Here is a 115,343-nt window from a genome sequence, read left to right on the forward strand (position 1 = left end):
GGTCAGGAACAGGTTGTCGTACTCGTTGAGTTTTTCCGCACCGCCGCCGGGTTGCCTGACCTTGCCCTCGAGGATATACAGACGGCTGCCGTAGTAGATAACCGCGACGCGATCCGGATCCGCCTCGCCGGCGGCGGGCAGTTTGCCGGTGTGGCCGGTCAGCCGGTACTGGTTCAGCGCCTCGTCCTGTTCCAGTTCGCGCACGTCGTAGACTTCGCGCAGGGTCATATCGGCCGGCTGGTTGTTCTCGCGCTGTTCCACTTTGAGGGTAATGCTGGCGGAACCATCCGGCGCGGTGCCGACAATGGCGCTGCGCTCGTTGCTCACTTCCCAGCCGTCGGGGAACAGCAGTGAAAAGCCCAGGCGCTTGTGGTTGTAGCGGTTCTTGTCCGACTGCTGTGCATTCTGGCCGTAGACCAGGCCGTCGGTTTTTTCCCGGTAGTATTCCACCTTGGTGCTCTTGTCGCCCTCGGACAGTTCGCCCGCAGCCTGCACCACTTCCTGCAGGCGGATGTCGTTGCGCGGGTGAGAGGAGAAAACACCGTGGTAGGTCTGCTGCTTCTTGCCCTCGATCCGGGCGCGGCGGCGGGAAAAGGTTTCCTGGTCTTTCAGCAGCGCAATCACATTGATCATCGCCTGGGGATCGTAGCCGGCGTTATACATGTACTGGGCGCCGAAACGGTCGGCTTCCAGTTCCATATCGCGGCCGTAGCCCTTGACGGCGGCGGTGCTCCAGAGATTCGCCACATCGCCGACAACGCCGCTGCCGGTAACCAGCACCGACAGTACCGAGGCGACCCCGGCGCCGGTGGCGGCGGTTTTCTGCCGCACCGCATGGCGCGCCGTGACGTGGCCTATCTCGTGGGCCAGCACCGCGGCCATTTCCGCCTCCGAGTGCAGGTAGGTCAACAGGCCGCGATTGATATAGATATAGCCGCCGGGCAGGGCGAAGGCGTTGATATCCTGGCTGTCGATGATGGTGAAATGGTATTTGAGTTCCGGCCGGTCGCTGGCGTTGGCAATCTTCTGGCCCACGTGATCGACGTAGGCGGTCAGCACCGGGTCCTCGTAGACCGGCGTGCTGTCCACCAGCTTCTGGTGCATTTCCCGGCCGATTTCGATTTCCTTCTCTTCCGACATCAAGACCAGGTCCGGCCGGTTGGTGGCCGGATTGAAGGCGCAGCCGGCGGTGGCCGCAATCAGGGTACCGATGACCATGCTTCTGAAATAATGTTTATTGAAATAGTGCATCGCTCTGTTCCCCCTAGGATTTGCTGTTCACCGGTTGCCCCGGCAGTAAGAACTGCTGCAGTTGGGCGGCCATGCCCTTGCAGGCGTTGTTCTGCACCCGCGCGATCAGCGGTATCGGCACCACGATCGCGGGCATATAGGATGTGCCCTTGGCGTCTGCACTCATCTTGCCGGACAGTTCCTGGTCGCGGAAATCCCACACCGAGGCCTCGTAGTCCGACTCCTTGTCCCAGGTGCCGAAACCGAAGCAGCCGGCGCCACCGGTACCGATGGAGCAGCCGATGGAGCCGGCGCTCGATGTGGTTTCGGTAGAGCCGTCGATCCAGACGATATATTTGACCCCGTAGGCCTCGAGGCGGTCGCGCACTTCCGGGATCTCCATCAGCCGGTCGAGCGACTTGAGGTGCATGGGGGCGGTGCGCGGTTCGAACCAGGGGTACATGGCGTCGACAAACTGCTGTTCCGGTATCACCTTGACGCCGCGCTCCGGATCGTTCAGGCGGTTGCCGACACAGTCGATCAGGTCCGGTTCCGTCTCGTATTCGCTGGAGTGGCGGCGGCCGAGAATCACCACCGAGTCGCCGTGGGCCAGCTCGCCGTCGCTGCGCCGATACTCGTCGATCACCACGGTAGTGCAGCCGCTGAGGACGGCGAGGGCAAATGCAAACACTATTCTGAACACGACAACCTCCTGTTCCCTAATCCTGTCCGGCCGCGGTTTCGGTCGGCGCGTCGGCTTCCTTCATCGACAGCGAACGCTGTTTCTGTGCCAGTATCGCCCGCAACCCGGGGACCTGGGCAAAGCCGGTATAGAGGGTGGCGCCGGCATCGCGCAGGGCCACGTTGATTGCCTGGGCCAGCGCGTCCTCCCGGGACTTCAGGAAGGCGGTGGGGGTCTTGCCGTAGGCGGTGATCACCCAGTCGGCCACCGAGTTGCCCTGCTGGTCGTAGGCGTGCATATCGTATTTGATCCAGACTTCAAAAATATTGACGCGGGTTTCCCGCGGCATGGTGAACTGCAGTTCGCGCACTTCCGGCACTATGACCAGCTCCACGTCGCCGGGCAGGTTCTGTGGATACTGCGACAGGGGCACCGTCTCGGTGAACATGGAACCCAGCACCGTCTCGAACAGCGCTTTCTGTGCGCGACCGGTATCGATGTTCCACTCGTCGCGGTCCTCGGCATCTTCCGTGTAGGTGAAATTGCTGAAGCCTTCACTCAGGTAGATACCGACGGTCAGCGGGTGCTGGGGCCCCACTGGCGCCGGGTATTCGCCGCCCACCTGCACCGTATGGCTGCAGGCGCCGGCGAGCAGTGTCGCTGCGATCAGGATGATTTTCGTTACCGCTGAAAATCCATTTTTCGGGAAAGCCATGGTTTACTCCTGGTACGGATGTCGCGCTCGGCTATCGAAAATCGTTCAACCCCACAAAAGTGCCGCCGTTGCGGTAGGTAAGTTCGCGCATCAGCGCGGCAAACCTGAGCCCGGTGGTCTGCAGGTGCGGTGGGCGCGAGAACTGGATCGGGAAGCCCACCGCGTGTATGCGTACATTGCGCTTGCCCTCGCCGTGCTGGGCATTGACCCGGTCCACCGCCAGCATGACATTGCGGATGGACTTGCCGGTAAACTCGTCGCCGAGCACGTAGATACTGATTTTCTTGTTGGGATCGTAAAAACTGCGCACGGCTTTCTGGATGCCCTCCACGGGGCTGGAATTACTGAACGGGTTCCAGGAGCGCAGCCGCTCCAGGATCGCCTGGCGGCGCCCGGGGGTATCGGGAATCCACTTGCGCCGATAGTTGGAGAACATATAGTCCCCCATATCGTTCATGACCTGGATGCCCTTGACGTTGGGATAGAGGTCCAGGGTGTTGACCATCTCGTTCATCATCCGGTCCCAGCCGTAGTTGAACATACTGCCGGAGGTGTCGATGATGAACAGGATGTATTCGCTGTCCACGGGGATGCCGCCGATGACGTTGTTCTTGCGCTGGTAGTTCTCGCCCAGCAGGCGTCGCATTTCCTCGGTCATGCTCTGCAGGGCGACTGTCAGTTCGCCGCGCAGTTTGCCCTCTTCGGTCTCGCCCTCGGTCTTGCGGGCGTATTGGGCCTGCAATGTACTCAGCTCGCCGCGCAGCTTGGCGATGCGCTTGCGCTCTATATCCAGCTGCTCGCGCTTTGCGTTCAGGTCGCGGTTGAGGACGCTGGTCTCGCCGCGTATTTCCGCCAGCTGCCGCTGCAGTTCCTGCACCTGGCCGTCCAGGTCGACCTCCGCCTCCTCCAGGACGATGGGCTCCACGGTCTTGGCGATCATCAACAGCAGGACGATGGCGCCAAAGCCGCAGCAGATGACGTCGAGAAAGGAAATGCTGAACTCTTCCTGATTTCGTTTCTGGCGGTTTCGCCTCATGGCCAGTCCCTCGATGGTGCGAGGAAGGATCCCCGGGTATCCATGGCGAGTTTCCAGAACTCACTGGCGGCAAAGGGATCGCCCTCCATCGGTGCCAGGATCACATTGATCGGCACATCTTTCGGCAGTACCTTGACTGCGCGCTTGAACAGGTCGCGGCGGTCCGAACCGGAAATGGTATTGCCGCGCGGCTTCTTCATGCCCTGGGTGGGCAGGCCGTCGGTGATCAGGATGATATTGTCCGGCAGCGGGGACATGGCGCCGACGGCATTGAATACCCGCTCCAGGCTGGTGCCATTCTCCGGTACCACTTTTCCCAGCTCCTCGATTGCCCTGTCCAGCTGGCCGCGATCGTCGACATTCAGCCAGCGGTCCTCGGTGCCGGCGATGGCAGCCCGAAAACCGGTATTGAAAGTGTAGATCTGATACTGGCTGTCCTGCGGGAACTGCGCGGTGAGCCAGGACACGGTGCGCAGCGCGCGCTGCCATTTATCCGTCTCCCGTTTGACACGGGACGACATATTGCGCGTGCGGATCACCTTGATCAGCTCGTCGCCGAGCATGCTCGCGGAGGAATCCAGCAGTACCAGGATGCGGTCGCCGCCGAGGCGCAGGCCGGTGAGGTACTGTCGGTCGCCATCGCCGACAAACTTGCGCACGTTGTTGCCGAGTTTTTCGTTCTCGGCCTCCAGTTCCCTTTTTGCCTGTTCGAGCTTCTTGAGCTTTTCCTGCAGGCGCTTGATATCCTCTTCTTCGTCGGTGCTGTCTATTTCGGCGATGTTGCCCCTGACCGCTTCTATCTCCTCGATGATGCGGCGGGCGAGACCCTGGGTCTCGGCCAGTTCGTCGCTGGTGGTATCCAGCGTGTTGCGCGCCAGCACCAGGTGTTCCCGGCCGAATTCCACCTCTTCCTGCAGCAGGTTGACCTCGGCTGCCAGATCCTCGTTCTCCGCCTCGATATCGTGATCCGAGCCGTGCTTGATGATCAGGAAGATCAGTGCCACGGCGCCAAAGCCGCAGGACATGATGTCGAGAAAGGACAGGCTGGAGGTGGAAAAGCGCCTTTTTCTACGCACTATAACGCTCCACGCTGATCGCGGTGATGACTTCCTCGCCGTCTGCAACCCCGATCCGGTCGCCGGCGCTGAGATTGACCGGCGCGGCAATCTCCTTGCCGTTCAGCATCAGTTGCGTGCCCGCATCCACCCGCAGCGCCAGTTTGCCGGCGTGGTTGGTGATGGTGGCGGCCGGGTGATCCGGCGGTGTCGGCGTCACGGTAAATTTGCCCTCCTTCCAGCTGACGAACAGCGGTTGCTGCGCTGCCAGCGCGCGGTGGCCGTATAGCAGGTGGGTGGCGGCTGCCTCGGCGACGCTGTTGACCTGCACCGCGACTTCGTTGGCCGGCGCGGCGCTCAGGGCGTTGACCAGCCGCAGGGCGGCGGAGTCGCTGTGCACTTCCTGCCAGCGCTGGGAGATGGACTGCGCCACACAGTTGTGGGGCAGCAGGTGAATGCGCTCGGCCAGTTGCGCGCCGCCGGGAATTTCCGCCCAGCGGTGTGAGACGAAGACGACGCTGTTGGACTCGGCCAGGTTGTCGATCAGGGCGCGCACGCGGGAGAGGATCGGCGTGCTGGCATCCTGCAACTGGCGCAGGCTGACCTTGGCCGTGCGGTCGTCCAGTTCCGCAAGCACTTCTCCCTGGCGCATGGCGCGATTGACCCATTGCGGCATCATGTCGTAGAGCTGTTGTTCCGCCTCCGCCGAGTGCAGCGGATCGAAGCGGCACTGCATGATGAAGGCGTCGGTGAATACCCGCGCCCAGGCGTCCTGGAAATTCTGCAGGCCGGCGTCGTTAACCGTCTCGGCGATATCCAGCACTGCGTGTTCGTGCACGGCGACGCGGCTGACCAGCGTCTGGTGGCGCTGCAGTTCGATGTGCAGGTGCACGCCCCGCGGCGCCGAGTGGGCGATGCAGGCGCTGGCCGCGTCCACCAGGCCCACGGCGTTGACCGGGCTCTCGTTGACGATACCCAGCAGCAGCGCCAGCTGTTCGCGGGTGAAATTACCGGGCACTGCCAGCACCACTTCCGCCGGCAGGTCGCAGTGTTCGGCGGCTTCCTGCAGGTGGCAGTAGGCCAGGTCCGCGTGGTGGCGACAGCGGGCGTTTTCCGATTTCAGGGACTCCAGGCTCAGGCGGCGCCAGAACTGGTTGTTGACCTGAGTGGGGTGGCTGCGCGCGCGCATCAGCGCGGCGTTGCCGACAAGAATTTTTTGCGGTTCGATAATTGCGACGCCGGGGCTGTCGAGCACCTCGTCGGTGCCGTCGAAGACGCGCAGGCCGCAGTCATTGATTTCCAGAACGCCTTGGGTCATGGGTTTCTTTCCTTCTTCAGCGGGTGAGGGCGACCGCGGCCGGCCCTCTGCCCCGGCCCTTCTCCCGGTGGGAGAGGAGTGGGGCTTTGTGGGGGAATAGGCCCCACCATGTTTTCCGAGTCCCGTAGTTTCAACTCACTTTCAAAAACCGCAGCAACCTGTTGTCACAGTAATTCTGCGTATCCAGCACCAGCCGCTCCTGCATCAGTTGCAGCTGGTGGGTAAAGAACATGATCACGATACTGATCACCAGCGCCACGAAGGTGGAGTTGAAGGCCACGCCCAGGCTGACGGTGACCCCAGCGATATCGCCCTCCACTGCCTTGTGGGCCTGGGACAGGGCCTCGCCGATGCCGCGTACGGTGCCGATAAAACCGATCGACGGAATTGCCCAGGTGATATAGCGCACCATCGCCAACTCGCTGTCGAGGCGGTCGCCCTCGGTCTCGCAGACTTCTTTCACCGAATTGGAAGTGGCGGCGACATTGCGGGTGGAGCCGAAGCGTTGCAGTGCCGTCAGCAGCGCGCGCGGCAGCAGGTAACTTCGCTCCTCTTCCGGCAGTGCCTGGATCGGCCGCGACAGGTCGCGGGCGTCTTCCGGCAGCACCGGCGTGCCCTCGCTCACGTTCAGCAGGGCGCGGTCGAGCAGCTGGCGCTCGCGCACGCTGCGGCGCGCCTTCATGCCCATGATGGCCATGGCCCAAAGCATCAGGACGAAACAGGCCTCCTGTTCGTAGTCGCGCATGACGATATACAGCGAGCGCTGCTGTACGTAGGTTTCACCGGCGGCTTCGCGCGCCAGTTGCTCTTCGATCAGCGCGTCCGCATTGGGCCGGATGATCGCCACATAGACGGCGTGGACCAGGATGACGGCGCCGAGTAGCGCAAACAGCTGGAACAGGAAATCGGAGGATTTGAATTTCATAGTCGTGCTCGCTCTAATCCGGAAAGCACACCGCCGCTGGCGGTGCCCGGAAACAGTCGTTGTTGTCTGCCGTTTTCATCTTTCAGATATCGACCGGGTAGGAAACCGACAGGTCTTCGGAGATTTCTTCCGAGGCCTCGTAGTCGTCCGCATCGGTCGCGTCTTTTTCACGCTCTGCGTCGGCTTTCGCCTGGGCCACTTTTACCGCTTCCGCCGGTTTGTCGCTCTCTTTCTCTTCACCGTCCTTTTCCTGCGCTGCGGCGGCAAGCGATAGCAGCGCGGTACCAAGCAGCGCCAGTAGCCATAGTCTGGTCGAGTGTTGCATCAGTGCTCTCCTGTATTCACCGGCACGGCCCGCAGTCCCGGATCAATTCACCCACCGTGCCACGCGGAAGCCCACGTCGTTGCGCGGCTCGGCACCGTAGTCGCGGAAGGACAGGCGCAGTTCCGTCAGTCCGGCGTGCCGCCAGCTGGAACCGCGAATCACGTGATAATCGCCGTCCTGCGGGCCCACCGGGTTTTCCTCGCGGCGCATCGACAGGCCGGTGCCGATGGTGTAGAGGTCGTGGATCCATTCCGAGACATTGCCGCCCAGGTCGTACAGCCCCAGGTTGTTGGCACTGTAGTTGGCGACCGGAGCGGTGGCGGCGTAGCGGTCGCTGTAGGTGCGCAGTACCGCCGGCACCAGTTGCGCGGCATTGTTGTCGGCGTAGTTGCCGGAGTCCTTGCGCACCGGCAGTTCGTCGCCCCAGGGGAATTTGCGCATGTCGCCGTCCCGGAAACGCGCGGCCCAGGCCCACTCGGCCTCCGTCGGCAGGCGGTAGCCGTCGGCGGCGCCATCAAAGCCGGTGACGCGACCGCGCTCGGTGCGATAGACCGGGTTGAGCCCGTCGCGCTCGCTGAGCCAGTTGCAGAAGAGCGCGGCATCGGTCCAGCTGATGTTGACCACCGGCAGGTTGTCGTTGTCCAGGCTGACGCCGTTGACGTGGCTGGAACTGTGCATGCGCTTGAAGCGGCGGAATTCGCGGTTGGTCACTTCGGTGACGCCGATATAGAAGGGCCGGTTGAGGTAGATCTGCCGCATCACCTCGTTGGCGCGGCGCCCCTGTTCGCGGCGCGACGAGCCCATGGTGAATTTGGCATCGGGGCGCATCAGTTTCATGCGGCCGCCGGCGGGGTGGGTGATGTCCGCCGGCACATTGCTCCAGCGGGCCTCCTCCGCGGTCAGCAGTACCGCGCGGATGTTCTGCTCCAGCTTGGCGCTGGGGACCACGGTGGTGCGGTAGTCCTCGTAGCCCTGCAGGCGCACCAGGATTTCGTGGCTGCGGGTGGGCAGGTTGAAGGTCTCGCCGGCAGTGCCGGCCAGCTCGCCGTCGATATAGACGCGGGCATTCTGGGGGCTGCTGGTAATGCGCACGCGACCGAAGACGGCGTTCAGGTCGATATCCAGGTTGCGCTCGGTTCCGGCCGCCAGCTCCACCGTGCGTTCCACCGAGGCGAAGCCGTCCTTGAAAAAGCGCAGTTGGTGCTGCGCGCCGGAGGCGAGTTCCAGTTCCAGCGGCGTGCGGCCGCGGAATTCGCCATCGACGGTCACGCTGGCGCCGGTCGGGGTGCTCACCACCTGCAGCAGGCCGTCGGCGGGGCCCAGGTCCACCGGTGCCAGCCGCTGGTCGACGCCGGCGGTGACGGCCACGGGAATCTCCGCGGTTTTGTGGGCGGGCAGGGATATTTCCACAGTGCGGTCCCCCTGGATCAGCTCGGCTTCCAGCGGGGTTTTGCCCAACACGTCGCCCGCCACGGTCACGGTGGCGCCGGGCGGGTTGCTGCTGATATGGATATTGGCCCAGGCCGGGCGCAGCTGGGCCTCGATGCGCTGGGTATTGTCCAGGCCCTCGACTTCCACCTCCTGGGTGAACGGCAGGTAGCGGTCGGTGAGCACGGTGATGCGTTTGTGCCCGGCCGGTACATCCTTCACCAGCCCCCGTTCACTGGCAACGGCCTCGCCGTCGATCTCGATGCGCACCGGTACCGCGGGGTCGGTGACCACCTGCAGGTGGCCCGGCAGTTTTTCCAGTTTGACCGAGTGGCGGCTGTGTCCATCGCTGGAAACCTCCACCTCGCCGTTTTTGGGCAGGTAGCCGTCGGCGCTGATGGTATAGCTGTAGGATCCGGGCAGCACCAGGTGGCCGTCGCCCAGTGGCAGGGCGAGGCCGCTGACGCTGACATCGGCATCGGCCGGTTGGGTTTCGAAGATCAGGGAGCGGGCGACCAGAAGGTAGACCAGTGCCAGGGTGCCGAGCAGCAGGCAGCCGGCGACGGCGAGCGCCCGCGGGGACAGCAGCAGCTTTCTGCCGCCGGTCTGCAATTCTACCGGCGTAAAGCCAACGGGCTCGATGACTGAGAAATCGTCGTCGGCGGAGCTGCCGCCGCGAACGGGTACCGCTTCCTTCGCTGTCATTTATGATTTCCTGTTACTGCCGCACTTATCGATTTATCGCGTTGGCAGGAGGGCCGGGGTTCCCTGTGCCCTACTGCAGGGAATCGCCGAAGCGCTCTTCCCTGGTGCAGTACAGCTTAGTCCGCAACCGCTCGCTGCATGGACCCGGCGACACCGTTTGGCATGAAAATAATCTTTTCACGCTTACTGTAATGGTGTTTTCGTCCGGATTCACCTTTTGCGAAAAACCGTATTTTTTGGATCGACCAGCGGGCCGGCAGTTCGGGGATTCAACTATTATTGGCACCGTTTATTTTTTCGGCACACCGGATCACGACAGTCGGCGGTTCCTCCCCCGGGGCGACGGTAAATTCGCGCCGCACGTCGCGGTAGCCGGCGCGTGTGCCCACCGCGGTGTAGCGTCCGGGTTTCAGGGTGATCTCGCGCTCGGCAAAGTTGCCCAGCCGGCCCACGTGGTAGATGGTGACATGGGTGCTGCTGTCCGACTGCAGTACCACCGGCAGCGGGATCAGCGCCTGGGTGAGGGCGGTTTCCAGGGCCTCGATCTGTTGCTGCAGCCGCTCTGTTTCGGCGCTGCTTTCACTGATTTTGCGCGCATCGGTGAGCACGCCGCGGGCATACTGGTTGCGCTTGCTGGCGCCCAGGCTGAGGGGGTCGTCCAGCAGTTCCTTCAACTGGTCGTCCAGTTGGGCACGGGCCCCGGCGCGCGCCTTGCCGGTAATGGCGGAGACCAGGCTGCCGTCCTTTTCCAGCAGTGTGGAATAGCTTTTTACCGCACCGTGCCAGTCCTCGGATTGCTCCTGTTGCCGCGCGCGGGCGAACAGCCGGTCGATTCTGGACTGTTTGGCGCCGTTGCGGGCCTGCTGCAGGCCCACGTCCGGGTCCGCGGCTTCGGGTTTCAGTTTGCCGGCGCGCAGGAAGGCTTTTTCAGCGGCGGTAAAGTCCCGCTCGGCGATGGCGGCGTAGCCCGCGGACATGGCCTCGCTGTAGTCCCGTTCGTTGATCGCTGCCAGCACCTGCGGCAGTAATTCCTTGGCCGGGCGCGTCTCCGGGTCCACCTCGAGAGACTGGCGCAGGCCGCTGCGGGCCGCATCCAGGTCGCCGTCGGCGAAGGCCTGCCTGGCGGTGGTGAAGTGTTGCCACGCCTCCGGCAGTTTCTCTGCACGCGCCTTCCCTTTGACGCCGCGCGGGTGGTCCTCGGAAATGGTCAGTACCAGGTCGAAGGCGGTGTGGGCCGCCTCGGCATCGCCGCGGTCGAGCGCCTCATTGCCGGCGGCAATATGTTTTTCCAGGCGCGCCGGAATGCTGTCGCGGAGTTGCTGGAATGCGGCGAGGGATTCGCGGTATTTGTCCAGCGCGCGCTTGAACTGGCGCTGGCGGTAGATATCGTCCGCGGTCTCGGCCATGGATTTGGCCGCGGCGAAATCCTCCGCCGCCCAGGCTTCGATATCCCTTTCCTCCAGTTCCTCCTGCAGTATCAGGATATCCTGCAGCACATTCTGCACTGCGCGGCGCTGCTGGGCGATTTCCGCATCGCTGTAGGGGGACGCCTCGATTTTTTTTGCGGCCGGTTGCTGTCCGGTGCCGGCGTCGTTGTCCGCGGTCGCGGGCTGCACCCTGGGCCCGGGTTTTTCCACCATCTGCGGCAGCAACCAGAAGACGCCCAGGATGCCGGTGAAAAGCAGCGCGCCGATAGCGATGGTGGGCCAGCGGGAGCGGTCGCCGCTATCCTGCGCCGCCGCGCGCGGCGCCGGCTGGTGCTGTGTGGATTCGGCCGCACTGTCGCGGCCGAAGCTGAAGTCGGCCGGCTGGATGGCGTCGTCGTCGGAGGACGGATCGCGGTGTTGCATGGTGAGTCCGCTATTGCTGTTTTATTCGTCGGGTTCCGCGGCGTGGGCGCGGCGGTGGCCGCGCCCACTTCTTCGCGGTTGTCGGTTCAGATCTGTTCTTCCAGACCGCCGGTTTCGGCTTCGTAGATTTCCTTCAGCAGTTCCCGCCACTGGCGATACTGGTTTTCCACCGAGCCGGTCAGGGTCACGGTGCGATCCTCCAGCTCGACGATGCGTGGCTCAACCTCGGCCTGCATGGAGTCGCCCAGCTCCTGCAGCGCCTCGATATGCATCTTGGCTTCGCTGCGGCGGTCGAAGCCGCTCTTGATCAGGTAGCCGCCCCCGGCGATGCCCACCTGGCCCGCGGCGCGGGCGCTGCCGGCACCGGCGCCAGCGGCGGCGATACCGCCGATGATGGCCGCGGCACCCATGATGGTGTGGTTGCGGGCCTTGCGCTTCAGCTCGCGCATCTGTTTCACCTCTTCGTAACTCATGGCGCGCCACTCCTGGTAGGGCGTTTCCATGGATTTGACGAAGGTGCCGTAGTAGCCCTGCAGGGTATCGACGAACAGGTAGTCGCGTTCGCGGATTCTGCGTACCCGCTGCAGCATGGGATCGTTTTCCGCCGGCAGCGCATTCAGCTTGTAGAGGCCGTCTTCGGTTTTGCTGAGGTAGCGGCCGAAGGCGTCGGGGGAGAAGTTCTGTGCAAACCTCAGTTCCGAAATGGTTCGCAGCTCGGCGATGTATTCATCCGACAGCTGCTGGCGGTAGACCAGCATGTCGTTGGCGACGCGGTTGTAGATACCCTGGAAGGCGTCGCCTTTGGTGGGGTGCTTGCGGTCGTAGGCGTAGTGCGAGGCCTGCTCGGTGTACTGCTTGGTAAACCAGCGCTGGCCGCGCGAGTCGGTGACGGTGACATCCACGGTCAGGGTTTCGCCGTCCGACTGCACGATACGGCCGGTAACGGTGACATCGATATTGGTGCGCTCGCTGGGAATCACCCGCACTGCGCCCCAGCCCTGGCTGGATTGCAGGGATTCCGCCAGGGTGACGGCGATGTAGCGGGATTCCGCCTGTCGCAGTTCGGGAAATACCAGTTGCTCCTCGTCGACCTCGGCGGTATCCAGGCCGGGGTTGAACTGCACCACGCCCACGTCCAGCAGGCGGCTTTCCGGAATGGTCGCGTCCTCGACGGTGAGGGGGGTAAAGGCGGTGGTGCGCACATCGGTCGTGGTACAGGCACCGAGTGCGAACACTGCCAGCAGCGGCAGCGCACGCAGCAGCCTGCCGCCGGGACCGGAGATGGAAAAAAACATGCCGATAGCCTCCGCTGTCAATTCTGCGCTTTCTTGTATTTCCGATACTCTTCCCAGAGCTTTTCACGCAACTCGGGGTCCGATTCGCGCATTGCGGCCTCGCGGATCTGCCGCGCCACCACATCGTCGTCGTCGCCCTGGGGAATGTCCGCGGGGACCACCGGTGTGGTACCCGTGTGGTTGTACTCGCCCTTGCGCCCCTTGGTGGGCATGCCCGGGCCGGTGGCCTGGCCGCTGGAGTTGTTCTGTTCCGGACCGCCGCCCTCGCCGCCACCGCCGGGCGGTGCGGGGATTTCCGCTTCCGCGGATTCGATCAGGTCTTCGAGGGACTCCCCGGGCGGCGGTGCCTCCTCGCCGTCGGCGCCCTGGTCCTCGGCGGAGGCGGGGCGATTGCGCACATAATCGCGCTCGCGCAGGATCATGCCGTCGTAGCTGGCCATGGTGGAGTCGAATTCGCCCTCCAGTTCCGCCACGCGCTCCGCCGACGATGCCGGGGCCTCGTTGGGCGCGCCGCCACTCTGCGAGGCCGGGCCGCCGGCACTGGAGCGCGCACCGCCCGCCGCCGAGGGCTGCCCGCCGGCGGAGGCGCTGCTGGCCGAGGCGGCGCTGTCGGAGGCGGAGGCACTGCTGGATGCGGCGCTGCTGCTCGAGGAAGCGCTGCTGGAACTGCTGGGGCTCGAGGAACTGGAGGAGGCGCTGCTGGATGACGCTGTCTGTTCCTCTTCCGAGAAGTCGACCTCGTCCGGCGGTTCGCCCTCGCTGTCAGTGGACGGATCCGGCGGCATGCGGCTCTCCTGCGGGCGCTGGTCGGACTCGTTGTACACCGGCGAGGAGCGCTCGCCGCGCGCGGTCGGGTCGGGCATGCTGTCGCCGGCGGAACGGCTCCGCCGGGAGGAGGACTGCTCGCCGCTGCGGGAGGCGGTGGTGTCGCTGCTGCTGGATTCGCTGCCGGAGTTGATGGTGGGCATGCTGGAACTCGGCTGGCTGCTGCTGGTGCTGCCGGGCATGCCCTGGCTCGGCTGGCTCGACGAACTGCTGGACGGCATACTGCTGCTGGCCGTCTGCGACTGGCTCTGGCTGCTGCTCGGGGAGCTGCTGGAAGAGCTCGATTGCGATTGCGACTGGGATTGAGATTGGGAGGACGAGCTGGACGAGGATTGCGACTGCGACGGCTGCGCCGGCGGCTGTTGCTGGGTCTGCTGGCTCTTGCAACCGGCGACAACGGCGCCGAGCACCATCACCGACGCCAGGGTCCGCCATCTGGCATTCCTGCGAAAATCCTCGGGTACCGCTTTCCATAGTGACATTTTATCTCTCCTGAAGCGCCCGGGGCGCTGTCGGACATGAGCGATTTCTGCGACACAGGCCGGGGGGTGCCCGGCCTGTGGGGCAGCGGCTGAAAAGCGGCCGCTGCTACTGGGTTGTCTGGAGTTGGACAGCGCTCGTTATACGGGGTTTGGCCGCTGTCGCCAGTCGGGCGCGAGAATCCCGCTCATTGCGGTCCCCGGAGGCGCCCTGTCGTCGATATCATCAGTCGAAAACGAACCTCTGTACAATACCCGTGGTTTCCACCGGCTCGCCATTGACGAAGCGCGGGCGAAATTTCGCGCGCTTCAACACATTGCGCACCCGCGAGCGGATGCCGACGTTGTCGTCCGGCCTGGCGTGCAGTATCTCGATATTGCGCGCCTTGCCGAAGGCTGTCACATCGTAGGACACAGTCACGTAGGATTCCTCCAGCGCGGTTTTGTCCTCGTCCAGCATCGGCAGCGCGGGCAGTGCCGCCGGGCGGCCGAAAATATCCTCGATCTCCCGGTTGGTGGCGCCGTTGTCCCACAGTGCCTGGTAGGCCTCACCGTAGGTTTCCCGGGCCGAGTGCCACTTGTTGAACATCATGTACCAGTCGCCCAGTTCCACTTTGGCCTTGGCCGAGGCCGCCGGCGGCGACTGCGGGTTCTGCTGGTAGACATCGACAATACGCGCGATGGCTTTCTTGCCGGTGCTGAAGCTGTTCATGCGGTAGTGATCCAGTTTGGAGCGCCGCTGGGCGTCCATATTACCGCCGCCGAAGCTGGTGTTGACCACCACCGCCGGCTGCGGCTCGCCGTCGTAGGTGGCCAAATAGTAGTTGGTGGCCTTGAGGCCGCGCAGGGCCTCCACCAGGCGCAGGTCATTGGCGCCGAAGTTCTGGGTGATGATATCCACCGCCAGCTCGTAGAGATTGGTGGCACTGATCAGGTGCTCGAACAGGGTGGCGCCTTTCTCCTCGACGTAGGCCTGCAGATGCCAGCGGCTCAGATCGTTGATGACCGGCAGCATGCGCGGGTCCTTCTCGCCGAAATTGCGCGCGTGCAGCCAGTAGAGATACTCCTGGTTGTCGTTGGCATCTTCCCACTGGCTGAGCGCAATCTGGCTTTCGATCATACGCTCGATCATGGGCGTCTGGTTCAGGGAGTAGAGGCCCTCGTTGACCCGGGTGATCAACATGGCGCGGCGGAACTCGCTGATGGCCTGTTCGTGGGCGCCCACTTCCTGCAGGGCCGTTGCCAGGCCCAGCAGCTCTTCGTCGATACCGGCGCCATAGGCGCCTCTTTCCGCTTCCAGTTCCTCAATGCGTTCCCGGTATTGGTCGACCACTTCGCTGGGTCGCAATTGACGCCGCCGGGGCTCGGCTGTTTTCAGTGGTTTTGAGGCGGCCTCTATGAAGGCGGGCGGAGGGGCGCTGGGATCGGTAATGATTGCGGCGCCATCTTCCGCGTAGGTGTTGCCACACAGCAGAGCTGTGGCTGTAAACATCAAGCCGATAGCAAGGGTGCTGCTGAAATCTGTCTGTGTCACGGTTGAACCACTTCTGTTCCATGTTGTGCTTCACCCGGTTCTGCGCACGGCGCAGAACTGCGGGCACGGATTCCGCTCGGGCCCGCGGGCCGTGCGGATTCTCTCTCCCTGAAGTGTGGTTCTCTCTTGTTCCCTGACTGTGCCCGGAGTGTTTTTTCCGGTGCCCGGTGGTGGGTCCTGGCGCCGCCACCTGCAATAACGCGCCCGGGCCCGCTTCGGGGCTTTCGCGGCTGCGTATCTCTGAGTATAGCTAACCGGTTTATACACCCGTCCAAGGTGGCGGTTAATCCACCCGCCTTGCGCTGGCATTGTGTCCGGTCGCAAATCGGTTGCTCTGTCCTGAAGAGCTTGGACCCCTGACGCGCTGGCCGTTAGTGGAATATTAGGAAACAGGCGTCAGAATTTTTGTGTACTGGTTATTGAATCGAGACTCCTGTACAGATTTTGTGCGCATCGATCCCCGGCGCCTACGCTGGTGGCGGCCCAATCGCGGCAAGCGGGCGCCAGACTGACCGCTGGCGAGATTATTGTCCTAATTTAAGAGGCCATACCTGTGGCACTGTGCGTAAAATCGGACCCTGATGGGCCGTATATTTGGATTGCTGGCGGGCAAGCGCCATAATCAGCGCATCGGAATGACAGGAGAGAGTCGGTGAGCATTTACATTGACCCCGCCGTGGCCACCAGCCTGCGCGGATTCGAGATGCCCGAGAAGCTGGGCTTTGGCAAGGTGATGGCGCCGGTGATGTTCCGGGCCGTGTGCCAGGACGGCTGCTGGAGCCCCGGCCAGTTGGTGCCGTATGCGCCGCTGGCGTTGGACCCGGCGGCGAAGGTACTGCACTACGCGCAGTCCTGTTTTGAGGGTATGAAGGCCTACCGCATGCAGGGCGGCGGCGTGGGGCTGTTCCGGCCCGAGCGCAATGCGGCGCGCATGGCGCATTCGGCCGAACGGCTGTGCATGCCGGCGGTGCCCGAGTCCCTGTTCATGGACGGTGTGCGCGCAGTGACCGCTTACTGCGCCAACCTGGTGCCGGCCAACAGCGGCGAGTCCCTCTACCTGCGCCCCTTCCTGATGGGCACCCAGCCGGATCTCTCGGTGTCCGCCAGCAGTTCCTACGAGTTCTACGTGATTGCCAGCCCGTCCGAGGCCTATCACCCCGGCAACATGCGCCTGTGGGTGGAGCGGGAGGACTCCCGCGCGGCCCTCGGTGGTACCGGCGACAGCAAGGTCGGTGGCAACTACGCCGCCTCGCTGCAGAGTATTGCGCGGCTGAAGGCGCGGGGCTACGACCAGTCCCTGTGGCTGAACCCGGGCAACCGGCGCACGGTGGATGAACTCTCCGGGATGAATTTCTTCGCCGTGATCAATGGCGAGTTGCACACACCGGCCCTGAACGGCTCCATTCTCGAGGGGGTTACCCGGGATTCGCTGATCGACCTGGCGCGGGAGCTGGACTACCCGGTGCGGGAGCGGGAGATCGATATCGACGAGCTGCTGGAACTGGTGCAGTCCGGCCGCTGCGAAGAGGCCTTTGCCTGCGGCACCGCGGCGATTGTCAGCCCGATCAGCGTCTTCGGCGACGGCGAGCGCGAGTACACACCGGCACAGGCCCCGGGACCGGTGGCGCAGCGGTTGCGCGCGGCGCTGCTGGATATCCAGGAAGGGCGCGCCGGGGACCCGTTCGGCTGGATGCAGGCCGTTGAGGTGGCCGACCCCAGCGAGCGGTAATCCATGCATAGCGATGGGGGCGCCCCCATCGCCAGTTCGCACCACGTCGAGTTGATCGGTATCAGTACTGCCCGCCGACTGTTTCCAGCAGAAACGCATATGTAATCTTTTCCGCCAAAGCGCCGGGAGCCGTTGACTTGGGCGACCGCAGTGCTACAAATGGGCTGGAAACAAGAATAAATGCTGGAACTCTGGGAATGGCCTCTGGGCAGTATTCCTCACTTTGACGAGCAGTATCCAGATCAATTTGAGCAGCTAGGTCCTCTCTCGGGGTTCCTCACAATCGTGAGTGAGGAGAATCGGGATGTTGAGCCATATGTACGGACTGCTGGTACAGCCGCGCAGGCAGTGGCAGCATATTGGCGGGTTGCCTGAAAAGGCGCTGCGCCGCCAGGTCCCCTATGTGATCGTACTGGCGCTGTTGCCGGCGCTGGCCTGGTATTTCGGCACCACGCAAGTGGGCTGGAGTATCGGTGGCGAACAGCGGCGCATCACCAGCGACAGCGCCCTGTCCCTGGTGGCGGTGTTCTACTGCACCATGGTGCTGGCGGTCATTGCCGTCGGCTATTTCATTCACTGGATGGCAAAAACCTACGGCGCCCGCAGCTACCCGATGAAGGGTATGGTGATCGCCGGTTTTACCGCCACGCCCATCTTTATCGCCGGGGTCGCCGGCCTCTACCCCCTGTTGTGGCTGGATATTCTGCTGGCGATGCTGGCGGTGGCCTACGCCGTCTACCTGCTCTACACCGGCATCCCGATCGTGATGGGGGTGTCGGAAGAGCGGGGTTTCCTGTTTGCCAGCGCGATCGTCACCGTATCGCTGGTGGTGGCAGTGCTGGTGATGGTGGGAACGGTGCTCTTCTGGAGTTACGTCGCCGCGCCGGTATTCCACTGAATATGGCGCCCGCAACGTAGCCGCCTTGATGCGTACGCTGCTCCGCTTTACCCATCCTGCGTAAACTGCACCGTAGCCCGGATGAAGCGCAGCGGAATCCGGGGCTGGTAGCCGCAACGCAACAGGGCCCGGGCTCCAGCTTTGCAGCGTGCCGGCCCTGCCATCACGGCGTATAGCGGTACACCAGCCGGTAACCATTCGCCAGCACCACTTGCCGGCTTTCGCGGCTGCCGCGATCCAGCTCGACCTTCAGCAGTGACCGTACCACCTGTTTCGGTTCGGTATCGATGCAGTGCATTTTCATCGCCTCGATATTCCTGTCCGCACTGATCACCGCGTGTTCAACAATCTGCAGCGACAGCCGCTCGCCGTCGGCGCGAACCTGGTAGCCGGGGCCGCTGGCCAGCGGCAGGCTGTACCTGATTGCGCCCCAGGGGCCGTCGCAGCGGATGGCCTTGTATTCCCGCGGAGGCGCTTCCCCGCGGATGACGCCGGAGTCGAATGACTCGAATGTTTCGCCGAGTTCCCGGCTGGCCGAGTAGCGGGCGCCGTTTGCCGTGACGATTTCAAGCTCCAGGGTTTCCGTTGCCATCGCGTTGCCGCACAGGAAAACGGAGACAAGCGGGATCAGGTGGCGGGCTTTCATGGTGCTGGCGGTTGGTGAATATCCGGACACAGCAGAGACAGTACAGGGCCCCGATTCCCCCGGCAAGCCGCTCAAATGTGTCCCGGAATGACCAGTGGCGCCGCCTTGCTGGCCCCGGGGCGATTGGATACTATCGAATGCGCCGAAGGCAGCCATTTTCTGCGCGCCCAAGTTGGTACAAGCGTACACATTTGTGGTTGAGCAGTTCCGGGCGCGGGTGGCTGCCGTGCGAAATAACTCGAATAAAAGGAATAACTCATGAAGACCGCAGCCTATATCGGCGTGGCGCTCGCCGCAGTGCTGGCCGCCGCCTGCTCCCGGGACTCGGGCAGTGATGGCGCCCCTCAAGACACCACCGAGGCCTCCGCCTCAGCCGATTTCCAGAAGAACCTGCTCAAGCAACTGATCTCCGCTGAGCCCGGGGATGTCATCGAACTGCCGGCGGGCGAATTCAGCCTCAACCGCAGCCTGTCGCTGAACGTCGATGGGGTGACCATTCGCGGCGCCGGCATGGACAAGACCATCCTGTCGTTCAAGGACCAGATCCAGGGGGCCGAGGGCCTGCTGGTCAACGCCAGTGACTTCACCATCGAAGACCTGGCAATCGAGGACACCATCGGCGACGCCCTGAAAGTGAACGAGGGCGAGAACATCATCATCCGCAATATCCGCGTCGAGTGGACCAACGGCCCGGAGACCGAGAACGGTGCCTACGGTATCTACCCGGTGCAGACCAAAAACACCCTGGTGGAGGGGACGGTGGCCATCGGTGCCTCCGACGCCGGTATCTACGTCGGCCAGTCGCGGAATGTGATCGTTCGCAACAACCGCGCCGAGTACAACGTGGCCGGTATCGAGATCGAAAACACCATCGGAGCCGACGTCTACGACAATGTGGCCACCAACAACACCGGCGGCATCCTGGTTTTCAATATGCCAAACCTGCCGCAGCCGGGGCACAGCACGCGCGTTTACAACAACCGGGTATTCGAGAACAACACCGACAACTTCGGCCACGAGGGCACACCGGTGGCCGCGGTGCCGGCGGGTTCCGGTGTGGTCATCAACTCCAACGACAACGTGGAGATCTTCGGCAACGAAATCGCCGACAACGATACCGCCAATGTGATCGTCAGCAGTTATTACATGGCCGGCTACTCCACCGACAAATCGACCCAGGAGAGCTTCGATCCCTACCCGGAGGGGATCTATATCTACGGCAACCAGTTCTCCGGCGGGGGCAGCTCCCCGGACCATATTGAACTGAAGGCACTGAAACTGGCCAAGTTCGGCCTCGGTGGCAGTCTCCCGGACGTGCTCTGGGACGGCGTGGTCAACCGCGACAAAATGGTGGATGGCAAACTGCCCGACTCATTGAAGTTGTGTATCGACAACGGCGATGCCGGCATCCTCAATGTGGATTTTCCCAACGACTTCAAGAATATCTCCACCGATATCGCGCCGCATCAATGCAGCCTGGAAAAGCTGCCGCAGATCGTGCTGGACTTCGACCAGCCGCAGCCCGAAGGTAAGGAAGAAAGTAACGTAGCAGCACTCGAGGCGGCCGATGCGTAAAATCTCCTGGGGCGCGGTGCTGGCCCCGGCAATCCTGGCACTGGGGCTCGCGGGATGCGATGCCCCCCGCGAGCAGGTGACGGTATTCGAGCGGGACGCCGTGCCGGCAAAACTCAGTGCCTGGCACCTGTTGGAAGTGATCGACGGCGAGCTGTCGCCGAATGCGGGCGTGACCCCCTACGACCTGAACACGGCGCTGTTTACCGATTACGCCCACAAACTGCGTACGGTGTGGATGCCGGCGGGCAGTTCGGCCCGCTACGGTAAGGAGGATTTCGACTACCCGGTGGGCACCGTCCTGAGCAAGACCTTCTACTACCCGAGAGGGGAAAACGGCGCGGTACTGCGCACGGACGATTACAGCAACGATTACGCAGCCGGCGGGGCCGGCCGCGCCCTGAACCTGAAGACGGTGCGGCTGGTGGAAACCCGCCTGCTGGTCCGGCGCGAAGAGGGATGGCAGGCGTTGCCCTACGTCTGGAACGATGCGCAGACCGAGGCCACGCTGGAAATTGCCGGCGACGCCAGCCGCATGCAACTGGTGGCGGAAAGCGGTGAAAGCCAACCGTTTACCTACGTGGTGCCGGATGCAAACCAGTGTGCCGGATGCCATGCCGACAATCACACCGCCAAAGCGGTACACCCACTGGGTCCGCGCGCGCGGCACCTGAATAAAGAGTACCGCTACGCAGAGGGCGTGCAGAACCAACTGGTGCACTGGCAACAGATCGGCTACCTGTCCGGCCTGCCGGAGTTCTCACAGATTCCGCGCAATGTGGATTATGCCGATACCAGCCAGCCACTGGCGGTGCGCGCGCGCTCCTATCTGGATATCAACTGCGGCCACTGCCACAACCCGTCCGGGGCTGCGGATACTTCGGGCCTGATGCTGTATCACAGCGAGCGGGACATGCGTCGGTTGGGCGTGTGCAAACCGCCGGTGGCGGCGGGTACCGGCAGCGGCAATCGCCGCTTTGCGATAGTGCCGGGTGCGCCGGGTCAATCGATCCTGAATTTCCGTGTGGAATCCACGGACCCCGGCGCCATGATGCCGGAACTCGGGCGCAGCCTGGTACACGAGGAGGGCACGGCGCTGTTGAGCGAGTGGGTCGCCTCTCTGTCGGGAAGCTGTTCCTGATATTTCAAGTTTCGGAGTTGAGAAGCCTTGAAAACAGGCGCAGAGCCGGGTGGCGTGGCCCTTTGCGGGACCTTATGAGACAGGGATGTCGATTAGAGCCTACAGGGAGGTACTTGCAGCGTGTCCCGCAAAGGGCCACGCCACCCGGCGCCCCGATCTGACCCCCAAAACTTGAGCTGATACGAGTGTTGGAATCATGCGAGAAGGGCCCGCGCGATGCCGGGCCCGGACAGGCGCCGCTCAGTCGAGGAGTTCGGGCTCGGTGGCGGTGGCCCCCATCGGGATCAGGCCCTTCACCATCATGGTCACGGTACGCTCCAGCAGCGGCGAATCGATACTGGCTGCGCCGCTGAGGATCTGGTATTCCAGATTGAGGATAGTGCCGTGGACTATCTGTACCGCCGCCTGCGGATCGGCGAGCCCCAGCAGTTCGAAAAATTCCTGGATCAGCGCTTCGGTCGCGTTGTTGGCCGCGCGAATGGCGGCAGTCAGCTGCGCGCTGCGCAGGGCCTCGTTGCGGAAGGCGAGCTCGATCAGGCGGAAATCCCGGTTGCCCGCCTGGTTGCGCACATGGGTGAGGATAAAACGCGTGAGCTGCTGGATCAGCAGCTTGCGCCCGGCGCCGGAAGCGCGATCCTCCGGCGACAGGTTGCGGGCAGCGGCGAAGCTGTCTTCCTGCAACTGGCGCGTGTGTTCGAGGCCCTGTTCGACGAAATAAGTGAAGGCGTCGCTGATCAGGTCGTTCAGGTCTTTGAAATAATAGGTGGTGGCGGCGAGCGGCACCGAGGCCTCGCGGGCAACGGCGCGGTGGCGGATGCCGCGAATACCCTCTTTGACAATCAGCCGCAGCGTGGCCTCGAGTATGGCCTTGCGGCGCTGCCGACTGTCCGCGCGCTGGGCGCGGCGGCCGTGATAGACCAGTTCAGACTTTCCGCTGTCCATAGTCATAGCGCAGTTCCCTGTTTTTTTTATAAAGAGATCGATCCAACCCCTGATCGAGCGTCCCATTCTAGCGAAAAAGTGTGAAATGACTAGCGTAAAACAGATGAATATGGCGCCAATAGATTACAGACGCTTACATGGATATTGCGCTGTTTCCATGCAGTTTGTGTGAGTTTGCGCCAATTGGCGCCCATTTTTGAATGGCACGATCGGATCAGGTGATTTTGCCGGTCACCCGGACTCTTTTGGAGCCCGGCATTACCCGGACCCGCTGGCTGCGGCGCCGCTCGATACCGGCATCGATCGCATTCTTGGCGGCGATCAGCAGGCCCGCCACCAGGAAGGCGCCGGGCGGCAGCACCGCCACCAGGAAGCCCGGGTAGTCGGTGCCCAGCACCGGAATGCCCCAGTCTTCCGCCATCGGCCCCAGCAGCAGGTCCATATCCGCGAACAGGGTGCCGCGGCCCAGTATCTCGCGGATGGCGCCGATGACGATCAGCACGGCGGTGAAGCCGAGCCCCATCATGAAACCGTCCACCAGCGACGGCAGCACCGGGTTCTTGCTGGCGAAGGCGTCGGCGCGGCCGAGGATCGCGCAGTTGGTCACGATCAGTGGAATGAAAATACCCAGCACCAGGAACAGTTCGTAGGTAAACGCCTTCATCAACAGCTCGGCGCAGGTGACGAAGGTGGCGATGATCATCACCGAGGCCGGCAGGCGCACCGTCTCCGGCATCTGCCGGCGCACGATCGACACCGCCAGGTTGGAACAGGCGAGTACGCCGATAGTGGCCAGCCCCAGGCCGATGGCGTTGACCACCGAACCGGTCACCGCCAGCAGCGGGCACAGGCCCAGCAGCTGCACCAGGGCCGGGTTGTTGTTCCAGAGGCCGTTGCGGCTGATCTCGCTGTAGCCGGGTGTCGCCATCAGTTGTTCTCCGGGGATTCGTCGCTGGACTGTTGCTCTCTGTCGCTATTGGGCTGTGGCACTTCGCCTTGAGGCTGGGGCACCTCCACCGCCCGCCTGGAAACCGGGGCACTGAACAGCTGTTCCCGGTGGGCGGCAACGAACTCGAGCACGTCGCGCACCTGATTGACCACCGCGCGCGGGGTGATGGTGGCGCCGGTGAACTGGTCGAAGGCGCCGCCGTCTTTCTGCACTTTCCACATTTCGGCGGGCGGATTCTGCAGGGACTTGCCGTCGAAGCCCAGGATCCAGTCGCTCTTGCCGATGTCGACCTTGTCGCCCAGGCCGGGTGTTTCGCTGTGGGCGGTGACGCGCACGCCGGCCACGGTGCCGTCGCGGTTCACGCCCACCAGCATCTTGATGGGGCCGGAATAACCGTCCGGCGCCACCGCCGGCACGATCACCGCGGTGATGCGGCCGTCGTCCTCCCGCGCCAGGTTGATATCGCCCCCCTGGTCCAGTCCCAGCCGCTCCCAGTAGGTCTTGGGAATCGGATAGGTGTCCACCAGGATATCGTTGCTGTGGCGCTCCACCGGGATAATCTCCAGCAGCGCCTTGGCGGATGCCGCGCGGATCGCGCGCTCGATGGGTTCGCGGGTGGTGATCTGGGTGATGGCCAGCGTGCCGGCGGTGACCAGCGCGAACAGCGTCAGTATCACCGCATTGGAGGCCATGGAGCGTTTCAGCATTGACTGCTCCCTTTGCTGATGGGCACGCTACGCTTTGCCCATCCTACGGTAGGCCACCGTGTAGGATGGGCAAAGGAGCGCAGCGACGTGCCCATCAGGGTCGGATTCCGCATCACTGTTCCTCCACATCCGTGGCCTTGCGCGGGGCCTTGTGGCCATAGGTGCGCGGCAGCGTGTAATTGTCGATGGTGGGGGCGGCGAAGTTCATCAGCAGCACGGCGAAGGCCACGGCATCCGGATAACTGCCCCAGGCGCGGATCACATAGGTCAGCAGCCCCACGCCGGCGCCAAAGATCAGCCGCCCCTTATTGCTGGTGGCGCCGCTGATCGGGTCGGTGATGATGAAGAAAGCCCCCAGCATGGTGGCGCCGGAAAACAGGTGCAGCAACGGCGAGCCCTCACTCAGGGAACTGCCACTGTCGTAGAACAGCACCGACAGCAGGGTCAGGGTGCCGAGCATTGCCACTGGCGCGTGCCAGGTGATGATGCGCCGCAACAGCAGGAAGAGGCCGCCGACCAGGAAGCCGAAACTGGCCACCTCCCAACCGTAGCCGGCGATGCTGCCCTTGTTGAACATCGGCTCCCTCTGGTAGAGCTGTTCCAGCAGCACCGACTGGTTCAGGCGCACGATTTCCAGCGGCGTGGCGCGGGTGAAACCGTCGACATTGATATTGCCGAACCCGAAAACCAGCCCCAGGGTTTCGCTGAGACCGGGGGCACCGTAGATCATCTCGGCCGGGCCCACCCAGCGGGTCATGGCCACCGGGAAACTGATCAGCAGCACCACGTAACCCACCATGGCCGGGTTGAACGGGTTGTAGCCCATGCCGCCGTACAGGTGCTTGGCCAGTATGATCGCCGAGGCGGTGCCGACCACCGGAATCCACCAGGCACAGTAGGGCGGGATCGCGATGCCCAGCAGCAGCGCGGTGACAAACGCGCTGTAGTCCTTCAGGTAAAAAACCACCGGGCGGTTGCGCAGTTTCATCACCGCCGCCTCGCAGGCGATGGCGGTAATGGTGCAGAGCGCGATATTGATCAGCACGCCGATACCGAAATACAGCACCAGTGCCAGTACGCCGGGAACGGTGGCGGCGGCCACTTGCAGCATTACCCTGGCGGCGCTGTCGCCGGAGCGGGCGTGGGGGGAAGAGGCGCGCATCAGGCTCATCGCGCAACTCCGTAACCTGTAGGTATTGGAGCCAACTTGGGTGGCGCCGAGTGAAGCCAATACTCCCCGTAGGATGGGCAAAGGAGCGTAGCGACGTGCCCATCTTCCGCCGCTTTGATGGGCACGCTCCGCTTTGCCCATCCTACGGAAACTGGCGATCGGGTGGTGATTTCCCCGGTCCGGGATAATCGCCCGCGGGGCAGGCTCCTACATTGCCGTTCCATTATTCCGGTTCCCCCGACTGTTCCCGCTGCTTCTGTTCCAGCTTCTTCTGCATTTTTTCCAGCGCCGTGGCAAAGGCATCCACATTGCTGTCGCCCTCCGCGCGCGCTTTTTCCAGTCGCGCCCCGGCCTTGGCCACGCGGGCCTTCAGTGCCTCGATATCCGCGGCCAGCTTGTCCGCATCGCTCATCTGCGCGCGGGCCGCAGCGGCCGCCTTGGCTTTTTCGATCGCACCCTGTGCCCTGCTTTTTTCGCCGGGGGGATCTTCCTGTGCCTCGGGACCGGCCGGCGCGGATGGCGACGGCGCCGCACTGGCCTGCTGTTCGGCCTGGGCCAGCTTCTGCCGCGCTTCCTCCAGCTTGAGTTCGGCGCTCTTCAACTGGGCCGCCAACTGGTCGCGCTGCTCCTCCGCGGCTTCGGCGAGTTTCTTCTGCATCCGTTCGACACGGTTTTCGGCACTGGTCAGGGAGCGTTTGGCGCGGGCCAGTTGCTGTTCCGGCGAGGCCTGCTTGGCCTTGACCCGCGCCAGGGCCGCCGCCACCACATCGGATTCCTGGCTGGCCGACCTGGCCTCGGGCGAATCGGCGTCCTGTTCGCGCTGCCTGCGCGCCTGTTCCGCGGCCTCGCGGCGCGCCTTGCGCTTGGCTTCCTTCTCTTTCTCCGCCTTTTCCAGCCGCAGCTTGCGAAACTCGAAGCGCTCGCGGGCGCGATCGGATTTTTCCTTTTCCTGTTCGGCGATACGGATATCGCCCTTGGCCGCGCGGTAATACTGCACCAGCGGAATGGTGCTGGGGCAGACATAGGAACAGGCACCGCACTCGATGCAGTCGAACAGGTTGTAGGCCTGCAGCTTCTCGCGGTCCTCGGCGCGCGCATACCAGTAGAGCTGTTGCGGCAGCAGCGAGGCCGGGCAGACCTCGGCGCAGAAACCGCAGCGGATACAGGCCTTGGCCGGCGGTGCCGGCGGCAGTTCTTTTTTCGTCGGTACCAGGATGCAGTTGGTGGTCTTGACCACCGGCGCGCGCTCGTCGTCGATGGTGTAACCCATCATCGGGCCGCCGATAATCACCTTCTGCATCAGGCCTGTGTGTTTGCCGTGCTGCTTGAGAATGTGTTTTACCGGCGTGCCGATGGGCACTTCGATATTGCGCTGGCGCTCCAGCGCCTCACCGACCACAGTGGTCACGCGGCTGATCAGCGGCTCGCCGAAGCGCACCGCGCGGTAGACGGCGCGGGCGGTGCCCACGTTCTGGCAGATAATGCCGATATTGCCCGGCAGGCCCTTGTTGGGCACCTCGCGCCCGGTGAGAATCTGGATCAGCTGCTTCTCGCCGCCGGAAGGGTATTTGGTCGGGAAGACCACGATATCGAAACGGGTTTCTTCTGCCGCTTCGCGCATCGCCTCGATGGCTTCGGGCTTGTTGTCCTCGATACCGATCAGTACCCGCTCCGGCTCGTCGAGGATATAGGCGAGTATCTCCACCCCGGCGATGATCTCCGCCGCGCGCTCGCGCATCAGCATATCGTCGGCGGTGATATAGGGTTCGCACTCGGTGCCGTTGATGATCAGTGTATCGATCTCGCTGCCGCCGTGCGGATCCAGCTTGACCGCAGTCGGGAAGCCGGCGCCGCCCAGGCCGGCCACGCCGCAATCGCGGATCTTCTCCAGCAGTTCCACCGGTTCCCGCTCGCGGAAATTCTCGCAGGGCTCCAGCGCGCACCAGTGCTCCTCGCCGTCGGTACGGATGGTGATGCAATCCGCCGGCATGCCGGACGGATGCAATACCGGGGCCGGCTCTATCGCCATCACCTTGCCGGAGCTGGGCGCGTGCACCGGGCTGCTGATCAGGCCATCCGCCTCGGCGATCTTCTGGCCCTTCATCACATATTCCCCCAGCGCCACCAGCGGCAGGGCCGTGGTGCCGGTGTGCTGCAGCAGCGGCACGACGAGATCTTCCGCCAGCGGGATACTGCCGATGGGTTCACCGGTGGACTGGAGTTTGTTCTCCGGCGGGTGGATGCCGCCGGGAAAATCGTTGGGGCGCAGTTCGCGCGCCTTGTCCCGCGCCCGCTCGCTGGCAATCAGTTGTGCCTCGCGCGCGGCGCGCTGCTCTTCAACGGTCTGGCGTTCGGAGATGGGTTCCTGCTCGGGGCTCAAGCTGCGTCCCTCTTTTCACTGGTGCGGGTGCCTTGCTGGGGGCGGTCGCTGGCGATCAGGTCGATGCCTTCCTCCGGTTTCTGCGGGTGCCATTCCTGCAGGGAAGTCTCCAGCGGCACCATGTCGATACAGTCCACCGGGCAGGGCTCCACGCACAGGTCGCAACCGGTGCACTCGTCGACGATCACCGTGTGCATATACTTGGCCGCGCCGGCGATGGCGTCCACCGGGCAGGCCTGGATGCACTTGGTGCAACCGATGCACTCCGCCTCGCGGATAAAGGCCACCTTCTTGACGTCCTCGACGCCGTGCTCGGCGTCCAGCGGCATCGGCTCCATATCCAGCAGGTTGGCCAGCTCGTTGATGGTCGCCTGGCCGCCGGGCGGGCACTTGTTGATCGCATCGCCGTGCACGATCGCCTCGGCGTAGGGCCGGCAGCCGGGATAGCCGCACTGGCCGCACTGGGTCTGCGGCAGCAGTTCGTCCACCTGCTCGACCAGCGGGTCGCCCTCCACCCGGAAGCGCACCGCGGCAAAACCCAGCAGCGCGCCAAAGGCCAGCGCCATGCCGCCGAGTACCAGCAGGGGCGTGGAGATTTCAGAAATCCAGTCCAGCATCGGGCCCCCTTACACCAGTCCACCAAAGCCCATAAACGCCAGCGACATCAGTCCGGCGGTGATCATGCCGATGGCGGCGCCGCGAAACGGCGTGGGCACATCCGCAGCGAACAACCGCTCGCGCATGGAGGAAAACAGGATCAGTACCAGCGAGAAGCCCAGCGCCGCGCCGAAACCGTAGAGAGTGGACTGCACGAAGGTGTGTGCCTTCATGGTGTTCTGCAATGCCACACCCAGCACCGCGCAGTTGGTGGTGATCAGCGGCAGGAAGACCCCCAGCACCTTGTACATCAGCGGGCTGGTCTTCTCGATGAACATGCGCGCAAACTGCACCACCACCGCGATCACCATGATAAAGGAGATGGTGCGCAGGTATTCGATCCCGAAGGGCTCCAGCAGGTAGGTGTTCACCAGGTAGGAACAGATGGACGCCAGCGTCAACACGAAGGTGGTGGCCCCGGCCATGCCCACGGCTGTCTCCAGCTTGTTGGAGACCCCCATAAACGGACACAGGCCGAGAAACTGCACCAACACGAAGTTGTTGACCAGGATGGTACTGAGCAGGATGACGGCGAAATCGGTCATGGTTCTCCGCAGGTGTCGATTGGCGGGCGGTACGGCATTGAACCCGGCCGTCTCGCCCGGCCCCGGGCTATGCGGCTGGCGCTGGGAGCGTGGGGTCGGGCGCCGCGCAGGGCGGCTATTATCCGCGAGTCCCAGAGGCCGTTCAACATGGCCGGCGCCGACGACGCCATGCCCCGGAGGCCCAGGGGAGACACATACAACCCGGGGTTCGGCGTTCAGGACCCCGGATCGACAGGCGTAGCCCGGATGGAGCGCAGCGGAATCCGGGACAGAGCACGGCGCGCCCCCATCCGGACTAAGCCCCACCAATCACCTGCCCCCCAAAAACCGGGACACAACACCAGCAGGCGTAGCCCGGATGGAGCGCAGCGGAATCCGGGACAGAGCACGGCGCGCCCCCATCCAGACTACGCCCCACCAATCACCCGAACCCCAAAAACCGGGACACAACAACAGCAGGCGTAGCCCGGATGAAGCGCAGCGGAATCCGGGACAGAGCACGGCGCGCCCCCATCCGGACTAAGCCCCACCAATCACCTGCCCCCCGAAAACCGGGATACAACACCAGCAGGCGTAGCCCGGATGAAGCGTAGCGGAATCCGGGACAGAGCACGGCGCGCCCCCATCCGGACTAAGCCCCGCCAATCACCTGAATCCCCAAAAACCGGGACACAACAACAGGAATTGTAGCGACAATCCTCCCCGACACCCGTGGCACCACCACGGCGCGACGAGTGAGGATGTTGAAATACCGGCCACGCGAACCTCCACGGTTGACCCTCCCGGGCCACTGGCGTAAAACGTTGCAGACATCACAAATAATAAAGAAGCAGTTCACGTTGCTGTGCGCTGCGCCAGCAACGCTTATGGATGAGAACCAGCAACGCCGCTTCTGGCTGATCGAGCTTGTCGCCTACTGGGAAGGGCGGCTCACCACAACCCACCTGCGGGAGTTCTTCGGCATCAGCCGGCCGTACGCCAGCAACGAGATCAACCGCTACCGCGAGGCGTACCCGCGAAACCTCCTGGATTACCGGCCCAGCGACCGCGCCCACCTGCCATCCCCGGATTTTGAGTGCCACCATATCGGCACAGACGTGGCCGAATACCTGAACTGGATGGCCGGCCTCAGCGCGAACTCGCAACCGACCCACCCCTCCTGCAGCCTCCCCAGCCTGGTATTGCGACACCCCGCCCGCAACGTGGGCCCGCAGCTGATGCGCCCACTGATCAAAGCGATCCGCGAACAGCGGCGGGTGGAAGTGGACTACGGATCGATCGCCAACCCCGACCGCGAGGGCCGCATCATTGCGCCCCACACCTTCGTCAACACCGGCCTGCGCTGGCACCTGCGCGCCTGGTGTGAAAAGAACCAGCAATACCGCGATTTCGTGCTGAGCCGTTTCCACGGCCAGCCGGAAACGCTGGACAAATCCCCCCGCGATGCCTCCGGCGATACCGCCTGGAATACGCAGATCACCCTGATACTGCAGCCGGACATGCGCCTCTCCCCGGAACAGAAAACCGTGCTGGAGCACGACTACCGGATGGAAGGCGGCCAGCTCTGCCTGCAGACCCGCGCCGCCCTGGCCAGCTACCTGCTCAAGGAGATGCAGGTGAATACCAAAATGTTGGATGGGCGGCCCGAGGCGCAGCAGCTGGTGCTTGTCAACTTTGATGACGTTAAGGAGTGGTTGTTTTAGGCCGGGCCGGGGCATTTGGGGCGGGGAGTGTCAACTGGGATGACCTGTGGATTTGTGCAGTGTTGGTCAATTTGAGGGCTCCGGATAGGGTTGCGTGAACAGAAAGCGAAAGAAGGAACATCGTGTGTCCAGATTGCAGCGAACAGATTTTTACGCCCACTCTACAGAGAGGTCTGACAAGGCGGACTGGCAATCTCTGGCTGACCACCTTTCTGCTGTGGGAGAACTGGCTGCGCAGAAAGCTGCAGTTTTCGGGGGGCAGGATCTGGCCCGAGTCGAAGGGTTGTTGCACGATCTCGGCAAGTACACGGACGAATTTCAACAGCGCTTGGAGGGAAGCTCCCAGCGGGTGGATCACGCTACCCACGGCGCGGTGATGGCAGTAGAGCGGTACGGTCCGCTAGGGCATTTGCTCGCCTACGCGATTGCCGGCCACCACGCGGGCCTCGCCAATGGCCGTGACAGCGGGGAGCGCACCAGCCTCAAAGACCGTTTGAGAAAGGAACTGCCGCAGCTCCTACCGCATTGGGAGCGCGAAATCGAGCTGCTGCAGGCGCTGACACCGCCCGCAGGTTTTCGCCCCGCAACGGAGCGCGGCGCTTTCCAGCTTGCCTTCCTGGGCCGCATGCTCTTTTCCTGCCTGGTTGACGCGGATTATCTCGATACGGAAGCCTTTTATCTGCGCAAGGACAAGGGGCTTGAGGGGCGCGACCAGAGGTTTCCTTCTTTACCTGCGTTGCGCGAGCGGTTGGACCACTATCTCGGTCGTTTCACGGCGGATTCGAAGGTCAACCGCATTCGCGCTGGGATTCTGCAGCATGTGCGCGAAAGAGCTGGGCTAGAGCCCGGGCTCTTTTCTCTCAATGTGCCCACTGGCGGTGGGAAAACACTCGCAACCTTGGCCTTTGCCCTGGATCATGCCATTGCCCATGGCTTGCGTCGGGTGATCGTTGTTATTCCGTTTACCAGCATTGTCGAGCAGAACGCAGCGGTGTTCCGCGAAGCCTTGGGAGAGCTGGGTGAGGCAGCGGTGCTCGAGCACCATAGTGCGTTTGTCGACGACGACAAGAGTTCTGGAACCCGGGAATCCAGAGACAAGTTGCGCCTGGCAATGGAGAACTGGGAAGCGCCGATTGTCGTGACAACATCCGTGCAGCTCTTCGAGAGCCTGTACGCCAACCGCGGCTCGCGCTGCCGCAAGCTGCACAATATCGCCGGCAGCGTCGTGGTTCTCGACGAGGCACAGACTTTGCCGCTCAAGCTACTGATGCCCTGTGTTGCCGCCATGGACGAACTGGCATTGAACTATCGGACCAGCCTGGTGCTTTGCACAGCCACCCAGCCGGCACTGAAGAAGGACGAGGGATTCGCCAATGGCTTGGAGAATGTGTGCGAGTTGGCCCCGGAACCGGAAGACCTGCAGCGTCAACTGGAACGTGTCCGAGTAGAGTACAGGGGCCCGCTTACTGATGAGGAGCTGGTGGCCGAGCTGGCCGGGAGTGAGCAGGTACTTTGCATCGTCAATAGCCGTCGTCACGCCCGCAGCCTTTACCAGTCGATCTCCCACCTGCCGGGTGCGCGTCATCTTACCACTCTGATGTGTGCCAGGCACCGCAGTGCCGCGCTCAAGGCCATTCGCCAGCGACTTCAAAACGGCGAGCCTTGCCGGCTGATTGCCACTTCCCTGATTGAGGCTGGTGTCGATGTGGACTTCCCAACGGTTTATCGCGCGGAGGCCGGCCTGGATTCCGTTACCCAGGCGGCCGGGCGCTGCAATCGTGAAGGCAAGCGGCCCCTGGCGCAGAGCAACGTCTATGTGTTTGCCGTAGCCAGTGACTGGCCCACACCGCCGGATGTGGAACAGTTCGCCGGCGCCGCCAGGTCCGTTTTTCGCCGCTATGAAAACCCGTTGTCCCTCGCTGCCATCCGTGACTACTTCCGTGAACTTTACTGGATCAAGGGTAAGGAACAATTGGGGGCGGATATGCTGAAAATGGTCGAGGAAGGACGTCTGGAGGGAATTCCCTACGAAAAGCTGGCCAAGGAATTCCGCATGATCGACAGCGCTATGTTGCCGGTGATCATACCCTACGACGAAGAGGCGCAGAAGGCACTGCGTCAACTTCAGTGGGCAGAATCCTGTGGAGGTTTAGCACGCAGATTGCAGCCCTATCTGGTACAGCTGCCAGAGCGTGCGCTTCGTGCGTTGCGAGAAACAGGCGCTGTACAGCCGGTACGACCGGAGCTATTTGGCGAGCAGTTTATGGAGCTGGTGAATGGAGATCTTTACCACGACGAGTATGGGCTCGACTGGGATGAGCCCACATTTATCAGCGCAGAAAAGTCGGTTATGTAAGAAGGTCACCACCCATCGGTGCGGATAGGATTTAGGAGAGCAAGAGTAATGGCATACGGAATAAAATTGATGATCTGGGGCGAACGCGCCTGCTTTACCAGACCGGAAATGAAGGTGGAGCGGGTGAGTTACGACGTAATCACTCCCTCGGCAGCGCGCGGCATATTGGAAGCGATTCACTGGAAACCCGCGATTCGCTGGGTAATCGACGGGATTCAGGTGCTCAAACCGATCCGTTTCGAGTCTATCCGCCGCAATGAAGTGGGGAGCAAGATCAGTGCACGCAATGTGAGTTCTGCGATGAAGGCCGGCAGCACTGAGGGATTGGTCAACTATGTGGATCAGGACAGGCAGCAGCGCGCCGCCACGATATTGCGTGATGTTGCCTATGTGATCGAGGCCCACTTTGAGCTGACTGGCAAAGCTGGCGAAGGTGAAACAGAGGGAAAACACCTGGATATCTTTAACCGCCGGGCGCGCAAGGGGCAGTATTTCCATGCGCCCTGTCTGGGGGTGCGGGAGTTTCCGGCCGATTTCCGGCTGGTTGAACCCGATGAACCAGAGCCGGATTCTGATATATCTTTGTCCGGCGAGCGTGATCTCGGTTGGATGCTGCACGATTTTAATTTCAGCAGTGACTGCGAGCCGCACTATTTTCGAGCGTGTATGCGCGATGGACTGATAGAGGTTCCGCGGTCGTTCAGCGAGGAGGTTAAGGCATGATTCTCTCGGCGCTGGATGGCTACTATCATCGGCTGGTGGAAAGTGGAGAGGAAGGCATTGCTCCGGTTGGTTTCAGTCAGGAAAAAATTAGCTATGCATTAATTTTGGCTGAGAATGGCAGTTTGGTAGATGTGCAGGATATTCGCGATACCAGAGGAAAGAAGCCTGTTCCCGCAATACTGACCCTCCCTCAGCCACCCAAGAGATCGGTGAATATTGCGCCTTGTTTTCTGTGGGACAAATCTGCATACGTACTGGGAGTCGCCTCCGCAGAGGATGCAAAGTCACGGAAACGAGCGATTGAAACGCATCAGGCATTTAAAAATATCCATCAGGAGTTGCTGGAAGGCTGCGAAAGCCCGGCTCTCAAGGCGTTGCTGGCGTTCTTAGACTGGTGGACACCGGAGATGTTTGCCGAGTCTCCGTTGTTCTCAGAATCCATGCTGGATGGAAACTTTGTTTTCCGCCTGGATGGAGAGAAGGCCTATCTCCATGAATGCCAAGAAGCGCATTTTTTGCGCCAGGCTATGCTGCAGCAGTCTGAAAGCCCCAGCAAAGTTTGTCTGGTTAGCGGAGAACGTCGGCCGGTGGCCCTGTTGCACCCTTCGATCAAGGGCGTTTATGGGGCTCAGACCGCTGGCGCGTCTATTGTCTCCTTCAATCTGGATGCCTTCACGTCTTATGGACACTCCCAGGGGCAGAATGCTCCAATATCCGAGCAGGCAGCCTTCGCCTATATCACAGTTCTGAATCATCTGCTCCGCAAGGGAAGTCGACAGCGGCTGCAACTGGGAGACACTTCGGTGGTTTTCTGGGCGGAGGCCGACTCAGCTAGTCAAGCCGAGAAGGCGGAAGGGGTATTTGCCGACCTGCTTAACCCTTCGGCAACGGATGCTTCCGAAACCGCCAAATTGCGGCCAGCTTTGGACGCTGTAGTCAAGGGCAGGCCTCTCCGGGAGATCGATCCAGAGCTCGAAGACACTACCAGACTGTATATTCTCGGTCTTGCCCCCAATGCTTCCCGGCTTTCGGTGCGTTTCTGGGAAACCGGCTTGCTGCACAGCTTCGCAGAACGTCTCGGACAACATTACCGGGATATGAAACTGACACCGTTACCCTGGAAAACAGAGCCTTCCGTCTGGCGGTTGCTGTTGCAGACGGTACCTCACCGGGAAGGTAGCCAGCCAAAGTCCGATGATATTCCACCGCAGCTGGCCGGCGAGATGACACGCGCCATTCTCACCGGCCGTTGCTATCCCCGTAGCCTGCTTTCCAACCTGATTATGCGTATGCGTGCCGATGGCGATCTATCGCCATTGCGCGTGGCCCTGTGTAAAGCAGTATTGACCAGGGAGTCGCGTATTGCCAACAAAGCCAAAGAGAAGGAAATTTCCATGAGTCTCGATACCGATAATGCCGATCCCGGTTATCTGTTGGGACGGCTATTCGCCGCCCTGGAAGATATTCAACAATCGGCACTGGGCCGCGATATCAACGCAACCATCCGTGACCGATATTACGGCGCTGCCTCCGCTACTCCCGCCAGTATTTTTCCCGTTCTCGTGCGTAATGCCCAGCACCACCTCGGCCGTTTGCGTAAAGACAATCGGGGGGCAGCAGTGAATCTTGAGAAAGATGTCAACGAGATAGTGGACAAGCTTCCGGCCAGTTTCCCCAAGAGCTTACGCATCGAAGCGCAGGGACGCTTTGCCATCGGCTACTATCACCAGAATAAGGCACGTTTCAGCGGCCAGAAATCCAATGTTAAGGAAGGAGAAGAATCATGAGTGCCATCGCCAATCGCTACGAGTTTGTATATCTATTCGACGTTACCAACGGCAACCCCAACGGCGATCCGGATGCGGGAAACCTGCCGCGTCTGGACCCTGAGACCAATCAGGGCCTGGTGACTGATGTCTGCCTGAAGCGAAAGATTCGCAATTATGTGAATCTGGAAAAAGAGGATGAATCCGGCTATGGCATCTACATGCAGGAAAAGTCGGTATTAAACAACCAGCACAAGAAGGCCTATGAGGCTCTCGAGGTAGAGCCGGTGTCCAAGAAGCTGCCCAAGGAGGAAGCCAAAGCCCGGGAGCTGACTAGGTGGATGTGTAAAAACTTCTTCGATGTCCGCGCATTTGGGGCGGTGATGACCACTGAAGTCAATGCCGGCCAGGTACGTGGACCGATCCAGATGGCATTCGCCACCTCCATAGATCCGGTACTTCCCATGGAGGTTTCCATCACCCGTATGGCAGTCACCAACGAGCGAGATCTGGAAAAAGAACGAACCATGGGCCGGAAGCACATCGTACCCTACGGCCTGTATCGTGCTCACGGCTACATTTCAGCCAAACTTGCTGAGCGCACTGGATTTTCTGAAGAAGATCTGGAGCTACTGTGGCGTTCTCTGGTCAATATGTTCGAGCATGATCGATCCGCAGCTCGGGGCGAAATGGCGGCGCGTAAGTTAATCGTATTCAAGCACGAGCACCCCATGGGCAATGCGCCGGCTCACAAACTGTTCGACACAGTCCAAGTCGAGCGTGTGGAGGGTGCTGATGATACTCCTGCCCGTGGCTTCTGTGACTACCGTGTCACAGTGGATGCGGAATCCGTACCGCAGGGCGTTTCTGTCGAGGAGAAACTGTAGGCAGATATCATGGATGATTTCTTGCCCATCTCCGCTCTGCAGCATTACGCCTACTGCCCGCGACAATTTTCGCTGATCCATGTGGAGCGGGCCTGGGCAGAAAACCGCTACACGGCCGAGGGTCGTATATTGCACGAGCGAGTGGATTCCGGTGCGGCTGAGCAGCGCAAGGATGTGCGGTTTGAGCGCAGTGTCATGCTGCGTTCCGAAAAATATCGGCTCACCGGAAAGCTGGACCTGCTGGAAGTTCACAATGGTGGGCGTTATATCCCGGTGGAGTACAAGCGTGGCAAACCCAAGCTTCAGAGCTGGGATCGTATCCAGGTGTGCGCCCAGGCACTGTGCATTGAAGAAATGCGTTCTGTTCGTGTAGAGGAGGGGGCTATCTGGTACTGGGAAGTCCGGCGTCGCGAATCGGTTGCGCTGACGGAGGAGATTCGCCAGGAGACTCTCACGGCAGTCGAGTCGTGTCATGTATTGATTGAGCGGGGCGAGACCCCGAGGCCTACAGTCGAGAAAAGCCGTTGTAGAGCCTGCTCCCTACGCGATTTGTGTGGTCCGGAACGCTTTCGCCGAGATGGCTCTGCGCTCTATGCAAGGAAGTTATTCGAACCGTGAAAAAATTGCTCAATACTCTCTATATCACCCGCCAGGAGAGTTATCTTCACAAGGAGCGGGAGACCGTTGTCATCAAAAAAGGCAATGAAAAGCTGGGTCAATTTCCTGCACTTTCTCTCGGCGGAATTCTCTGTTTTGGCCGGGTTTCAGTCTCGCCCTTCCTAATGGGGTTCTGTGCGGATAATGGCATTGGCATCGCTTACTATACAGAGTACGGCCGCTTCTTGGCGCGGGTGCAGGGACGCCAGACCGGTAATGTACTGCTGCGCCGGACCCAGTATCGCCGGGCGGACAGTGATGAGCACAGCACGGCTATTGCCCGCCTATTTGTCGCTGCCAAGATTGCCAACAGCCGCTCGGTGCTGTTACGGGAGCTAAGAAATCACGGAGAGAACCCTGTTCTCGGTGATACATCGGAGAAACTTGCGTCGAGCCTGAGGCGTGCGCGCAGTGCCAGATCTGTGGATGAAGTGCGCGGTATCGAAGGTGACGCGGCGGCTAACTATTTCTCTGTATTCGATGAATTACTGCGGGGCTCTGGATTTGCTTTCGGCGGCCGGGTCCGTCGCCCACCTACGGATCCAGTTAATGCTCTGCTGTCTTTTGTGTACTCTCTGATTACCCAGGAGTGTGTATCGGCATTACAGGGGGTAGGGCTCGACCCCTATGTCGGCTATCTGCATAAAGACCGGCCTGGCCGCCCCAGCTTGGCCCTGGACTTGCTGGAAGAATTCCGCGCATCTTGGGCGGACCGCTTTGTCCTCACTTTGGTTAATCGGCGCCAGGTTCAGGTCAGTGACTTTATTACTGAAGCGAGTGGTGCTGTACGCTTGCAAGATGATGCACGAAAAAAATTGCTCACGCTTTACCAGGAGCGAAAGCAAGAAGAATTGACGCATCCCTATCTACAGGAGCAGGTACCAATTGGCTTGCTTCCCCATTGCCAAGCGCTACTTCTCGCCCGCCATTTGAGGGGGGATACTGAGTTCTACACGCCCTATGTAGTGAAATAATATGCTGGTTCTTGTTACCTACGATGTCAGTGTCACTACGGCCGAGGGCCGTAAACGCTTGAGGAATATCTCCAAGATCTGCCAGGATTATGGTGTCCGTGTTCAAAACTCGGTATTTGAATGCGAAGTCGATCCAGCGCAGCTGACTTTTCTCAAGAACCGCCTGCTAGAAACCTACGATTCGGACGAGGATAGTCTTAGATTCTATTCGCTCGGAAAACGCGGACGCCAACGGGTTGAGCACTTTGGAGCCAAGTCGGTTGAAGACCCCGTGCGAGATGCGCTTATCCTGTAGCCGCTAACCTACAGCTCTCATTTACCCCCCGGGAGGCTAGCGGCCATCCAAGTTATTGAATTCTCTAGTTTTGTATATTTTTTGATCAGGCATTGCGGCTGATTTCGGAGCTATGGCTATTGGTTAGCGGATATCACCGATTTTTTCTTTGCTCTTTAACAACTTAGAATATTGCCGTCGCACCCTTCACGGGTGCGTGGATAGAAACTATTCTATTATCCATTGCCGCGACGGCACTTTCGTCGCACCCTTCACGGGTGCGTGGATAGAAACACGCTCCTAATTACCGGTCAATTGATGTGCTGTTGTCGCACCCTTCACGGGTGCGTGGATAGAAACGATTCGCACCGATAATGCCGTAGCGATCACTCCGTCGCACCCTTCACGGGTGCGTGGATAGAAACGGACGTAATGGTAAAAGGAAAAACTCTCACAATTGTCGCACCCTTCACGGGTGCGTGGATAGAAACACGCTGATAATAGTCCTCTTTATCAGTTTTAAACGTCGCACCCTTCACGGGTGCGTGGATAGAAACCGGGGTTTTTGTTTCGTCTCGCCCATTCCCTAATCCGTCGCACCCTTCACGGGTGCGTGGATAGAAACAGAGAAATGAAAGTAGGCGAATTCGAAGAGGTGATGTCGCACCCTTCACGGGTGCGTGGATAGAAACATATCCATACCCTCTTGCTGGGTCGCGCTATTCGGGTCGCACCCTTCACGGGTGCGTGGATAGAAACCTCCGCGCATTACTTCGAATCTTCGCACTCGGCAGTCGCACCCTTCACGGGTGCGTGGATAGAAACCCTCTCAACCGGGGAGTCATTATTACCGAGGCTCCGTCGCACCCTTCACGGGTGCGTGGATAGAAACCGCGAGCGTGGACAGATCAGCAAAGAGGCCGTGAAGTCGCACCCTTCACGGGTGCGTGGATAGAAACGGCACACCGGCAACGCCCGCGCGCCGAATTGACTGTCGCACCCTTCACGGGTGCGTGGATAGAAACCTCACTACCATCCGTTTTAAGACCGTAATAATCTGGTCGCACCCTTCACGGGTGCGTGGATAGAAACTCGAGAGGGCTAGTGCATGGCATGAGTGTATGGGTCGCACCCTTCACGGGTGCGTGGATAGAAACTGTCAATAACTGTAACCGGGAGGGCAGGGAGTGAAGTCGCACCCTTCACGGGTGCGTGGATAGAAACATACGTGCCACCTTAAACGTAGCCAGTTTTGAGACGTCGCACCCTTCACGGGTGCGTGGATAGAAACTTCACCGTCTTGGGAGTTTGATTTGCCATTTGATTGTCGCACCCTTCACGGGTGCGTGGATAGAAACATCACGTTTCTTGATCCTGCAAGCCAGGCAACGAGTCGCACCCTTCACGGGTGCGTGGATAGAAACTATTGACAACAGTTTGAGACATCCGTACTTTGAAAGTCGCACCCTTCACGGGTGCGTGGATAGAAACAGACTGACCAGTAATAAAGTCCTCCCATCCAGGCCGTCGCACCCTTCACGGGTGCGTGGATAGAAACCAATATCCGGTGACTCGCCCCGAGTTACTAATGAGTCGCACCCTTCACGGGTGCGTGGATAGAAACTTCGCTGAGCTGCTGGTAGAGGATGCTATTCGCAAGTCGCACCCTTCACGGGTGCGTGGATAGAAACAACACCCACGAAGTACAAGACACTAAAATGAGAGAGTCGCACCCTTCACGGGTGCGTGGATAGAAACCTGACCTGGCCCAGGGTGCGACCAGAGACTGGAGGTCGCACCCTTCACGGGTGCGTGGATAGAAACCACTCAGCTGAACCCGGCGGTGTATGCCGCGTACGGTCGCACCCTTCGCGGGTGCGTGGATAGAAACATACTCCGCCGCGGATTCGCCGCGCAGCAACACCGTCGCACCCTTCGCGGGTGCGTGGATAGAAACCAACTCAGGTGTGTCGAAGATATGGACATCGTAGTCGTCGCACCCTTCGCGGGTGCGTGGATAGAAACAGGCTGAAGGTGATCCCGGCCGCGGAAGTGGCTGGTCGCACCCTTCGCGGGTGCGTGGATAGAAACTACGCCCGCGCCTACGGCAAGCACATCACCGCAGGTCGCACCCTTCGCGGGTGCGTGGATAGAAACTGAGCAGAGCGCGACCAACTCCGCCAGCTCCGCCAGTCGCACCCTTCGCGGGTGCGTGGATAGAAACCCTGCGATTGATATGGCTGTGACCCCCTCTGTAGGTCGCACCCTTCGCGGGTGCGTGGATAGAAACGAGTTGCTGTTGATAGGTTTTCATAGTCATTCACGTCGCACCCTTCGCGGGTGCGTGGATAGAAACACAGTACGCGGATATAACGCGACAGACGCTGAGTGTCGCACCCTTCGCGGGTGCGTGGATAGAAACCCGCGCTGTATTGCGGTGGGCGGGGATGAGCTGGGTCGCACCCTTCGCGGGTGCGTGGATAGAAACTGCATCCTATTGAGCCGGACGGTCTCCCACCGGGCGTCGCACCCTTCGCGGGTGCGTGGATAGAAACCGTGCTGTACTGCCCTGCCCTGGCGTCTGCCGGCCGTCGCACCCTTCGCGGGTGCGTGGATAGAAACGGCAATGACCTCACCTACGAAAAAATCGACAGCAAGGTCGCACCCTTCGCGGGTGCGTGGATAGAAACACTGCTGGAACTGTATGACGCATGGCGCACGGCCGTCGCACCCTTCGCGGGTGCGTGGATAGAAACCCAGTCGTGGTCGGTTTCTGGATAGTCTCCGAAGGTCGCACCCTTCGCGGGTGCGTGGATAGAAACCCCGTGAACGCCTGGGGCTGCCAGTGCTATGTGATGTCGCACCCTTCGCGGGTGCGTGGATAGAAACACCGCTACCAGGAAGTTCTGGTGCGCGTAGTTGCCGTCGCACCCTTCGCGGGTGCGTGGATAGAAACGCCGTGCGAGTGCTGGCCGTGGGGCTACGCGAGGGTCGCACCCTTCGCGGGTGCGTGGATAGAAACTGCGCGTGAAATCCACCGGCAGCAGCAACAATTAGTCGCACCCTTCGCGGGTGCGTGGATAGAAACACTCATGGAAATACCGGCCGCGGTCGCGTCGGCCCGTCGCACCCTTCGCGGGTGCGTGGATAGAAACATTTACGACTACATCGGCTATTGGGGAGTGACCGCGTCGCACCCTTCGCGGGTGCGTGGATAGAAACAGCGATGAATAAATCAACGTATTCGGCGAACGTTGTCGCACCCTTCGCGGGTGCTTGGATAGAAACCAGCGCATGACGGCGATCAAGCCGGGCTGGCGGGCGTCGCACCCTTCGCGGGTGCGTGGATAGAAACAGAGAGGGGAGAGAGAGGAAGGGAGAGAGGGTCGCACCCTTCACGGGTGCGTGGATAGAAACATGGGAGGCAAGCCGTGACCGAGAAGCAAGACGGGGTCGCACCCTTCGCGATTGGATGGAAAAATAGTACGGCTAGAGGTTTGTTCGCTTTTAAAGGTGAATCTAGCCTAGAAAGACATTTTCTCGTTGTATTTCCTGTACGATTTTAAGACAAACAAGAATGCATCTGCAGGATGTACATTTATCGCTTCACAATAGTTTATGAACTCGTACAGTTCAAATTTCCGATCGCCAGACTCAAGCTTCCCGATTATGGAGTGATGAAGGCCGAGCTTTTTTGAAAGTGCTCGTTGTGATAGTCCAGCGGTGTCTCTGGCTCTTTTTAACCATTCTCGGAGGGCGTCGTACTCTGGGCTATACAAGGATGAGCTGAACATTTCCCCTTCACTTTATAGGGAAAGGGAGATGTCTCAAATTTCGAGACGAATCTGTCGGATGTGTGGGAAAGCACGGCAGCCGGGTATGCGTGCATCTTCGCGAACGAACAGATTGACTTTTCGCCTCGAAATTGGAGGCATTTGCAGGTGGGTGTTAGTTTCTCGGTGAATTCACGCTGCAGGTTTTCGAGAGGCCCCATGCAATCCACCCATCAACAGATCGATCAACTGCCACATCCCCTGAACAGGATCCTGCAGGTCGCCCACAGCCTGTTGGAGAAGGGCGCCGGTGATGAGAGCAACAGGGAGCGGATCGCCGCCGCCTTTGTCCTGGAGCGGATGGAGTACATTCCCCGGGGCCGGGGTGTCATTGAGGCCTGGGAATCCCTGGATATCGAATGGCAGCTGTATGTCAGGCACCTGTGGGAGGAGTGCGGGCACCTGATCAAGGCGCTGAAGGTCGATGTGGCCGGCCGGGAACAATAGCGCTTCCCCTTGGGGGCGCCGGTCTGGTGGGCGGCGCGGAGATGACCCGGCAGCCGCGCGGGTTATCGACTAGGCTGGTTGAATAAGGCGCCTGACGACCTGTCCTGCGCACCATTCTCCTATGCCCGGGTGGGAAGCCATGAAGCTGGCCGGCATCGACCGTATCGACCGATTTACCTTTCTCTGTTCCGTTGGGCTCCTGCTGTTGGTCACAGTGCCGCTGATCCTGTGGCCGGCGGAGGGGGCTGGATGGGTGGCGTGGGCCAAGCGTTTTATGACCGACACGCTCGGCTCGCTCTATCTGTTGCTGGGGCTGGCGGCGCTCGGTTTCATGCTCTATGTGATTTTCAGTGATATCGGCAATATCCACCTGGGCGATCCGGGCGAGAAACCGGAGTTCGCCACCGGTTCCTGGGCGGCGATGCTGTTCTGCGGCGGTATCGGGGCCAGTATTCTCTACTGGGCGCCCATCGAGTGGGCCTATTATTACCAGGATCCGCCATTCCAGGCGAAGCCCGGCAGCGAAGATGCGATTGTCTGGGCGGCCACCTACGGCGTGTTTCATTGGGGCTTTATCGCCTGGTCGATTTACCTGATTCCGGCACTGCCGATCGCCTATTTCTTTTACGTGCGCAAAAAACCGGTGTTGAAGGTATCCACCGCGCTGATGCCGGTGATCGGCGAGCATCGTGCCCAGTCCACCGGCGGCAAGCTGATCGACGTGTTGTTTATCTTCGGCCTGCTGGGCGGCGGTGCCACCACCCTGGGGCTGGCGGCGCCGCTGATTACCGAGGGGCTCAGCAGCCTCACCGGGCTGCCCAAGACCATCGGCGTGCAGATCGGTGTATTGCTGGTCTGCACGGCGCTGTTTGCCTACTCCGCCTATGCGGGGCTTTCCAGGGGCATCAAGCTGTTGTCGAACATCAATTTCTGGGGGGCGCTGGGCCTGCTAGCCTTTATCTTTGTGGTGGGCCCCTCGGTGTTTATGTTCGAGACGGGGCTGGACGCGCTTGGCCGCATGCTTTCGAATTTCTTTGAAATGGCTGCCTGGACCGATCCCTTCGGTGGCCTGGCGCCGTTTGCGAATACCCATTTTCCCCAGAACTGGACCATTTTTTACTGGGCCTGGTGGCTGGTTTTTGCTCCCAGCATGGGGCTTTTTATCGCGCGTATTTCTCGCGGGCGCACGATCAAGCAGATGGTGGTGGGTTCCATTTTTTTCGGTTCAATGGGCTGCTTCCTGTTCTTTATGGTGTTTGGCAATTACGGGTTGTACCTGCAGCTCTCCGGGGAGCTGGATGTGGTGGCCATGCTCGATGAGAGCGGCCCCACCGCGGCGATCTTTTCCATGCTTGAAACCCTGCCGCTGTCGAAGCTGGTGATCGCGGCGTTCACGCTGCTGGCAGTTGTGTTTACCGCGACGACCTTTGATTCCATTTCCTATATTCTCGCTTCGGTGGTGCAGTCGAATATCGACGAGGAGCCGCTGCGCTGGAACCGGCTGTTCTGGGCCTTTGCGCTGTCGTTCATGCCCGCCACGCTGATGTTCCTGGGCGGCCTGGATACGCTGCAGACCGCCGCAATCGTGGGTGGGCTGCCGCTGCTGGTGATCACGGTGATGCTCGCTGTCTCGGCGGTGACTGCGGCGCGCCTGGACCTGATGCACCATCCGGAATACCAGAACCCGATCATCAATATCGAAGAGATACCGGATATCGATCCCTGGTCCGACGAGGGGATCGCACTGCGCCGCTTCGAGGCGGACAAGGTCCGGGCTGCCAAGGCGACCCGGGCGCGGCGTGAGGCGTTGGATGAGTTGATGCACTACAAAGCCGGGCTGTCCCGGTCCGGCGGGGACCCCGAATCGGAGCCCCATGCCACCCGGCTGGCGGAGCTGGGTTCGAAAGTGATCGGCACCGCGGAGCGCAAGGCCGATGCCACCCGGCGCGCCCAGGCCGCGTGGGAGGATTTCAGGCAGGCGATGTCGGAGCGGGAGGCGCGGCTGAAGGAGGTTGGGGGTTGACGAGTGTCTGTACCGCCCCGGGTTTCGGGGTTTTCATGTTGCTGCGAGCGGCCCACAGGAAGAAGCTGTAGAGGAATTGATAACGATCCCGTAGATTCTGGTCGCGACAGGGGGCCGCGCAGCGATTAGCCTCGGTGCATTGATCGTTGAAGACGATATGCGGGACCATGCCCGTGTATCGATCCCTACAATGCTGAAAATCGGAGCCAGTGCATGACGGACAATACCTACACCCCGCCCAGAGTCTGGAAATGGGATGCCGAAAGCGGCGGCCAGTTTGCCAGTATCAATCGCCCCGTTGCCGGCCCCACCCATGAAAAGGCACTGCCGGTGGGCCGGCACCCGCTGCAGCTGTATTCGCTGGCCACGCCCAACGGCGTCAAGGTGACCATCATGCTGGAGGAATTGCTGGCGCTGGGGCAGTCGGGGGCCGAGTACGATGCTCACCTGATCCGTATTACCGAGGGCGACCAGTTCGGCAGCGGTTTTGTGGAGGCGAACCCGAATTCCAAAATCCCGGCGCTGGTGGATCACAGCACCACGCCGCCGATCCGCGTGTTCGAGTCCGGTTCCATCCTGTTGTACCTGGCGGAGAAGTTCGGCGATTTCTTGCCGCACACGCCGGCGCAGCGCACGGAATGCCTGAACTGGCTTTTCTGGCAGATGGGCAGCGCGCCGTTTCTCGGCGGCGGTTTCGGGCATTTCTACGCCTATGCGCCGGAGAAATACGAGTACCCGATCAACCGCTACGCGATGGAGGTCAAGCGCCAGTTCGATGTGCTGGACCGGCAGCTGGCGGAACATCCCTATGTGGCCGGCAGCGAGTACACCATTGCCGACATGGCGATCTGGCCCTGGTACGGCGCGGTGGTGCGCAATGAAGCTTACGATGCGGCGGAGTTCCTCGATGTGCAGAGCTACAGGAATGTCGTGCGCTGGACGGAGGAAATCGCCGCGCGGCCGGCGGTGCAGCGCGGGCGCATGGTCAACCGGGCTTGGGGCGAGCCGTCCGAGCAGTTGCGCGAGCGCCACGATGCCGGTGATTTCGAGACCAAAACCTGGGACAAGATCGGGGACGGGAGCGAATAGTCCGCGGGGCCAAAACACTTTGTCCCCTTGGTTGTGCGCTTGCGGATAGCGCCTGCGGTGATGATGGCCGGTTCTGATGGGCACGCTGCGCTTTGCCCATCCTACTGGTTGCTCGGTTCCTACAGTTGGGCCAGGGTGGCTGCCAGTGTTTCGCCGATGCGGGCGTCCAGCTTCAGGTCGAGCATGTCGTCCGCTCGTGTGCGCCCCAGGTTCAGCGCGGCCATGGGCTTGCGCCATTCGCGGGCGTAGCGGCAGAAGCGGAAGCCGGAATACACCATCAACGACGATCCCACCACCAGTAATGCGTCGCTGCCCTGCAGCGCGTCGAGGGCGCGCTGCACTCGGGTTTTGGGCACATTGTCGCCGAAGAAAACCACATCCGGTTTGAGGATGCCGCTGCACTGCGGGCAGTCGGCGACGCGGAAACCGCTGAAATCCACTTCCAGGTCGGCATCGCCGTCCGGTGCGGTGGTGGCGCGGTAGCGGTGGAAGTCCGGGTTCAGGGCGTAGCAGCGGTCGTGCACCGCCTGCCGCTGGCAGCGGTAGTCGCAGGTCATGCAGACGATCTCGTCGGCGCGGCCGTGCAGGTCGATGACGCGGTGGCTGCCGGCGCGCTGGTGCAGCCGGTCCACGTTCTGCGTAACCAGCAGTTCCGAATGGGCGCGCGACTCCAGTTCCGCCAGGTGGCGGTGGGCCGGGTTGGGGCGGGATTGCTGCATGATCGGCCAGCCCACCAGGCTGCGCCCCCAGTAGCGCCGGCGGGTGTCGAGGCTCTGCATGAAATCCCGGTGCTGAACCGGTTGCTTGCGTTTCCAGGCGCCCTGCTGGTCGCGGTAGTCGGGAATCCCGGAATCGGTGCTGACGCCGGCGCCGGTCAGGATCGTCAGGCGCGGGTGGCGGCGGATAAACGCGGCCAGCCGTTCGGCGGCCTCATCGGTGGCGGGATGGTCGCTTGTCACTGGCTGCGGGCTGCTGGTCATGGCGGGTGCTGCCTGTTGCTGTGCCCCGCATTCTAGCCCGGATATTTCACCAAGGGCCACGATGATCGCGCCGAGATCAAGCGAGGGCGTGGCCAGCGTTGGCCGGTGACAATCTGTCCCCGCGGAGATCCCTGAAAACATTAAAGAAAACATAGAGTTATGTTGAATACTGAGCGGCTTGGTGAAATATCCGGGCTAGCCCGGCGAGCGAATCAAAGGGAATTGTGTTCAGAAGGTCCGCCACGCCAGGTAGAGCCGCCACAGGTTGGACGGGGCGCGGGTGTGAAAAAAACGTTCCGCGGCAAAGCCGCCGGCCACTGCCAGGCCCAGCACTACCGGCAGCGGGATATGCCTGGCCTGTTGGTCGAAAGTCTCCCTCTGTTTCTGCAGCAACTGCAGTGCGCAGCGCCGCTGCCGCGCCATGTCCCGTTGGCGTTGGTCAATCTGGCGATTTAAAGAGCGCACGGACATCGTTCAGTGCCTCTCTGGCCTGTTGTCGGGTGTGGTCGAATCCCAGCAGCGCCTGCAGTTTGCGCATGTACAGCAGCATGGCCGCCAGCAGCAGGGCCTGCGTCAGAACGAAAACGGCAAAGCCGATATAGACGGACTGCGAATAGTAGTAGGCCAGCAGGCCGATGCCGGCGCAGGCGCTCAGGACGAAGGTGATGGCCAGCGGCAACAGCAGCAGTTGCAGCGCCAGAATCCGTTTGCCGGCGGCGAGGGTGCGGCTGAATTCCAGCCGCGCCAGTGCCTGCAGGTTGGAAATCCAGGCCGACAGCAGTGTCAGCGTGGCTTCCGCCTGCGCCAGCGGTGTCGCTTCGCCGTCTGTATCTGTATCTGTGTCTGTGTCGGGGTTGGAAAACGATTCCCGGCCGCGACTCTGCGCGGCCGGGTCCGCATCGTCTGGCCGGGCCCCTTGTTCGTGCTTCATGGGTCTTCCTTTCAGTCCTGCAGTCCAGTCGGATCGCCTGAAAGCGGATGCCCCTATTTCAGCAGCTTGGAAATGGCCCAACCGGCCAGAAAGGCACAACCGACGCTCATCAACGGATGTTTCTTGATGGAGGATTCCGTCTTTTTGACCACATCCTCGGCGCGGTGCTTGTTGCTCTCCACGGACGACTTGGCGCGCGCTCTCAGGTTGCCGGCGGCATCCTGCGCCGCTTCGCCGGCCAGGTGGTAGGCCTGCCTCAATTTCTCCTGGCTCGATGTATTGTGGGCAGATTTTGCAGTCGCCATAACACTCTCCTTCATCAGAGTTTGTGTGTCCCTGAATCCTATAGTCGCGACCGGTAAAAACCACGCTGTGGCGGGTGCCGATGCGACCGGTCGTCCAGCTGCGCAATACCGGAAACGGCGGTGGATCGAGCCGCGCGGCACATTAGATTTCACGGACGAGCCTTCGGAAAATACAGAATCTGGGAGGGGTTATGGCTGCATTCCGGGTAGTGCCAACATGCCTGCTGCTGGCGGCGCTTGCGCCGGCTGGTGCGGCGGTGGCGCAGGATCGCTATGTCTGCGAACTGGGGAAAAGCGAGCGCGTCATCGAGGTGGTCTATTCCAGCCCGCCGAGCAGGGTGCCGTGTGAGGTGAGTTACACCAAGTCTTCGGGTGTGCAGACGCTATGGCGCGCCGAGAGCGAGGTGGGCTACTGTGAAACGCGGGCGCGGGAGTTTGCCGACAAACAGGCCGGCTGGGGCTGGCACTGCGCGGCACCGGCGGAGATCGACGGGCGCCCGGACGCGGCGGACCCGGGTTGATGGGTCAGTCTGCGTCTCGCCAACTGCGGATATTCTCCACCACGCCGTCCAGCAGCCGCTGGCGGCTCTCGCGGCTGATCCAGGCATTGTGGGGCGTGATGACCAGGTTGGGGAGGTCGTCCGCCAGCAGCGGGTGATCGGCCGGCGGCGGTTCCGCGCTGAGTACGTCCAGTGCGGTGCCGCCCAGCTGGCCGCTGCGCAGCGCATCGGCCAGCGCGGCCTCGTCCACCAGGCCGCCGCGCGCGGTGTTGATCAGCAGTGCGCCGGGCTTCATGGCGTTGAGAAACCGGCGGTCGACCAGTTGCCGGGTTTGCGGCGTCAGCGGGCAGTGCAGGCTGATTGCGTCCGATTCCGCCAGCAGTTGCGACAGCGGCACCCGGCCGGGTTTTGATTGGCCGCTGAAGGATTCCGCCACCAGTATTTCCATGCCCAGTGCCTCGCCGAGCCGCGCCACCTTTTGCCCCAGGTCGCCGTAACCGATGATGCCGAGCTTCTTGCCCGCCAGTTCCATGACCGGGTAATCCAGCCGGCAGAATACCGGCGAGCGGCTCCAGTGGCCCTGTTGTACGTCGCGGTGGTAGAGATGCCACCGCGTGGCCAGGGCCAGCAGCAGGGCGATGGTGTGCTGGGACAGCGAGGTGCCGGTATAGCCTGCCACATTCCTGACCGGGATGCCTTTCTCCTGCGCGGCCTGCAGGTCGATATTGTTGGTGCCGGTGGCGCAGACGCAGATCAGTTTCAGCTTGGGGGCCTTCTCGATCAGGGTGCGGTCGAGCACCACCTTGTTGGTCAGCACCACGTCGGCATCGGCGATGCGCGCGGCGGTTTCCTCCGGGGTGGTGGATTCGTAGTAGTCCCAGTGATCGAGTGCGCTTTGCAGGGCGGAGGTGTCCAGTTCCTCCAGTTTCATGGTCAGGGTGTCGAGGAATACACCGCGCATGTTGAATGCCTTTTGCTGAGATTTTTCGGGGCTTTGCCCATCCTACGGTACTTTCGGAACCGGGCTGTAGGAGCCTGCCTGCAGGCGAATGGTTTTTTTCGCCTGCAGGGCAGGCTCCTACGCGGGGCGTTGATCCCGACAGCGCCCACGGCGCAACCTGTTGAGAGTCCCGAGTCCCGAGTCCCGAGTCCCGAGTCCCGAGTCCCGAGTCCCGAGTCCCGAGTCCCGAGTCCCGAGTCCCGAAAAATTACATCACCCGCATGCCCGGCTGGGCGCCCTCGTGGGGCTCGAGGATCCACAGGTCCTTGCCGCCGGGGCCGGCGGCCAGCACCATGCCCTCGCTGACGCCGAAGCGCATCTTGCGCGGCGCCAGGTTGGCGACCATGACGGTGTGCTTGCCTTCCAGTTCTTCCGGCTTGTAGGCGCTCTTGATACCGGCGAACACCTGGCGGGTCTCGCCGCCCAGGTCCAGGGTCAGTTTCAGCAGTTTGCCGGCGCCCTCGACATGTTCGGCCTTGGCGATCAGGGCGATGCGCAGGTCCACCTTGGCGAAGTCGTCGAACTGGATTTCGTCGGCGATCGGATCGTCTGCCAGCGGTCCGCTCAGGGGCCTGGCCTCCGCCTGCAGTTGCGCCAGGGATTCTTTCGCCGCTTCCAGCACGGCGTCCACCTGGGGTTTTTCGACCCGCTGCATCAGCGGCTTGAACTTGTTGATCTGGTGGCCGGCCAGCGGTGTGGTGGCGCTGTGCCAATCCAGTTCGATGCCGAGGAAAGCCTCGGCCTTTTTCGCCGTTTCCGGCAGCACCGGCGCCAGCCAGGTCATCAGCGCGCGGAACATGTTCACGCCCTGGGAACAGATGGCCAGCACCTCGGCGTCCTTGCCTTCTTCCTTGGCCAGTGACCAGGGCGCCTTGTCGGCGATCCAGGCGTTGGCGGCGTCCGCCAGTGCCATGATCTCGCGCATGGCGCGGGCGTATTCGCGGGCCTCAAAGAATTCGGCGATGCGCGGCTCTGCGTCTACAAACTGTTGCCACAGGTCCCGGTCGGCCAGCTCGCCCGCCAGTTCGCCACCGGCCTTGCTGACGAACTTGGCGGTGCGCGAGGCGATATTCACCACCTTGCCCACCAGGTCGGAGTTCACCCGGGCGATAAAGTCGTCCAGGTTCAGGTCCAGGTCGTCGACGCCGGACGTGAGCTTGGCGGCGAAGTAATAGCGCAGGTACTCCGGGTGCAGGTGGTCCAGGTAATTGCGCGCATTGATGAAGGTGCCGCGGGACTTGGACATCTTCTTGCCGTTGACGGTCAGGAAGCCGTGCACGCACACCTTGTTCGGTGTGCGGAATCCGGCGGAATCCAGCATCGCCGGCCAGAAGAGCGCGTGGAAGTTGACGATATCCTTGCCGATGAAATGGTACACCTCGGCGTCGCTGTCTTTTTTCCAGTACTCCTGCCAGTCCAGTCCCTTTTCTTCGCACTTCTGGTCAAAATAGTTTTTCAGGCTGGCCATATAGCCGATCGGCGCGTCCAGCCAGACGTAGAAATACTTGCCCGGCGCGTCCGGGATCTCGAAACCGAAATAGGGCGCGTCGCGGGAAATGTCCCACTCCTGCAGCCCTTCGTCCAGCCATTCGGACAGTTTGTTGGCCACCCCGTCCTGCAGCGTGCCGGAGCGGGTCCATTCCTTCAGGAAATCGGTGAAGGCCGGCAGGGTGAAGAAAAAGTGTTCGGATTCCTTCTCGATCGGCGTGGCGCCGGAGATGACGGACACCGGGTCGATCAGCTCCGTGGGGCTGTAGGTGGCAGCGCAGGCCTCGCAGTTGTCGCCGTACTGGTCCGGCGTCTTGCAGCGCGGGCAGGTGCCCTTGATATAGCGGTCCGCCAGGAACAGGTTTTTCTCCGGGTCGAAGGCCTGGGTGATGGTGCGCGTGGCGATATGGCCATTGTCGCGCAGGCGCCGGTAGATCATCGACGACAGCTCGCGGTTTTCATCGGAGTGCGTCGAGTGATAGTTGTCCACACCGATCAGGAAGTCGGCGAAGTCGCGCTGGTGTTCCGCCTTCATGTTGGCGATATGCTGCTCGGGCGTGAGCCCCAGCTGTTCGGCCTTCAGCATGATGGCGGTGCCGTGGGCGTCGTCGGCGCACATGTACAGGCACTGGTGGCCGCGCGCGCGCTGGAAGCGCGCCCAGATGTCGGTCTGGATATATTCCAGGATATGGCCCAGGTGCAGGGAGCCATTGGCGTAGGGGAGTGCGCTGGTAACGAGGATGTTGCGCGATTCGGACATCGGTTCTTCCATCGGCTGAAGGGTTTGGCCGGGCGTGGAAACGGGGTGGCCCGGGGTCGTCAAAAGACGGGCGAATATAGCAGATTTGGGGTCTTGCTGGGAGTTTCGGGCCCGGTTTCCCCAGGTTACTGGCTGGCTTTGGCGGCGTCCTTCCACCACAATGCCGCCCATCGAATATTCGCCGAGAGGGACTGACAGTGAGCGATCACGAACACAACCATTTGCCGGAAGATGCCCAGGCCGAACTGGAGCGGCTGGCGGCGTGCCTGGGACAGCTGCACGACCCGGCCACCGGCCTGGAGCTCGACGAACTGGACGCGGAGATCGAGGTGGGGTTCGAGGCCGATACGGTGTTTGTCGGCCTGACCCTCGGCTATCCGTGCGCGAGCCAGGAGGACGCCTGGGAGGCGCGGGTGCGCGAGGCCTGCCTGCCGGCGCTGAAGGGCGGCCCGCTGGGCGGCGCGCATCTGCAGTTCGAGCTGTTCAGCGAGATCCCGGCCACGCCGGCGGCGGATGTGCCGGAACCCCTGCGCGGAGTGAAGAACATCGTCGCCGTGGCTTCCGGCAAGGGCGGTGTGGGCAAGTCCACCACGGCGGTGAACCTGGCGCTGGCACTGGCGGCCGAGGGCGCCAGTGTGGGCCTGCTGGATGCGGATATCTACGGCCCCAGCCTGCCGACGATGCTGGACACCGAGAATGTGCGCCCGGAGGTGAAGGAACAGAAATTCTTCCTGCCGGTGGAGGCCCAGGGCCTGAAGACCATGTCGCTGGGCTACCTGATGACCGAGGAGACACCGGCCGTGTGGCGCGGCCCCATGGCCAGCGGCGCGCTGAACCAGATCCTGACCCAGACCCTGTGGTGCGACGACGGCGGTGAACTGGACTACCTGGTTGTGGACATGCCCCCGGGCACTGGCGATATCCAGCTGACACTGGCCCAGAAAGCCACACTGGCCGGCGCGGTGATCGTGACCACGCCCCAGGACCTGGCGCTGAAGGATGCGATCAAGGGGGTGGAGATGTTCCGCAAGGTATCGGTGCCGGTACTGGGGATCGTCGAGAATATGGCCCTGCACACCTGCTCCAATTGCGGCCACACCGAGGCCATCTTCGGCAGTGGCGGCGGCGAGCGGATTGCCGCCGAGTACGAGACGAGGTTGCTGGGGCAGTTGCCCCTGGCACTGTCGATCCGCGAGGATGCCGACGGCGGCCGGCCCAGTGTGGTGGCGGATCCGGACGGCGAGGTCGCGCAGCACTACCGCGAGATCGCGCGCCGGGCGGCGGCCCGGGTGTGGCTCGCCAGCGGGGACGACGAGGCGGTGCAGATCGATATTTCCTGATGAGGCCGCGGGTTTGTGGTCGCGCGCCGCGGCCGCCAGCCTGCAAATTGGTGTGATCCGGGTTGGTCGGCCAAGGTGCGGTATTTGTGGCCTTTAGTGCCAACCATTTCACACTGCAAAAAAGTTTCCCGATTTTTTGTTTATCGGGAAAAATTTCCTACCTATAGTGCGTCAATGATTTTGGCGCCAGATGACACCAGATATTCCCATGCCTGAGGGGGAGAGACCGGGTCTCTGCGCAGTCGCGTTGTGCCGCAGTGTTTTTGGTGCAGCAAAGAGCAAGGCAATACTTTGCACACGGAAACCCGAATGTCTTCGAGCTTCAAGATCCGATATAACGCCTCCTCCCGTATCGTCCGGGTATTGTTTCTCGGCCCGGCTGGCATGGAGACACAGCTCCGCGCAGGGCGCCACCTGGTGGAGCGGTTCCGCCACCACGGGCGGCTGAAAATCCTGGTGGATTCGCGCCACGCGGATGTGTCGCTGTCCGCCAGGGAGCAGGAGGTGCTGGCCGGGTTCGTGCAGGAGCAGCCGGTGCTGTTGCGCGCGCGGCTGGCGGTGCTCTATCCGGACGGTGTCAACGCGGTGGTGTCGCTGGTCGAGCGGCTGGCGCGGGCGGGGCAGGACGCGCGCTTTTTCGCCTCGGAAGCGGCGGCTGTGGAGTGGTTGAATTCCCGCGAGCCTGTGTCCTGATCGATGACCTTGGCGCCGCCAGTGTGACCGGCCGGTGAATCAGGAGCCCGCCACCTGTGCCTGGCGGCGGCGTTCTTCCCGCTTGGCGCGCCGGCGCGCGGCGGTGGCTTCGCGCGCATCCTGGCCGATATGTTCCTCGCCGCGCTGCCTGGCCAGCTGTATCTGCTTCTCCCGCTCGCGAAAGCGCGCGCGGTCCGCGTCGCTGACCCTGTCGTGGCAGTGGGGGCAACTGACGCCCTGCTCGAATTGCGGGGACTGCTTTTCCGCGGCGGTGACCGGCATGCGGCAGGCGTTGCACTGGTCGTAGTTGCCGCGCTGCAGGTCGTGGTCGACGGTCACGCGGTCGTCGAACACGAAACACTCGCCATCCCACAGGGTTTCCTCTTTGGGGACCTCTTCCAGGTATTTGAGAATGCCGCCCTGCAGGTGATAGACCTCTTCAAAACCCTGTTCCTTCAGGTAGGCGGTGGATTTTTCACAGCGGATACCGCCGGTGCAGAACATGGCCACTTTCTTGTGCCTGGTCGGTTCCAGGTGGTCGCGGACATATTGCGGGAACTCGCGGAAGCTCTCGGTGTTCGGGTTCACCGCGTTGCGGAAACTGCCCACCTGGTACTCGTAGTCGTTGCGGGTATCGATCAGCAGGACTTCCGGATCGCTGATCAGTGCGTTCCAGTCCTGTGGCTTGACGTAGGTGCCCACGCTGCGGCGCGGGTCTATGTCCTCCACGCCCATGGTGACGATCTCGCGCTTCAGTTTTACCTTGCTGCGGCGGAAGGGGGCGATATCGGTGTAGGACTCCTTGCAGTCCAGCGTCGCCAGGCGCGGATCGCGCCGCAGCCAGTCGAGCAGTGCATCGATACCCTCGCGGCTGCCGGCCACGGTGCCGTTGATGCCCTCGCGGGCCAGCAGCAGGGTGCCGCGCACGCGCTGGCCGAGCATCATGTCGAGCAGCGGGGCGCGCAGGGATTCGAAATCGTCGAGGGTGACGAATTTATAGAGCGCACAGACAACGGTCTGTTTTTCGGCTTGGTTCACGGAAGTTCCTCTCTTGCATGCCGGAGCGTAAATCCGGGGCAGTGGGCCCGTATCCACGGGGTAAAATCGCCGCGCATTTTATCTCAGATGGCAGAGGTTGTCGTACATTTATCATTCAGTGGTGGTGCGCAAGCGCTCCTCGACCGGGCCGAAACTGATTGACCAGCGAGGCACAAGTTGTCAAAGTTCGGCGACCCCTGCAGTAACAGCCACAGCGAGGCTATCCCATGGCAGAAGAGTTCGTTCCCAGAGAGTCTGAATTGAGTCAGACCTATCGCGAGGGCGACCTCAGCGTCCAGATCGATATCTACGAAGACGATGAAGGTGGCTGGCTGCTGGAAATTGTCGACGAGGACGATAATTCGACGCTGTGGGAGGATGCCTTCGATACCGACGAAGAGGCCCTGGAGGAGGCGCTGGAGGCCCTGCGTGACGAGGGCATCGAGGCGTTCGTCGGCCCGGTGCAGGAGACCGACGAGAGCTGGTAAGCCGCCGCCGCTTTCGATCGCCGGTCGCCACCGCCGGATTCCCTGCTATGGTTAAAGGGAAGGGAATCGCGACAGTGTGACAGCACTACCCAATCACGGTGTCGCCCGGAGCCAGTACGGACAATTGTCTCCGGCGACGCCCACTGGTCCAGCGGCGATTGTCTTCCCGATGAAAGCGGTTTCTGTTCTTTCCCTCCTGTTCCTGGTGCCGCTGCTGGCAGTGGCCGAAGCCGTGCAGCTCTCTGACCGGCGCATCCTGCAAACCGACCTGGCTGAGGCCAGGCTGGTGTCCGAGCTGGATGGCTATGCCATCGTCGCCGGTCGCACCTGCATCGATTGCGACGAGAACACTTCCATCTACATCCACCGGATCTCTCCCCGCAATAATGGCGAGGAGGATGCGCCCGCGGCCGAGCGCTATACCTATCCCGGCCGCTACGTCGACTACATGAGCAAGGAGCTGGTTGAGAAGACGCGGCTGTTCTACGGCCGCTGCTACGAAAACCAGCCGGCGCTGCTGTGGCTCAGCGAATACCGGGAGGAGGACGGCTGGGTGAAATCGGAATACCTGATCGTGTTCGGCGAGGATGGCCTGGAACACCGCTACAACCGGAACCGCCAGCCCAGCGTCTACTACATCGAGAACGAGCAGTGCAGGGAGCTGCCGGGCATCGAGGCGGAGACGGAGCCCTGATCGCACCGGGCGCCCTACCGGCCGGCAAAAAAAAGCCCCGCCGGGGGAGGCGGGGCGTAGAGGGCCGCGGTGAGGCCGCGGTTCTCATAATGTAACTGGCGCGTTGTGGTCGGGCTGATCGGTTACTTCTTGTGGCTCCAGATGATCTTCAGCTTCTTCTTACCCCATTTACGTGCCTTCTTGAGATCCTTCTCCATCCACACGTCGATGCGGTTCTTGAAGCGCTTGTTCATACGGTCGCGCACGGTGTAGGTGCCCGGCAGGCCTTCAATCTTCACCTTGGTGCCGTTGGTCAGGCCGTGTTTCTCGAGGTCGCGGGACACGGCGATGATTTTGTCGCCCGGGCGCAGGCGGTTGTTCCAGGCCGCTACCCAGGGATCGTCGTCGGTCTGGCCCGGTACGGAGTTGTACGCGGTGGCGTCGACGGTCATGGACTTCTTGCTCGCGGCAGTCGCGTTCACGCTGACCGCGATTGCGAGGATGGCCATCATAAAAAATGCTGTGTTGCGCAGAGTCTGTTTCAACATGTCCCGATACCTCCAGGATTCAAACAGTCACTTGTCGAAAGAGACAAGCGGAATCCCTAAATGACTTTAGGAATAACTGATCAATATTTAATCAGTGGTCGCTATATTACCGTTCCGTGACGGCAAATCAATAAGTTCTGTATATCTGGCCGATAGCCGTATGAATTGGCGTTTTGCCGCGGCAGGTTGGTTCGGTTTTGCGCAATGGGAAGACAAGTGGGGAACAATATTTCCACAAATAAAACTTCTGTAAATCGGTGACCAAAAATTGTCCAGAGTCGTAGTAATTGATTGCGTTACTCAGGTATTGGCCGACAGCGATGTCATCCTAATGGCTGGTTAAAATCTATACAGGATGACGCTCCTAAGGGTGGAATCAAAAGCAAAATATTGCTCGAAAATTATTTGTGACCGGCGGTCCAGGGAGGTGGAATCTGGGGGATTTTCGGGAATGTGGGGCCCGTTTTCGGGGATGGCGGGGGAGTCAGAGCGACGTGGCGGTGGCCCGCGCCGGCGGGTTGGCCTGCTCGCGCAGCGCCGACAGGTAGTCGCGGTCTTCCTGCAGGTCGGCGAAGCCGTGTCGGGCGTCCAGCTCCACCGCCTTCTCCAGCCATTCGATGGCTTCCGCCAGGTTGCCCTGCCACTCGCACACCTGGCCGAGGTTGAAGTAGGTGATCGCCAGGTTGTGCCACTCGCGCCGCTGCGCCAGGCCCCGGGCGGCGCCGTTGTACAGCAGGTAGGCGCTGCGCAGCAGGTGGGCGCGCTGGGTGCCATTGCCCTCGCTGGCGGCCTGCTGGTGGTAGGTGTGGGCCAGCGCCGAGCGCACCCGGGCGGGGGAGTGTTCCAGGCGGGCGCCGCTGTCCAGGTAGTCGAGCACCGCCTCGAACTGGGCCCGCGCCAGCGGGTAGAGGTCCGGCCGCGCCCGCGCGCCCAGCGCATTCAGCACCATGCCGTAGCGGTAGCGCAGCGCCTGCTGGCGCCCGGGCTGTTTGTCGAGGGCGGCGATGGCCTTTTCGTACAGGGGCAGGGCGGTATCGAAATCCCCTTCCAGCGCGCGCTGCTCCGCCTCGGCCACCAGCTGCTGCGCCGGCTCCGCCAAAGCGGCGCCCGGCGCGAGCAGCGCCGTGCACAGCAGCAGTCTGGTCAGGGGTCTATACATCGGCCCTTCCTGTGGTTGCGAGCGGTGCGCACGGCGCACCCTACTGGAGTCCCGAGTCCCGAGTCCCGAGTCCCGAGTCCCGAGTCCCGAGTCCCGAGTCCCGAGTCCCGAGCCCCGATACTCCCAGTATCACCCCTCAACCCGCAGTTGCGCCAGCAGCCCCTGCAACGGGTGGCGCAGGGTCACACCCGCAAAACGCTGGGACTGGCAGCGGCAGGAGTAGCCGCTGGCCAGCAAGCCGTCGGTGTCGCCCGCCAGGCGCGGCGCCCAGGACTGCTGGAAGATCACCCGCGAGGTCTCCCGGTGCGCGGTTTCGTGGCCGTAGGTGCCCGCCATGCCGCAGCAGCCGAGGCTCTCGCTCTGCAGTTCCAGGCCCAGGGCCTCGAAGATGTCGCGCCAGTCTTTCAGCGAGGCCGCGGCGTTGGTCTGCTCGCTGCAGTGGGGCAGCAGGCGGAAAAGGGCGGGTTCCAGGCGCTGGCGCTGCTGGCGCAGGTGGTCCAGCTGGCCGCCCAGCCACTCCTGCAGCAACTGCACCGGCGGCGCCTTGTCGCCGAGCAGCTTCCGGTATTCGGCGCGATAGGTCAGGGTCATGGAGGGATCCAGGCCCACCAGCGGTACGCCGCTCGCCGCCAGGTCGTTCAGCATGTCGCTGTTGACCGCGGCCACGCGCTGGAACTGGCGCAGGAAGCCGTGCACGTGCAGGGGTTTGCCGTTGGCCTTGAAGGGCGCCACCAGCGGGTGGAAGTCCAGCTTTTTCAGCAGCCGCAGCGCATCCGCCACCACTTCGGCATCGAAATAGCTGGTGAAGGCGTCCTGCACCAGGATCACCGCCCGCTGCCGCTGGGCCGGGCCCAGGGCGTCGAGGCAGGCGCGGCTGGCGTAGGGTACGCCCAGCTCGCCCATGCTGGCGGCGAGTGTCTTGCGCGACAGCTGCGGGCTGTCCGCCAGGCCCAGGCCCCGCTCCAGCAGGGCGCGCACCGGCTTCAGGCGCAGGGGGAAATTGTACAGCTGCGGCCAGCGCGACAGCTGCGGCATGACGAATTCGAGGCCGCCGACGAAGTAGTCCTTCAGCGGCCGCAGGTAGCGGCTGTAGTAGAGCTCGAGGAACTTGCTGCGGAACTCCGGCACATCCACCCTGACCGGGCACTGGCCGACGCAGGACTTGCAGCCCAGGCAGCCCTGCATGGCGTCGTTGACCTCGTGGTTGAAGTCGTACTCGCCGCGGGCCTTGGCCAGGGAATTCTTCAGGCGCCGCGGCAGCGTGACCAGGAAGGACTGTTCGCGGAATTTGCGGCTCTCCTCCACCGCATTCACATTGCGCGCGGACAGCAGCCGCAGCCACTCCTTCATCAGTGTGGCGCGTCCCTTGGGCGAGTGGATGCGCTCGCGGGTGGCCTTGTAGGACGGGCACATGGCGTCGTCCGGGTTCCAGTTGAAGCAGGCGCCGTTGCCGTTGCAGTGGACCCCCTCGCTGTAGCCGTCCCAGACCTGCACCGGGATCTGCCGGTCGCGCTCGCCGCGGGTGGGTACCTCGTCGATCTTCAGCAGGCTGGAGATCTTGCTGGGGGTGGCGATCTTGCCCGGGTTCAGCTGGTTGCGCGGGTCGAAGGCGGCCTTGATCTTCTGCAACTCCGGGTAGAGCTCGCCGAAGAACTCCGGCGCGTATTCGGAGCGCACGCCCTTGCCGTGTTCGCCCCACAGCAGGCCTTTGTATTTCTGTGTCAGCGCGACCACCCGGTCGGTGATCGGGCGTATCTGCGCGGCCTGTTCGGGATCCTTCATGTCGATCGCCGGGCGCACGTGCAGCACGCCGGCGTCCACATGGCCGAACATGCCGTACTCGAGGCCGGCCTCGTCCAGCACCGCGCGGAACTCGGCGATAAAGTCGGCCAGGTGCTCGGGCGGCACGGCGGTGTCCTCCACAAACGGAATAGGCCGCTTTTCCCCCTCGACATTGCCGAGCAGGCCCACGGCGCGCTTGCGCATGCCCCAGATGCGGTTCACCTGTGCGTGGCCGCGGGCGATGGTGTAGCCGAAGCTCTTGCCCGCCCGGCCGAGTGTCGACTCGATGCGGGCGGTGAACTGATCCAGTGCCGCGTCCAGCGCTTCCTCGGAATCGGCGGTGTACTCCACCAGGTTGATCCCTTTTACCGGCCGCTCGTCCGAGGGGAAAAACTCGCTGACGCTGTGCCAGACGATATCCTCCATCGCCAGCCCCAGCACCTTGCTGTCGACCGTCTCGATGGATGTGGGGCCGGCCCCCATCAGGTCCTTGGCGTCGCGCAGGGCGTCCTGGAAGTGGTCGTACTTCAGGTTGACCAGCGCCGCAGACCTGGGAATCGGCAGCACATTCAGTTTCGCCTCGGCGATAAAGCCGAGGGTGCCCTCGGAGCCGCACAGCACGCTGTTCAGGTCGAAGGTCTCGCCGCCGTCCTGTTGCCGGCGCAGGTGGGCCAGGTCGTAGCCGGTCAGGCAGCGGTTCAGTTTCGGGAACTTCCGCTCGATCAGCTCCGCCTTGTCGCGGGCGATATCGTCGCAGATCCGGTGCACCTTGCCGGCGCGGTCGTCGCGGGCGCGGATATCCTCCAGTTGCCCGCTGTCGAGCGGGGCGGATTGCCACAGGCCGCCGCCCATCAGCACCGTGGACAGCTCCAGCACGTGATCGCGGGTCTTGCCGTAGACACAGGAGCCCTGGCCGGAGGCGTCGGTATTGATCATGCCGCCGATGGTGGCGCGGTTGCTGGTGGACAACTCCGGGGCAAAGAACAGGCCGTGGGGTTTCAGCGCCGCATTCAGCTGGTCCTTGACCACGCCCGCCTGCACCCGCACCCAGCGCTCTCCGGCATTGATCTCGAGGATGCGATTCATATGGCGGGAGATGTCCACGACGATACCATCGGTCAGGGACTGGCCGTTGGTGCCGGTGCCGCCGCCGCGGGGGGACAGCACCACCTGCTGGAAGTCCTCGCGCTCCGCCAGTTCCATCAGCAGCTGCAGGTCGTGCACATCGCGGGGGTAGACCACCGCCTGCGGCAGCACCTGGTATATGGAGTTGTCCGTCGCCAGCACCGTGCGACTGGCGTAACTGGGGCTGGTATCGCCGCGAAAACCGGCCTCTTTCAGCGCCTGCAGATACTGCAGGTAGAGCGCCTGTACTTCGTCGATTTCGCGCAGTGCTGGAATCATTGCTTAATCCATGGCTCTCGGAGGGGTCTGGCATTGTAGCGGTGGCGCTCGCCGGCGCAACAGCCATCCTCACAGGCTTGTACAGGAGAATATTCTTGTATAAGAGTGGTCGCCGCGTTATAAAACTTGTACGGCATTCAATATTTGTACAAGGCTTATGAACATTCGCCTGCTGACGCAGAAAATACCCGTGGGCATCAGCCAGTGCGCCATGGGCGACCCGGTGCGCTACAACGCCGGCCACAAGCACAGCAAGATCTGCACGCGCCTGCTGGGGCGCTGTTTCGAGTATGTGCCCGTGTGCCCGGAGGTCGCTATCGGTCTCGGGGTGCCGCGCCAGCCGATCCGGCTGGTCAAGAGCGACTCTTCCGCCGATGCCGAAGTGCGCGTGCTCGGTGTCGAGGACCCGGCGCTGGATGTGACCGAGCCGCTGAAAGAGTACGCCGACAGCCTGGTACCGGAACTGCAGAAAATCCGCGGCTATATCCTCATGCAGAATTCGCCCAGCTGCGGCCTGCGCAAAGTGCGACGCTATCTCCCAAACGGTCACAGCCACGACAGCGAGGGCATGGGGGTGTTTGCCCAGCGGCTGCGGGAGCAGTTTCCCGACCTGCCGATGGAAGAGGTGGGCCGCCTGAACGACAGCGATATCCGCGAGAACTTCCTGACCCGGGTGTTCGCCTACGACGCCTGGTTCCGCTATGTGGAAAACGGCGATGAGGAGCCGCGCCCGGCGCGCGTGATCGAGTTCTACAGCGCGTATAAATACCTGCTGCTGGCGCATCACCAGCTCGAGACCCGCGAGCTGGGCCGGCTGGTCGGCAACGCCAGGGCGCTGCCGCCGCGGGAGTACGCGCGCCGGGTGCGCGGCAAACTCATGGAAATACTCGCCCACCCGGCCAGCCGCAAGGACCGGGCCAACGCCCTGATGCACAGCCAGGGGCACCTGAAAGCCTATCTCGACAAAGACGAGCGCGCCGAACTGGCGGCGCTGATCGAGGATTACCGCCGCGGCTTCAAGCCCCTGTCGGCGGTGCTGACCCTGATACGCCACTACCTGCCGCGCAGTCCCCACCATTTTATTCACAGCCAGGTGCTGCTGGCCGCGGAGCCGGCGGAACTGGGCCTGTGCGATTTTCGCTGAAGAGGTCTCCATGGATAGCGAAACACCAGTGATCGAGGTCGATGTGGCCGCAGCCAAAAGCGGGCCGGAGAGGGAACCGACCCTGCCGATCCGCACCGTGGCCCAGCGCACCGGCGTCAATCCGGTCACCCTGCGCGCCTGGGAGCGGCGCTACGGACTGCTGAAACCGGCGCGCACCGGCAAGGGCCACCGACTCTACAGCGAGGGCGATGTGGCGCGCATCGAGGAAATCCTCGCCTGGCTCGCCCGCGGCGTGGCCATCGGCAAGGTGCGGCCGCTGCTGGACGAGGGCGCGGAACCGGAGCGGCGCGACAGCTGGAGCCAGCAGGTGCGCGAGACCTGTGTCGCGGTGGAGAAATTTGCCGCGGGGGACCTGCAGCGGCAGTTGCAGCAGCTGCTGGCCAGCTATCCGCTGCCGATGGTGCTGGACCGCTGGCTGGTGCCGGTGCACCGGCAGTTGAACCGCCGGCAGCGCTTCGGCGCCAGCGTGGCGCAGAGCTTCTTCTGGCAGCTGCTGATCGAGCAACTCTCCATCGGCCTGCGCGCCGGGCGCCAGAACCTGGCCCAGGGCGGTCGCGGCGCGCACCGGACAATCCTGCTGGTGGGGTTTGCCGGTGGCGAACAGCGGGTGTTCGCAAAGCTGTTCGCCGCGGCGCTGATCGCGGCGGGGTTCGACGCCGTATCCCTGGGGCCGGACCTGGACCTGGCTGAACTGACCCTGGCGGTGGAAAAACTGGGGGCCGACGGCGTCATCTGCTACAGCCACAACGCCCTGCCGATGGCGGTTTTCGCCGACCGGCTGGCGCGGGCGCTGCGGGTGCTGCCGGTGCCCCTGTGGTTCGCCGGCGGCATCGTCGGCCTGCAGCGCCGGGACCTGAAGAAACTGGTACACGACCGGAATGCCGGCCTGCTGCCGGCCGACACCGCCGCCGCACTGGCGTCCCTGCGGGAGCAATTGCCGTGAGCGAGGAGGAACAGCCATGAGTGTGGATAAAAAGCCTTTCCGCCGCGGCCTGGTCTGGCTGCGCAACGACCTGCGCCTGCAGGACAATACCGCACTCTACCGCGCCGCCAGCGGCTGCCGCCAACTGGCCGCGGTTTTTATTGCCTGCCCGGAAACCTGGCACAGCCACGGCGACGGCGACCCGGTGGTGGCCTTTCGCCTCGCCTGCCTGCGCGAACTGCAGCGGAGCCTGGCCGCGCGCAATATCCCCCTCTACTTTCTCGAGCTGGAGACGTTTGCGCAGGTGCCGGAAGCGCTGGCACAGATCGCGGAAAAACTGCAGATCGACGCGCTCTTCGCCAACGCCGAGTACCCGCTCAACGAGCGGCGCCGCGACCGCGCCGTGCGCGAGGCGCTGAAAGCGCGCGACCTGCCGGTGGAGTACTGCAGCGATCGCACACTGGTACCGCCGGGCAGTGTCAAAACCGGTGAAGGCGAGGCCTACAAGGTCTTCACGCCGTTCAAGCGCGCCTTTATCGATCGCTGTGGTGGCAGCGACTTTTCGCCCCTGCCAGCGCCGCGCAAAATCTCCCCGGCCGGTGACTGGCCCCAGTGGCTGCAGGTGTCCGGGGCGAACAACCTGGTGCAGACGATTCCGGACTGTGTCCGGGGCTACGAAAAAATGCCGCAGGAAAACGGCGCCCTGCTCGGCTGGATGCCGGGAGAGCGAGCGGCGGCGAAACGCCTGCGGGCATTTCGCGACGATATCGTCGACTACGCCAAAGAGCGGGATTTCCCGGCGGTCGACGGCACCTCGCAGCTGTCGCCCTACCTCAACTGCGGCGCCATCTCCATCCGCCAGTGCGCGCAGATGGCGCTGGATAAAAACGGTGGCCGCTGGAAAGGCGGCGATGAAGGCGTCGACTGCTGGCTGGGCGAGCTGATCTGGCGCGAATTTTACACCCACCTGATCGTCGCCTTTCCAGAGTTGTGTATGCACCGGCCGTTCAAGCCGGAGACGGACCGGGTGCCCTGGTCCTATGACAGGAAGGTTTTCCAGCGCTGGTGCGAGGGCAGGACCGGCGTGCCGATCGTCGATGCGGCCATGCGCCAGCTCAACGGGACCGGCTGGATGCACAACCGCCTGCGCATGGTGGTGGCCTCGTTCCTGAGCAAAAACCTGTTGATCGACTGGCGCTGGGGCGAGCGTTATTTCATGAACCGGTTGCTGGATGCCGACTTCGCGGCCAACAACGGCGGCTGGCAGTGGGCCGCGTCCACCGGGACCGACGCGGCACCCTATTTCCGCGTTTTCAATCCCTACAGCCAGTCGAGGAAATTCGATCCGGGCGGTGACTTCATTCGCCGCCATGTGCCGGAACTGCGCCAGCTCGACGCGCGGGAAATCCATTGCCCGGAAGCGGCGGCGGACTATCCCTCGCCCGTCTGTGATGTGGCGCAAAGCCGCAAAGATGCGATCGAAGCATTTGCCGGGTTGAAGTGACTGGCTGTTGTATATTTTCCGGGAATGTCCCGGGCGGATTCGCGGCCTATTGCCGTCTCCGCCCCGGCTTGCAGCCACTATCGAGGCTCCGAATTCCGAAACTCGGGTCAAGCAATAAACCAGGCAAGGGCCGGACCATGAAGCAGGTACTCAATTTTTCGATGTACTTCTGTGGTTGGTGGATCGCGATTCTCGGCGGCAACGCCATGGCGCTGATTGCGCTGTTCGTGATCCTGATGTCCCACTTTTCCCTGTGGCGCGACCTGCGCGATATTTTCGTCGTACTGCTGTTCATCTTCGCCGGGGTGGTGATCGAGTGGGCCTTCATGGCCAATCGTGTACTGGACTACGGCGCCAACCTGCCGCCGGCCTGGGTGGTCTGCATGTGGGCGATGCTGGCGACCACACTGCGCTATTCACTGTCGCCGTTGATCGGGCGCCCGCTGCTGGCAGGGCTGTTCGCATTTGTGATGGCGCCGCTGGTCTATGCCAACAGCGTGCATTTCGGCCCCGCGGACTGGGGGCGCGGGCCCCGGGAGTCGGTGCTGATCATCTCGCTGGTCTGGGCGCCGCTGGCGGCGGTAATCAGCGGCGTCCTGGTGCCGCTTATCGATCGGCTGGGCGAAGATACACCGCCGCAGGTCTATCCCGCCGGCCTCGACTGACAGCCTGTCTATACTTGCCCCATCGCAAGCGACGCAAAGGAGTGCGCCATGGGGTTTCCCGCCAGATCCATCGCCGTGACAGTGGCGCTTGCCGCCGCTTCCAGCGCGGTTGCAGACAACTTCACCCCGGACCTGTACGACAATTTTGTCGTCTTCGGCGACAGCCTGTCGGACAGTGGCAACGCCGGGATTTTTACCAGTGCCGATCCCGACGGCCTGCTGCCGAGGCAGCCGGCGATCGCCTTCACCGCGCAGAATTTTGGCGTCAGCCCCCTGCGGCCCTCCTGTTTCGGCCTGGGGCCGGCCAGCGGCGGCGCCATCCCCTGTGCGCCGGCGGCGGGGACGCCCGCGCAGCAACTGCAGCAGATCGCCACCTCGGTACTCGCCAATGGCAGCAACTGGGCCGTCGGCGGCAACCGCGCGGCGGATGTATTGCTGGACGTGGTGGGCCCGCAGCGGTTTCGCCAGCTCTTCCCGAATACCACGGTTGCCGACCACAACGCCCTGACCACGGTGCTGCCGGACTCCTCCCGCTGTGGAGAGGACGGGGTCTGCGATCCGGCGGCCGGCGAGAGCCCCTACCTGCCGCCAGCGGAAGCGGCGCAGGCGGCGGCCGCATTCAATGACCCGGCGGCACTGCAGGCGCTGGTGGACGACCCGAACAACAGCATCACCCTCACCGGCGTGCCCTTCGCCACCGGCCAGGGCTACCTGCCGCAGAATCCGGTCGACGGCAACTCGCTCTATTACCTGAACGGCGGTGGCAACGACATCATCGCCGGCGTGCGCGCCGGCACCATCTCGCCGGACAGCATGCAGCGCTCGGCCACCTTCCTGGCCGTGGCCGCGGCGGAACTGCGCGCGGCGGGCGCGCGCTTTATCGCCGTTTCCAATGCGCCGCGGGTCGGCAACACGCCGCTGATGAACGATGCCGGTGCGGCGGCGGTGAGCGCCGCCAATACCGGCACGGCGCTGTTCAACGAATCCCTGCGCCGGCAGATCAACCGGGTGCGCAATGTACTGATCCTGGATACCGAGGGATTCAGTACCCTGGCACTGAATCGCCCCGGGCTGTTCGGTTTTGCCGATATCGACCAGGCCGCCACCTGTTACGCCGCCGGCGAGTGCGCCAACCCGGATCCGGTCTACAGCGAGAACGGCAGTGCGCCGGATTCCGACCGGCTGTTTTTCAACGACGGTGTCCACCCGACGCTGGCCGCCGCCGAGCTGCTCGGTGACTACTACTATTCGGTGCTGGCCGCGCCGGTGGGTTTTGGCATGCTGCCGGACCTGGGCTACGAGACCACCCGCCAGCACCAGTCGAATATCGACCACCACCTGGTGGCACAGCGTTTCCGCGATCCGACCACCACGGTATTCTTCGGCGCCGCCTGGTCCCGCAACGACCTCGGCCAAGGGCCTGCACCGGGCGAGAGAGGCAACAGCTGGGACGGCTTCTTCGGCTTCAGCTTCAAGGGCAGCGAGGAACTGGAGTGGGCGCTGGCGCTCTCGTACGCCGGCGCCGAGTACGAGCCGGACGACCTGTGGCTGGAGGCGAAGAGCTGGAACTTCAGCGGTTTCGCGCGCTGGGACAACGAGCGCTTTTTCGTCGACGGCGGCATCACCTATTCAGATATCGATTACGAGGATGTGGATCGCCGCATTTACCTGGGCCAGTCCTTCAGCCGCCGCATCGAGGCGGACACCGACGGCGATGCCGTGAGCCTGTTCGCCCGCACCGGCTACGATGTGGCGCCGGCGCTGCCGTGCCAGCTGGGCCCGTTTGTCTCGCTGGCCTGGACCGATGTCTCGGCATCCAGCTTCCGCGAGAACACCCAGGCGGACCTGACCTATACCGGCAGCGATGGCCGCATCCTGGACCCGATAGGGCTGCGGGTGCGCCACCAGAGCCGCGAGTACTGGCGCTACCGCGCCGGCTTCTTCTACAACGCGCCGGAAAACGCCGAGTGGCGCTGGTTTGGCGAGCTCTGGCTGGAGGTCAACGACGGCGACGATGTGGACACCGTGGGTATCGGCCACAAGTCCATCCGCTACAACAGCGCCTACATGGCCGGCTACGACAGCCGCAATACCGGTTTCTTCCAGGATGGCGCCGGCGCGCTCGTGGGCCTGAACCTGACCGAGAAGTTCCAGGTCAGCGGCAATATCCATGTGGGCAAGGACGATACCGTGGGCGGCCTGAACCTGAATTACCGCTTTTGAGGTTGTCGGGACTCGGGACTCGGGCTGAGGTGCGGAAGAGGGGCCGCCACTCGAATGTCACCGAATTTTCTGCGGCAAAGCCCCTGAAAAAGCCGCCCGGATGCGAAAACAGTGCCCCTATCGCGGCAACGATTACCCGCCCGGTTGTTAACGTATGGATATCGAAAACAACCCGAGCAGTAGAAGACCGTGACGAATTACAGCCCCAGATTCAGCCAACTGAGCGAAGCCCTGAGCGGGGACGATGCCAATGTCTGGGCGGTCAGTGACCGCGCCCACGAACTGGCCGACCAGGGTGAGGATGTCATTTTCCTGTGTGTGGGCGACCCCAATTTCGACACCCCGGAGCCGATTCTCGATTACACCCGCGCGCGGCTCGGCGTCGGCCGCACCCACTACTCCCCGGACGCCGGCGAGCCGGTGCTGCGCCGCGCCATCGCCAATATCGAGAGCAAGGTCTCGCCGCACCCCTGCAGCCCGGACGACGTGGTGGTGTTTCCCGGCGGCACCAACGCCATCTACGCGGTGCTCGCCTGCCTGCTGAACCCCGGTGAGGAAATCCTGATCCCGGAGCCGATGTATATCGGCTACGTGCCCATCTGCGACGCGCTGCGCCTGAAGATGAAAAAGGTGGCCTGCCCGGCGGACAATAACTTCGCCTTCGATGTGGACGATATCGTGGCCGCGATCGGCGACGACACGCGCGTGGTGATGATCAACACCCCGGTCAATCCCACCGGTGCCATGGCCACACCGGAACAGCTGCGCGAACTGGCGGCCCACTGCCGCGAGCGCGGTATCTGGCTGGTGTGCGACGAGATGTACTCGATGATCACCTTCGCCCGCCGCCACACCTCCCTGCGCACTGCCGCCGAGCACCTGGACAATGTGGTGGTGATCGACGGCCTGTCCAAGTCCCACGCCATGAGCGGCTGGCGCCTCGGCTGGGCCGTGGCCCAGGGGCCACTGGTGGAGCGCCTGACCCAGTTTGCCGGCGCCACCATTTTCGGCTGCCCGCAGTTTATCCAGGAGGCCGCCGCCTTCGCGCTGGAGTTCGATACCTACTTCGTCGAGCAGATGCGCTCCGCTTATCAAAAGCGCCGCGACCTGATCGTTGAGCGCATCGGCCGCATCCCGGGCCTGAGTTGCTACTCGCCGGACGCGGGCATGTTCGTGATGGTGGATGTCTCTCGGGTAGCGGATTCGGGTGAAGCCTTTGCCGAGGCGTTGCTGGATGCCGAGCGGGTGTCGGTACTGCCCGGCGCGCCCTTCGGCGCCAGCGCCGCCAACCACGTGCGCCTGACCCTGGCCGCGGAAGAGGGCGAACTCGCCCGCGCACTGGACCGCATCGAGCATTTCGTCACCAGCGGCAACCGGCGCGCCAGCTAATCGTACAGGGTGCACCGCCTTCCCGGCGGTGCGCCCTGCGTGTTTCGATCCCCGAAGAATGCCGCTATCCTTCCCCTTTTGGCACAGAACTTTCCTGTAAGAAGAACAACCGCGTGAAAATAGATCGCCACAACCTGAAAATTCTGGAGGCGCTGCAGACCAACGCGCGCATCAGCAACCTGAATTTGAGCGAACAGATCGGCCTGTCCGAGAGCGCCTGCCTGGCGCGGGTCAAACGCCTGACCAGCGAGCGCTACATCCGCGAGTTTCTCGCCGAAGTGAACCTGGACAAGGTGCGCCACGCCGAGTTCTACGTGAACGTGGCGCTGAAGCGCCAGGATGCGCGCACCAGCGAGAATTTCCGCCGCGCCATCGACGCCATTCCGCAGATCGTCTCCTGCGTGAAAATGTCGGGGGAATTCGATTACATGCTGCGCTTCGTATGCCCGGACGCGGCGGATTTCAACCGCGTGTCCGAGCAGCTACTGGCCGAAGAGGACGCCGCGATTTCCCGCATGACCTCCCACCTGGTGATCGAAAAGACCAAGCCGTTTACCGGCTACCCGCTGGAGCTGCTGTTTCAGGACTGAGTGTCGCGACCCGCTTGACTGTCGTCGCTGCCTGAGGCGTGTTTCCCGGCCAGGGGTCGATAGAGAAGTTCCGCCGCTGTCTGCCAACTGACACCGCCGTCGCCGGATACCTGCCAGGTGCGCTGCAGATGGCCATTGCCCAGCGGCTGCCAGACGACCCGGTGTCGCTCCCGCGCCTGCAGGTCGTACTGGAGCCGGCCGGTCATGATCATCGCGCCATCGTGAATCCCCCCTTCCAGCACCATCAGCAGGCCGCTGTTGTCGATCCAGCTGTGATTCCACAGCTGCCGGCGGGCGTCGTAAGCGCTGTAGCCGCGGCCGCGGTGGTGACCCCGGCCGGACCAGTTTTCCGCAATCGCACAGCCACCAAGTATTTTTTCGATACGGTTCTCGCCGAGTCTGTTGCCCTTGGCATCCAGCACCTCCCAGTGACCCAGCAGAAAATCGAACTGGCGGTAGGCCTCGGCACGGCAGTTTTCACCCGATTGCGAGCGGGCCGTGCCGGCGGCAATGACAAGAAAGATGGCCAGGCAGAGTGTCGTAACACCCGCCCGCAGATCCCGTTCCTCAATGGCTGTAGACATCCCAATCCTCCAGCGCCGACCGCGGCAGGCTTTGCCGTCGGTGGCGGCTTCATTCCTATCGGGTAATTCTCGTCCATTCATCGGCAATTGGCAGTGGCTCCAGCCTTTTCCGCCGCTGTTGGCGCCTTTCGTCACCGGTTGGGAGAGCGCACTGCTTTACTCAATAGATGATCGAAGATTCCGCTTTGCCGGGCGGCTGGCGCGAGGTGAGCTTGAGGAGTAGGGAAATGGATTTTGGAAGGCGGTGGAGTGTTTACGGCGGAAGAATTCGCGCAGTGCTGTTGCTGCTGCTGTTGTCAGCGGTGCCCGCGGCACAGGCGCAGTTCGTCTGCGATAGCACAACGCCCGGCGGCGCGGACGGTGCCAGTGCGACAGGGCCCTTTTCCCTGGCCTGCGGCAATAGTGCGACCGCCGATGGCACCGATGCGACCGCCGTGGGCAGCTTTGCCAGTGCGGGCAACGATGAAACCACGGCCATCGGTTCTGGGGCCACGGCCTCGGGGTTTTCCTCCACAAGTGTCGGCGTTTTCTCTTCGGCGACTGGCGACTTCTCGACGGCAGTCGGGACGGACAGTATCGCCACGGGCAATCAGTCCTCCGCCTTCGGGTTCGGTGCCCGCGCCAATGTGCAGGGCGCCACTGCAGTGGGATTTGAGGCGGATGCCACCGGTGTCGGAGCGACCGCTGTGGGCCGTCAGGCCCAGGCCACCGCCGTCGACAGTTCTGCCTTCGGTCGCGGCGCCATGGCCACAGCCGCCAACTCCGTCGCCATTGGTGCCGATTCCATTGCAGGCCAGGCGAATACCGTCTCCATCGGTAATCGAGGAAGCGAGCGGCGTCTGGTGAACCTGGCGCCGGGTGTGGACGATACCGACGGGGTCAATGTCAGCCAGTTGAACGATGGCCTGGACCGGGCACTGATCAATGCGAATACCTACACCGACAACCAGACGGCGCAGACGCTGATCGATGCCAATAACTACACGGACCAGCAAGTAAGGGAGGGTGACCAGCTGACGCTGCAGAGAGCCAACGACTACACCGATATGCGCATCGACGAACTGGCGGGCTTCAATTTCGAGGGATTGCAACAGCTCAACGACCGAGTCGGAAGACTCAATGAAAAGACCGACCGCGTTGGCGCTATGGGTATGGCCATCATGCAATCCGCCATCAACGCCGGAGGCAGCAGTTGCCGCAACTGGCGCGACTGGAATGAGTGTCGCGGCCGGATCGCGATCGGTGCCGGCTGGCTGAACGGCGAGAGTGCTGTGTCCATCGGCTACGGTCGCCCGCTGGGGAGTCGGGGGCGTTTCAGTCTCGGCGGGGCCTTCAGCGATGGCGACTCCGGCGGTGGCATCGGTTTCGGTTTCGACTTGTAGGGTGCGCCGGTCACAGCACCATTGCCAGTGTGCGGTCGATCAACCACCAGGCCGCCAGCCCGCCCACCAGGTAGGCCACCGGCCAGGTGACGACAACCGCGGCGGACCGGCCGCTGCGCCACTGCCAGCGCTGTATCGGCGGCAGCCGCCGCAGCAGCGCGAAGAGCCCGCAGATCGCGGCGATAAATACCAGCTGCCCCGCCTCCACACCGAGATTGAACAGCGCCAGCGAGAGTGCAATCGCGTGTTGCGGCACGCCGATATCCGCCAGTGCGCCGGCGAAGCCCAGCCCGTGCAACAGGCCGAAGCCGAATGCCACCAGCCAGGGCCTGCGGATCGCCAGGGTGGCCTGGCCGCGACGCTTGCGCAGTATCTCACCGGCTACAAAGACGATGCTGAGGGCGATGATCGCCTCCACCGGCGCGCTGGGCAGTGACACCAGGCCGAGTACCGCCGCCGCCAGCGTGATGCTGTGGGCCAGGGTAAATGCGGTGATGGTGCCCAGCAGCTGCCTCCAGCCACTGGCCAGCAGCACCAGCGCGAGCACGAACAGCAGGTGGTCGATGCCGAGCAGGATATGCTCGACGCCGAGCGCGAAGTAGGTGCGGGCAACCTGTCCGTTACCGGCCCTGCTGTCGACCTCGAATGCCGGGTTTTCGGGCATCAGTCGCACCAACTGCTCGCGGCCGTCCCGCCAGCGGATACGCGCCAGCGCGTCGGTCATCGTCTGTTGCAGGCCGTCGATGGCAATGCGGGTGTCGGCCAGTCTGCGGTGGTGGCGGATTTGCCAGCGCTCGGTGTAGAAACCGTTGGCAAACCCGCCTGCCGGCGCGGACAGTGCGGCGACGGAGTCATCGAAGCGGACATCCAGTGACAGCCGCAGTTGGCCGCGGGCGGGCACCCGCCAGGAAACGGCAAAGTTTCCCGGCGCCTGCTCCTCGATCTGCAGGTAGGCGGGGCGCAATTCGTGGCCGCCGGCATGCAGTGTGAACAGCAGGGCCAGCGGGCCGGCCAGCAGTTTCAGCAGCGCTTTCATTGCATCGCCACCCCGCCGGCGGCCGGCTCGGGTTCGCCCTCGATACGCACCGAATAGTTGCTGCGATAGGTGTCGAACTGGGCCTGCAGGATTTTCTGTTTTTCATCCCGCTGCCAGTCCCGCAGCACCCGCTGGCGCACCGCGGCGAACGCCGCTGTGCGTTCGCGGCGGTGCTCCCCGATTTTTACCAGGTGCGCGCCGTAGGCGGACTCGACCGGTCCGCGCCACTCTCCCGCCGGCAGCTCGCGCAGCCGATCGGAAAAACCCTCGCCGAAAAGCCGCGCCAGGCGCTCGCCGGTCTCGCCGCGGTAGTGGTGCTGCAGCAGGGTGCTGTCGCCGATCCCCTCTGCCGGCAGGCCCTCGCGGAGCTGCGCCAGGGCCTTGCGCACGCGCTCTGCCCCGGCGTCCGGGCCGAAGTAGACCTGCCGGAAACTGAACTGTGCCGGTTGCCGGTAGCGGTCGACGTGATCGGCGAAGTAGCGGCGCAGGGTTTCATCGTCCGGCTCGACGGCGTCCACCAGGTCCCCGGCCAGGAATTCCATTTTCATCTGCAGGCGCCGCCGGATCACCGTATCGTCGCGATCCAGCCCCAGGTTCAGTGCCTCCCGGTAGAGCACCTCTTCGCGAATATAGTTGTCCACCAGGTCCCGCAGCTCCGCTGTGCTGGGGGGGCGCTGCCAGCCGCGTTGGAATACGGCCGCCAGGTGGTCGATGCGCTTCTGGCTGACAACGATCTCGCCGCGGTCCGCCCCCCGGCCGGCAAACAGCGCGTCCAGGCTGAACAACAGCAGCCCGATGGCGATAAAGTGAAACAGGGGATCGCGAAAAAATTGCCGGCTCATGACGGGGTTCCTTGCAGCTGTTTATGCTTGCCGTAATCTGGGAAGCCTCTGAACGGTATTGCCCGGGCCGAAAACCCGCCAGGGGATGGACTTTTCCCGCAGGTTTCCCAGTCTGCAGGGAGGAAGTATGGAAGCTGCCGCCGGCATTGCCATCGCCGATATCGTCGCCGTCGTCCTGCGCGACGCGATTTTCGTTTATCCAGGGAGATTCTTGCTTGAAATACTTCGGGAAAACCTACCTGACCCTGAACCTGCTGGTCTATGCCGCCATCGGCGCCGGCGCTTTCATCAACCCGGAGGGTTTTGCCGGCGGCATCGACCTGGGTTTCCTGGCACCGTCGGCGGTGCCGGAGTTCCTGGCCACTTTCGGCGGCCTGATGCTGGCGATCGCGGTGGCGCTGGCGACTGCGCTGTCGATCCGCCAGCATCGCCGCGTCGCCTACGCACTGCTGGCACTGGCCTACGCCGGCTTCGGCAGCGGGCGCCTCTACGGCATGCTGCTGGTCAGCGGCTTCGACTGGCGCAACGGCGCTTTTCTCGCGCTGGAAATATTGTTGGTGGTCTGGGGGATTCTCTGTTACCGGGAAACCCGCTGGCTGCCGGTGGAGCACGGCCACTGATAGCGTCCCGCATGACTATCCCCGGCCGTGCGATGGTACCTTTTCGCAGGCCAGTTCCCCGAGGTGCCGCAGGGCACGCTTGACGTCACCGCTCAGCGGCCAGCCGCAATTGAGGCGAATACAGTGGCGGTAGCGCCCGAGGCTGGAAAATACCCCGCCCGGCACGATGCTGATATTTTCCGCCGCGGCCGCCTCGAACAGTGCCGTGCCGTCGCTCCCTTGTGGCAGTGTCAGCCACAGCACAAAACCCCCGTCCGGGCGCGAAATCGCCGTGCCCGCGGGCATGGCTTCCGCCAGTGCGCGGCGGTAGGCCGATAACTGTGCCGCCAGTGTCTGGCGCAGCCGCTGCAGGTGGCGCCGGTAGTGGCCGCCGTTGACGAAATCCGCCAGTGCCGCCTGCAACGGCAGGTTTACGCTGACTGTCTGCGCGCGGCGCCGCTGTATGGCCGCGGCCAGGAAGCGGCCCGGTGCGCACCAGCCGATCCGGTAGGCGGGCACCAGTGTTTTCGAGAAGGCGCCGCACCAGAGTACCCAGCCGTCCCTGTCCCAGTGCTTGAGCGGCAGGGCGCGGTTCAGGTCGAAACCGCACTCGCCGAAAACATCGTCCTCGACAACCGGACAGCGGTACTCGGCCGCCCAGCGGGCAATGCGCTGCTTGTCTTCGACACTGAGGCTGAAACCCAGCGGGTTGTGGTGGTTGGCGGTCATCAGGCAGGCCTTCACCGCCGGATCCGCCATCGCCGCCCCCAGTGCCGGCATTTCGATGCCGTTGCGGTGCAGGGGAATCTCCAGCAGCCGCCGGTCGAGGCTCTCGATCAGTTGCAGCAGGCCGCTGAAGCAGGGGCTGGGGACAGCGACCACATCGCCGGGCCTGGTCGTCAGTTGCAGTGCCAGGCAGATGGCGTCCATGCAGCCGTTACTGATCAGCAGGTCGCCGGGGCGCAGGGCGATGCCATCGGCGGCGAAATGCCGCGACAGGGCACCGCGTAGCGCCGCTTCGCCCTGGGCTGTGCCGTACTGCAGCAAACGCTCGCCGAGTTTCAGGGTGCTGCGGTGCAGGCTGCGCTGCAGCATTGTCAGTGGTACCAGTTGCGGACTCAGCAGGGAGATGCCCAGCGGCGCGCTGCCGGGCCGCGCGGCGATGGCCTGCACCCGCTCGATTTCGGCGATATTGGCGATCGGGCCCGGTGTCGCGCTGAAACTGTCCAGCTCCGCGCCCGCTTCCGCCGCCTCGGCGGCGCGTACGTAAAATCCGGATTGCGGGCGGGCGCTGATCAGTCCCTCGCTTTCCAGCAGGCGATAACACTGCAGGGCGGTGGTGACGCTGACACCGTGCTGGCGCGCAAACTGGCGCACGGCCGGCAGCCGCTGCCCGGGGCGCCAGCGGCGCTGGCGGATTTCCCGCTGGAACTGTTGCGCCAGCGAGCGGTACAGAGCGGCCATGATTCCCCCCCATGGCTTCGGTGTCCCGGCAAATTGTACTGCAAAAATTATAATTAATTGTCTCTGTTTTGATACCGGCGATGGCGGCAGACTGGGCTTTCCGCCACCTGAGGAGAAAGCCGATGTCGAGTCTGCGAGAGAAGGGCACACCGCTACCGCGGTTATTGGCGCGGGTGCTCGAGACCGGTTGCGAGTTCCTGGATACCCTGGACAGCCGCCCGGTGGCCTGCACCGCCGCGCCGCCGATGCCGGCGGGGGACCTGCCGCAGTCCGGCTGCGGTGAGATCGATGCACTGGCGCTGTTCCGCCGCCGGATAATGCCCTACCTGTCGGCGTCGGCCGGGCCGCGCTACTGGGGATTTGTCACCGGCGGCGCCAGTCCGGCCGCGCTGGCGGGAGACTGGCTGGCGGCGGTCGCGGACCAGAATCCGGCCAGCTCCGGTGATTCCATCGCGCCGGCGGTGGAACTGCAGGTACTGGACTGGCTGCGGCAGTTGTTCGGGCTGCCCGCCAGTTTCACCGGCAGCCTCACAAGCGGCGCCACCAGTGCCAACCTGCTGGGGCTGCTGTGCGGTCGCCAGTTTGCGGGCCTCGCGCAGGGGATCGATGTGGCCGCCGGGGGCATGGCCGGAGTCCATATCGAGGTGCTTGCCGCCAGCCCGCACGCCAGCAGCCTGAAGGGGCTGGCGATGGCCGGGCTGGGGCGGGACAGGGTCGTGAAGGTGGCCTGCGAAGCCGATTCCGAGCGGATGCAGGTGGCCGACCTGGAGCGGCACCTCGCCGCCAGCGACAGCCCGGGCAAGATCGTACTGGCCAGCGCCGGCACCGTTACCGGCACGGATTTCGATGATCTGGCCGCGATCGCGGCACTGTGCCGCGCGCACCATGCGTGGCTGCATGTGGATGCGGCCTTCGGCCTCTTCGCCGCGCTGTTGCAGGAGCGGCGCCAATGGCTCCGCGGCATCGAGCTGGCGGACTCCATCACCAGCGATGCGCACAAGTGGCTCAATGTGCCCTACGACAGCGGCATTTTCCTGACCCGGCATGTCGCGCTGCTCGAAGCGGTGCTGGCGGTGCCTTCGCCCTATCTGCCGGCCGACGGCCCGCTGCCGCATTTCATGAATCGCGGCGTGGAAAATTCGCGCCGCTTTCGCGCCCTGCCGCTGTGGTTTGCATTGCAGGCCTATGGTCGCGACGGGGTGGCCGGGGTGGTGGAAGACAACTGCCGGCAGGCGTCGCGGCTGGCGGAGTGGCTGGATGCGTCGCCGGATTACCGGCTGCTGGCGCCGTGCCGATTGAATGTGGTGGTCTTTCGCCCCGAGCGACACGCCGGGGTCGACGTTTGGCTGCAGAAACTGAACGCGACCGGAGAGGTCTTCATGACTCCCGGGCGTTGGCGCGGTGAAGCGGCAGTGCGGGCCGCGTTCAGCAACTGGTCGACTGGCGACGCGGATGTGCAGCGGGTGATCGAACTGCTGCGCGAGGCGGGGCGGCCCGATTGGGGGCGGCCGCCCGGGTGTTAAAAAAGCGCGGCCACTGGGGGCCGCGCAATACATGCGGACATCTGCCGATCAGCCGCAATGTTCAGGCTATCTGTCCATTTGCCGGTGCCTTTTCCCCGGTATCGCTGAAGTCGCCGTCGACGGCGCGGCGAAAGACCGCTTTGTAGTCGCCGATCTCCGTGCCCATCCAGCGGTCCCACCAGGTGAAATAGAAACCGTAATTGCCCTTGAAGCGCTGGTGGTGCAGGTCGTGGTGGGTGGTGGTGGTGAGGAAATCCAGCGGCCCGTCCACCCAGCCGCGGGGGTGGAATTCGCGGCCGGCGTGCAGCATGGCGTTGCGGAAGATCATCACGAAGATAAACGACAGCCAGATCAGCGGGTGCAATGGCAGCGCCATCAGGACCAGCGGCGAGAAGATCGCCATCAGGAAGGCCTCACCCACGGAGAAACTGTAGGCCGCCCAGGGCGTCGGTGTGCGCGACAGGTGGTGTACGCGGTGGAAGTGTTTGAGCAGTTTCGGGTGGTGCATGCCCCGGTGCACCCAGTAGAAGTAGGTGTCGTGGATCAGGATCACGACCGGCAGGCTGGCCAGCGCCCACCACAGCGGGTAGTCGCCCCACTGCCAGTAGAGCCGCACCAGGCCCCAGTCGCCGAGTATGCCGGTCACCAGGCCGATGGTGGCGAAGACACCCATGGTGAGCATGGAGAAGCCGATTTCGCGGCGGATATCCGCCAGCCGGGCGCGGCGTTTCTGCAGGCGGCGCCGGTCCATCCAGCCGCGGAACAGCCAACTGGCGGCGAGGCTGACGGTGACGGTGGCCAGCAGGTAGCGGAAGAGATCGCGCTGGAAGTTGTCGCCCCAGTCGCGGGCCAGTTCCCACAGGAATTCCATACCTTCACCTTCTTGTTCTTTTTGAATGGGATGCGAAGGAGTCTGTCGGAAACTGGCCGGTGGCGCTTGCGGAAACCGAAAAACTGCTGACGGATTCCGAAAACCCTGCGGTTTTCGCTCGCTGTCGCTATGTTTCCCGCTGCAACAGCGCGCGCTTGCGTTCCACGCCCCAGCGGTAGCCGGACAGGCCGCCGTCGCTGCGCACGACCCGGTGGCAGGGGATGGCCACCGCCAGCCGGTTGGCGGCGCAGGCCCCGGCGACGGCGCGCACGGCGTTCGGGTTGCCCAACCGCTTCGCCACCTCGGCGTAGCTGAGGGTCTGGCCGGGGGGAATCTGCCGCAACAGCTGCCAGACCCGCTGCTGGAAGGCGGTGCCGCGGATATCCAGCGGCAGGTCCAGGCCGAGTTCCGGCGCCTCCACAAATCCCACGACGCGGGCTACCAGTTGCTCGAATTCCCGGTCTCCGGCGATCAGGTTGGCGTTCGGGAACTGGTCCTGCAGTTCGTGCACCAGCGCTTGCGGGTCTTCCCCGAGCGAGATGGCACAGATCCCGCGGCGGCTGCGGGCCACCAGGATGGCCCCCAGGGAGCACTGGCCCACGGCGAAGTGGATATCGGTCCCGGTGCCGCCGGCGCGATAGCGGCTCGGGGTCATGCCCAGGAGCTGGTCCGAGTTTTCGTAGAAGCGGCCGCTGGAGTTGTAGCCGGACTGGTAGATGGCCTCGGTGACCGAAGCGCCCGCCGCCAGGGCCCGGCGCACCTTGCCGGAGCGCACCGCTGCCGCATAGTCGCGGGGTGTCAGGCCGGTGACCGCCTTGAAGCGGCGCTGCAGGTAATAGCGGCTCCAGCCGGCGCGCCGGGCCAGTTCCTCCAGCGTGGGCGGCTGCTCCGCCGACTCGATATGGCGGCACAGTTTGGCGATGGTGGCGGCCTGTTCCTGCCGCGGCGAGCGCCGGTCGGGCCGGCAGCGTTTGCAGGGCCGGAAACCGGCCTGCTCGGCCTCGGCCGGCGTGTCGAAGAAACGGATATGTTCGGGCCGCGCGGCCCGGGACGGACAGCTCGGGCGGCAGTAGATCCCGGTGGTCAGCACCGAATAGACAAAGGCGCCGTCGGCCCCCGGGCGGCGCTCCGCCACGGCGGCCCAGCGGGGATCGTCTGGGGTGTGTTCGCTGGTCGCCATATCAATACTCCTCTGCCCGGCTCTTATGCCCGTAGTGGGTCTATCGGATTCCGGATCCACCATACCCGCAGCAACGGATGCCGACACTCCGCTGATTGCTCTCCAATTGACCGGCAGGCCGGCAGTCTACCACTCCGGTGGGCCGCGGCTCCTCCGTTCGGTCCATCCGCGAATTGCAGCGCAATTTCCGGAGTGCCCGGCGATTCCGCTGCCGGCACAGTGGCACCTCCACTATTCGACAACGGAGGACACAATCGTGAACACACTGGAACACAAAGTCGCATTGATCACCGGCGCCACGTCCGGCATCGGGCGCGCCGCGGCGCTGCTGTTTGCCGGGGAGGGCGCCCGGGTGATCGTCAACGGGCGGCGCGCCGACGAGCTGGCGCAACTGGTGGCCGATATCGAGGCGCACGGCGGCCGGGCGGTCGCGCTGCCGGGCGATGTGCGGGAGGAATCCATCGCCGCCGAACTGGTGTCGCTGGCGCGGGAGCGTTTCGGCAGGCTGGATATCGCGGTCAACAACGCCGGCAGCATGGGCGAAATGCTGCCGGTGCCGGAACTGTCCCGGGAGAGCTGGCAGGACACCATCGATGCGAATCTCACCGGGACTTTCCTCGGTGCCAAATACCAACTGCCGGCGCTGGCCGAGCGCGGCGGTGCGCTGATCGTGACATCGTCTTTCGTCGGCCACACGGTTGGCATGCCGGGCACCGCGGCCTACGCCGCCAGCAAGGCCGGCCTGATCGGGCTGGTACAGACCATCGCCGCCGAATGGGGTGCAAAAGGGATCCGGGCCAATGCCATCCTGCCGGGCGGCACCGACACCCCGGCCAATGTCGCCAATGCGCCCGGCGCCGACGCCGGAGTGCGGGGTTTTGTCGAGGGATTGCACGCACTGAAACGCATGGCCGCGCCCGAGGAAATCGCCCGCGCAATGCTGTTCCTGGCCTCGGATGCCGCCAGCTTCGTGACCGGCAGCGCTTTCCTGGTGGACGGCGGAGTGTCGATCTCCCGGACCTGAGTCGCTTCAGTTATTCAGAGGGTTTGGGCTCGGGCAATGCGTACTCGTTGTTCTGTACGGACTTGTCCGGCATATAGACCCGGAAGGCGAGGGTCCAGTTGTCGGTGGGCGCGATCAACAGGTTTTTGGCGTCTTTGCCACAGGTTTCCGGGTTGCCGAAGTGGAGGTCGAAGGTCTTTCCATCTTCGTTTGGCTCAATCTCGTGGTTCGACAGGCTGGAACCCTCTTCGGTGTGGAGGTAGAGGTCTTCGCCGTAGATGGTCATTGAATAGAAACCCAGGCTGGGATCAGTCATTCCGGGCACCGGATAGGTGGCGGCGTAGCAGGTGTCCTTGTCGACCTTGTAGGTTTTGAAGGAGTACCAGGCGTGTTCATCCGGCAGCAGGCCGGTGGCCACTGCCGCGCCTACGTTGATGTCTTCCTGAGGAATGCTGCCGCGTGCACCCATGGTCTTGCTGACACCACGGGTGTCGGCGACCCTGGTGTAGTGATCCTGAAGTTTCTTCAGTTGTGCTTTGTCCCAGTCGATCACCTTGAATTTCCTGGGAGTGTATCCACTGGGGAAGGTAATTTTGTACTGGTCCTGAATCGCATTCGCTTTGGCTATGTCCGCGGGGTCATTGGGGTCCACTTGGGTGCGAACGTTGATCACAACGAAGTCCGTTACAGTTTTCGGGTCGATGGCGTATTCACCCTCGCCATAGTAGACGTTGTCGGTGACGTGATCGTGCTGCATCACATGGACGGAAACATAGCGGCCGTCTCCCTCGGGAATGCTGACCGTTGCCCCGTGGGAGGCGTCGATGATCGCAAACGAGTAGAGGGTGTCCCGGTTCATCAGCACCGCGGGCTGTTTGTCGAGTTCCATCGGTTTGCGGTGGTGGTAGAAGCGATTGACCGCACCCAGCTTCGCCTCTTTTTCCATGGCGACGTCGAGATTGGCAAAAGCAAAATTTTCCTTGGTGACGGGAACCTCTTTTTTGCCGACCAGCTTGGTTTCCAGTTCGCGCGCCTTGTCGAGCGTGAGCAGCGGAACCGAACTGTCGCTGGCGGCGGAGGCTGTAAACGCTCCTGCAGCTGCGGCCAGGGCGCATAGCAATAACGTCAACTGGGTGGTTTTGCGATGCATGAGTCGTGTCAGATTCATGTGGATTTCCTGTGTTTACTCCGGATCACGATGGGTTGTGTATCTTCGCTTTCCGGCGTGTAGAGGCGGAAACAGATCTTTTCGTCGTTGCCAGTTGCCTGCTGGCGACTTCAGTGGACACTGTGTCTCTCGCTCGGTACCCCAGCCTTTTTCGATATCGCCCGGTATCCACGACTTCTCGATCGCGGCTTCCGTGGGCGAGTAGAGCCGCAGGATCGCGAAGTAGGCCCTGTCCGGCGGTGTGGCGAGCCAGTTGGCTTCCTTGCCCGGAGGCGCCTCGGGGCCCGGGTAGAGGGTGGTGGAGCCGCGTTCAGTGAGTGGATACCGATGAATACCCCGCCGGGCCTATGCGGGTGGCCCGCCGTTTTGCCGCTCCTCTTGCCGCTTCTCCCGCAGCAGTTGCCCGAGCAGGTCGTTGGTCTGGTATTGCGCTGTCAGCGCGGCGGGCAGCCATAGCGGGGCCAGAGCGTTGAGGATGGAATGGATCACTGGAAGCTCCTGTGATGACAGTATTGTCCATAGATTTATCACAAGAGCTTAGTCGAACTTTTTGGAATCGCCGGCCCCGGTGGGCCCTGAGGCATTACAGTTGATTACAGGCGCGGGGCGCCCGGGGTGGGCAGCGATCTCCGGGGCGGCAATGTCCGCTGTGCCGGCCGGCTTTAGTGAAGATCGCGAACCAGGCGGATGGCCTTGGGTTTGGCCCTTTCACCGTAGGTAAAGGCGCCAGTGACGAAATCGACGTACCAGGAATAGTGGGTATGGAACCCCGACGGCGAAGAGGACCAGACGCCGGCAGCCGGTGCGTTGTTGAAAACGGCCAGGTTGATGGCGGGGCCGGTACACTGCAGTTCGACCAGTGTGCCCAGCTCGCGGATATTCGGCAGGCGCCAGTCGCTGTGGCCGGCGAAACCGCCGTCGCCGTTGGCGTTGGGCACATAGGCCAGCGCCTCGGCCCAGGTCAGCGCCAGTGGCTTTCCCTCGTCGCAGGCTTCGCCGGTGACTCCTTCCAGGCAGGCGCGCCACATCAGGTGCGTCCGGGTATCCACGACGGAGCCGTTGTCCCCGCGTTGGAAGCGGGAGGATGGCGCCGTCGGGGCGATGGACTCGGGCTTGCAGTGTTGCCCGGTCTGCGCCTCGGATATCGGGGCCATCAAGATCAACAACAGTGCCGTATTGCGTATCGTGCCGATCATTTTGCCTCCGGTTCCCGGGGTTCCCAGTTCCTGACCAGCCGCACATGGCGGCCGTTGTCGCGCGGCATGGGCGCCGAATAGCCGAACTGGAAATTGACGGCCCAGGCCCTGCCCTGCAGCTTTGCGTCGGGGGAGTGGCTCCAGTAGAAACCGCTCTTTGTATTGGGAAAATATGCGGTATCGATGGCCGGGGCGCTGCGCCCGAAGTGCACCAGGCTGGCGAGTTCCTCCAGGGTCGGCAGGCGCCAGTCGCTGAATCCGCACAGGCCTCGGCGGTTGATACGGCTGACGAATTCCCCGGTGTTGCAGTAGGTCGGGGGCTTGCCTTCGATGTAGCCGGTGCATTGGTCGTAACGGCTGTTCCATTCTCCGATGGCGCCGCCGTTGGCACTCTTGTCGGGGTTGTACCAGGTGAACACATCGTCCGCGTCGTGCTTTCCGCGATTGCCGTAGACGCCGTCGGTGGGCTGTTTGACCTCCCAGGCGAGGCCGGTATTTTTATCCAGCACGCATTGCCAGGCCCGGGCATCGGCGGGCAGGGGCTCGCCTTTGCGGCCGATCTTGCGAAACGCGAAACCGGCCGCGCCGTCGGCGTCATCGGCAGTGGTGTCCGGGCCGTGGCTGCAGTCCTGCTGGCTGAGGATGTCCCCGGCAATTTTCTCCCCGTCGGGCAGGAGCGTTGCGTCGATGGTGGCGCTGCAATCGCGGTTGACGCCCCTGGGATAATCCGCCCCCCAGGTGATGCCGGTGTCGTTGAGGCGAGGCCGTGGCGATGCGGCATCCCCGTCGGGTTTCGAGCATCCGCCGGCACCGGCCATTGCGAGCACCAGCGCGACAACTGCTATTTTTCTGCTTTCTAGCATACCGGGTACTTATGAAAAGATAGTTTCGTCCTTCCCTGCACGGTGCCGTTTCCGCTCCCGGTCACGTCAATACGCCCGGAATCACTTCGCTTGCATAGCCCTGGTAGTCCGGGTGCTGGTCGGCCTGCAGTGCCACCGCTGCCGTATGTATCTGGTGCAGCGGGGTGTAGGCGGCGCTGCCGGCATTGGATACACCGCGCTGGATGGTGCCGCCACCGCCGGCCATGATCAGCGGGATGTCGTTGCTGCCGTGGGCATCGCCGTTGCCCATGTCGGTGACTTCGCAGACGATGGTGCTGTCGAGTATGCCCCGGTCCCGCAGGCGACTGATCAGGAAGGCCGACAGGCTGCTCAGGTGGGCGCGTGTCTCCCGGTAGTGCGGGTAGGTGGGATCGCCGCCGTTGCCGCCGTGGATGGACGAGTGATAGGTGTCCTTGAAATCCAGGTAGGGCAGTGCGAACTCGGCGCCGTCGTTACCCAGCGCCAGCGAGCAGGACGCCGTCAGGTTGCATTCCAGTGCCAGCGCGATGATGTCCGCCTGCAGTTCCGCCTGCTGCTGGAAGGTGGAAAACTCGATCGGAAATGGATCGGGCGCGGTGGCACCGCCGCAGGACAGGCCGCCGCCGGCCAGGTCCTGCAGGCGTTGCTGGGTTTCCTCGATGGCGGTCAGGTGCGAATCCAGCCGCTGCTGTTCGTAGTTGCCCAGTTTCGTTTTCAGCGCGTTGACCGCCTCCAGGTGCGCATCCACCGCGTTCAGCTTGGGATCGCCACCGCCGCCCTGCAGGTTGCCGAACAGGTGGTTGAAGGCATTGAACGGGTTGTCTTCAAACGGCACTTCCGAGCCGTTGTCCTTGGTCAGGGTGCCGTTGCCATTGCTGTGTACGCCCAGGTTGACGTAGGTGAAGGGCAGGTTGCCGCCGAGGATGCGGCCCATGTTGACGTCGAAGCTGTCGCCGCCCCAGCTGTTGTTGATGATGGTGGGCATGACGCCGTGGCCGCCGCGGTGGTGGCTCATGCTGCGCAGGAAGTTGCACTCGCCGGCGACGCCGCTGTAGGGCTGCGACATGGCGCCGAAGCTGGTCAGGTCGCTGTTGGGAAACCAGTGCTCGGGCAGGGCGCCGTCGGGAACATAGATGATCACCGATTTGTTGGGTGCGGTCTGGGCCTCGGCCCAGCGGGACACCATCATGCCGGTGACCAGCGGCGAGGCCCGCATCAATGCCCCGCTGATACCGGCACCCGCAAAAACTTTCAGTAGATCCCGGCGTCTTTTATCAAATACGTTTTTGTATCGTTCTGCCATGACGTAAACCTTTTTTATTGTTAGAGCCTGTTTGGAGCGGTAGGGTGCGCGCGGGCAGAAAAATGCTCCTGCCTTTTTGCACTTCCGCCATCCATGGCGGTCGCGCACCCTACGATTGCGACACTTCGTTGATCAGCGCTGCCATTCCTTGCGATAGCGCACCGCATCCAGCGTGCTCATGTTTTCAAGCATTGTCCGCGGACCCTGGTCCACCAGGGTGTCGGTCATATCCTGCACCGTGCACAGGTAGCCGTCCTCCTCGAGCGGGTCTAGCTCACGCCCCTCCGGGTTCGTGTTGTCGATGCTGTCGTGCCCGACTCCGAGCATGAAGCGGAACATGTTCTGGGAGACGCAGGACTGGGCACTGGGCAGTGTCGACAACACCTGGCCCAGGCCGCGGGAGCCGTCGAACTCGATCCACTCGCCGCGGTTGCTCAGCACATCCGGTGCGTACAACCGGCCGCTGGCATCGATCGCATTGCCATTCAGGTCGACGCTGCGCGGGTTGCCCACCGCGTTGAAGTCCTCCATGCCACCGCCGAGCGGGTTGATCCACTCCTGGTGGCAGTTGAGGCATGGCGACACCGACGTCAGCGCCTCGTACTTCGTGCGGTTGGTGGTGGTCGGGTCGGCGATCAGGTCCGCCAGTTCCTCGAGCCTTTCCGCGCGGCTTTCGGCGATGCCGGCGGGCGGGTCGGGCTGGTCCTGGCACAGCATGCGGCGGCGCACGCGCACGGAGCGGCGGATGGGCGAGGTCTCGGTGCGCTCGGCCCAGCGCGCCATAAAGGCACCGCTGGTGAGGATGCCGCCGCGGTCGCTGGTTGCGACCCGCTGGAAGTCGTCGCCGCTGACGTCGTCGATGCCGTAGTGCTGTGCCAGCGGGCCGTTGACGAAGGTCCAGTCGGCGTCATACAGGGAGGCGAAGGACTCCTCGCTGTTCAGCATCACCTCGGCGAAGACTTCGCGGATTTCGCGCTCCATGTGCGGCGCCACCTCCTCGAAGCCGGACCAGGTATCCGCATCCTTGGGGGATTTCTCCAGGTTGTCCGTGTCCAGCCAGCTGCCGACGAAATTGCCCATGGTGTCCCTGGCCTGGGCCAGGTCGAGCAGGCGCTGCGCCTCCTGGCGGATCTGGGCCGGCTGGCGCAGGGCGTCGTTGGCGGCCTTCTGCAGCGCGGTGTCGTCCGGTGTGGAGCCGGTGAACGAGTAGCTCAGCCAGGTGGCCATTTCGTGCGAGGTCAGTTCGAACGCGTTCGCGTCTATCTCGCCGTTGGCCGGGTTGGCCTCACCCAGTTCGTGGCGGTACAGGAACTGCGGCGACGACAGCATGGTCATCAGCGCCAGCTGGATGCCGGTGTGCACGTCGCCTTCGGTGAAGGTGCCGTTGGCCAGTTCGGTGTAGGTGGCGACTTCCCCGCTGTCCAGCGGGCGGCGGAACAGCCTGGGCGCGAAGTCGCCGATAAACTGGTCCACGCAGTCCTGGTTGAAGGTGTCGCAGTTCAGCGCCGGCGCGTAGTCGCGCGTTGCCGACCAGGCCGCGATCTCTTCCGCGGCCGTCAGGTAGCGGTCGTAGGTGCCGGTGACGATCGACGCGTGTGCATTGTTGATGAAGTAGCCCACCCTGCTGTCTTCGGCCAGGCCGTCGGCGGCCGCGAAATCGACACCCAGCAGGTCCCCGACCGTGTTCTGGTACTCGGACCGGGTGAGGATCTTCAACTGGCGGGCGCCGTAGCGGACGATGCTGCAGTTGGGCGGCTCCTGATCTTCCCAGAAGGTGTCGGCGATGTAGTTGCCCACCTTGTCCGCGCAGTCTGCGTCGCAGATTTGCGGCTGTCCCTGGGGCATGCTCTCCTCGATAAACCCGATCATGAAATCCAGGTCCTGGGGCGTGGTCAGCGGGATGCCCACGGAACCGCCGTCGCCGGCAAAACCGTGGCAGTGGGCGCACTGCGCGCTGTAGATCTCGGAGCCGGTCATATTGCCGGTGCCGCCGCTGCTGGAGGAACTCGAACTGCTGGACGACGAGCTGGAGCTGCTACTGGACGAGCTGCCCGAACCGCTGCACTCCGGCATTGCAAAGCTGCCGTCGTGGTCGCCCTGGAAGCCGAACGAGGTACTGCCGCCCGGCGCGAGATTACCGTTCCAGCCCACATCGCTGGCGGTGGCGGTATTGCCGGATACGCTGATGTCCACATTCCAGCTGCCGGTGACCTGCGGCGGTTCGCTGAATTGCAGCGCGATCTGCCAGGCACTGACGGCGCTGGCACCGCCGTTGGTGACGGTCACATCCAGCTGGTAACCGCTGTTCCAGATATTGTCGCCGGTGATGGAACAGGAGACGCCATCGCCGCTACCGCCACTGGAAGAGGTACTGGAAGTCGAGCTGCTGGAGGTGGAACTGCTGCTGGACGAACTGCTGGACGAAGAACTGGAACTGCTGGAGTCGCCGCCGCCCTCTGCAACAATCCGGTGCAGGCCGCCGCCGGCGATATCCACCACGTAGACTTCGCCGGCGTTGGAGCGGCCGAACGATGTGATACCTAGATTGGTATCCGCCAGCGGGTACATGGCGTCGGTGTAGGCCCAGATCCTGCCACTCTGGTAGTCGCCGAAGATATAGGCCCCGCCCATGCCGGCGATCTGTGTGCCGCGGTAGACATAACCGCCGGTGATCGACTGGCCCTGGCTGTGGTCATACTCGAACAGCGGCTCGTCGTAGGGACCGCTGCTGTTGCAGCTGTTGGCAGTGGTGTGGAAACCCTCCCGGCAGCGCCAGCCGTAGTTGCCGCCGTTCTCGATGATATTCACTTCCTCGTATTCCGCCTGGCCCACGTCCGCCAGCCACAGTGCGCCGGTGACGCTGTCGAAGCTCCAGCGCCAGGGGTTTCGCAGGCCGTAGGCGTAGATTTCCGGCAGGCCGCCGCCGCTGGTGAAGGGGTTGTCCGGCGGAATGCCGTAGGGGGAGCCGCTGTCCACGTCGATCCGCAGCATGGAGCCGTGCCAGGTGCCGGTATCCTGGCCGTTGGCCTCCGGGTCGTTGGCGGAGCCGCCGTCGCCGAAACCGATATACAGGTAGCCGTCGGGGCCGAAACCTATCTGGCCGCCGTTGTGGTTGGCGTAGGGCTGCTCGAGGGTGAGGATGTCCGTGCGCGAGGCGGCGTCGAGGGCTGTGCCGCTGGCGTTCTCGCTGTAGCGCGCGATCACCGATGTCATCGGCTCGGTATCCGCGGTGGTGAACGACAGGTACACCTGACCGTTGTTCTGGTAGTCGGGGTGGAAGGCCATGCCGAGCAGGCCGCCCTCGACCGCGGTATCCACCAGGTTGGAGAGATCCAGGTAGGTGTTCTTGCTGGATGTCGCATCATTGTTGGCGTCGATCCAGTAGACGGTGCCGGTTTTCTCCAGCACATACCAGCGGGAATCGTCCCCCGGCGCCTGCATCAAGCCGAGCGGCTGGCTGAAGGTCAGGTTCGGGAAGGCCCGCTCGATTTCCACTGCCGGCGGCGGACCGCTGGGGCCGCCGCTGCCCGAGGAACTGGAGCTGCTCGACGAGGAGCTGCTGGAAGAGCTGGAACTCGAGGACGAGCTGGAACTGCTGGACGAGCTCGAGCTGCTGGAGGAACTGGAGCTGTTGCCGCCGTCGCAGACCGCCCCGCTGACGGCCGGCGTCGCCGCGCTGCCGGAACCGTTGCTGACCTGCATGCCGAACTCGGCGTACTGCCCCGGCTGGATGCTGCCGTTCCAGGACAGGTTGCCCGCGGTGTAGGGGTTGTCACCGGATACATTGGCGTTCCAGCTGTCGGTCACGGCGGTGCCGTCACTGTATTCCCATGCCACCTCCCAGCCGTCGAGGGCACTGGAGCCGTCGTTGGTGATGCGGATGGTGGCCTGGGCGCCGGAACCCCAGTCGTTGACCACCGTGTATTCACAGGTGGCCGCGATTGCGCTCTGTATCATGCTCCACGCACAGAAGAACAGAAATAACGATGATATTTTCGTGGCGGGGTTTTTCATTATTATTTCCTGCACCGTCAAGAGGTAAATGGATGCCGCCGTCGACCGGTGGCGCCTTTACTGCTTCGTAATTTCCAGGGGAGCTGGTGTCGGATAGAACAGGGGCGGCCGTCGACCGGCAACGCGTCGTTCTACCAGCTCAGCTTGAGGTGCGGAAAAAAGGTCTGGGATGATTCCTGTTTGAAGAACAGAAGAATCTCCCGGTCTTATTTTTATTGTTCGGTTTTTATTTTTTCTGTTTTGCTTGCCGGGCCCACTGTCTTTTTACTTTTTATCTTATCGACATTCGACATCTGCTGTTGGCATTTATTCTCATTCGGCATCAATGCGACAGTTTCCGAGGTGAGCCGGGAGCCAATGTAAACGCTTCCATTTTAATCCACAACTGTTGCAAGGGGATTTGGCGCTACTTTCATTTTGCGCTATTTGGCGGCTGGGATTATGAGAATCCGGTCACGGTAAAATGGGCTTTCCTTTTGTGTTGTCCCTTCGGAAAGCGGGCGCTGCCATATCAGGCCGGCAGCTGTTCGCGCCGGTACTCGGTGGGAGTCCTGTTGTGGCGGCGTTTGAAGGCGGCATTGAAAGGGCTCAGGGAGCGGTAACCAATATCCAGGGCGATGGAGAGCACCGGCAGGTGTGCCTGGCCCGGGTCGGCGAGGCGCGCGCTGGCTTCGTCGATACGGAACTGGTTCAGGTATTCGTTGAAGTTGCGGTAGCCCAGGTGGCGGTTGATCAGTACCCGCAGCACGTGCTCGCGGGCATCCAGCTGTTCCGCCAGCGTGCGGATGGTGAGCCCGGTGTAGCGGTAGCCGCCGTTGTTCATGTGGGCGTGGAGCTTTTCCAACAGTTGCAGCTGGTGTTCGTCCAGCGGTTCCGGACGCGTTTCCTTATTCTCGGCGACCGCGGGGCTGTCCTCCGCTTTGGGCATCGACTCGACCAGCGCGGCCGGCGACAGCGCCAGCAACCACAGGCAGGCGGCGAGGGTCAGCAGGCTGGCGAGAACCGCGTGCAGCGTCGGCACGCCGGCGGGAACCGGCTGGTAGGAAAACAGGAATTCGGCGCAGATCACGATCAGCATATAGCCGCCCACGGCGATCAGCAGCGCCGCCCGCAGCCGACGCCGCGCGGCCACCAGGTCCGACTGGTAGCGCTGCAGCAGGGCGACCATGCCGGCGGCGATCAAGCCCAGTTTGAGCGGCTGTGAAAGTACGTAGAGCACTTCGTGCAGCAGGGAGGTTTGCGGAAAATCGATATAACCGGCGGCCACGGAGACCAGCACGGAGAGTCCCACCGGAAGCCAGCCCCAGCGCGGGAAGGATTCCCCCTCGCTGCTGAGCAGGTGTGCGAACAGCCAGAAGGCCGCCGGAACCAGTATCGTGGGCAGGTCGAGCAGGAACCCGATAAAGCGGTTCTCCAGCGGCAGCAGTGGTCGCAGCAGGTAGCAGAAAACCCCGGTGATCAGCAGGAGCAGCCAGCGCCCGGCGGCCTGTTGCCGATACCCGATTGCCAGCCGCGCCGCCGCCAGCAACAACAGGCCGCAGGCACTGCCGGAAAAAAATACAAACCACTCGCTCATTTTCGGCGACCAGGGGCCGAAGGCGGGCAGTTATTGTTCCCCGATTCCTGCAATTCGCCCATTGTACTCACCGCCATCGGTCTGCCCAGGCATCCAGTACCTTGCTGGAGTAAGTGTGGCGGCCGTAGCTGCCGTTGTAATAGGCCAGCGCATTGGCCAGGTTGCCGTCGGCCTTGCCGATATAGTGTTTGAGGATGGTGCAGCCGTAGCGCAGGTTGGTGTCCATATCGATCAGGTTGTCTTCCGGGCGGCCGATTTCGTTTTTCCAGAAGGGCATCACCTGCATCATGCCCTGGGCGCCGACGCGGGACACGGCGTAGGGATTGAAGGCGCTCTCGATCTGGATTACCGCCAGCACCACTTCCGGCCGCAATCCGGCCAGGGTGGCCTCGCGATGCACGGCCTTGAGGACCCGCATGCGCTCCTGGGGATCCTCGATGTAGCGGGCCAGCGGCTGGGATTTGGACATCAGCCAGACTTCTGCATCGAAGCGGTCGGCAAAGCTGTCGGCCTGGGTCACCGCGTCTTTCAGTGCGCGCTTGAGCGCCGGGTCTATCTCCGGGATCTTCTCCTGGGCCCGGGCGCCGGTGAAAAGCAGGCAGAGCAGCAGTGTGGTCAGGCTTTTTCTTATCATGACAGCGGATTTTACGGAAAGGCGGGAGGGAAGGGCAGGGGCAATCGTGGATTGCGGGTCGGGCTGCCCGCACAATCGTCATCCCGGACTTGATCCGGGATCCAGTGTGGCACACGAGTAGGCCGGCCTGCGCCGGCATGACGAAAGCGGCTTCTCAGCTGCCGATCGTTTTCAGCAGCACTTCCTCCAACTGCGATTCGGCAAACTCCTGGCTCTCGGCATCGCGGCGGCCCTTGTATTCCACCACGCCCTTTTCCAGGCCGCGATCGCCGACCACGATGCGGTGCGGGATACCCATCAGTTCCACGTCGGCCAGCATGGCGCCGAGGCGGGCCTTGGGTTCGTCCATCAGCAACACGTCGACACCCTGCTTGCGCAGGGATTCGTACAGGTGCTCGCACTTCTCCCTTACCACATCGCTCTTGTGCATATTGATCGGCACGATCGCCAGTTGGAAGGGCGCGATCGCTTCGGGCCAGATGATGCCGGCGTCGTCGTGGTTCTGCTCGATGGCGGCGGCGACGATACGGGACACGCCGATGCCGTAGCAGCCCATGGACATCACCTGCTCCTTGCCATTCTCGTCCAGCACCGTGGCGTTCATCGCGCGACTGTATTTGTCGCCCAGCTGGAAGATATGGCCCACCTCGATACCGCGTTTGATCTCCAGGGTGCCCCTGCCGTCCGGGCTCGGGTCGCCGGCGACCACATTGCGCAGGTCCTCGATGCGTTCCAGCGGGGTGTCGCGGTCCCAGTTGACGCCGGTGTAGTGGTAGTCGTCCAGGTTGGCGCCGCAGATAAAATCGGCCAGGTTCGCCGCGGCGCGATCGACGACGGTGTGGATGTTCATACCCACCGGGCCCAGGGAGCCGATGCCACAGCCGAGCTCTTCGACGATGCGCTCCTCGGGTGCGAACTCGAGCGGGCTGGCGATACCTTTCAGTTTTTCCGCTTTCAGCTCGTTCAACTCGTGGTCGCCGCGCAGCACCAGGGCCACCAGCGGCGCCTTTTCATCTTCACCGGCCTCGCCCAGCACGATCAGGGTTTTTACCGATTGGGCCGGATCCGCCTTCAGGAACTCGCTGACCGCGGCGATGGTTTTCTGCCCCGGCGTGTGTACCTGCTGCATATCCGCGCTGGCTGCCGGGCGCCCGCCCGCCGGTGCCACCGCTTCCGCGAGTTCCACATTGGCGGCGTAGCGGGACTCGCTGGAGAAGGCGATATCGTCCTCGCCGCTCTCGGCCAGTACGTGGAATTCGTGGGAGCTGGAGCCGCCGATGGAGCCGGTGTCCGCCAGGACCGGGCGGTAGTCCAGGCCGATGCGCTCGAAGATGCGGCAGTAGGCGCCGTGCATCGCGTCGTAGGTCTCCTGCAGGGAGTCCGGGTCGATATGGAAGGAATAGGCATCCTTCATGGTGAACTCGCGCGCACGCATTGCGCCGAAGCGCGGGCGTATCTCGTCGCGGAACTTGGTCTGCAGCTGGTAGAAATTGGCCGGCAGTTGCTTGTAGCTGCTGATCTCGGTGCGGATCAGGTCCGTGATCACCTCTTCGTGGGTGGGGCCCAGGCAGAAGGCGTTGTCGTGGCGGTCCCGCAGGCGCAGCAGTTCCGGCCCGTATTCCTGCCAGCGGCCGGATTCCTGCCACAGCTCGGCTGGCTGCACGACCGGCATCAGCACTTCCAGGGCGCCGGCGCTGTCCATTTCCTCGCGCACGATGCACTCCACCTTGCGCAGCACCCGCAGGCCGGTCGGCAGCCAGGTGTAGAGGCCCGAGGCCAGGCGGCGGATCATGCCGGCGCGCAGCATCAGCTGGTGGCTGATGACCACGGCGTCGTTGGGGGTTTCTTTCTGTGTGGCGATCAGATAGCGGGATGCGCGCATAGGAAATCTGTTCTGTGGTTGTTGCTTTCAGGGCCGGTCATTTTACGCCGGAGCGGGGATTTTGTGATAGGGCCAGCCGGTTATTGGCGAGGGGGCACAAAAAACCCCGCCGCAGCGGGGTTTTCGCTGTCGGCAGTGGCGAAATCAGGATTCAGCCATTTCCTTCAGCTTCTTCAGCGGGCGTACCTTGACCTGGATGCTGGCCGGCTTGGCCTTGAACATAGTCTCTTCACCGGTGAAGGGGTTGATGCCCTTGCGCGCCTTCTTGGCCGGCTTCTTCACGGTGGTGATCTTCATCAGGCCCGGCAGGGCGAACTCGCCCACGGAGCGCTTCTTCACGTGGCTGTGGATAACATCGGTCAGTTCGTCCAGGACCGACTGTACCTGCTTGCGGCTCAGTTCGGTGTTCTCGGCGATCTGGTTCAGGATCTGGGTCTTGGTGTACTTCTCTTTTACCGCTTTGACCTTCTTGGCCGGAGCTGCGGCCTTCTTGGCTGCGGTCTTCTTGGCGGGTGCTTTCTTAGCTGCTTTCTTTGCGGCCATGAGTAGCTTCCTTCTTTGTGGTGTTTTCCAGTGAGAGTATGTTCGTACGCCCGTTACGTTACCGCGGAAGGCCCGGGGGGACGCAACAGGTGTTGGGGCAAGTATATATAGTTTTTGTTCGCTCGCACGGGAAAATACGGGAAAAATAGTGCTTTTTTACTCAGTTTTGGGGTTGGGACCGCATCTCCATGCTCGATTTATGGTGTCCATATTGCCCCTTGCCGCCACAGCTTCTTCCCGCTCGGGGGCTCATGTATAATCTGCGCCCCTTAATGTACTGGGTATTGACCAATGCCGATCTACGAATATCAGTGCAAGGCCTGTGGCCACGAAATGGAGAAATTGCAGCGGATCAGCGATGCTCCGCTGACGGACTGCCCGGCCTGTGACCGGGCCGAGCTGCGCAAGAAAATCTCTGCGGCGGGCTTCCGCCTCAAGGGCGGGGGCTGGTACGAGACCGATTTCAAGACCGGCGGCAAGAAGAACCTGGCCGGCGAGCAGTCCTCCTCCAAGGGGGAGAGCAAGGGGCAATCCAAGGCCAAGCCGTCGACGGACAAGCCGGCAGCGGCCAGCTGAGAGCCCTGAAAGCCGGGGCGGACGCGCTGTTCCCGGCCCCTGCAGGCTCTGATGCCGGATCAGGGACCAATACGATTAACCAACCGACAACGGGAATTTGCATCCATGCGCACCGACTACTGTGGCGCCCTTCGCTCTGCGGATATTGACCGCACTGTAACCCTCTGTGGCTGGGTTGACCGCCGCCGCGACCACGGCGGGGTCATCTTCATCGACCTGCGCGACCGCGACGGTATCGCCCAGGTGGTGTTCGACCCGGACGCCGCTGAGTACTTCGAGAAGGCCGACCGGGTGCGCAGCGAGTATGTGCTCAAGGTCACCGGCCGCGTGCGCGCCCGCGCCGCGGAGGCGGTCAACCCGAACATGGCCACCGGGGAGATCGAGATCTACGGTACCGAATTGGAGATCCTGAACACCGCCGAAACCGTGCCTTTCCAGCTGGACGAGCACACGGCAGTGGGCGAGGACGTGCGCCTCAAGTACCGCTACCTGGACCTGCGCCGTACCGAGATGCAGCACAACCTGCGCTTCCGCTCCCGGCTGACCACCGCCATCCGCAACTACCTGGACGGCGAGGGCTTCCTGGATATCGAAACGCCGATCCTGACCCGCGCCACCCCCGAGGGCGCCCGCGACTACCTGGTGCCGAGCCGCACCCACGAGGGCAAGTTCTTCGCCCTGCCGCAGTCGCCGCAGTTGTTCAAGCAGTTGCTGATGGTGTCCGGCTTCGACCGTTACTACCAGATCGCCAAGTGTTTCCGCGACGAGGACCTGCGCGCGGATCGCCAGCCGGAATTCACCCAGATCGATATCGAGACCGCCTTCCTGGAAGAGGGCGACATCATGTCCATCACCGAGGATATGGTGCGCCGCCTGTTCAGCGAGCTGAAGGGTGTGGAGCTGGGCGAGTTCCCGCGCATGACCTACTACGAGGCGATGCTCAGGTACGGCTCCGACAAGCCGGACCTGCGCATCCCGCTGGAGATGGTCGAGATCAAGGACCTGATGGCGGAAGTGGACTTCAAGGTCTTCTCCGGCCCGGCCAACGATCCGAAAGGCCGCGTGACCGCACTGAAAGTGCCCGGCGGCAACGACAAACTGACCCGCAAGCAGATCGACGACTACACCAAGTTCGTCGGCATCTACGGCGCCAAGGGCCTGGCCTATATCAAGGTCAACGACCGCAGCGACCTGGAGGGTGGCCTGCAGTCGCCGATCGTCAAGTTCCTGCCCAATGAGACCCGCGCGGCGATTCTCGACCGGCTGGAAGCCGACAACGGCGACCTGATCTTCTTTGGCGCCGACAGGGCCAAGGTCGTGTCCGAGGCCCTGGGCGCGCTGCGCTGCAAGCTGGGCGAAGACCTGCAGCTGTACATCCGCGAGTGGGCACCGCTGTGGGTGGTGGACTTCCCCATGTTCGAGGAAGAGGACGACGGCAGCCTGACCTCGCTGCACCATCCGTTCACGGCGCCATCCTGCTCGCCGGATCAGCTCGAACAGAACCCGCTGGAAGCGCTGTCGCGCGCCTACGATATGGTGCTGAACGGCACCGAGCTGGGCGGCGGCTCCATCCGTATCCACGACCAGTCGATGCAGGAAGCGGTTTTCCGCGTGCTGGGTATCGGCGAGCGGGAGCAGCGGGAGAAATTCGGCTTCCTGCTGGACGCGCTGAAATACGGCGCGCCGCCCCACGGCGGCCTGGCCTTTGGCCTCGACCGCCTGGTGATGCTGATGACCGACAGCGATTCCATTCGCGACGTGATCGCCTTCCCGAAAACCCAGAGCGCTGCCTGCGTCATGACCGACGCACCGGGCACCGTGGATTCCAGGCAGCTGCGCGAGCTGAATATCCGCCTGCGCCAGAAGGAAGAGAAGGTCAGTTAATACTCAGGTTCGGCGTTCGGGATTCCGGATTGATCGGTGTAGCCCGGATGGAGCGCAGCGGAATCCGGGACAGGGTGCGGCCCGGCACCCGGCCCCGGAACTGAACTCCGAAGCTTGAGAATTAAGAGAGTAATGTGGGAGGCTGCCTTGCAAACGATTTCCGGGGACTTCGCGGTAATCGCCTGCAGGGCAAGCTCCCACAGAAATACCGGAGAGAATAATGGCTGGACACAGTAAATGGGCCAATATCAAACACCGCAAGGCGGCCCAGGATGCCAAGCGCGGCAAGATTTTCACCAAGATCATCCGTGAGTTGACCGTGGCCGCCAAGGGCGGCGCCAACCCGGACGACAACCCCACCCTGCGCGCCACCATCGACAAGGCCCTGGGCGCGAACATGAAGCGGGACACCATTGATAAGGCCATCGCCCGCGGCGCCGGCAATGCCGAGGGTGACAACTACGAGGCCTGCACCTACGAGGGCTACGGTGTCGGCGGTGTGGCTATCCTGGTGGAGTGCCTGACGGACAATCGCAACCGCACCGTGGCCGAGGTGCGGCACGCGTTTACCAAGCGCGGCGGCAACCTGGGCACCGATGGCTCGGTGGCCTACCTGTTCACGCGCAAGGGGCAGATGTATTACGAGTCGGGCACCGACGAGGACGCGCTGATGGAAGCGGCCCTGGAGGCCGGTGCCGACGATATCGAAACCAGCGACGATGGCAGCATCGAGGTCACCACCGAATTCCAGGACTATATGCCGGTGAAGGACGCGCTGACCGAGGCCGGCTTCAAGCCGGACGGTGCCGAGATTGCCATGATCCCGTCCACCACCATCCCGCTGGATAAGGACGGCGCCGAGAAGGTGTTGGCGCTGGTGGATATGCTGGAAGACCTGGACGATGTGCAGAATGTCTACACCAACGCGGATATCCCGGAAGAGGTGATGGCCGAGCTGGGATAACCCGGGTGCGCGGAGCTCCAGCTCCGTATGCGGGCCGCAGGCCCGCCACCACGGCCCACTCGCCACCAGTTACTTATCCCTCATCATCAACTTGACGCCTCCCGCCCGCCTTGGGAAACTCCCGCCACTATATAAACGTACAGATATTATTGGAGGGAGCGGCCCTTGACCCGGATCCTGGGCATCGACCCCGGCTCGCGCAAGACCGGCTACGGCCTGATCGATGTGCAGCGCAGCAAGGCCGCCTATGTCGCCAGTGGCGTGATCCGTATCCCTGACGGGCCGCTGCCCGAACGCCTGAAGCTTATTTTCGATGCGATCAGCCAGATTGCGACCCAGTATCGCCCGGCACAGATGGCGATCGAGAATGTGTTCATGGCCAAGAGCGCCGGTTCGGCGCTGAAACTGGGCCAGGCGCGCGGCGCCGCCATCGTCGCCGCCGTCAATGCGGACCTGCCGGTGTCGGAGTACGAGGCGCGCAAGGTCAAGCAGGCCGTGGTGGGCACCGGCGCGGCGGACAAGCTGCAGGTGCAGCATATGGTCAAGACGCTGCTGGCCCTGCCCGCCGCCCCGCAGGAGGATGCCGCCGACGCCCTGGCCGTGGCGCTGTGCCATATGCATACCACACAGACCCTGGTGCAGGCCGCCGGGGGCGCCCGCGGCCGTTTCCGCCGCGGGCGCCTCAGTATTTAGTGCGGGGGTTCTGCGGGTTCCGGGGCGGCGCTGCTGCCGGTACTCCCTTGCGGGACACGCCGTGAATACATCCCTGTAGGCTTGTCTGCGAGGTCCCTCTCGCAGACAGTCCCGCAAGGGAGCACCGGCATCAGCACCTTCGCATCGAACGCATTGCCAGTTGGCACCTATTGAGATAGAAGAATGATAGGAAGACTGAGCGGCACCATCGCCGCCGTACAACCCCCGCTGCTGCTGGTGGATGTGCAGGGGGTCGGCTACGAGGTGCTCGCCCCCATGACCACCATTTTCGAGCTGCCGGCCCAGGGGCAGCAGGTGCAGTTGCACACCCACCTGGCGGTGTCGGAAACTGCCCAGACCCTGTACGGCTTTATCCGCGACGCCGACCGCCAGCTGTTCCGCACCTTGATCAAGGTCAATGGCGTGGGCCCCAAAATGGCACTGGCGATACTCTCCGGCCTGGACGGCGCCGCGCTGTCCCGCTGTGTGGCCGAGGACAACGTGGCGGCACTGGTCAAGGTACCCGGCGTCGGCAAGAAGACCGCCGAGCGCCTGATCGTGGAGCTGCGGGACAAGCTGGCGCCGCAGTTCGGCGACGCCAACGATATCCCGCTGATGGCGGCTTCCGCCGAGCCGACAGTGGATAGTGCCGGCGAGGCCGAGAGTGCCCTGGCAGCGCTGGGTTACAAGCCCACCGAGGCCAGCAAGATGGTGGCCCGCGCCAGCAAGGAACAGCCGGATGCCGACAGCGCCACGCTGATCCGCCTGGCCCTGAAGAGCCTGGCGCCGGCGTAGTGGAATGAGTAAAACGATGCAGGGAACAAACTATCGCAGCGTGAAGAGCTCTGATCGCGGAGCCGATGCTCCGGGCCGGCAAGCGGTCTGCCCGCGCATTGCGCATTCGGAGACCCTCCCGTGATCGAAGCCGACCGCCTGATTGCCCCCGAACCCATCGGTCCTTCCGGTCAGGAGGAGCGACACGACCGCGCCGTGCGTCCCAAATCCCTGGCGGACTATGTCGGCCAGCCGGTGGTGCGCGAGCAGATGGAGATCTTTATCCAGGCCGCCAGGTTGCGCGACGAGGCCCTGGATCACACGCTGGTGTTCGGCCCGCCCGGTCTGGGCAAGACCACCCTGGCGAATATCATCGCTGCGGAGATGGACGTGGCCATCAAGACCACCTCGGGTCCGGTACTGGAAAAGGCCGGCGACCTGGCCGCGATCATGACCAACCTCGAGCCGGGCGATGTGCTGTTTATCGACGAGATCCACCGCCTGAGCCCCCATGTGGAGGAGGTGCTCTACCCGGCGATGGAGGACTACCAGCTGGATATCATGATCGGCGAGGGCCCGGCGGCGCGCTCGATCAAGCTGGACCTGCCGCCGTTTACGCTGGTGGGTGCCACCACCCGCGCCGGCCTGCTGACCTCGCCGCTGCGCGACCGTTTCGGTATCGTGCAGCGGCTGGAATTCTACAACGTGACCGACCTGACCCATATCGTGCGGCGCTCCGCCGGCCTGATGGGTGTGCAGATGGACGAGGGCGGCGCTCTGGAAGTGGCGCGTCGCGCCCGCGGCACGCCGCGCATCGCCAACCGCCTGCTGCGCCGGGTGCGCGACTACGCGGAGGTGAAGGGTAACGGCACGGTGGATTCGGCCATCGCCGACGCGGCGCTGAATATGCTCAACGTGGACGCCAGCGGTTTCGACCAGCTGGATCGGCGCATGCTGCTGGCGATGATCGAGAAGTTCGAAGGCGGCCCGGTGGGGGTGGACAGTCTCGCCGCAGCGGTCAGCGAGGAGCGGGATACCCTGGAAGATGTGATAGAGCCCTACCTGATCCAGCAGGGCTATGTGGCGCGGACCCCCCGTGGGCGGGTGGTGACGGGGCTGGCCTACGAGCATTTCGGTATCCCCAGGCCGGATAGAGCCGGGACTCGGGGAGGTGGCCGTGGAAGCCAGAAGGAATAGCTTCCTTCTGGCCGCTCGGGAGGGCAAACCCGCCGGGTATGACGTGTTTGTATGCGCCGCGGTTCCCGCAGCACAATCCTGCGAGTCCCGAGTCCCGAGTCCCGAGTCCCGAGTCCCGAGTCCCGAGTCCCGAGTCCCGAGTCCCGAGTCCCGAAAACCACCCGACAAACGGATACCCAAAACCACCCAAAGAGCGATAACGGACCCCCATGACCACCCCCTTCACCCTCCCCATCCGCGTCTATATCGAGGATACAGACGCGGGCGGAATCGTCTATTACGTGAATTACCTGAAGTATATGGAGCGCGCGCGCACAGAATTCATGCGTTCGCTCGGCTATGATAAGCCCGCCATGCCACAGGAGGGCCTGTTGCTGGTGGTGCATTCGGCCGAGATCCAGTACCGCCGCTCGGCCTGGCTCGACGATTCGTTGCGGGTCACGGCGGCCCTTGGCAGACTGGGGCGTGCCGCGATGACCTTCGAACAAAAAATATGGCGCAATGATGAAATTATTTGCGAGGGCGTGGTCAAAGTCGCTTGCGTCTCGGATGACAGCCGCAGGCCCTGCGCGCTCCCCGAACCCATTCATTCAGCATTAAAGGCAGCTTGTTAGAAAAATGAACGCCGGTGAACAACTTTCCCTGTGGGGGCTGATACAGAACGCCAGTCTTCTGGTCCAGCTGGTCATGTTGCTATTGCTGCTGGCCTCGGTGATATCCTGGGTCATGATCGTGCAGCGTGGTCTCTACCTGTCCCGCGCGCGCAGGGCGCTGATCAACTTCGAGCGCCGCTTCTGGTCCGGCGCCGACCTCAACCAGCTGTTCCGCGAGGGCAACGCCCGCGCCGAACGCGGCAAGACCGACGGGGTCGAGTCCCTGTTCCGCGCCGGTTTCACCGAATTCACCCGCCTGCGCCAGCAGAGCCAGGGCCGCAGCAGCCCCGAGGCGGTGATGGAGGGCACCGAGCGCGCCATGCGCGTGGCCATGTCCCGCGAGCAGGAGAAGGCGGAGATGAACCTGCCGTTCCTGGCCAGCGTGGGTTCGGTCAGCCCCTATATCGGCCTGTTTGGCACCGTCTGGGGCATCATGAATTCCTTCCGCGGCCTGGCCACCATGCACCAGGCCACCATCGCCACGGTGGCGCCGGGGATCAGTGAGGCGCTGGTGGCCACCGCCATGGGCCTGTTTGCCGCGATTCCGGCGGTGATGGCCTACAACCGCTACTCGGCCAAGGCGGAGTGGCTGCTGTCCAGCTACGAGACCTTCGCCGAGGAGTTCTCCTCCATCCTGCACCGCAAAGTGCACTCGGCCTGAGCAAGCGGAGCGAAACATGGGTGTATTTCGCAAAGGCCCGAAAAAGAAACTGGTATCGGAGATCAACGTCGTCCCCTATATCGACGTGATGCTGGTACTGCTGATCGTGTTCATGGTCACGGCGCCGCTGTTGATGCAGGGGGTCAAGGTGGACCTGCCCAACGCGCCCTCGGCGCCGATCGACGATACCGACGACGAGCCGCTGATCGTGTCGGTGCGCGCAGACGGGACCTACTACCTGAACCTGGGCGAGGACGAGAAAGTGGCCAAGCCGCTGGAGGACATCAAGGAAACTGTCGCCAAGGTTCTGCGTCAAAAACCCAAGACGCCGGTGTTGGTGTGGGGGGATACCGAGGCCAAGTACGGCCTGATCGTCAGCGCCATGACCCATCTGCAGCAGGCCGGTGCGCCCAGCGTGGGCCTGGTCACCGAGCCGCCGCAGGAATAGTGCGAGATGCGGGTTAATTCCTATCTATTGCCGGTCTTTGTCAGCCTGCTGCTCCACGGGCTGCTGATCGCTGTACTCGGCTTCGGCTGGGAGGCGACCAAGGAGCCCAAGCGCACCATGCCGCAGTTTGTACAGGCGAAGCTGGTCACGGTCGATGCGACGGTGAAGAAGAAACAGGCGCCAAAGAAGGTCGACCTGCGCGAGAAGCGCCGCCAGCGGGAGCTGGAGCGCCAGCGCCAGGCGGAGGCCGAGCGCGAGCGCCGCGCCGCGCTGGAACGCAAGAAAAAGGCGGAGGCGGACAAGAAGCGCAAGGCCGAAGCCGAGCGCAAACGCAAGGCGGCCGAGGAAAAGGCCCGTCAGGAGAAAGAGCGCAAGGAGCGGGAGCAGAAAGAGCAACTGGAGCGCGAGCGCCAGAGTGCTTTTGACGAGGCGCTGGAGGATGAAGAGGAACTGCTCGACGCGCGCGAGGACGCCCAGGCGGTGATGTCCATCGCCCAGGCAATCCAGCAGCGCATCGAGTCGGTATGGAACCTGCCGCCCAGCGCGCGCAATGGTATGGTCACCGAAGTGCAGATCAACTTCGTGCCCACCGGGCGCGTGGTGGCCACCAACATTGTCGAGGGGAGCGGCAATGCGGCACTGGACCGCTCGGTGATCAACGCCGTGCGCAAGGTGGAAGTGTTCCCCGAAGTGGCGGACCTGGCCCGCGAGGAGCCGGCACTGTTCGAACGCGAAGTACGTACAACCCGATTGATTTTCAGAGTCGAAGGCCTGCGCCAATGATCAAAAAACTCAAGTTGTTCCTGATAGTCACCATTGCCAACTGCCTGCTGGTCGCGGCCGCGCAGGCGCAGTTGGTGGTGGAGATTTCCGGGGATGTCCAGAACCCGACACCGATCGCCATCTCGCCGTTCGCCTGGTCTGGCAGCGGCGTACTGTCCGAGGATGTGTCGGAGATTGTCTCCGCGGACCTGCGCCGCAGCGGCCTGTTTGCGCCGGTGCCGCGGGAAGACATGCTGTCTTTCCCGAAAACACCGGAGGATGTGGTGTTCCGGGATTGGCGGATACTGGGAACCGAATACGTCGTTACCGGTCGTATGGAACCCCAGGCGGGCGGCTACCTGCTGACGTTCGACCTGACGAACATCTTCGGCCAGAGCAAGGTGTTCACCAAACAGGTTCGCGGCAGCAGCCAGCAGCTCAGGGATATCGCCCACCGCGCGGCGGACGAGATCTTCGAGGCGATCACCAATATTCGCGGGGCTTTCTCCACGGAGATGCTCTACGTGCAGGAGACGACCCGCAACGGCCGTCCCAGCTACGCGTTGATGCGCGCGGATATCGACGGCGCGCGCGCGCGCGAAGTGCGCCGCTTCGACCAGCCGGTGATGTCGCCGATGTGGTCACCGGACGGCCAGGAAGTCGCCTATGTGTCCTTCGAGACCGGCCGCCCGGCGATCTTCCGCGAAAACCTGCGCACCGGGGCGCGCCAGCAGTTGACCAACTTCAAGGGCATCAACAGCTCGCCGACCTGGTCGCCGGACGGAACTAAACTGGCCATGGTGCTTTCGAAAGACGGCAATCCGGAGATCTATGTATTGGATCTGAACTCCGGCAAGTTCACCCGGATGACGCGGCACTTTGCCATCGACACCGAACCGAACTGGATGCCGGATGGCAAATCACTGGTTTTCACCTCAGATAGGGGAGGTAAGCCACAAATTTACGAATTGACCCTTGCCACCGGTCAAGTGGACCGCTTAACCTTCGATGGCGACTACAACGCTAGACCGCGGGTGTCGCCGGATGGGAAAACGCTGGTCATGGTTCATCGCAGCAGGGGGGTATTCACGATTGCGACGATGGATATCAAGTCTGGCAGAATGCGTGTCCTCACGGAGACGAGCTTGGATGAGTCCCCCAGTATCGCACCGAACGGCGCCATGCTGATGTATGCCACCAAGCGGGGAAACAAGGGAATTCTGGCAGCGGTATCGCTGGATGCCGGTGGTAAGTACAACCTGCCGTCCCAACGGGGGGATGTTCGCGAGCCGGCGTGGTCGCCATACTTTGATTGACTTTCTTGGAGTGTGAGGGGTGCTCGTTCGATCGTGGCTTTTGCCCGCGGCGGGTATGGATTCAGACAAAATATCTTTCAGGATTTTTTATAACACTAAATAGCGGAGTTGCTTATGTTGAAATCAGTAAAAACTGGCCTGGGTTTGGCCTGTGTCCTGGCGGTAATGGCCGGTTGTTCCAGCACCGATACCGATGACAGTGCACAACAGCAGATGACCCAGCAGCCCCAGGAGCCGGTCGTGGAAACCCCGGCGGAGCCGGTGGAAGCCACACCGCTGGACAATGTCGTTTACTTCGACTTTGACCAGTCCCTGCTGAAGCCGTCCACCCGCGAGCTGCTGATCCAGCACGCCGATCGCCTGCGCGACTCCAGCGCCAGCGTGCGCCTCGAGGGCCACGCCGACGAACTGGGCACCCGCGAGTACAACCTGGCCCTGGGTGAGCGCCGTGCCAACGCCGTGCGCGACTTCCTGGTGCTGCAGGGTGTAGACGCCAACAGCCTGGAAGTGATCAGCTACGGTGAAGAGCGCCCGGCCCAGAACGGTTCCAGCGAGAGTGCCCGCGCCATGAACCGCCGCGTTGTGATCGTAAAATAATCGTGTAAGCTGCCAACATGGCTTTGACGATTAAACAGATCGCGATTGCCGCAGCCACACTGGCTGCGGCGTCGCCCGTATTCTCACAGGCGCCGATTGTCGACCTGTCGAACGACAGTGAGCAGCAGTCGGCGTCCTCATATCCGGATTCCGCCAGTTCGTCGTATCCGGATTCAACCACCTCCGAACCCGCCTACCGCGACACCCAGCTGGCGCGGGCTCCGGCCGCGCAGCGCCCGCGGGCCCAGGGCAACCAGCAGGCCGATGCCTACTACCAGATGCAGGTGTTGCAGCAGGAAGTCCAGGAGTTGCGCGGTGCGGTGGAAGAGCTGCGCCATGAGGTCAAGCGCCTCAAGCAGCAGCGCACCGATGACTACATGGACCTGGACCGCCGCATTTCCCGCCTGTCCGGCAGTGCCCCCGCCGATGGCGCGCCTGGCGATGGCGGGGAAGAGTCGGGTGACAATGGCCTGTCCAGCCCGTCACAGCCCGCTGCCAGCGAGCCGGCGGCGGCCAGCGAAGACGAGCGCGACCGCTACCAGGCCAGCTTCGGCCTCGCCCGCGAGGGCGATTACGACGGCGCCAGCGCCGAGTTCAGGAAGCTGCTGGAGGATTACCCCGAGGGCCGCTATGCGCCCAATGCCAACTACTGGCTGGGTGAGATAGCACTGGTGCAGGGCAATCTGGAAGAGGCGCGCCAGTGGTTTGTGTCCCTGCTGGACGGTTATCCCAATTCCACCAAGGTCTGGGATGGCCGCTACAAGCTCGGTACCGTCTACCACCAGTTGGGTGAGGAGAAGAAGGCCCGCGATCTGCTGGAGCAGGTCGCCGCCAGCGATGCCCGCGCCTCGGGCCTGGCCAGGAAGTACCTGGAGCAGAACTTCTAGGGGCCCGGGCCGGTCCCCAGTCCGGCCGCTGGTTTTTTGACCACAAAAGCTCTATGATCCCGCGCCCGGGTGGCACAAGCCGCCCGGGCGTTTTCTATTGTGGTGGCAATGACTGACTTGACCGCGGAGTCGCTCCGCATCACCGAAATTTTCTATTCCCTGCAGGGAGAGGCGCGGGAATCCGGCTACCCGACGGTGTTCGTGCGCCTGACCGGCTGCCCGCTGCGCTGCACCTACTGCGATTCCGAGTACGCCTTCCACGGCGGTGAACGCATGACTCTGGCGCAGATCCTGCAGCAGGTACAAAGCCATCCCGCGCGCCACGTCTGTGTCAGTGGCGGTGAGCCGCTGGCGCAGCCCAACTGCCTGCCGCTGCTGACCGCGCTCTGCGATGCCGGCTACCGGGTGTCGCTGGAGACCGGTGGCGCCATGCCGGTGGAGCAGGTGGATCCGCGGGTATCGCGGGTAGTGGACCTGAAAACCCCGGCCTCCGGCGAGCAGCACCGCAATCGCATGGAAAACATCGATGCGCTCAACGAGCGCGACCAGGTCAAGTTCGTCATCTGCGACCGCGCGGATTTCGACTGGGCCAGCTTCGCCGTCGACCGCTACCGGCTGACCGAGCGGGTGGGCGAGGTGCTGTTTTCCCCCAGCTACGAACAGCTCAAGCCGCGGCAACTGGCCGAATGGATCCTCGAGGCCGGCCTGCCTGTGCGCATGCAACTGCAGATGCACAAACTGCTCTGGGGCGATATCCCGGGAGTGTAAGCCGCAACCCGAAAGAATGACGCCCTCTCCCACCGGGGAGAGGGCCCGGTACTGATTCACGAGGAAACAATGACTACGCAAAAAGCTGTTGTCCTGCTGTCCGGCGGCCTGGATTCCGCCACCACACTGGCGATGGCCCGCGCCGAGGGTTTCGAATGCTACGCGCTGGGGTTTGACTACGGCCAGCGCAGCAGCGCCGAACTGATGGCCGCGCAGCGGGTTGCCGCGGACCTGGATGCCCGCGAGCACAAGGTGGTACAACTCGACCTGCGCGCGATAGGCGGTTCCGCACTGACCGACGACAGTATCGATGTGCCCGAAGAGGAGACCAGCGGTATACCGGTCACCTACGTGCCGGCGCGCAACACGGTATTCCTGTCCATCGCCCTGGGCTGGGCGGAGGTACTGGGCGCACAGGATATCTTTGTGGGCGTCAACGCGGTGGACTACTCCGGCTATCCGGACTGCCGCCCCGAATATGTCGAGGCCTTCGAAAAAATGGCCAACCTGGCCACGCGCGCCGGCGTCGAGGGGCACAGGCTCCATATCCGCGCGCCGCTGATGGACATGACCAAGGCCGACATCGTCCGCCGCGGTACCGAATTGGGAGTCGACTACAGTCTGACAGTATCCTGCTACCAGGCACAGCCGGATGGCGCTGCCTGCGGCCGTTGCGACAGCTGCCGCTTGCGGGCCGCCGGTTTTGCCGAGGCCGGGCTAGCGGACCCGACCGTCTACGCGGGCTGATCGGGGCAATTGTGCGGCCTCCGGTCGCGGGAGGCTAAGCCCTTAAATTAGCAGGATTTTTTTGGCGGCGGGTATTGTCTTTTGGAAATAGATCCGTAAGATACGCAGCTCCTCACAGCGAGGCATCAAAGGGTCGTTAGCTCAGTTGGTAGAGCAGTTGGCTTTTAACCAATTGGTCGCTGGTTCGAATCCAGCACGACCCACCATATTCCGGAAAGGGCCGCCAGTGGCGGCCCTTTTTGCTGGTCTGGCACCGGCATTGCTTTTCAATGCCAGATCAGTATGATGCGCTCCTTCTTCAAGGGTCGTTAGCTCAGTTGGTAGAGCAGTTGGCTTTTAACCAATTGGTCGCTGGTTCGAATCCAGCACGACCCACCATATTTCCTTCCCCTGTCCGTCCTGTTCACCGAATGGCCCCGGGCTGTCTCTCCGCTGACTTACACTTGACGGTGGCGATGGCGGGCTGCAACAGTCGCGTCACAAAAGGCTATAATGCGCGCTTTTCCGCTAGTGGTAGATAGCATGACCGAGAAGTTGGTTCCCACACAAAACACCGATTCCCGCGATATCGTGCAGGCGCACCTGGCCGAACCGGCGGTGCACCAATACAGTGAAGAGGAGCTACAGCTGTGGCGCGAGCGTATCAAGCGACTGCTCAAGGAGCAGAACGCGGTGCTGGTGGCCCACTACTACACGGACCCGCTGATCCAGGCGCTGGCCGAGGAGACCGGCGGTTGTGTGTCGGATTCGCTGGAGATGGCGCGTTTCGGCGCCGAGCACCAGGCGGATACCCTGATCGTCGCCGGGGTCAAGTTCATGGGCGAGACCGCCAAGATCCTGACGCCGGAAAAGCGCGTGCTGATGCCCACCCTCGAGGCTACCTGCTCCCTGGACCTCGGCTGCCCACCGGAGGAATTCTCCGCCTTCTGCGACGCCAACTCCGACCGCACGGTCGTCGTCTATGCGAACACTTCTGCCGCGGTCAAGGCCCGCGCAGATTGGGTAGTGACCTCCAGTATCGCGCTGGACGTGGTGGACCACCTGGACGAGCAGGGCGAGAAGATCCTGTGGGCGCCAGATAAGCACCTGGGCAGCTATGTGCAGCGGGAAACCGGTGCCGATGTACTGCTGTGGAACGGCGCCTGTATCGTGCACGAGGAGTTCAAGGCCAAGGGGGTTTCCGACCTGAAGGCCCTGTACCCGGACGCGGCGGTACTGGTGCACCCGGAATCGCCGGCGTCCGTGGTGGAGCTGGCGGACGTGGTGGGTTCCACCTCGCAGATCATCAACGCGGCCAGGACCCGGCCGGAGAAGCGTTTTATCGTCGCCACCGACCAGGGCATCTTTTACAAGATGCAGCAGCAGTGCCCGGACAAGGAGCTGATTGTCGCGCCGACGGCCGGCGCCGGTGCCACCTGCCGCAGCTGCGCCAACTGCCCGTGGATGGCGATGAACTCCCTGGAAAACCTGTGCGGGGTACTGGAGCGGGGCGACAACGAGATACTGGTGGACCCGGACCTGGGCCGGCGCGCGATGATTCCGCTGCAGCGGATGCTGGATTTCCGCAAGCCGTTAGACTGAATGCGGGCAAACCTGCCGGGAGCAGACTTGCACAGCCGGAGGCTGCCCGCGTAGCGGGTGAGGCGCAGGGACGCGCCTCATGAATACGGAATACCCTACAGCTCTTTCGCTTCCTGCTGCATCTTCAGTACATCCTTCAGCCGCTGCTCCAGGATCGCGTGGGTCTGGTAGTCGTTCTTGGTCAGGCGGATACCGTGGCGCAGGTGCTGGGCGGCCTTGTCGAAGACGCCGTTCAAGATGTAGTACTCGGCGCGCGCCTCGTGCACGCCGACGATATCGCCGGCCAGGCCGTGGGTTTCCGCCAGCAGGTACCAGACCGACGGATCCTTGCGGCGGGTGCGGCTGTGCCTTTCCAGGATACGCTCCGCTGTCACATAGTTGCCGGCCTTGAAGTGGGCGTTGGCCAGGCCCATGGTCAGCGCGTGATCGCCGGGATTCCTGTCCAGTGCGGACCGCAGGCGGTCGGTGGCCGCATCGTAGGCGTGGCGGGTGATGTCGACATCCGCCCGCGCCAGTATGTAGGCATTCTTGTCCGGTCGCGCGTCCAGCAGCGGCTGCAGGGTCTCCAGTGCATTGTCGGGCTTGCCGGCGTCGATCTGCGCCAGCACCAGGCCGTAGCGGGCCGCTTCCTCGCTGTCATTGATACCGCGCAGCTCCGCCTGGAAGCGCTTGACCGCCTGCTGCGGCGTGGCTTCGGCCCTGACCCGGATACGGGCGCGCATCAGGTGGTAGTCGAGGCTGTCGGTGGTTTCCGTGTCCGGCATACGGTTGGCACGCAGCCTGGCGTCGGCGATACGCTTTTCGGTTACCGGGTGGGTGAGCAGGAATTCCGGCGGTCGGCGGTAGTAGCGGGTGGCCCTGAGCATCTGCTCGAACATCTCGCCGGCCGCCTCCGGGTCGCGCCCGGACTTGGCCAGTGTCTCGATGCCGACCCGGTCGGCTTCCTGCTCATTCTGGCGCGAAAAGCGCAACTGGCTGTCCAGGGCCGCGGCCTGGGTTGCGGTCATGGCGGCGATACCGGCATCGCCGCCGGCGGTGGCGGCCAGAACCAGCGCGCCCAGCATGCCCGCCAGGGTGGGAATGGTGCTGTTGCGCTGCGCTTCCAGGGAGCGCGCGTAGTGGCGCTGGCTCAGGTGGCCCAGTTCGTGCGCGACAACCGACGCGAACTGGTCTTCGTTCTCGGCAAACAGGAACAGGCCGGTGTGAATCCCCATGACACCGCCGGGGACGGCGAAAGCGTTCATGGTTTCGTTGTTGACCACCACCACGTCGATGGCCTTGTCCTCCAGCGGGCTGTACTCGGCGAGGCTCTTGACCGTCTTTTCCACATACTGCTGCAGCAGGGCGTCGTTGGAGGTGGGCACCTGGCTGCGGAACATGCGCAGCCACATCTGTCCCAGCTCTTTCTCCCGCGCGTGGGAGACCACGCCGCTGGTGGCATCGCCCAGCTCGGGCAGCCGTATCTGGTCGTCGTCCGCCAGCGCTGCCGGCGGCACACTGCCGAGCAGCAGCCCCATGCCCAGCGCGGCCAGGCCGCCGCCGAGGCGTCGCCGGAGCCGGCGCAGGGGGCTGTTCATTGTCAGGTCGATCATCGGTTGTTTACTGCTCGGTCGGTTCCGGGGAGATCTCTGGGACAACTCTATGGCAACCTCAGCGAACTGTCGAGGTTTTGACCAGTGCGGCGAGAAAAGGTTCTCGGAAACGGTCGCCTGCGGTCACGGCCCGCCGGATAAATTTGCGCGGCGCTTGAGCCGGCGCGGATTCCCGCCGAACATACGCGCTATAATGCGCCGATCGATAGAAAGTGACCGCGAAGCCAATGACAGTATCCGCCGCCGATCGCGAGCCCGACTGGGAGGGTGCCGCCACCGTGGATGCCCGCGGCCTGTCGTGCCCGCAACCACTGTTGGCCATGCGCCGGGCGCTGCGGGAGTACCCGGCCGGCACGCTGCTGTGCGTGCTGGCCACGGACAGCGGCTCCTGGCGCGATTTTCACAGCTTCGCAGTACTGGGCGGCCGCCCGCTGCTGCGCGCCGAGCGCGGCGGAGACTGTTACCGCTACTGGCTGCGGGCCGGATAAGATGAGAATGCCGAATTTATGCTGACCATTGTCAAACACTGGGTAAACCGCTATTTCAGCCAGGAAGAAGTCGTGTTGCTGGTACTGTTGCTGCTGGCGGCCCTGGTGGTGCTGGCCACGCTGGGGCAGGTGCTGGCACCGGTACTGGCGGCACTGATCATCGCCTTCCTGATGCAGGGCATGGTTCAACGGCTGCAATCCTGGCGGGTGCCCCACTGGCTGGCGGTGAGCCTCTCCTGCCTGGTGCTGGTGGGGACCATCGTCGCGCTGTTCCTGGTGGTACTGCCGATTATCTGGCGCCAGCTGGTGCGGCTGTTTGCCGAGCTGCCGAATATGATCGAACAGGGGCAGCAACTGCTGCTGCTGTTGCCGGAGCGCTACCCGCGCCTGGTGAGCGCCGAACAGATCGACGAGATTTTCAATACCATCGGCAGCGAGCTGGGCAATGTGACCCAGACGTTGCTGACCTTCTCGCTGGCCAACCTGCCGATACTCGCCGGAGTGTTGATCTACGCGGTGGTGGTGCCGCTGCTGGTGTTCTTTTTCCTGAAGGACTCGGACAGACTGGTCGGCTGGTGCACGTCCTTCCTGCCCAACCACCGGCCGATGCTGCGCCAGATCTGGCACGAGATGAATGACCAGGTGGCCAACTACGTGCGCGGCAAGGTGATCGAGATCGCCATAGTGGCGGTGGTCAGCTACGCCGCCTTCCTGGCGCTGGGGGTCAACTACGCGCTGCTGCTGGCGGTCGCCGTGGGCCTCAGTGTGCTGATCCCCTATATCGGTGCCGCGGTGGTGACCATTCCGGTGGCTGCCATCGGCCTGTTCCAGTGGGGCTGGAGCAGCGAGTTTTTCTACCTGATGCTGGCCTACGGCATCATCCAACTGTTGGATGGCAATGTGCTGGTGCCGCTGCTGTTCTCCGAGGCGGTCAACCTGCACCCGGTGGCGATCATCCTGGCGGTGTTGTTCTTTGGCGGTATCTGGGGCTTCTGGGGTGTATTCTTCGCCATTCCGCTGGCGACCCTGCTCAAGGCCATCATGAACGCCTGGCCCACCGCGGAACACCAGGCCGAGTGGCAGGCCAAGGAGGTGGAGGAGACCACGGTCGACACGGAACCATCGGCATAGGCCGCGCTATCCTGTCTCCGCCCGGGGTTTGCCAAGTGCCGTGTCTGTATTTAGAGTCCGTGCCTGCATTTAGAGCCGCGCCTGGATTCTGCTCCTCAATATCAACCCTGATTAGGAATGACCCATGAGCCTTGCTGGCAAAGTACTGGCGGTCAATGACGATTTGCCGATCCGCACCGATAAACCCGTCCACAGCGGCAAGGTCCGCTCGGTCTACTGGCTGACAGAAGCCGACAGCCGGCGCCTGATCGAGGAAAAGGGCTACCCGGTGGCCCCCGACGCACCGCTGGCGGTGATGGTGATCTCCGACCGCATCTCCGCCTTCGATTGCATCTGGACCGGCGAGGGCGGCATGCGCGGCGTACCCGGCAAGGGCGCGGCGCTGAACGCCATCGCCAACCACTGGTTCCAGCTATTCAGGGACAGGGGGCTGGCCGACAGCCATATCCTGGATATCCCGCACCCGCTGGTGTGGATCGTGCAGAAGGCCCGCCCGGTCATGATCGAGGCGATCGCGCGCCAGTACATCACCGGTTCCATGTGGCGCGCCTACGCCGGAGGTGAGCGCGAGTTCTGCGGCATCCGGATTCCCGGCGGCCTGCAGAAAGACCAGAAACTGCCAGAACTGCTGATCACCCCGTCCACCAAGGGCATTCTCAAGGGTATTCCGGGTGTGCCGGAAGCGGACGATGTGAATATCACCCGCAAGAATATCGAAGACAATTTCGAAGCGTTCAATTTCCGCAGTGCCGGGGACATCGATCGCTACGAAAAACTGTTGAAAGAGGGCTTCGCCGCAATCTCCACCGAGCTGGAAAAGATCGACCAGATCTTCGTCGATACCAAATTCGAATTCGGCTATGTCACCGGCACCGATGGCCGGGAGAAGCTGATCTACATGGACGAAGTGGGCACGCCGGACTCCTCCCGCCTCTGGGACGGCGAGCAGTACCGCAACGGCAGGGTGGTGGAAAATTCCAAGGAGGGCTTCCGCCAGGCATTGCTGAACCACTTCCCGGATCCGGATATCCTGCTCAACAAGGAGCGCATGGACGAGCGCCAGGCGCTGGCGCGCGACAACGAGCTGCCGGAATCCATGCTGATGGATGTCTCCGCGACCTATGTCGGAATCGCCGAGAAGATTATCGGCGGGAAGCTGGAAATCTCCGACAACCCGAAAGCGGAGCTGATCGGCGTCCTGCGCGATGGTTACGGTTTGATTGACTGAGCCCGTTTATTACAACGTACAAGAAAACCGGCAACTGCCGGTTTTTTTGTGCCCAGCCACAATTCGCCATTTTTGGCCTCCGCAAAGCCAGTATCTGGCCGAATCCCGCCTGCTTTGCCTGGTTCAATCGCTGAGCCTCTTTATCGTTGACAAAAAAAAGCAATCGGGGGAAACGGATGAAAAGAAAACTGCTCTCTGTGGTATTAGTATTGGTATTGGTATTGGTATTGGTGTTGGCAATTCTGTTCTTGGCGTTGACAGCGCCGGGCTATGAATCGGCAGAGAAAGGGCGGTTGGTCGCCTACCGCGGCGGTGGCCAGTTGCTGGATTACGCCACCTTCGATCATCGGTGTATCGCCAGCCAGATCCTGGAGACCCCGAACCGCCATATCGAGAATACGCTGCAATCGATCGATGCCTCCGTCGCCGCGGGTTTCGATGCGATTCACCTCAATCTCCATCACACGGCGGACGGAAAATTTGCCGTATTCCACGACTGGACACTGGATTGTGCCACCGACGGTAAGGGCGTCACCTCCGAACAGACGCTCGACCAGTTGCAATCCCTCGATGCCGGCTACGGCTACACTTTCGACGACGGCGAGTCATTCCCCTGGCGCGGCAAGGGATATCGTATTCCCTCGCTGGACGAGGTGGTGACACGTTACCCGCGGCTCGAGATCTGGCTCAACCTGAAAACCGCTGACGCGAAGACCGTCAAGGCGCTGCTGGATTACAAGCGCTCGTTGCCCCCTGGACAGCGGAACAATTTCTTCCACTTTGCTGCCGACGAGAACCTGCCTCTGTATGAGCACCGCGGGTCCCGGCGCACGGCACTGAGCATGGCTTCCGACAAACGCTGTATCCGGGATTACCTGCTCTACGGTTGGAGTCGCTTTTTCCCTAAGGCCTGCGCCAACACCAATATCGTTGTGCCTCCCAAATTTGCAGGTTACCTGTGGGGCTGGCCGCAGCAGTTTGCCGCCAGGGCTCAGAGGCACGGCAGCCGGGTTTATCTCTGGAGCAAGCACCGAAAACTTCAACCGGAATCCAACCTGCTTGATAGCGGTATCGGAATCATTACCGGCGATATTGCAGGCGCCGACTCTTTCCTGTCGGCCCATTAGTGTAGAACGCACCATGTGCACCAGTGGCCAGACCGCGCGCGCAGGCCCCGGGCCGGTGCGTACGATGCACACGGCGGCCATGTCCGCCGCCACAATTCGCCACAATTCCCCATCTCCTCACCTGAATTCCACCCCGCTTCTGCCGTTTTGGCCCTTTTTAATGGCCTCCATTAGAAACGGATATTGGAGGGAAGCTTGTGAACAGGGTGATCTATTCCGGCCAGCGGATTCCGCGGGACCTGCTGGTGCTGCCGACGGACGAATACTACCGGCGCCGCTACCGCGGCAGCCGGCGCGGGCGCTGGCTGCTGTTTGTGGTCACTGTGCTGGCGGTAATCCTGGCCGCAATGGGCGCGCGGGCCGGGGAGGGCGGGCAAGGTGAATCCGCCGCGGTAACGCTGAACGATGTGGAGGCCGGCGATCTGCTGTTTTCCGCCGGTGGCAAGGGGCAATATGTGCCCGCCATCCATCTCGCCAGCGATGCCCGCATCTCGGTGCGCGGGCTGGTGGCGGAAGTGCAGTTGCAGCAGCAGTTTACCAACCGCAGCGGCGAGTGGCGCGAGGCGATCTACGCGCTGCCGCTGCCGGAAGACGCCGCCGTCGCCGGACTGGAAATCCGCGTGGGCGAGCGCCGTATCGTCGGCAGGGTGCGCGAGCGGAAAAAGGCGCAGCAGATATATGACGCGGCGCGCAAGGCCGGCAAGCGCGCCGCGCTGCTGGAGCAACAGCGCCCCAACCTGTTTACCAACAAGGTGGCCAATATCGCACCCGGCGAGACGGTACAGGTACAGATTCGCTATCTGCAGCCGGTGCGCTACGACAGCGGTACTTTCAGCCTGCGCCTGCCCACCACCCTGACGCCGCGCTATATTCCCGGTGAGGTGAAGGCCGCCGGCGCAGGCAATGCCAACTCAGAACTGGAACTGGTTGCGGACAGCAGTGGCTGGGCACTGCCTACGAACCAGGTGCCGGACGCGGACAAAATCACCCCTTTCATGCAGCCGGCCGCCGAGCTAACGGCCAATGACAGCCACAGAATTTCCATCGAGGTGAGCCTGGATGGCGGCCTGCCGCTGGCGGATATCTCCAGCCCCTATCACGATATCGATTTCAGAAAGCGGGCGGACGGCCGCTATCGTGTGCGGCTGAAAAACGGCAGCGCGGTAATGGACAGGGACTTCGCCCTCAACTGGCGCCCGCGCAGTTCCGCCATGCCGCGCGCGGCGCTTTTCACCCAGGTTGCCGAGCCCCGCAACGAGAAAAATGTGGCCGGGACGGATTCGGGTCACTACCTGCAGCTGTTGCTGTTGCCGCCGGACGCGGCCAGGAATGTACGGCGCCTGCCGCGGGAAGTGGTTTATGTAATCGACACCTCCGGCTCCATGGGGGGCAACTCCATCCGCCAGGCCAAGGAGAGCCTGCTGATGGCGCTGTCGCGACTACAGCCCGGTGACCGCTTCAATGTCATTGAATTCAATAGCAACACCCGCGCCTTTTTTCCGCGTCCGGTGACGGCCGACAGGCAGGCTGTCCAGCATGCCCGCGACCTGGTCGAGGGGCTGCAGGCCGGCGGCGGTACCGAGATGGCGCCGGCCCTGCGCCTGGCGTTGAGCCAGCAGCTGCCCGGCGACAACAACCTGGTGCGCCAGGTGGTATTTATTACCGACGGTGCCGTCGGCAACGAGCGGGCCCTGTTCGAATTGATCCGCCAGCAATTACAGCAGGCGCGGCTGTTTACCGTGGGGATCGGCTCGGCACCCAACAGCCACTTTATGCGCAAGGCGGCGCAGTTCGGCCGCGGGGCTTCTGTGACCATCGGCGACCTGGGCGAGGTGCAGGCGCGGATGCAGGCGTTGTTCGCCAAGCTGGAGAACCCGCTGGTGACGGACCTGCAACTGACCTGGCCACAGGGACTGAAGGTCGACGCCTATCCCAAGCGCCTGCCCGATCTCTACCGCGGCGAGCCCCTGCAGTTGGCGGCGCGCATAGATGGCGGCCCGCTCGAGGGGGAAGTGGTGCTGCGCGGCCGCCTCGCCGGCAAACAGTTCCAGCGCAGCCTGATGTTGAAAGAGAGCAAAGAGGGTGGTGAAAGTGGTGAGAATGGCAAGAGTGGCGAAAGCTCCGGCCGGGGCATCGGCAGCGTCTGGGCGCGCGCGAAGATAGCGTCCCTGCGCGACCGCCAGCTGGAAACCGGCGAGCGCAGCGAGGCCGGGGACGCGCTGCGACAGCAGATACTGCAGTTGGCCCTGGATCACCAGTTGGCGAGCCCCTACACCAGTTTTGTCGCTGTGGAAGAGGAAGTGGCGCGCCCGGCGGCGCAGCGTATCGCCAAAGGCCCGGTGCCCAACGCCGTCGCCCGCGGCCAGCTATTGCAGACCCAGGCCTACCCGGGCACCGCCGCCGGCCTCAGCGCCCAGCTGTTGACCGCCGCAATCCTGTTCGGCCTGGCCGGCCTGCTGCGTCGCGGGCGCCCGTTGAAAGGGAGACTGCTGCATCGCCTGCGGCAGCTGTTGCGCCGCATCGTGCCGGATCCGCGCCGCGCACGTGACGCGGCGGGGCGTTGCTGATGTTGCGCAGGATCCTGTTTG

105 protein-coding genes, 2 tRNA genes and 1 CRISPR repeat array (2 of these 108 cut by a window edge) are annotated in these 115,343 nt (G+C 63.0%); of the genes, 57 read left to right on the plus strand and 50 right to left on the minus strand.

What is annotated here, in order from left to right:
• The 12 genes from MWN76_RS03615 to MWN76_RS03670 form a co-directional block, all read right to left on the minus strand.
• Window positions 1–1,251, minus strand: partial view of a M48 family metalloprotease gene (locus tag MWN76_RS03615; RefSeq protein ID WP_250459421.1) — the 5' portion only. It extends 216 nt beyond the left edge of the window; 1,251 of the gene's 1,467 nt are visible here — the first part of the coding sequence; the start codon lies at window positions 1,249–1,251; its stop codon lies beyond the left edge, outside the window.
• Window positions 1,252–1,264: 13 nt separating this feature from the next.
• On the minus strand, window positions 1,265–1,933 hold the full coding sequence (locus MWN76_RS03620) for a hypothetical protein (RefSeq protein WP_250459422.1): 669 nt from the start codon (window positions 1,931–1,933) through the stop codon (window positions 1,265–1,267).
• Window positions 1,934–1,949: 16 nt separating this feature from the next.
• Complete coding sequence (locus tag MWN76_RS03625) at window positions 1,950–2,627, minus strand: hypothetical protein (protein ID WP_250459423.1); 678 nt, start codon at window positions 2,625–2,627, stop codon at window positions 1,950–1,952.
• 31 nt (window positions 2,628–2,658) lie between these two features.
• Window positions 2,659–3,663 carry a VWA domain-containing protein gene (locus MWN76_RS03630; protein ID WP_250459424.1) on the minus strand — a complete coding sequence of 335 codons (1,005 nt, stop codon included), beginning with the start codon at window positions 3,661–3,663 and terminating at the stop codon, window positions 2,659–2,661.
• On the minus strand, window positions 3,660–4,739 hold the full coding sequence (locus MWN76_RS03635; RefSeq protein WP_250459426.1) for a VWA domain-containing protein: 1,080 nt from the start codon (window positions 4,737–4,739) through the stop codon (window positions 3,660–3,662). The genes MWN76_RS03630 and MWN76_RS03635 overlap by 4 nt, the downstream gene beginning before the upstream one ends.
• On the minus strand, window positions 4,732–6,036 hold the full coding sequence (locus MWN76_RS03640; protein ID WP_250459428.1) for a hypothetical protein: 1,305 nt from the start codon (window positions 6,034–6,036) through the stop codon (window positions 4,732–4,734). The genes MWN76_RS03635 and MWN76_RS03640 overlap by 8 nt, the downstream gene beginning before the upstream one ends.
• 130 nt (window positions 6,037–6,166) lie before the next feature.
• Window positions 6,167–6,961, minus strand: coding sequence for a MotA/TolQ/ExbB proton channel family protein (locus tag MWN76_RS03645; RefSeq protein ID WP_250459430.1), 795 nt, complete (start codon window positions 6,959–6,961; stop codon window positions 6,167–6,169).
• 82 nt (window positions 6,962–7,043) lie between these two features.
• Window positions 7,044–7,286, minus strand: coding sequence for a hypothetical protein (locus tag MWN76_RS03650; protein WP_250459432.1), 243 nt, complete (start codon window positions 7,284–7,286; stop codon window positions 7,044–7,046).
• Between the two features lie 42 nt (window positions 7,287–7,328).
• On the minus strand, window positions 7,329–9,419 hold the full coding sequence (locus MWN76_RS03655) for a PEGA domain-containing protein (RefSeq protein WP_250459434.1): 2,091 nt from the start codon (window positions 9,417–9,419) through the stop codon (window positions 7,329–7,331).
• A 269-nt stretch (window positions 9,420–9,688) separates the two neighbouring features.
• Entirely contained in the window at window positions 9,689–11,269 is a 1,581-nt protein-coding gene (locus MWN76_RS03660; RefSeq protein WP_250459436.1) for a tetratricopeptide repeat protein, read from the minus strand.
• An 86-nt stretch (window positions 11,270–11,355) separates the two neighbouring features.
• Window positions 11,356–12,564 carry a hypothetical protein gene (locus MWN76_RS03665; protein ID WP_250459437.1) on the minus strand — a complete coding sequence of 403 codons (1,209 nt, stop codon included), beginning with the start codon at window positions 12,562–12,564 and terminating at the stop codon, window positions 11,356–11,358.
• Window positions 12,565–12,581: 17 nt separating this feature from the next.
• Window positions 12,582–13,037, minus strand: coding sequence for a hypothetical protein (locus MWN76_RS03670; RefSeq protein WP_250459438.1), 456 nt, complete (start codon window positions 13,035–13,037; stop codon window positions 12,582–12,584).
• On the opposite strand from MWN76_RS03670, the gene MWN76_RS03675 reads away from it, so the two are divergent.
• On the plus strand, window positions 13,003–13,695 hold the full coding sequence (locus MWN76_RS03675) for a hypothetical protein (RefSeq protein ID WP_250459439.1): 693 nt from the start codon (window positions 13,003–13,005) through the stop codon (window positions 13,693–13,695). The two genes, MWN76_RS03670 and MWN76_RS03675, sit on opposite strands and share 35 nt — an antisense overlap.
• A 399-nt stretch (window positions 13,696–14,094) precedes the next feature.
• Here the strand turns inward: MWN76_RS03675 and MWN76_RS03680 are convergent, their stop codons facing one another.
• The gene (locus MWN76_RS03680; RefSeq protein ID WP_250459440.1) at window positions 14,095–15,402 is read right to left on the minus strand and encodes an energy transducer TonB; all 1,308 of its coding nucleotides are present in this window, start codon (window positions 15,400–15,402) and stop codon (window positions 14,095–14,097) included.
• Window positions 15,403–16,054: 652 nt separating this feature from the next.
• Between MWN76_RS03680 and MWN76_RS03685 the strand changes: the two genes are divergently transcribed.
• Window positions 16,055–17,131 carry a branched-chain amino acid aminotransferase gene (locus tag MWN76_RS03685; protein WP_250459441.1) on the plus strand — a complete coding sequence of 359 codons (1,077 nt, stop codon included), beginning with the start codon at window positions 16,055–16,057 and terminating at the stop codon, window positions 17,129–17,131.
• 304 nt (window positions 17,132–17,435) lie between these two features.
• A complete protein-coding gene (locus MWN76_RS03690) occupies window positions 17,436–18,029 on the plus strand; it encodes a Yip1 family protein (protein WP_250459442.1) in 594 nt (197 codons plus the stop codon).
• Between the two features lie 163 nt (window positions 18,030–18,192).
• On the opposite strand, the gene MWN76_RS03695 is transcribed toward MWN76_RS03690, so the two are convergent.
• Entirely contained in the window at window positions 18,193–18,675 is a 483-nt protein-coding gene (locus MWN76_RS03695) for a hypothetical protein (RefSeq protein WP_250459443.1), read from the minus strand.
• A 258-nt stretch (window positions 18,676–18,933) separates the two neighbouring features.
• Here MWN76_RS03695 and MWN76_RS03700 point away from each other — a divergent pair, with 258 nt between their 5' ends.
• Window positions 18,934–20,250: a parallel beta-helix domain-containing protein gene (locus MWN76_RS03700; protein ID WP_250459444.1), complete on the plus strand. Its 1,317-nt coding sequence runs from the start codon at window positions 18,934–18,936 to the stop codon at window positions 20,248–20,250.
• On the plus strand, window positions 20,243–21,388 hold the full coding sequence (locus tag MWN76_RS03705) for an SO2930 family diheme c-type cytochrome (protein ID WP_250459445.1): 1,146 nt from the start codon (window positions 20,243–20,245) through the stop codon (window positions 21,386–21,388). The genes MWN76_RS03700 and MWN76_RS03705 overlap by 8 nt, the downstream gene beginning before the upstream one ends.
• Window positions 21,389–21,628: 240 nt before the next feature.
• On the opposite strand, the gene MWN76_RS03710 is transcribed toward MWN76_RS03705, so the two are convergent.
• From MWN76_RS03710 to rsxA, 7 genes are all read right to left on the minus strand, one after another.
• On the minus strand, window positions 21,629–22,336 hold the full coding sequence (locus tag MWN76_RS03710) for a TetR/AcrR family transcriptional regulator (RefSeq protein WP_250459447.1): 708 nt from the start codon (window positions 22,334–22,336) through the stop codon (window positions 21,629–21,631).
• A gap of 208 nt (window positions 22,337–22,544) precedes the next feature.
• Window positions 22,545–23,258 (minus strand): electron transport complex subunit E, encoded by a 714-nt coding sequence (locus MWN76_RS03715; RefSeq protein ID WP_250459449.1) that lies wholly within the window; start codon window positions 23,256–23,258, stop codon window positions 22,545–22,547.
• Window positions 23,258–23,986, minus strand: coding sequence for an electron transport complex subunit RsxG (gene rsxG / locus MWN76_RS03720; RefSeq protein WP_250459450.1), 729 nt, complete (start codon window positions 23,984–23,986; stop codon window positions 23,258–23,260). Before rsxG ends, MWN76_RS03715 begins: the two co-directional genes overlap by 1 nt.
• Before the next feature lie 112 nt (window positions 23,987–24,098).
• Window positions 24,099–25,157: an electron transport complex subunit RsxD gene (rsxD, locus tag MWN76_RS03725; RefSeq protein WP_250459452.1), complete on the minus strand. Its 1,059-nt coding sequence runs from the start codon at window positions 25,155–25,157 to the stop codon at window positions 24,099–24,101.
• A gap of 223 nt (window positions 25,158–25,380) precedes the next feature.
• The gene (rsxC, locus tag MWN76_RS03730) at window positions 25,381–27,462 is read right to left on the minus strand and encodes an electron transport complex subunit RsxC (RefSeq protein ID WP_250460087.1); all 2,082 of its coding nucleotides are present in this window, start codon (window positions 27,460–27,462) and stop codon (window positions 25,381–25,383) included.
• 71 nt (window positions 27,463–27,533) lie between these two features.
• Window positions 27,534–28,154: an electron transport complex subunit RsxB gene (gene rsxB / locus MWN76_RS03735; protein ID WP_250459454.1), complete on the minus strand. Its 621-nt coding sequence runs from the start codon at window positions 28,152–28,154 to the stop codon at window positions 27,534–27,536.
• 9 nt (window positions 28,155–28,163) lie between these two features.
• Window positions 28,164–28,739: an electron transport complex subunit RsxA gene (rsxA, locus tag MWN76_RS03740; RefSeq protein ID WP_250459456.1), complete on the minus strand. Its 576-nt coding sequence runs from the start codon at window positions 28,737–28,739 to the stop codon at window positions 28,164–28,166.
• Between the two features lie 866 nt (window positions 28,740–29,605).
• On the opposite strand from rsxA, the gene MWN76_RS03745 reads away from it, so the two are divergent.
• From MWN76_RS03745 to cas2, 8 genes are all read left to right on the plus strand, one after another.
• Window positions 29,606–30,442 carry a BrxR family helix-turn-helix transcriptional regulator gene (locus tag MWN76_RS03745; RefSeq protein WP_250459457.1) on the plus strand — a complete coding sequence of 279 codons (837 nt, stop codon included), beginning with the start codon at window positions 29,606–29,608 and terminating at the stop codon, window positions 30,440–30,442.
• 124 nt (window positions 30,443–30,566) lie between these two features.
• The gene (gene cas3 / locus MWN76_RS03750; RefSeq protein ID WP_250459458.1) at window positions 30,567–32,798 is read left to right on the plus strand and encodes a CRISPR-associated helicase Cas3'; all 2,232 of its coding nucleotides are present in this window, start codon (window positions 30,567–30,569) and stop codon (window positions 32,796–32,798) included.
• A 48-nt stretch (window positions 32,799–32,846) separates the two neighbouring features.
• Window positions 32,847–33,521 carry a type I-C CRISPR-associated protein Cas5c gene (gene cas5c / locus MWN76_RS03755; RefSeq protein ID WP_250459459.1) on the plus strand — a complete coding sequence of 225 codons (675 nt, stop codon included), beginning with the start codon at window positions 32,847–32,849 and terminating at the stop codon, window positions 33,519–33,521.
• A complete protein-coding gene (cas8c, locus tag MWN76_RS03760) occupies window positions 33,518–35,308 on the plus strand; it encodes a type I-C CRISPR-associated protein Cas8c/Csd1 (protein ID WP_250459460.1) in 1,791 nt (596 codons plus the stop codon). Before cas5c ends, cas8c begins: the two co-directional genes overlap by 4 nt.
• Complete coding sequence (cas7c, locus tag MWN76_RS03765) at window positions 35,305–36,174, plus strand: type I-C CRISPR-associated protein Cas7/Csd2 (protein ID WP_250459461.1); 870 nt, start codon at window positions 35,305–35,307, stop codon at window positions 36,172–36,174. Before cas8c ends, cas7c begins: the two co-directional genes overlap by 4 nt.
• 9 nt (window positions 36,175–36,183) lie before the next feature.
• On the plus strand, window positions 36,184–36,792 hold the full coding sequence (gene cas4, locus MWN76_RS03770; protein ID WP_250459462.1) for a CRISPR-associated protein Cas4: 609 nt from the start codon (window positions 36,184–36,186) through the stop codon (window positions 36,790–36,792).
• On the plus strand, window positions 36,789–37,805 hold the full coding sequence (gene cas1c / locus MWN76_RS03775; protein WP_250459463.1) for a type I-C CRISPR-associated endonuclease Cas1c: 1,017 nt from the start codon (window positions 36,789–36,791) through the stop codon (window positions 37,803–37,805). Before cas4 ends, cas1c begins: the two co-directional genes overlap by 4 nt.
• 1 nt (window position 37,806) lies before the next feature.
• Window positions 37,807–38,100: a CRISPR-associated endonuclease Cas2 gene (cas2, locus tag MWN76_RS03780; RefSeq protein WP_250459464.1), complete on the plus strand. Its 294-nt coding sequence runs from the start codon at window positions 37,807–37,809 to the stop codon at window positions 38,098–38,100.
• A gap of 176 nt (window positions 38,101–38,276) precedes the next feature.
• Window positions 38,277–41,496: direct repeats of the CRISPR family, unit length 32 nt; unit sequence GTCGCACCCTTCGCGGGTGCGTGGATAGAAAC.
• Window positions 41,497–41,603: 107 nt separating this feature from the next.
• On the opposite strand, the gene MWN76_RS03785 is transcribed toward cas2, so the two are convergent.
• Window positions 41,604–41,873, minus strand: coding sequence for a helix-turn-helix domain-containing protein (locus MWN76_RS03785; protein WP_250459466.1), 270 nt, complete (start codon window positions 41,871–41,873; stop codon window positions 41,604–41,606).
• Window positions 41,874–42,071: 198 nt separating this feature from the next.
• On the opposite strand from MWN76_RS03785, the gene MWN76_RS03790 reads away from it, so the two are divergent.
• The 3 genes from MWN76_RS03790 (at window position 42,072) to yghU (ending at window position 45,471) form a co-directional block, all read left to right on the plus strand.
• Entirely contained in the window at window positions 42,072–42,359 is a 288-nt protein-coding gene (locus tag MWN76_RS03790) for a hypothetical protein (RefSeq protein ID WP_250459468.1), read from the plus strand.
• 121 nt (window positions 42,360–42,480) lie between these two features.
• A complete protein-coding gene (locus MWN76_RS03795) occupies window positions 42,481–44,382 on the plus strand; it encodes a BCCT family transporter (RefSeq protein WP_250459469.1) in 1,902 nt (633 codons plus the stop codon).
• A gap of 213 nt (window positions 44,383–44,595) precedes the next feature.
• Window positions 44,596–45,471, plus strand: coding sequence for a glutathione-dependent disulfide-bond oxidoreductase (gene yghU / locus MWN76_RS03800; protein WP_250459470.1), 876 nt, complete (start codon window positions 44,596–44,598; stop codon window positions 45,469–45,471).
• A 119-nt stretch (window positions 45,472–45,590) separates the two neighbouring features.
• On the opposite strand, the gene MWN76_RS03805 is transcribed toward yghU, so the two are convergent.
• The 4 genes from MWN76_RS03805 to MWN76_RS03820 form a co-directional block, all read right to left on the minus strand.
• Window positions 45,591–46,451: an NAD-dependent protein deacetylase gene (locus MWN76_RS03805; protein ID WP_250459471.1), complete on the minus strand. Its 861-nt coding sequence runs from the start codon at window positions 46,449–46,451 to the stop codon at window positions 45,591–45,593.
• Between the two features lie 228 nt (window positions 46,452–46,679).
• The gene (locus tag MWN76_RS03810; protein ID WP_250459472.1) at window positions 46,680–46,916 is read right to left on the minus strand and encodes a hypothetical protein; all 237 of its coding nucleotides are present in this window, start codon (window positions 46,914–46,916) and stop codon (window positions 46,680–46,682) included.
• Window positions 46,891–47,382, minus strand: coding sequence for a hypothetical protein (locus tag MWN76_RS03815; RefSeq protein WP_250459473.1), 492 nt, complete (start codon window positions 47,380–47,382; stop codon window positions 46,891–46,893). The genes MWN76_RS03810 and MWN76_RS03815 overlap by 26 nt, the downstream gene beginning before the upstream one ends.
• A gap of 53 nt (window positions 47,383–47,435) precedes the next feature.
• Window positions 47,436–47,687, minus strand: a complete 252-nt coding sequence (locus MWN76_RS03820; protein WP_250459474.1) for a hypothetical protein — start codon at window positions 47,685–47,687, stop codon at window positions 47,436–47,438.
• Between the two features lie 191 nt (window positions 47,688–47,878).
• Between MWN76_RS03820 and MWN76_RS03825 the strand changes: the two genes are divergently transcribed.
• A complete protein-coding gene (locus MWN76_RS03825; protein ID WP_250459475.1) occupies window positions 47,879–48,208 on the plus strand; it encodes a hypothetical protein in 330 nt (109 codons plus the stop codon).
• Between the two features lie 4 nt (window positions 48,209–48,212).
• Here MWN76_RS03825 and MWN76_RS03830 read toward each other — a convergent pair whose 3' ends face one another.
• Together MWN76_RS03830 and metG are read right to left on the minus strand one after the other, a co-directional pair.
• Window positions 48,213–49,148: a D-2-hydroxyacid dehydrogenase gene (locus tag MWN76_RS03830; protein WP_250459476.1), complete on the minus strand. Its 936-nt coding sequence runs from the start codon at window positions 49,146–49,148 to the stop codon at window positions 48,213–48,215.
• 247 nt (window positions 49,149–49,395) lie between these two features.
• Window positions 49,396–51,435: a methionine--tRNA ligase gene (gene metG, locus MWN76_RS03835; RefSeq protein WP_250459478.1), complete on the minus strand. Its 2,040-nt coding sequence runs from the start codon at window positions 51,433–51,435 to the stop codon at window positions 49,396–49,398.
• A gap of 197 nt (window positions 51,436–51,632) precedes the next feature.
• On the opposite strand from metG, the gene apbC reads away from it, so the two are divergent.
• Together apbC and MWN76_RS03845 are read left to right on the plus strand one after the other, a co-directional pair.
• A complete protein-coding gene (gene apbC, locus MWN76_RS03840) occupies window positions 51,633–52,775 on the plus strand; it encodes an iron-sulfur cluster carrier protein ApbC (protein ID WP_250459480.1) in 1,143 nt (380 codons plus the stop codon).
• Between the two features lie 309 nt (window positions 52,776–53,084).
• Window positions 53,085–53,468, plus strand: a complete 384-nt coding sequence (locus MWN76_RS03845) for a hypothetical protein (protein WP_250459481.1) — start codon at window positions 53,085–53,087, stop codon at window positions 53,466–53,468.
• A 39-nt stretch (window positions 53,469–53,507) separates the two neighbouring features.
• Here MWN76_RS03845 and trhO read toward each other — a convergent pair whose 3' ends face one another.
• Window positions 53,508–54,506 (minus strand): oxygen-dependent tRNA uridine(34) hydroxylase TrhO, encoded by a 999-nt coding sequence (gene trhO, locus MWN76_RS03850; RefSeq protein WP_250459482.1) that lies wholly within the window; start codon window positions 54,504–54,506, stop codon window positions 53,508–53,510.
• 260 nt (window positions 54,507–54,766) lie between these two features.
• On the opposite strand from trhO, the gene MWN76_RS03855 reads away from it, so the two are divergent.
• The gene (locus tag MWN76_RS03855) at window positions 54,767–54,994 is read left to right on the plus strand and encodes a baseplate wedge protein 53 (RefSeq protein WP_250459483.1); all 228 of its coding nucleotides are present in this window, start codon (window positions 54,767–54,769) and stop codon (window positions 54,992–54,994) included.
• 76 nt (window positions 54,995–55,070) lie between these two features.
• Entirely contained in the window at window positions 55,071–55,688 is a 618-nt protein-coding gene (locus MWN76_RS03860; RefSeq protein WP_250459484.1) for a hypothetical protein, read from the plus strand.
• 122 nt (window positions 55,689–55,810) lie between these two features.
• On the opposite strand, the gene MWN76_RS03865 is transcribed toward MWN76_RS03860, so the two are convergent.
• The 3 genes from MWN76_RS03865 to ydiJ form a co-directional block, all read right to left on the minus strand.
• Window positions 55,811–56,215 (minus strand): 3D domain-containing protein, encoded by a 405-nt coding sequence (locus MWN76_RS03865; RefSeq protein ID WP_250459485.1) that lies wholly within the window; start codon window positions 56,213–56,215, stop codon window positions 55,811–55,813.
• Between the two features lie 484 nt (window positions 56,216–56,699).
• Complete coding sequence (locus MWN76_RS03870) at window positions 56,700–57,374, minus strand: tetratricopeptide repeat protein (RefSeq protein WP_250459486.1); 675 nt, start codon at window positions 57,372–57,374, stop codon at window positions 56,700–56,702.
• Window positions 57,375–57,503: 129 nt separating this feature from the next.
• Complete coding sequence (gene ydiJ / locus MWN76_RS03875; RefSeq protein ID WP_250459487.1) at window positions 57,504–60,560, minus strand: D-2-hydroxyglutarate dehydrogenase YdiJ; 3,057 nt, start codon at window positions 60,558–60,560, stop codon at window positions 57,504–57,506.
• Between the two features lie 157 nt (window positions 60,561–60,717).
• On the opposite strand from ydiJ, the gene MWN76_RS03880 reads away from it, so the two are divergent.
• From MWN76_RS03880 to MWN76_RS03910, 7 genes are all read left to right on the plus strand, one after another.
• A complete protein-coding gene (locus tag MWN76_RS03880; protein WP_250459488.1) occupies window positions 60,718–61,704 on the plus strand; it encodes a YbgA family protein in 987 nt (328 codons plus the stop codon).
• 10 nt (window positions 61,705–61,714) lie between these two features.
• Entirely contained in the window at window positions 61,715–62,668 is a 954-nt protein-coding gene (locus tag MWN76_RS20895) for a MerR family transcriptional regulator (RefSeq protein ID WP_284500090.1), read from the plus strand.
• Window positions 62,669–62,684: 16 nt separating this feature from the next.
• Window positions 62,685–64,151, plus strand: a complete 1,467-nt coding sequence (phrB, locus tag MWN76_RS03890; protein WP_250459489.1) for a deoxyribodipyrimidine photo-lyase — start codon at window positions 62,685–62,687, stop codon at window positions 64,149–64,151.
• Window positions 64,152–64,288: 137 nt separating this feature from the next.
• Complete coding sequence (locus tag MWN76_RS03895) at window positions 64,289–64,816, plus strand: DUF2878 domain-containing protein (protein WP_250459490.1); 528 nt, start codon at window positions 64,289–64,291, stop codon at window positions 64,814–64,816.
• Window positions 64,817–64,864: 48 nt separating this feature from the next.
• On the plus strand, window positions 64,865–67,039 hold the full coding sequence (locus tag MWN76_RS03900) for an autotransporter outer membrane beta-barrel domain-containing protein (protein WP_250459491.1): 2,175 nt from the start codon (window positions 64,865–64,867) through the stop codon (window positions 67,037–67,039).
• A gap of 189 nt (window positions 67,040–67,228) precedes the next feature.
• Entirely contained in the window at window positions 67,229–68,428 is a 1,200-nt protein-coding gene (locus MWN76_RS03905; protein ID WP_250459493.1) for a pyridoxal phosphate-dependent aminotransferase, read from the plus strand.
• Between the two features lie 113 nt (window positions 68,429–68,541).
• On the plus strand, window positions 68,542–69,018 hold the full coding sequence (locus tag MWN76_RS03910) for an Lrp/AsnC family transcriptional regulator (protein ID WP_250459495.1): 477 nt from the start codon (window positions 68,542–68,544) through the stop codon (window positions 69,016–69,018).
• Here MWN76_RS03910 and MWN76_RS03915 read toward each other — a convergent pair.
• On the minus strand, window positions 69,009–69,602 hold the full coding sequence (locus MWN76_RS03915; RefSeq protein ID WP_250459497.1) for a hypothetical protein: 594 nt from the start codon (window positions 69,600–69,602) through the stop codon (window positions 69,009–69,011). The genes MWN76_RS03910 and MWN76_RS03915 overlap by 10 nt on opposite strands.
• A gap of 227 nt (window positions 69,603–69,829) precedes the next feature.
• Here MWN76_RS03915 and MWN76_RS03920 point away from each other — a divergent pair, with 227 nt between their 5' ends.
• Window positions 69,830–70,984 carry a YadA-like family protein gene (locus MWN76_RS03920; RefSeq protein WP_250459498.1) on the plus strand — a complete coding sequence of 385 codons (1,155 nt, stop codon included), beginning with the start codon at window positions 69,830–69,832 and terminating at the stop codon, window positions 70,982–70,984.
• 10 nt (window positions 70,985–70,994) lie between these two features.
• Here the strand turns inward: MWN76_RS03920 and MWN76_RS03925 are convergent, their stop codons facing one another.
• Window positions 70,995–72,020 carry a HupE/UreJ family protein gene (locus MWN76_RS03925; RefSeq protein ID WP_250459499.1) on the minus strand — a complete coding sequence of 342 codons (1,026 nt, stop codon included), beginning with the start codon at window positions 72,018–72,020 and terminating at the stop codon, window positions 70,995–70,997.
• Window positions 72,017–72,862 (minus strand): peptidyl-prolyl cis-trans isomerase, encoded by an 846-nt coding sequence (locus MWN76_RS03930; protein ID WP_250459500.1) that lies wholly within the window; start codon window positions 72,860–72,862, stop codon window positions 72,017–72,019. Before MWN76_RS03930 ends, MWN76_RS03925 begins: the two co-directional genes overlap by 4 nt.
• A gap of 215 nt (window positions 72,863–73,077) precedes the next feature.
• Between MWN76_RS03930 and MWN76_RS03935 the strand changes: the two genes are divergently transcribed.
• Window positions 73,078–73,482: a DUF4345 family protein gene (locus MWN76_RS03935; RefSeq protein ID WP_250459501.1), complete on the plus strand. Its 405-nt coding sequence runs from the start codon at window positions 73,078–73,080 to the stop codon at window positions 73,480–73,482.
• Between the two features lie 15 nt (window positions 73,483–73,497).
• Here the strand turns inward: MWN76_RS03935 and MWN76_RS03940 are convergent, their stop codons facing one another.
• On the minus strand, window positions 73,498–74,925 hold the full coding sequence (locus tag MWN76_RS03940) for an aminotransferase-like domain-containing protein (protein WP_250459502.1): 1,428 nt from the start codon (window positions 74,923–74,925) through the stop codon (window positions 73,498–73,500).
• Between the two features lie 122 nt (window positions 74,926–75,047).
• Between MWN76_RS03940 and MWN76_RS03945 the strand changes: the two genes are divergently transcribed.
• Complete coding sequence (locus MWN76_RS03945) at window positions 75,048–76,448, plus strand: pyridoxal phosphate-dependent decarboxylase family protein (RefSeq protein WP_250459503.1); 1,401 nt, start codon at window positions 75,048–75,050, stop codon at window positions 76,446–76,448.
• Window positions 76,449–76,509: 61 nt separating this feature from the next.
• On the opposite strand, the gene MWN76_RS03950 is transcribed toward MWN76_RS03945, so the two are convergent.
• Together MWN76_RS03950 and ada are read right to left on the minus strand one after the other, a co-directional pair.
• Window positions 76,510–77,319, minus strand: coding sequence for a sterol desaturase family protein (locus MWN76_RS03950; RefSeq protein ID WP_250459504.1), 810 nt, complete (start codon window positions 77,317–77,319; stop codon window positions 76,510–76,512).
• A 127-nt stretch (window positions 77,320–77,446) separates the two neighbouring features.
• Window positions 77,447–78,499: a bifunctional DNA-binding transcriptional regulator/O6-methylguanine-DNA methyltransferase Ada gene (gene ada / locus MWN76_RS03955; RefSeq protein WP_250459506.1), complete on the minus strand. Its 1,053-nt coding sequence runs from the start codon at window positions 78,497–78,499 to the stop codon at window positions 77,447–77,449.
• Between the two features lie 256 nt (window positions 78,500–78,755).
• On the opposite strand from ada, the gene MWN76_RS03960 reads away from it, so the two are divergent.
• Window positions 78,756–79,523 carry an SDR family oxidoreductase gene (locus MWN76_RS03960; protein WP_250459507.1) on the plus strand — a complete coding sequence of 256 codons (768 nt, stop codon included), beginning with the start codon at window positions 78,756–78,758 and terminating at the stop codon, window positions 79,521–79,523.
• 10 nt (window positions 79,524–79,533) lie between these two features.
• Here MWN76_RS03960 and MWN76_RS03965 read toward each other — a convergent pair whose 3' ends face one another.
• The 11 genes from MWN76_RS03965 to MWN76_RS04010 form a co-directional block, all read right to left on the minus strand.
• Window positions 79,534–80,670: a DUF1254 domain-containing protein gene (locus tag MWN76_RS03965; protein ID WP_250459508.1), complete on the minus strand. Its 1,137-nt coding sequence runs from the start codon at window positions 80,668–80,670 to the stop codon at window positions 79,534–79,536.
• A 15-nt stretch (window positions 80,671–80,685) separates the two neighbouring features.
• Window positions 80,686–81,003, minus strand: coding sequence for a DUF1214 domain-containing protein (locus MWN76_RS21250; protein ID WP_425606596.1), 318 nt, complete (start codon window positions 81,001–81,003; stop codon window positions 80,686–80,688).
• Between the two features lie 12 nt (window positions 81,004–81,015).
• Entirely contained in the window at window positions 81,016–81,159 is a 144-nt protein-coding gene (locus tag MWN76_RS03970) for a hypothetical protein (protein ID WP_250459509.1), read from the minus strand.
• A 173-nt stretch (window positions 81,160–81,332) separates the two neighbouring features.
• Window positions 81,333–81,866, minus strand: a complete 534-nt coding sequence (locus MWN76_RS03975) for an Lcl C-terminal domain-containing protein (RefSeq protein ID WP_250459510.1) — start codon at window positions 81,864–81,866, stop codon at window positions 81,333–81,335.
• On the minus strand, window positions 81,863–82,729 hold the full coding sequence (locus tag MWN76_RS03980) for an Lcl C-terminal domain-containing protein (RefSeq protein WP_250459511.1): 867 nt from the start codon (window positions 82,727–82,729) through the stop codon (window positions 81,863–81,865). The genes MWN76_RS03975 and MWN76_RS03980 overlap by 4 nt, the downstream gene beginning before the upstream one ends.
• Window positions 82,730–82,790: 61 nt before the next feature.
• Window positions 82,791–84,032 carry a DUF1552 domain-containing protein gene (locus tag MWN76_RS03985; protein WP_250459512.1) on the minus strand — a complete coding sequence of 414 codons (1,242 nt, stop codon included), beginning with the start codon at window positions 84,030–84,032 and terminating at the stop codon, window positions 82,791–82,793.
• 132 nt (window positions 84,033–84,164) lie between these two features.
• Entirely contained in the window at window positions 84,165–87,989 is a 3,825-nt protein-coding gene (locus MWN76_RS03990; RefSeq protein ID WP_250459513.1) for a cellulose binding domain-containing protein, read from the minus strand.
• A 568-nt stretch (window positions 87,990–88,557) separates the two neighbouring features.
• Window positions 88,558–89,622: a helix-turn-helix domain-containing protein gene (locus MWN76_RS03995; RefSeq protein WP_250459514.1), complete on the minus strand. Its 1,065-nt coding sequence runs from the start codon at window positions 89,620–89,622 to the stop codon at window positions 88,558–88,560.
• Window positions 89,623–89,689: 67 nt separating this feature from the next.
• A complete protein-coding gene (locus tag MWN76_RS04000) occupies window positions 89,690–90,256 on the minus strand; it encodes a lytic transglycosylase domain-containing protein (protein ID WP_250459515.1) in 567 nt (188 codons plus the stop codon).
• Between the two features lie 154 nt (window positions 90,257–90,410).
• Window positions 90,411–92,138, minus strand: a complete 1,728-nt coding sequence (locus tag MWN76_RS04005; RefSeq protein WP_250459517.1) for a proline--tRNA ligase — start codon at window positions 92,136–92,138, stop codon at window positions 90,411–90,413.
• A gap of 144 nt (window positions 92,139–92,282) precedes the next feature.
• Window positions 92,283–92,681 carry an HU family DNA-binding protein gene (locus MWN76_RS04010; protein WP_250459518.1) on the minus strand — a complete coding sequence of 133 codons (399 nt, stop codon included), beginning with the start codon at window positions 92,679–92,681 and terminating at the stop codon, window positions 92,283–92,285.
• A gap of 291 nt (window positions 92,682–92,972) precedes the next feature.
• On the opposite strand from MWN76_RS04010, the gene MWN76_RS04015 reads away from it, so the two are divergent.
• The 18 genes from MWN76_RS04015 (at window position 92,973) to nadA (ending at window position 107,189) form a co-directional block, all read left to right on the plus strand.
• On the plus strand, window positions 92,973–93,257 hold the full coding sequence (locus tag MWN76_RS04015; RefSeq protein WP_250459519.1) for an FmdB family zinc ribbon protein: 285 nt from the start codon (window positions 92,973–92,975) through the stop codon (window positions 93,255–93,257).
• Between the two features lie 105 nt (window positions 93,258–93,362).
• Window positions 93,363–95,141 carry an aspartate--tRNA ligase gene (gene aspS, locus MWN76_RS04020; protein ID WP_250459520.1) on the plus strand — a complete coding sequence of 593 codons (1,779 nt, stop codon included), beginning with the start codon at window positions 93,363–93,365 and terminating at the stop codon, window positions 95,139–95,141.
• A 220-nt stretch (window positions 95,142–95,361) separates the two neighbouring features.
• Window positions 95,362–96,105, plus strand: coding sequence for a YebC/PmpR family DNA-binding transcriptional regulator (locus MWN76_RS04025; protein WP_250459521.1), 744 nt, complete (start codon window positions 95,362–95,364; stop codon window positions 96,103–96,105).
• A 165-nt stretch (window positions 96,106–96,270) separates the two neighbouring features.
• Entirely contained in the window at window positions 96,271–96,798 is a 528-nt protein-coding gene (gene ruvC, locus MWN76_RS04030) for a crossover junction endodeoxyribonuclease RuvC (protein ID WP_250459522.1), read from the plus strand.
• 183 nt (window positions 96,799–96,981) lie between these two features.
• Entirely contained in the window at window positions 96,982–97,593 is a 612-nt protein-coding gene (ruvA, locus tag MWN76_RS04035) for a Holliday junction branch migration protein RuvA (RefSeq protein WP_250459523.1), read from the plus strand.
• A 120-nt stretch (window positions 97,594–97,713) separates the two neighbouring features.
• A complete protein-coding gene (ruvB, locus tag MWN76_RS04040) occupies window positions 97,714–98,769 on the plus strand; it encodes a Holliday junction branch migration DNA helicase RuvB (protein ID WP_250459524.1) in 1,056 nt (351 codons plus the stop codon).
• A gap of 209 nt (window positions 98,770–98,978) precedes the next feature.
• Window positions 98,979–99,383, plus strand: coding sequence for a tol-pal system-associated acyl-CoA thioesterase (gene ybgC / locus MWN76_RS04045; protein ID WP_250459525.1), 405 nt, complete (start codon window positions 98,979–98,981; stop codon window positions 99,381–99,383).
• A 4-nt stretch (window positions 99,384–99,387) separates the two neighbouring features.
• Window positions 99,388–100,083, plus strand: coding sequence for a protein TolQ (tolQ, locus tag MWN76_RS04050; protein ID WP_250459526.1), 696 nt, complete (start codon window positions 99,388–99,390; stop codon window positions 100,081–100,083).
• Between the two features lie 16 nt (window positions 100,084–100,099).
• Window positions 100,100–100,531: a protein TolR gene (gene tolR / locus MWN76_RS04055; protein WP_250459527.1), complete on the plus strand. Its 432-nt coding sequence runs from the start codon at window positions 100,100–100,102 to the stop codon at window positions 100,529–100,531.
• Between the two features lie 6 nt (window positions 100,532–100,537).
• Window positions 100,538–101,314 (plus strand): cell envelope integrity protein TolA, encoded by a 777-nt coding sequence (gene tolA, locus MWN76_RS04060; RefSeq protein ID WP_250459528.1) that lies wholly within the window; start codon window positions 100,538–100,540, stop codon window positions 101,312–101,314.
• Window positions 101,311–102,609, plus strand: a complete 1,299-nt coding sequence (tolB, locus tag MWN76_RS04065; protein WP_250459529.1) for a Tol-Pal system beta propeller repeat protein TolB — start codon at window positions 101,311–101,313, stop codon at window positions 102,607–102,609. The genes tolA and tolB overlap by 4 nt, the downstream gene beginning before the upstream one ends.
• A 114-nt stretch (window positions 102,610–102,723) precedes the next feature.
• The gene (locus MWN76_RS04070) at window positions 102,724–103,206 is read left to right on the plus strand and encodes an OmpA family protein (RefSeq protein ID WP_250459530.1); all 483 of its coding nucleotides are present in this window, start codon (window positions 102,724–102,726) and stop codon (window positions 103,204–103,206) included.
• 17 nt (window positions 103,207–103,223) lie between these two features.
• Window positions 103,224–104,093 carry a YbgF trimerization domain-containing protein gene (locus tag MWN76_RS04075; protein ID WP_250459531.1) on the plus strand — a complete coding sequence of 290 codons (870 nt, stop codon included), beginning with the start codon at window positions 103,224–103,226 and terminating at the stop codon, window positions 104,091–104,093.
• A gap of 108 nt (window positions 104,094–104,201) precedes the next feature.
• Window positions 104,202–104,861: a 7-carboxy-7-deazaguanine synthase QueE gene (queE, locus tag MWN76_RS04080; RefSeq protein ID WP_250459532.1), complete on the plus strand. Its 660-nt coding sequence runs from the start codon at window positions 104,202–104,204 to the stop codon at window positions 104,859–104,861.
• Window positions 104,862–104,930: 69 nt separating this feature from the next.
• Window positions 104,931–105,608 (plus strand): 7-cyano-7-deazaguanine synthase QueC, encoded by a 678-nt coding sequence (gene queC, locus MWN76_RS04085; protein ID WP_250459533.1) that lies wholly within the window; start codon window positions 104,931–104,933, stop codon window positions 105,606–105,608.
• A 130-nt stretch (window positions 105,609–105,738) separates the two neighbouring features.
• Window positions 105,739–105,814 (plus strand) — tRNA-Lys (locus MWN76_RS04090).
• 96 nt (window positions 105,815–105,910) lie between these two features.
• Window positions 105,911–105,986: transfer RNA gene (locus tag MWN76_RS04095), tRNA-Lys, on the plus strand.
• Window positions 105,987–106,130: 144 nt separating this feature from the next.
• Entirely contained in the window at window positions 106,131–107,189 is a 1,059-nt protein-coding gene (nadA, locus tag MWN76_RS04100) for a quinolinate synthase NadA (protein ID WP_250459534.1), read from the plus strand.
• Between the two features lie 95 nt (window positions 107,190–107,284).
• Here nadA and MWN76_RS04105 read toward each other — a convergent pair whose 3' ends face one another.
• Window positions 107,285–108,781, minus strand: a complete 1,497-nt coding sequence (locus MWN76_RS04105) for a M48 family metalloprotease (protein ID WP_250459535.1) — start codon at window positions 108,779–108,781, stop codon at window positions 107,285–107,287.
• 227 nt (window positions 108,782–109,008) lie between these two features.
• On the opposite strand from MWN76_RS04105, the gene MWN76_RS04110 reads away from it, so the two are divergent.
• The 7 genes from MWN76_RS04110 to MWN76_RS04140 all read left to right on the plus strand — a co-directional run.
• Window positions 109,009–109,269, plus strand: a complete 261-nt coding sequence (locus MWN76_RS04110; RefSeq protein ID WP_250459536.1) for a sulfurtransferase TusA family protein — start codon at window positions 109,009–109,011, stop codon at window positions 109,267–109,269.
• An 18-nt stretch (window positions 109,270–109,287) separates the two neighbouring features.
• Window positions 109,288–110,400 (plus strand): AI-2E family transporter, encoded by a 1,113-nt coding sequence (locus MWN76_RS04115; protein WP_250459537.1) that lies wholly within the window; start codon window positions 109,288–109,290, stop codon window positions 110,398–110,400.
• Window positions 110,401–110,524: 124 nt separating this feature from the next.
• Complete coding sequence (locus tag MWN76_RS04120; protein WP_250459539.1) at window positions 110,525–111,628, plus strand: phosphoribosylaminoimidazolesuccinocarboxamide synthase; 1,104 nt, start codon at window positions 110,525–110,527, stop codon at window positions 111,626–111,628.
• Window positions 111,621–111,902: a hypothetical protein gene (locus MWN76_RS04125; RefSeq protein ID WP_250459540.1), complete on the plus strand. Its 282-nt coding sequence runs from the start codon at window positions 111,621–111,623 to the stop codon at window positions 111,900–111,902. Before MWN76_RS04120 ends, MWN76_RS04125 begins: the two co-directional genes overlap by 8 nt.
• Window positions 111,862–112,755: a glycerophosphodiester phosphodiesterase family protein gene (locus tag MWN76_RS04130; protein WP_250459542.1), complete on the plus strand. Its 894-nt coding sequence runs from the start codon at window positions 111,862–111,864 to the stop codon at window positions 112,753–112,755. Before MWN76_RS04125 ends, MWN76_RS04130 begins: the two co-directional genes overlap by 41 nt.
• Before the next feature lie 197 nt (window positions 112,756–112,952).
• Complete coding sequence (locus MWN76_RS04135) at window positions 112,953–115,322, plus strand: marine proteobacterial sortase target protein (protein WP_250459544.1); 2,370 nt, start codon at window positions 112,953–112,955, stop codon at window positions 115,320–115,322.
• Window positions 115,322–115,343, plus strand: partial view of a class GN sortase gene (locus MWN76_RS04140; protein ID WP_250459546.1) — the 5' portion only. 557 nt of this gene lie beyond the right edge of the window; 22 of the gene's 579 nt are visible here — the first part of the coding sequence; it begins with the start codon at window positions 115,322–115,324; its stop codon lies beyond the right edge, outside the window. Before MWN76_RS04135 ends, MWN76_RS04140 begins: the two co-directional genes overlap by 1 nt.

It is taken from the genome of Microbulbifer litoralis (assembly GCF_023634065.1).
Lineage (GTDB): Bacteria > Pseudomonadota > Gammaproteobacteria > Pseudomonadales > Cellvibrionaceae > Microbulbifer > Microbulbifer litoralis.

Coding starts and splice junctions, on each gene's coding strand:
- MWN76_RS03625 (WP_250459423.1), bottom strand. CDS start 2,627: ATGGCTTTCCCGAAAAATGGATTTTCAGCGGTAACGAAAATCATCCTG.
- MWN76_RS03630 (WP_250459424.1), bottom strand. CDS start 3,663: ATGAGGCGAAACCGCCAGAAACGAAATCAGGAAGAGTTCAGCATTTCC.
- MWN76_RS03640 (WP_250459428.1), bottom strand. CDS start 6,036: ATGACCCAAGGCGTTCTGGAAATCAATGACTGCGGCCTGCGCGTCTTC.
- MWN76_RS03645 (WP_250459430.1), bottom strand. CDS start 6,961: ATGAAATTCAAATCCTCCGATTTCCTGTTCCAGCTGTTTGCGCTACTC.
- MWN76_RS03650 (WP_250459432.1), bottom strand. CDS start 7,286: ATGCAACACTCGACCAGACTATGGCTACTGGCGCTGCTTGGTACCGCG.
- MWN76_RS03655 (WP_250459434.1), bottom strand. CDS start 9,419: ATGACAGCGAAGGAAGCGGTACCCGTTCGCGGCGGCAGCTCCGCCGAC.
- MWN76_RS03660 (WP_250459436.1), bottom strand. CDS start 11,269: ATGCAACACCGCGATCCGTCCTCCGACGACGACGCCATCCAGCCGGCC.
- MWN76_RS03665 (WP_250459437.1), bottom strand. CDS start 12,564: ATGTTTTTTTCCATCTCCGGTCCCGGCGGCAGGCTGCTGCGTGCGCTG.
- MWN76_RS03675 (WP_250459439.1), top strand. CDS start 13,003: ATGGTGGAGTCGAATTCGCCCTCCAGTTCCGCCACGCGCTCCGCCGAC.
- MWN76_RS03690 (WP_250459442.1), top strand. CDS start 17,436: ATGTTGAGCCATATGTACGGACTGCTGGTACAGCCGCGCAGGCAGTGG.
- MWN76_RS03695 (WP_250459443.1), bottom strand. CDS start 18,675: ATGAAAGCCCGCCACCTGATCCCGCTTGTCTCCGTTTTCCTGTGCGGC.
- MWN76_RS03700 (WP_250459444.1), top strand. CDS start 18,934: ATGAAGACCGCAGCCTATATCGGCGTGGCGCTCGCCGCAGTGCTGGCC.
- MWN76_RS03705 (WP_250459445.1), top strand. CDS start 20,243: ATGCGTAAAATCTCCTGGGGCGCGGTGCTGGCCCCGGCAATCCTGGCA.
- MWN76_RS03710 (WP_250459447.1), bottom strand. CDS start 22,336: ATGACTATGGACAGCGGAAAGTCTGAACTGGTCTATCACGGCCGCCGC.
- MWN76_RS03715 (WP_250459449.1), bottom strand. CDS start 23,258: ATGGCGACACCCGGCTACAGCGAGATCAGCCGCAACGGCCTCTGGAAC.
- rsxG (WP_250459450.1), bottom strand. CDS start 23,986: ATGCTGAAACGCTCCATGGCCTCCAATGCGGTGATACTGACGCTGTTC.
- rsxD (WP_250459452.1), bottom strand. CDS start 25,157: ATGAGCCTGATGCGCGCCTCTTCCCCCCACGCCCGCTCCGGCGACAGC.
- rsxB (WP_250459454.1), bottom strand. CDS start 28,154: ATGCTGGACTGGATTTCTGAAATCTCCACGCCCCTGCTGGTACTCGGC.
- rsxA (WP_250459456.1), bottom strand. CDS start 28,739: ATGACCGATTTCGCCGTCATCCTGCTCAGTACCATCCTGGTCAACAAC.
- MWN76_RS03745 (WP_250459457.1), top strand. CDS start 29,606: ATGGATGAGAACCAGCAACGCCGCTTCTGGCTGATCGAGCTTGTCGCC.
- cas5c (WP_250459459.1), top strand. CDS start 32,847: ATGGCATACGGAATAAAATTGATGATCTGGGGCGAACGCGCCTGCTTT.
- cas8c (WP_250459460.1), top strand. CDS start 33,518: ATGATTCTCTCGGCGCTGGATGGCTACTATCATCGGCTGGTGGAAAGT.
- cas7c (WP_250459461.1), top strand. CDS start 35,305: ATGAGTGCCATCGCCAATCGCTACGAGTTTGTATATCTATTCGACGTT.
- cas4 (WP_250459462.1), top strand. CDS start 36,184: ATGGATGATTTCTTGCCCATCTCCGCTCTGCAGCATTACGCCTACTGC.
- cas2 (WP_250459464.1), top strand. CDS start 37,807: ATGCTGGTTCTTGTTACCTACGATGTCAGTGTCACTACGGCCGAGGGC.
- MWN76_RS03785 (WP_250459466.1), bottom strand. CDS start 41,873: ATGTTCAGCTCATCCTTGTATAGCCCAGAGTACGACGCCCTCCGAGAA.
- MWN76_RS03790 (WP_250459468.1), top strand. CDS start 42,072: ATGCAATCCACCCATCAACAGATCGATCAACTGCCACATCCCCTGAAC.
- MWN76_RS03795 (WP_250459469.1), top strand. CDS start 42,481: ATGCCCGGGTGGGAAGCCATGAAGCTGGCCGGCATCGACCGTATCGAC.
- yghU (WP_250459470.1), top strand. CDS start 44,596: ATGACGGACAATACCTACACCCCGCCCAGAGTCTGGAAATGGGATGCC.
- MWN76_RS03805 (WP_250459471.1), bottom strand. CDS start 46,451: ATGACCAGCAGCCCGCAGCCAGTGACAAGCGACCATCCCGCCACCGAT.
- MWN76_RS03815 (WP_250459473.1), bottom strand. CDS start 47,382: ATGAAGCACGAACAAGGGGCCCGGCCAGACGATGCGGACCCGGCCGCG.
- MWN76_RS03820 (WP_250459474.1), bottom strand. CDS start 47,687: ATGGCGACTGCAAAATCTGCCCACAATACATCGAGCCAGGAGAAATTG.
- MWN76_RS03825 (WP_250459475.1), top strand. CDS start 47,879: ATGGCTGCATTCCGGGTAGTGCCAACATGCCTGCTGCTGGCGGCGCTT.
- MWN76_RS03830 (WP_250459476.1), bottom strand. CDS start 49,148: ATGCGCGGTGTATTCCTCGACACCCTGACCATGAAACTGGAGGAACTG.
- metG (WP_250459478.1), bottom strand. CDS start 51,435: ATGTCCGAATCGCGCAACATCCTCGTTACCAGCGCACTCCCCTACGCC.
- MWN76_RS03845 (WP_250459481.1), top strand. CDS start 53,085: ATGTCTTCGAGCTTCAAGATCCGATATAACGCCTCCTCCCGTATCGTC.
- MWN76_RS03865 (WP_250459485.1), bottom strand. CDS start 56,215: ATGTTGAAACAGACTCTGCGCAACACAGCATTTTTTATGATGGCCATC.
- MWN76_RS03870 (WP_250459486.1), bottom strand. CDS start 57,374: ATGTATAGACCCCTGACCAGACTGCTGCTGTGCACGGCGCTGCTCGCG.
- ydiJ (WP_250459487.1), bottom strand. CDS start 60,560: ATGATTCCAGCACTGCGCGAAATCGACGAAGTACAGGCGCTCTACCTG.
- MWN76_RS03880 (WP_250459488.1), top strand. CDS start 60,718: ATGAACATTCGCCTGCTGACGCAGAAAATACCCGTGGGCATCAGCCAG.
- MWN76_RS20895 (WP_284500090.1), top strand. CDS start 61,715: ATGGATAGCGAAACACCAGTGATCGAGGTCGATGTGGCCGCAGCCAAA.
- phrB (WP_250459489.1), top strand. CDS start 62,685: ATGAGTGTGGATAAAAAGCCTTTCCGCCGCGGCCTGGTCTGGCTGCGC.
- MWN76_RS03895 (WP_250459490.1), top strand. CDS start 64,289: ATGAAGCAGGTACTCAATTTTTCGATGTACTTCTGTGGTTGGTGGATC.
- MWN76_RS03900 (WP_250459491.1), top strand. CDS start 64,865: ATGGGGTTTCCCGCCAGATCCATCGCCGTGACAGTGGCGCTTGCCGCC.
- MWN76_RS03915 (WP_250459497.1), bottom strand. CDS start 69,602: ATGTCTACAGCCATTGAGGAACGGGATCTGCGGGCGGGTGTTACGACA.
- MWN76_RS03920 (WP_250459498.1), top strand. CDS start 69,830: ATGGATTTTGGAAGGCGGTGGAGTGTTTACGGCGGAAGAATTCGCGCA.
- MWN76_RS03925 (WP_250459499.1), bottom strand. CDS start 72,020: ATGAAAGCGCTGCTGAAACTGCTGGCCGGCCCGCTGGCCCTGCTGTTC.
- MWN76_RS03930 (WP_250459500.1), bottom strand. CDS start 72,862: ATGAGCCGGCAATTTTTTCGCGATCCCCTGTTTCACTTTATCGCCATC.
- MWN76_RS03940 (WP_250459502.1), bottom strand. CDS start 74,925: ATGGCCGCTCTGTACCGCTCGCTGGCGCAACAGTTCCAGCGGGAAATC.
- MWN76_RS03945 (WP_250459503.1), top strand. CDS start 75,048: ATGTCGAGTCTGCGAGAGAAGGGCACACCGCTACCGCGGTTATTGGCG.
- MWN76_RS03950 (WP_250459504.1), bottom strand. CDS start 77,319: ATGGAATTCCTGTGGGAACTGGCCCGCGACTGGGGCGACAACTTCCAG.
- ada (WP_250459506.1), bottom strand. CDS start 78,499: ATGGCGACCAGCGAACACACCCCAGACGATCCCCGCTGGGCCGCCGTG.
- MWN76_RS03965 (WP_250459508.1), bottom strand. CDS start 80,670: ATGAATCTGACACGACTCATGCATCGCAAAACCACCCAGTTGACGTTA.
- MWN76_RS03975 (WP_250459510.1), bottom strand. CDS start 81,866: ATGATCGGCACGATACGCAATACGGCACTGTTGTTGATCTTGATGGCC.
- MWN76_RS03980 (WP_250459511.1), bottom strand. CDS start 82,729: ATGCTAGAAAGCAGAAAAATAGCAGTTGTCGCGCTGGTGCTCGCAATG.
- MWN76_RS03985 (WP_250459512.1), bottom strand. CDS start 84,032: ATGGCAGAACGATACAAAAACGTATTTGATAAAAGACGCCGGGATCTA.
- MWN76_RS03990 (WP_250459513.1), bottom strand. CDS start 87,989: ATGATACAGAGCGCAATCGCGGCCACCTGTGAATACACGGTGGTCAAC.
- MWN76_RS03995 (WP_250459514.1), bottom strand. CDS start 89,622: ATGAGCGAGTGGTTTGTATTTTTTTCCGGCAGTGCCTGCGGCCTGTTG.
- MWN76_RS04000 (WP_250459515.1), bottom strand. CDS start 90,256: ATGATAAGAAAAAGCCTGACCACACTGCTGCTCTGCCTGCTTTTCACC.
- MWN76_RS04005 (WP_250459517.1), bottom strand. CDS start 92,138: ATGCGCGCATCCCGCTATCTGATCGCCACACAGAAAGAAACCCCCAAC.
- MWN76_RS04010 (WP_250459518.1), bottom strand. CDS start 92,681: ATGGCCGCAAAGAAAGCAGCTAAGAAAGCACCCGCCAAGAAGACCGCA.
- MWN76_RS04015 (WP_250459519.1), top strand. CDS start 92,973: ATGCCGATCTACGAATATCAGTGCAAGGCCTGTGGCCACGAAATGGAG.
- aspS (WP_250459520.1), top strand. CDS start 93,363: ATGCGCACCGACTACTGTGGCGCCCTTCGCTCTGCGGATATTGACCGC.
- MWN76_RS04025 (WP_250459521.1), top strand. CDS start 95,362: ATGGCTGGACACAGTAAATGGGCCAATATCAAACACCGCAAGGCGGCC.
- ruvA (WP_250459523.1), top strand. CDS start 96,982: ATGATAGGAAGACTGAGCGGCACCATCGCCGCCGTACAACCCCCGCTG.
- ybgC (WP_250459525.1), top strand. CDS start 98,979: ATGACCACCCCCTTCACCCTCCCCATCCGCGTCTATATCGAGGATACA.
- tolQ (WP_250459526.1), top strand. CDS start 99,388: ATGAACGCCGGTGAACAACTTTCCCTGTGGGGGCTGATACAGAACGCC.
- tolR (WP_250459527.1), top strand. CDS start 100,100: ATGGGTGTATTTCGCAAAGGCCCGAAAAAGAAACTGGTATCGGAGATC.
- tolA (WP_250459528.1), top strand. CDS start 100,538: ATGCGGGTTAATTCCTATCTATTGCCGGTCTTTGTCAGCCTGCTGCTC.
- tolB (WP_250459529.1), top strand. CDS start 101,311: ATGATCAAAAAACTCAAGTTGTTCCTGATAGTCACCATTGCCAACTGC.
- MWN76_RS04070 (WP_250459530.1), top strand. CDS start 102,724: ATGTTGAAATCAGTAAAAACTGGCCTGGGTTTGGCCTGTGTCCTGGCG.
- MWN76_RS04075 (WP_250459531.1), top strand. CDS start 103,224: ATGGCTTTGACGATTAAACAGATCGCGATTGCCGCAGCCACACTGGCT.
- queE (WP_250459532.1), top strand. CDS start 104,202: ATGACTGACTTGACCGCGGAGTCGCTCCGCATCACCGAAATTTTCTAT.
- queC (WP_250459533.1), top strand. CDS start 104,931: ATGACTACGCAAAAAGCTGTTGTCCTGCTGTCCGGCGGCCTGGATTCC.
- nadA (WP_250459534.1), top strand. CDS start 106,131: ATGACCGAGAAGTTGGTTCCCACACAAAACACCGATTCCCGCGATATC.
- MWN76_RS04105 (WP_250459535.1), bottom strand. CDS start 108,781: ATGATCGACCTGACAATGAACAGCCCCCTGCGCCGGCTCCGGCGACGC.
- MWN76_RS04110 (WP_250459536.1), top strand. CDS start 109,009: ATGACAGTATCCGCCGCCGATCGCGAGCCCGACTGGGAGGGTGCCGCC.
- MWN76_RS04115 (WP_250459537.1), top strand. CDS start 109,288: ATGCTGACCATTGTCAAACACTGGGTAAACCGCTATTTCAGCCAGGAA.
- MWN76_RS04120 (WP_250459539.1), top strand. CDS start 110,525: ATGAGCCTTGCTGGCAAAGTACTGGCGGTCAATGACGATTTGCCGATC.